This window comes from Amycolatopsis sp. MtRt-6 (assembly GCF_017308975.1).
Classification (GTDB): domain Bacteria; phylum Actinomycetota; class Actinomycetes; order Mycobacteriales; family Pseudonocardiaceae; genus Amycolatopsis.
The window spans coordinates 226,100-339,969 of record NZ_JADWPD010000005.1 but is presented as its reverse complement, the minus strand read 5'-3'; the positions used below and the strand labels follow the sequence as shown (position 1 = coordinate 339,969).

Below are 113,870 nucleotides of genomic sequence, written 5' to 3'. Positions count from 1 at the left end.
ATCTGGACCCGCGACGCCGGCCGCGCGTTCCGGGTTGCGCGCGGCGTCGAATCCGGCAACCTCTCGGTGAACTCGCACTCGTCGGTGCGCTACTGGACGCCGTTCGGCGGCTTCAAGCAGTCCGGCCTCGGCCGCGAGCTCGGCCCGGACGCCGCCGCGGCGTTCACCGAAACCAAGAACGTCTTTCTGAGCACGGAGGAGTAATGGTCCAGCGTTTCGAAGGCCGCGTCGCGGTCATCACCGGCGGCGCCAGCGGCATCGGGCTCGCCTCGGCCCGGCGCCTGGCGAGCGAAGGCGCGAAGGTCGTCATCGCGGACCTCTCGCCGGCCGAAGGCAAGGCGGCCGCCGACGAGATCGGCGGCGCGTTCATCCAGACCGACGTCACCGACGCCGAGCAGGTCGAGAACCTGTTCCACAGCACGGTGGAGCAGTTCGGCTCGGTCGACGTCGCCTTTAACAACGCCGGCATCTCGCCGCCGGAGGACGACTCGATCCTCACCACCGGCATCGAGGCGTGGGACCGCGTGCAGCGGGTCAACCTGACGTCGGTGTACCACTGCTGCAAGGCCGTCCTGCCGCACATGCAGCGCCAGGGCAAGGGCTCCATCATCAACACGGCGTCGTTCGTGGCGGTGATGGGCGCGGCGACGTCGCAGATCTCCTACACCGCGTCCAAGGGCGGGGTGCTGGCGATGAGCCGCGAGCTCGGCGTGCAGTTCGCGCGGGAGAACATCCGCGTCAACGCGCTGTGCCCGGGACCGGTGAACACCCCGCTGCTCAAGGAGCTGTTCGCCAAGGACCCGGAACGCGCGGCGCGGCGCCTGGTCCACGTGCCGGTCGGCCGGTTCGCCGAGCCGGCGGAGATCGCGGCCGCGGTCGCCTTCCTGGCCAGCGACGACGCCAGCTTCATCACGGCGTCGCAGTTCCTGGTCGACGGTGGCATCTCCGGCGCCTACGTCACCCCGCTCTAACGCTTGGTCTTCTTCTTGACGTCGTAGACCTCCCGAAGGTGGCGCCAGGCGGCGTTGAGCTTCTTGCGCTCTTCGGAGATCTCCTTCTCCCGGCGGCGCAGGATCCGGGTGGCGATCTCGGAGGCGAGGAACGCGCCGGCGGCGAAGGCCAGGGTGCCGACGATCAGGGTGAGGGCGATCACGGTGGTGGTCATGGTGACCAGCGTCGGCCGCCCGTGGGCGATTTGTCCCTGCGCAAAGCTAGCGGGTTTCGTTAGTTTTGTGAGGTGACGCACTGGCGCGCCGACGAGTGGGCGGAGGCGGTCCGGGCCGGCATCCGGGCCCGGGGCCTTTCGCTGGACGAGGCCGCCCGCCGCATCGGCGTCCCGACGTCGACGCTGCGCAGCTGGATCGAGCACCGGCACGCGCCGAAGGTGACGGTGTTCGACCACTGGGCGCAGCTCGCCGAGGTCACCGGGCTCGGCGAGGCCGAGCTGCTGCGCGTCGCCGGTGTCCTGCCCGGCTCGCTGGCGTCGCCGGTGCACGTGGCGCAGGCGGCGAAGGCGCTGCGGGAGGGCATCGACCGGGCCGGGCAGTTCCTCCGGCAGGCCACCGCGCTCGTCTACTCCTCGCCCGGCACGCAGGTGGCCAACGCGATCGCGGCGTCGCCGATCGACTGGGAGATGCGGATCCGCTCGGCCACCCGCGGCGACGAGGTCCGCGTCACCTACCACCACTACGTCGGGATCGTGCCGCCGCGGGACTTCCCGTACGACGACGCCGAGGTGCGGCGGATCATCGAGCACGACGTCCTCGGCGAGCTGTGGCGGCCGCTGGGCCTGTACTGGCGGGTCGCGGAGGTGCACGACTGGCACGAGCCGCCGCGGCTGGTGATCCAGGTGCCCGAGCAGGAGGCGACGCGGCCGCCCGCGCCGTCGCCGGTGGTCGCCGCGCCGCCGGTGGTCGTGCTGTCGCCGATCTGGGGTTACGGCGAGCTGCTGGCGTCGCTGGTCGCCGACGGGCTCGGGTTCGGCAACGTCGACTTCCGCTACTTCGGCCTCCCGGACGCGATGGCCGACCGGGTCCGCGTCACCGCCCGCGAGCTGGCCGACCCCGCGCCGCGGCTGGTGCACTCGGTGCCGCCGATCATGCTGCTGCACGGGCTGGCCGTGCCCGACCTGACCGGACGGCTCCCGGTGGTGGTCCGCTACGGCCCCCGCATGCGCGCCCGCGGAGCGCACATCTACCGCGAGGCGCTGCTCGAGGCCGGGTTCGACGACCCGCTCGACGGGGCGAAGGCGATCGAGGAGGCGGTCTCGGTCCCGCTGGGCTGTCCCCACTTCGAGGTGACGCTCGCCGACGAGGACATCTTCGACGGCGACCGGCCGTCCCTGGACCGGCTCAACGACGCGGTGGCCTGGCACGCCGAGCACATCGTCGAGCAGGTCCTGTTGAGCGCGGGCCTGCCCCCGGTGCCCTTGGGCGGCCCCCTGAAGCGCCTGGTCCTGCCCTCGGGCCGGGTCCGCCGCCCACCCGCGCTGGCCGGAAGCGTGGTCCGCCGTGCCGCCGAGGCCTGAAGGGGGGCCGATCGACGATCACTGTGGCGTTGCCCGGGTGAAGTAGACGCCCGCGGGAAGCGCCGGGTACCGTGACCGTCACAACTGCAGATCGGGCCGTAGAGCCGAGGCGGGAGAGCCCTCACGAAGTCGGTGGGGCACCGAAGGAGCAAACTCCCCGGAATCTCTCAGGTACCTGCTACCGCTTCGCGCGAGGCCACTCTGGAAAGCAGGCGCACCCGCGTCTCACCCAAGGTGAAAGCTGTGTCGCACACGGTGAAACTCTCAGGTGCCATGACAGAGGGGGAGTTCCCAGCGCACCCGTGTGCCCGGCCCAAGGAGCTCCCGATCACTTCCACGCAGTTCGACGCCCGCCACATCGGCCCGTCCGAGGCCGAACGCGCGAAGATGCTGGCCGAGTGCGGCTACGGCAGCCTCGACGCCCTCGTCGGCGCCGCCGTCCCGAGCGCCATCCGCGCCACCCGTGACCTGCGGCTCCCGCCCGCCGCGTCCGAAGAGGACGCCACCGCCGAGCTGCGTGCCCTCGCCGCGCGCAACCGGCCGATGACGCAGATGATCGGGCTCGGCTACTCCGACACCGTGACGCCCGGCGTGATCCGCCGCAACGTCCTCGAGAACCCCGCCTGGTACACCGCGTACACGCCGTACCAGCCGGAAATCTCCCAGGGCCGGCTCGAAGCCCTCCTCAACTTCCAGACCATGGTCGCCGACCTGACCGGCCTGGCCACGGCGAACGCCTCCCTGCTGGACGAGTCGACCGCCGTCGCCGAAGCCGTCACGCTCATGCGGCGCGCGTCGAAGTCGAAGTCCACCAAGGTCGTCCTCGACGCCGAATGCCTGCCGCAGACCATCGCCGTCGTGCGGACCCGCGTCGAGGCGCTCGGCATCGAGGTCGAGGTCCGCGACCTGCTCACCGGCCTGCCCGAGGACTTCTTCGGCGTCGTCGTCCAGTACCCCGGCGCGTCCGGTGTGCTGCGCGGCCGCGGCTTCTACCACGCGATTTCCGAGTCGGCGAAGGCCGCGGGCGCGCTGTTCACCGTCGCCGCCGACCTGCTCGCGCTCACCCTGATCACCGCGCCCGGCGAGTTCGGCGCCGACGTCGCCGCCGGGTCGACCCAGCGCTTCGGCGTCCCGCTCGGCTACGGCGGCCCGCACGCCGGGTACATGGCCGTCCGCGCCGGCCTGGAGCGGTCGCTGCCCGGGCGCCTGGTCGGCGTCTCGGTCGACGCCGACGGCAACCCGGCCTACCGGCTCGCGCTGCAGACGCGGGAGCAGCACATCCGCCGCGAGAAGGCGACGTCGAACATCTGCACCGCGCAGGTCCTCCCGGCCGTGCTGGCCGCGATGTACGCGGTCTACCACGGTCCGGACGGCCTGAAGAAGATCGCCCGGCGCGTCCACGGCCTCGCCGCGGGCTTCGCCGGCGCCCTCCGCCGGAGTGGCGTCGAGGTGGAGCACGAGTCGTTCTTCGACACCGTCGTCGCGCGCGTCCCGGGCCGGGCCGCCGAAGTCCACGCGGCCGCCCGCGAGGCCGGGATCAACCTCGGCCACGTCGACGCCGACCACGTCCGCGTCGCCTTCGACGAAGTCAGCACGCCCGCGATCACCGCGAAGGTCCTGCGCGCGTTCGGCGTCGAGGCGGACGCCGAAGAGGGTGTCGCGTTGCCCAACGGCCTGGCCCGCGAGAGCGGCTTCATGGGCCACGAGGTCTTCGGCACCCACCGCTCCGAGACGGCGATGCTGCGTTACCTGCGCAAGCTGTCCGACCTGGACTACGCGCTCGACCGCGGCATGATCCCGCTCGGCTCCTGCACGATGAAGCTCAACGCCACCACCGAGATGGAGCCGATCAGCTGGCGCGAGTTCGCGGGCATCCACCCGTTCGCGCCCGCGGAGGACGCGGAGGGCTACCACGTTCTCGTGGCGCAGCTCGCGGAGTGGCTCGCCGAGGTCACCGGCTACGACAAGGTGTCGCTGCAGCCGAACGCGGGCAGCCAGGGCGAACTCGCCGGCCTCCTCGCGATCCGCGCGTACCACCGCGCGAACGGCGACGACGCTCGGGACGTCTGCCTGATCCCGTCGTCCGCGCACGGCACGAACGCCGCCTCGGCGGTGCTGGCCGGGATGCGCGTGGTCGTCGTCAAGTGCACCGACGAGGGCAACGTCGACCTGGCCGACCTGCGGTCCAAGGTGGACACTCACAAGGACACCCTCGCCGCGATCATGGTCACCTACCCGTCCACGCACGGCGTATACGAGCACGACATCGACGAGCTGGCCAAGATCGTCCACGACGGCGGCGGCCAGGTGTACGTCGACGGCGCGAACCTCAACGCCCTGCTCGGCCTGGCCAAGCCGGGCGAGTTCGGCGGCGACGTCTCGCACCTGAACCTGCACAAGACGTTCTGCATCCCGCACGGCGGTGGCGGCCCGGGTGTCGGCCCGGTCGCGGTGCGCGCGCACCTCGCGCCGTACCTGCCGAACCACCCGCTGCTGGACGCCGCCGGTCCCGAGACCGGTGTCGGCCCGATCAGCGGCGCGCCCTACGGCTCGGCGTCGATCCTGCCGATCTCGTGGGCGTACGTCCGGATGATGGGCGCGCCCGGCCTGACCGCGGCCACGAAGGTCGCCGTGCTGGCCGCGAACTACGTGGCTTCGCGCCTGGCCCCGCACTACCCGGTGCTCTACACCGGCCAGGACGGCCTGGTCGCGCACGAGTGCATCCTCGACCTGCGGCAGATCACCAAGGAGACCGGCGTGACGGTCGACGACGTCGCCAAGCGGCTCATCGACTACGGCTTCCACGCGCCGACCATGTCGTTCCCGGTCGCCGGCACGCTGATGGTCGAGCCCACCGAGTCCGAGGACCTGGGCGAGATCGACCGGTTCATCGCCGCGATGATCGCCATCCGCGCCGAGATCGACGAGGTGGCTGCCGGTCGCTGGAGTGCCGAGGAGTCGCCGCTGCGGGGCGCCCCGCACACCGCCGAGACGCTGGTCGGGGAGTGGGACAAGCGCTACGACCGCGAGCTGGCCGTGTACCCGGCGGGTGTTTCGCGCAAGAACAAGTACTGGCCCCCGGTGCGTCGCATCGACGGCGCCCGCGGCGACCGTAACCTCGTGTGCTCCTGCCCGCCCCTCAACGCTTACGAAGGCTGACGTGTCCAAAGAGACCTCCCTGCACGGAGTCCACAAGGGACTCGGTGCGCTGTTCACCGACTTCGCCGGCTGGTCCATGCCGGTCCGCTACGCCAGCGAGCTGGCCGAGCACAAGGCCGTCCGTGAGGCGGCCGGGCTGTTCGACCTCTCGCACATGGCCGAGATCCACGTCACCGGTAAGCAGGCGGCGGACGTCCTGGACTTCGCGCTGGTCGGCAACCTCACCGGGGTCAAGCCGGGCCGGGCGCGGTACACGATGATCTGCGACGCCTCGGGCGGTGTCCTCGACGACCTCGTCGTCTACCGGCTGGCCGACGAGCACTACCTGGTCGTCGCCAACGCGGGCAACGCGAAGGTCGTCGCGGACGCCCTGGCCGAGCGGGTCGCGGGCTTCGACGCTCAGGTGGACGACCGTTCGGAGACCACCGCGTTGATCGCCGTCCAAGGCCCCCACGCCGCGGCGATCCTGGGTTCGGTCACCGACGCCGACCTGGATTCCCTCAAGTACTACGCCAGCGTCCCGGCCTCGGTGAAGGGCCACGACGTCCTGCTCGCCCGCACCGGCTACACCGGCGAAGACGGCTTCGAGCTGTTCGTCGACGCCGACCAGGCGCCCGCGCTCTGGCGGCTGCTGCTGGAGGCCGGCGAGCCGCACGGCCTGGTCCCGGCGGGGCTCGCCTGCCGCGACACGCTGCGCCTGGAAGCCGGGATGCCGCTGTACGGCAACGAACTCACCCTCGACCAGAGCCCGTTCGAGGCCGGGCTCGGCCGCGTCGTCAAGTTCGAGAAGCCGGGTGACTTCGTCGGCCGCGCCGCGCTCGAAGAGCGGTCCAAGCAGGACGTCCCGCGCGTGCGGGTCGGCCTTCGCGGAACCGGGCGGCGCGCCCCGCGCCACGGCTACCGGCTCCTGGCCGGCGACACCGAGATCGGCGAGGTCACCAGCGGCGCGCTGTCGCCGACGCTGGGGTACCCGATCGCCATGGCGTACGTCGATCGGGCGTACGCCGAGCCCGGCACCGAGCTGTCCGTCGACATCCGGGGCAGGATCGAGCCCGTCGAGGTCGTCGCCCTGCCCTTCTACTCCCGCGCGTAAAGGACTCCCAGCTGTGAGTATCCCCGAGAACCTGCAGTACACCAAGGAACACGAGTGGCTGAAGGTCGAGGACGGCATCGCCATCGTCGGCATCACCGCCTTCGCCGCCGAATCCCTCGGTGACATCGTGTTCGTCCAGCTGCCCGACCCGGGTTCGACCATCACCGCGGGCGAGGTGTTCGGCGAGGTCGAGTCGACCAAGTCGGTCAGCGAGCTGTACGCGCCGGTCTCCGGCGAGGTCGTCGAGGTGAACGGCACCACATCGGACACCCCCGAGGTCATCAACTCCGACCCCTACACCGAAGGATGGCTCCTGAAGGTGCGTCTGTCCGGGGACGTGCCGGACCTGCTCGACGCCGCCGCGTACGCCGCGCACACCCAGGAGAACTGATGACGACTTTCGACGCCCACCTCGCCGACGTCGACCCCGAGGTCGCCGCGGCCGTCGCGGCCGAGCTGACCCGCCAGCAGTCCACCCTGGAGATGATCGCCTCCGAGAACTTCGCCCCGGTCGGCGTGCTCGAGGCGCAGGGCTCGGTGCTGACCAACAAGTACGCCGAGGGCTACCCGGGCCGCCGCTACTACGGCGGCTGCGAGCACGTCGACGTCGTCGAGCAGCTCGCCATCGACCGCGCGAAGGCCCTCTTCGGCGCCGAGCACGCCAACGTCCAGCCGCACTCGGGCGCTCAGGCCAACGCGGCCGCGATGTTCGCCGTGCTCAAGCCGGGCGACACGATCCTCGGCCTCGACCTGGCGCACGGCGGCCACCTGACGCACGGGATGAAGATCAACTTCTCGGGCAAGCTCTACAACGTCGTCGCCTACCACGTCGACAAGGAGACGGGGATCGTCGACCTCGCCGAGATCGAGCGGCTGGCCGTCGAGCACGAGCCGAAGCTGATCATCGCCGGCTGGTCCGCCTACCCGCGTCAGCTCGACTTCGCCGAGTTCCGCCGGATCGCCGATCGCGTGGGCGCGCGGCTGATGGTCGACATGGCGCACTTCGCCGGCCTGGTCGCGGCCGGGCTGCACCCGTCGCCGGTGCCGCACGCCGACATCGTCACCACGACCACGCACAAGACCCTCGGCGGTCCGCGTGGCGGCCTGATCCTGTGCCGCGAGGAGCTGGCGAAGAAGATCAACTCGGCGGTGTTCCCCGGCCAGCAGGGCGGGCCGCTCGAACACGTCATCGCGGCCAAGGCCGTCGCGCTGAAGATCGCCGCGAGCGACGAGTTCCGCGAGCGTCAGGAGCGCACCCTCGAAGGCTCGCGCATCCTGGCTTCGCGGCTGTCGCAGTCCGACTGCGCCGAGGCGGGGGTCCGGGTGCTGACCGGCGGCACCGACGTCCACCTGGTGCTCGTCGACCTGGTCCAGTCCGCTTTGGACGGTCAGCAGGCCGAGGACCGGCTGCACGAGGTCGGCATCACGGTCAACCGCAACGCCGTCCCGTTCGACCCGCGCCCGCCGATGATCACCTCCGGCCTGCGGATCGGCACGCCGGCGCTGGCCACCCGCGGTTTCGGGGCCGACGACTTCGCCGAGGTCGCCGACGTCATCGCCGAGGCGCTCAAGCCGGACTTCGACGACGCCGTGCGGGCCAAGCTGCGCGACCGCGTCGAAACCCTGGCCGAGAAGCACCCGCTGTACGCGGACCTCGCGCGATGAGCGCCGCCCAGCCCGAAGGCCGGAAGCTGCTGCGTCTCGAGGTGCGCAACAGTGAGACGCCGATCGAGAAGAAGCCGTCGTGGATCAAGACGCGGGTGCGGATGGGGCCGGAGTTCACCGAACTCAAGGGTCTGGTTCGTCGCGAAGGTCTGCACACGGTTTGCGAGGAAGCTGGTTGTCCCAACATTTACGAGTGCTGGGAGGACCGTGAGGCCACGTTCCTGATCGGTGGCGATCAGTGCACCCGGCGGTGTGACTTCTGTCAGATCGACACGGGTAAGCCGGCGGCGTTGGACACCTCGGAGCCGCGGAAGGTCGCGGAGTCGGTGCAGGCCATGGGGCTGCGGTATTCGACGGTGACGGGTGTCGCCCGCGACGACCTGGAAGACGGCGGCGCGTGGTTGTACGCGGAAACCGTCCGGCAGATCCACGCGTTGAACCCCGGTACCGGTGTCGAATTGCTGATTCCGGACTTCAACGCGGACCCGGACCAGCTGGCGAAGGTTTTCGGGTCGCGGCCGGAGGTTCTTGCGCACAACGTGGAAACAGTTCCGCGGATTTTCAAGCGCATTCGCCCGGGATTCCGGTACGCTCGGTCCCTGGAAGTCATCACGGCCGCGCGTGCGGCCGGTTTGGTGACCAAGTCCAATTTGATCCTCGGAATGGGTGAAACCCCGGACGAGGTGGCTCCGGCGATGCGGGACCTGGTGGATGCCGGGTGCGAGATCCTGACGATCACGCAGTACCTGCGTCCGTCGCCGCGGCACCACCCGGTGGACCGGTGGGTCAAGCCCGAGGAGTTCGTCGAGCACTCGAAGGCGGCCGAGGCGATGGGCTTCGCCGGCGTCATGGCCGGGCCGCTGGTGCGCTCGTCGTACCGCGCGGGACGGCTGTACGCCCAGACCAAGCGTTACCGTGGAGAAGAGCTGCCGGAGAACCTGGCCCACCTCGCCGACCAGGGCCCGGCTTCGCAAGAGGCCAGCTCGCTGCTGGCCCGATAGGAAGGGGCGGATCAATGGCGATCAGCGTCTTCGACCTGTTTTCCATCGGCATCGGCCCGTCGAGCTCCCACACCGTCGGGCCGATGCGGGCGGCACGGACCTTTGTGGACGGACTCGGCGACGACCTCGCGCGGACGTCCCGCGTGCAGGCCGAGCTGTTCGGCTCGCTCGGCGCGACCGGCTTCGGCCACGGCAGCGACAAGGCCGTCCTGCTCGGGCTTTCGGGTGAGCGTCCCGAAGAGATCGACACGGACACGGTGCCGGGTCGCATCGCGGAGATCCGCTCGCGCAACCGGCTGCTCCTGAACGGCACGCACGAGATCGCGTTCGACGAGGACACCGACCTCACCATGCACCGGCGCAAGTCGCTGCCCGCGCACCCGAACGGCATGGTGTTCCGCGCGTTCGACGCGTCCGGCGCACTGCTGCGCGAACGCACCTACTACTCGGTGGGCGGCGGCTTCGTCCGCGACGAGTCGTACGAGACGGACACGGTGTTCGTCGAGGACTCGACACCGGTGCCGTACCCGTTCCGCACCGGCGCGGACCTCCTCGGCCACTGTGCGTCGACGGGCTTGCCGATCAGCGAGATCATGCTGGCGAACGAGCTGTCCTGGCGCACCGCCGCCGAGGTGCGCTCGGGCTTGCTGGACATCTGGGCGGTCATGGCGGAGTGCGTCCGCAACGGCTGCACGCACGAAGGCGTCCTCCCGGGCGGCCTGAAGGTGCCGCGGCGGGCCCGCGCACTGCACGAAAAGCTCCTGGCCGAGGACGGCGCGGACGACCCGCTGTACGCGATGGACTGGGTGAGCCTGTACGCCCTCGCGGTCAACGAGGAGAACGCGGCGGGCGGCCGCGTGGTGACGGCCCCGACCAACGGCGCGGCGGGCATCATCCCGGCGGTGCTCCACTACTACCAGCGCTTCGTGCGGCACTCGTCGGACGACGGCATCGTGACGTTCCTGCTGACGGCGGGCGCGATCGGCTCGATCCTCAAGCAGACGGGCTCGATCTCGGGCGCGGAGGTCGGCTGCCAGGGCGAGGTCGGCTCGGCCTCGGCGATGGCGGCGGCGGGCCTGACGGAGGTGCTGGGCGGAACCCCGGCCCAGGTGGAGAACGCGGCGGAGATCGGCGTGGAGCACCACCTCGGCCTGACGTGCGACCCGGTGGGCGGCCTGGTCCAGATCCCGTGCATCGAGCGCAACGCGGTGGGAGCGTCGAAGGCGATCCACGCGGCAAGGATGGCCATGCGCGGCGACGGCAGTCACGTGGTGACGCTGGACAAGGCGATCAAGACCATGCGCGAGACGGGCGCGGACATGAGCGTGAAGTACAAGGAAACCGCGCGTGGCGGCCTGGCGGTGAACGTCATCGAGTGCTGACGTCGGGCTTCTCCGGCTCCACCGCCAGCTTCAACCCCACCTCGACGAGCGTCCACCCGAGCTGCTGTCTCCGCGAGCCCGCGCGGCGCCGTGGCGTCGCGCGGCCGGGCGGGCGGTTGCGCACGCCGCGGCGCAGCTCGCCTTCGCGCTCGTGGACCAGATCCTCGGCCATCAAGAAGTGCACCGGATCGCCCCCTGCGTCGATGTTCGGTGTCGGTGACTTCATCGTTGCCGACCGTGCCCGTCGCTTCCACCGGTTTTTCTGCGCGCGGAACCCAGTGTCACCGACAGCGATCGGGGTTGGCCACTCCGAAGGTGCCCCGCGGCCTAGACTCGCGGGATGGAGTCGACCTCGGTGGTGAATGCCGGCGAAGCGCTGTTCCGGCCGGTCCGCACCGGCAACGCCTTCGAGGAGACCGTCGAGCGGCTGCTGCAGGCGATCCGGCTGGGCGTCGTCGGCGCGGGCGAGCGGCTGCCGTCCGAACGCGAGCTCGCCGAACGGCTCGGCGTCAGTCGCGTCACGCTGCGCGAGGCCATCCGGGCGCTCTCCGACGCCGGTTACGTGGAGTCACGGCGGGGGCGCTACGGCGGCACTTTCGTGCACGACACCCTGCCCGCCCCGCCCGAACCCGGCGGCAAGGTCGACACCGTCGCGCTCGAAGACGCGCTGAGCCTCCGGTACGTCCTCGAGACCGGCGCCGCCGAGATGGCCGCCGCGCGGTCGCTGAGCCCGGCCGACCGGCAGCACCTCACCGGCACGCTCGCCGAGGCCGCCGGCGCGGACCTCGACGACTACCGCCGCAAGGACTCCCGGCTGCACCTGGCCATCGCCGAGGTGACGGCGTCCGGCTCGCTGACGACGGCGATGGCCGACGCCCGCACCCGCGTCAACCAGCTGCTCGACCGGATCCCCCTGCTCCCGCCCAACCTCGAGCACTCGAACGCCCAGCACGAGGCGATCGTCGACGCGATACTGGCCGGCGACGCGCCCGCCGCGCGCCGGGCGATGGCCGAGCACATCGAGGGCACCGCCTCGCTGCTGCGCGCGTTCCTGTCCTGAGCGCCGTTCAGCCGTCGTAGCGGCGGCGGTTGGGCCGCCCACTCGGCGAGCCACGGTGACGATCGCCTCGGGAGTCCGTTCCCGGCGGCGCGTTCCGGGCGCTCGTCGCCGGCGCGCCCTGAGTGCCGGAATCTTCACGGGATTCGAACAACTCCCGTTGCTTCTTCGCAGAACCTTTTCACCCGTCCGGTCGTCATCCTTTCGTGACCTTGCCGACGGAGGAAACAGACGAAACCCCCGCCAAGCCGGACACCCCCCGCCGCCGGAGGTGGCGCCGCGTCCGGCGGGTCGCCGGGTGGACGCTCGGTGTCCTCGTCGGCGGCCCGCTGATCGCCTTCTGGGTGGCCTACCTCGTGCTCGACGTCCGCAGCCCGCAGGAGGTCCTGGCCGGCCTCGACAAGACCGTCGTCCTGCAGTACGCCGACGGGTCCGAGCTGCTCAAGGTGGTGCCGGCCGACGGCGACCGGAGGTTCGTCCCGTACGCGCAGGTGCCCGCGAAGCTGCGGGACGCCATCATCGCGACCGAGGACCCGACCTTCTGGGACAACCAGGGCTTCGACCCGACCGGCATCGGCCGCGCGTTCCTCACCGGCGTCGGCGGCGGTTCCGGGATCACCCAGCAGTACATCAAGAAGTCCACCGGCGACGAGGACGCGACGCTCGGGCGCAAGTTCGCCGAGCTCGTGCTGGCCACCAAGATCACCCAGGAGCAGAACAAGGAGCAGATCTTCGAAAGCTACGTCAACATCATCTCCTTCGGCCGCGGCACGTTCGGGCCCGCCGCGGCGATGAACGCCTACTTCGGCAAGAAGCTCGACGACTCCATCACCTGGAGCGAGGCCGCCTTCCTCGCCGGGATGATCCAGTCGCCGTCGGTGCACGACCCGGCCGCCTCCGGCGACGTCCACGCCGCCCGGCGCTGGCAGTACGTGCGCGACAAGCTCGTCGGCCGCGGGTACGTCGGGAACGACGAGCCGATGGCCTACCCCGGCGCCGAAATCCAGGCGCCGTCGGAGACCCGCGCCGGTCGCATCACCTACGACGAGTTCCACATCAAGCAGCAGGTCCTCGCCGAACTGGAACAGAACGGCTTCCCGCTCGGCCGGCTCCAGCAGGGGAACATGACGGTCGAGACGACGCTGGACCGCAGCCGGCAGGACGCCGCGAAGAAAGCCCTGCGGGACAGGCTGAACGGCGAGCCGGAGGTGTTCCGCGGGGCCGTCGTCGCGATCGAGCCGTCGACCGGCGCCGTTCGCGCCTACAACGGCGGTGACCAGGGCGTCCGCGACTACGCGGGCACCCCGCACGCGCTGGGCACGGCGTTCCACCCGTTCACGCTCGCCGCGGCGCTGGGCCGCGGCTACGTCCCGGACCAGCCGATCCCGGCGCCGTCGAAGCTGGAGTTCCTCGGGGAGAACTTCCAGTACCCGGACGTCTGCGGCCCGAAGTGCACCCTGCGCTCGGCGATGGAGACGCACGCCAACGGCCCCTTCATCGCGCTGGCGAAGAAGCTCGGCCCGGAGGCGCTGAGCGACGCCGCGCGCCGCGCCGGCATCCCGGACGCCGTCGACGGCGTCCCGACCCTGCGCGAAAAGGACGGCTTCCTCATCGGGCCGGGCATCGCCATCGGCCGCTACCCGCTGCGGCCGCTGGACGTCGCCGGCGCCTACGCGACCTTCGCCGCCGACGGCCGGCGCGCCACCCCGCACCTGGTCGCTAAGGTGCGCGACGAAAGCGGCGCGGTCGTCTGGGAACACCAGGACAGCGCGACCCCGGCGTTCGGCGACGACGAAACGAGCCGCCGCGTCGCCGCGGAGGTCACCGCGACCCTGCGCACGGACGGCCCGGCGGCGCTGCGCACCGGCGAGGCCGAGCACGGCAACAGCCCGGACAACCAGGACGCCTGGGCCATCGGCTACACCCCCCAGCTGGTGACGGCGGTCTGGATCGGCTCCGACGACGACCGGCGGCTGAAGGACGCGGCCGGCCGCAAGCTGACCGGAGACGTCGTCCCGGCCGACGTGTGGCGCGCGTTCACGCAGAGCCCCGCGCCGCCGTCGCGGTGAGTCAGCGGACCAGGGCCAGCACGAACCCGTCGTAGCCCTTGCCGCCGACGGTCTGGACGGCGGTCGCGTCGATCCGGTCCTCGGTGGCCAGCAGGGCGAACATCTCGCGCGCGCCGCGCACGTTCACGTCGTCGCTGTCCGGGTCGGCGACCCGGCCCTGCCGGACGACGTTGTCGACGACGATCGTCGTGCCCGGCCGGGACAGCGCCAGCGAGGCACGCACGTAGTTCGCGAGGTTGGCCTTGTCGGCGTCGATGAACACGAAGTCGAACGGCCCGCTCAGCGTCGGCAGCGTGTCGAGCGCGGCGCCGACCCGGATGTCCACGACGTCCTCGCCGAAGCCCGCCCGCGCCAGGTTGGCCTTCGCGACTTCGGCGTGCTTCGGCTCGTATTCGCAGGTCACGAGCTTGCCGCCGGCGGGAAGCGCGCGGGCGAGCCAGATGGTGCTGTACCCGCCGAGGGTGCCGATCTCCAGGATCGTCCGCGCTCCCGCCAGCCGGGCCAGCAGGTGGAGCAGCTTGCCCTGGTTGGGCGCGACGGCGATGTGCGGCAGCCCCGCGGCGTCGGCGTCGGCCGACGCCGCGTCGAGCACCGGGTCGGGGGCGAGCAGGGCGCCGGCGAGGTAGTCGTCGACGGCGGTCCAGGTCTGGTCGGTCATGGCACCTCCACCGTCAATCTAGCCCGGTGGGATCATGCTCGCCGGGAGCGTTTCCGGCGAGGAGGGGGACCATGGACGACTACCGCGTCGTCGCGGACGCCCTCGCCGCCGACATCGAGGCCGGCCGGCTCCGCCCCGGCGACCGGCTGCCGCCCCAGCGCCGCTTCGCGCGGCAGCGCGGCATCGCCGGCTCCACCGCCGCCCGCGTCTACGGCGAGCTCGTCCGGCGCGGCCTGGCCGTCGGCGAGGTCGGCCGCGGCACGTTCGTCCGCGCGGCGAAACCGCCGCCCGAGCCCGCGCTGGCCGAGCCCGGCGGCGCCCGCGTCGACCTCGAACTCAACTTCGCCGTCCTGCCGGAGGAGTCCGCGCGGCTGGCCCGCGCACTGGAACCACTGCTGCGCGAGGACGTCCTGACCGCGGCCCTGCACCCGATCGGGACCGCGGGCACGCGAGCGGCCCGCGAGGCGGCGGCCGGCCTGCTCGCCCGCGGCGACTGGCGCCCGGACCCGGCGGCCGTGCTGTTCACCGGCAACGGCAGGCAGGCACTGGCGGCTTCGATCGCCGCGTTCGTGCCGGTCGGGGAGCGGCTCGCGGTGGAATCGCTGACGTACCCGGTGGTGAAGGGCCTCGCGGCCAGGCTCGGCGTGGAGCTCGTGCCGATCGAAACCGACGAGTCCGGGCTGGTGCCGGAGGCCCTGGCCGCGGCCGGGCCGGTCCGCGCGCTCTACGTTCAGCCGACCCTGCACAACCCGCTCGGCACGACCATGCCGCCGCAGCGCCGGGCCGCGCTCGCCGAGGTCACGGCCCGGCTGGACCTGCCGGTGATCGAGGACGGCATCTACACGTTCCTGCGCGACGACGTCCGCCCCTTCGCCGCGTACGCGCCGGAGCGCACGGTGTTCGTCGACAGCCTGTCCAAGCGGGTCGCCCCGGGCCTCACCGCGGGCTTCCTGGTGTCGCCCCCGGCGTGGACCGCGCGGCTGGCCTCGTCGGTGCGTTCGGGTGCCTGGGCCGCGTCGCGCTTCGCCGTCGAAGCGGCGACGCAGTGGATCGTGACGGGCACCCTGGCCGAGATCGAGGCCGCGAAACGCCGTGACGCGGCCGCGCGGGCTCCGGTGGTGGCCGAGAAGCTGCCGGGCCTGCGCGGCGACCCGGCGTCGTACCACCGCTGGTGGGAGCTGCCGGAGCACTGGCGGGCGGAGACGTTCGTCGCCGCGGCGGCCCGCCGCGGGATCGCCCTGTCCCCGGCGGCGGCGTTCGCGGTGCTGCCGGGCCACGCGCCGAACGCGGTGCGGATCGCGGTGTCGGCTCCGCCGGTGGAAACGCTCTCCGCGGCGCTCGACGTCCTGGCCGGCCTGGCGAGCGGCAGCCCGGACGACCTGCTGGCCGACTGACAGCGCCTGCCAGGGCGTGCCAGCGCAGTGTGCGCCGGGTACCAGTGATCACCGCCAGCCTTCGGAGGTCGCACCACCAACCCCGAAGGAGCACTCGTGCACGTCACGATCATCGGCGCCGGCCTCGGCGGCCTCACCCTCGCCCGCGTCCTGCACGTCCACGGCATCCCGGTCACGGTGTACGAGGCCGAGGCGTCCCCGCTGGCCCGGGGCCAGGGCGGGATGCTCGACATCCACGACTACAACGGGCAGATCGCCGTCGAAGCGGCCGGGCTCATGGAGGAGTTCCGCGGCCTGGTCCTCGAGGGCAGGCAGGCGATGCGGGTCCTCGACCGGCACGGGACCGTGCTGGCCGAACAGGCCGACGACGGCACGGGCGGCCGTCCCGAAGTGCAGCGCGCCGACCTGCGGCGGATGCTGCTCGACGCGCTGCCGGCCGGCACTGTCCACTGGGGACACAAGGTGACCGGGGCCCGCGCGCTCGGCGACGGCCGCCACGAGGTGACCTTCGCCGACGGCCACGCGGCCGGCACGAGCCTCCTGGTCGGCGCGGACGGCGCGTGGTCGCGGATCCGGCCGCTGCTCACCGGCGCCACCCCCGAGTACGTCGGCGAAGCCTTCGTCGAGATCTACCTGTACGACGCCGACACCCGGCACCCCGCCGCCGCGAAGGCGGTGGGCGGCGGTTCGCTGCTGGCGCCCTCGGTGGACAAGGGCATCCACGCCCACCGGGAAAGCGGGGACACGCTGCACACCTACGTCTCGCTCATCCGGCCGCTGGACTGGTTCGCCGCCATCGACTTCACCGACCCGGACGCGGCCGCCGCGCGGGTCGCGGCGGAGTTCGACGGCTGGGCACCGGAACTCACCGCCCTGATCACCGACGGCGACACCGCGCCCGTCCTGCGGCCGCACTACACCTTGCCGATCGGGCACCGCTGGGCGCGCGTTCCGGGGGTGACGCTGGTCGGCGACGCCGCCCACCTGATGCCGGCCAACGGCGAAGGCGCCAACCTCGCCATGCTCGACGGTGCGGAGCTCGCGCTGGCTCTCGCCGCGCACCCCGGCGACGTCGAAGCGGCGCTCGCGGAGTACGAGGAGGCCATGTTCCCGCGCAGCGCCAAGGTCGGCGCGGACGGGAAGCAGTTCGGCGAGCTCCTCGCCGGCGTGGGGGAGGAGGACGTCCCCCGGGTGCTGATCAAGGCGTTCGAGGAGTTCACCGGCGCGGTGCGGGAGTCCTAGGGGGCGTACTTCCCGACGAAGCTGCCGCAGGTCACGGTGCGGCCCGTGAGCCGGGCCTGGATCGCCTTCTCCAGGCCGAGGTAGTCGAACACCGGCGTGTCGGCCGGGATCGACTCCGGCACCGGGCCGCCCGTGGCGAGCATCCGGATCGAGTCCGTCTCGAACAGCACCAGGTAGCCGCCTTCGCGGTTCAGCCGGTCGGCCGTCGCGAGCATGCGCTCGGGGGCGTCGCCGACGATTTCCAGCGGCAGCGGCCATTCGAGGGGGAACGGGTTGCGCAGGCCGAACGCGGGGTAGGCGAACGGGCTGTCCGGCAGGATCGCCGTCCGCGCGGCCGGGAAGCGGTCGAGGCAGTCGCGGATCTGCCGGACGAAGGTGAACGTCGAGGGGTTCGTGCGGATGCCCGCCATCGCCGGGGTGACCGCGCCGAGGTCCTCGGTCAGCCGGTCGTGCCCGAGGTCGAGGTACGCCGCCTGGTCGTGGCGGGCGACGACGACCCAGCCGCACACCGCCACCGCGGTCAGGCCGGCCGTCGCCGTGATCCAGCGGCGCGCCGACGTTGCCGCTGCTGGGCGGGCCGGGACCAGCTCGCCCAGCAGCAGCAACGCGGTCAGGGCCAGGGTGCCGGTGAGCAGCGTCGGGGTGTCGTTGCCCCAGGACAGGCTGGTCATGAACCCGGTGGCGAGCACGAGCAGCCCCGCCCACGGGACCTTCCGCCGCACGGCCGCGTTCACCGGCACGCTGACCGCGACGATCCACCACAGGACGTCCGCCCAGCGCGACGAGCCGGTGAACCGGCCGTCGACGACGGTCCAGACCACGGCGGCGGCACCGGCGAGCACCAGCGTCCAGGACGCCACCCGCCCGGCCGCGCCCAGCCGGTCACCGGGCAGCCGGACGGCCAGCAGCACCACGGCGATGGCGGCGAAGAAGGCCAGCTCCCGCACCGGGGCCCTGGTCAGCACCTCCGGGTCGTCGAGCCACAGCCCGAGCAGCCGCTCGCCGTACGCGGGGGCGCCGCCGGTGAGCTGCTCGACCATCTCCGTGAAGCCGCCGCCGAGGCTCACCCACGCCACGTACGCCAGCCCCGGCGCGCCGAGCGCGAGCAGGTCGAGGACCAGCCGGGCCGCGCGCCGCGTGCCCGCCCGTGTCGCCGGGTGCAGCAGCAGCCAGAGCAGGCCGATCACCGGGGCGAGCACGAAGCTCTGCTTGACGAGCACCGCGCAGCCGAGCAGCGCCAGCCCGCCGCGGCGGGCGAAGGCGCGCTCGCCGCGCAGGCCCGCGTCCAGTGCCCAGGCACCGCACGCGGTGAGCGCGATGCCGTCCACGGTGTGCCAGGCCATCAGCGGGAACGCGTTGAGGTTGATCAGCGACGCGGCCGCGACCAGCGCCGTCATCCCCGGCCCCCAGTCGAGCACCCGGCGGCGGGTGACCAGCGCGGCGAACGCGATCGTGGCCACGATGATCTCGATCATGGACAGGAAGCTGGAGCCGAAGAACAGCGGCATCGGCAGTGCGAAGTCGGCGACGTGCAGGACCGCGGACCCCAGCGGGCGGGCGGAGATGATGTCGGCGTGCGGGACTTCGCCGTGCAGCACGCGCCACGCCTGGGCGAGGATGAAACCCTGGTCGGAGGGGTGGAAGCCGAAGCGGCCGACGCGGAACTCGGTGGCCAGCGCGAGCACCAGCACCCAGCCCACGTGGATGCTCCGGCGCAGCAGCGGCCGGGACAGCCCGCGCGGCGTGGCGACGTGCGCAGGACTCGCCACGTCCACGCCGCGTCCGCCTTCCGCTCCCGACCACACCCGGGAAGCGATGGTAGCGGCCGGGGCGATCACCGGCGTGAACGCCACCACGGGAGAGCCGGCGGCCCGCCCGGGGCGGCGGTCACGCGGCCGTCAGCCGCGGGTGTGCCTCGCGGTGCCGATCGCGGCCGTCTGGTCGCTCACGGCGCGGCGGTGCCCAGTGCTGTTTTCCGGCATTCCGAACTCCCCAGTTACTCCCCAGTGGCGTCCCGCACGGGTGTACGGGACTCGCGCGAGGGTAGAAGTACCCTCGCGTGTCTGCCACTGTTTCGGCGGAATTCGCGGGAATCACGCACGACGGCGCCAGATGAGGCGGGTCACCGCCGCCGCGACCGACGCCGGCGCGGATCGGCCGGGCAGCTCGCGGGCCTCGGGCGCGGACTCCGGCATCGCGCGGTAGGCCAGGTGCGCGGCGAACCGGGCGAGCTTCGGCGCGGCGAGCGTCGCCAGCTCGGCGGCGCGGCCTTCGGGGAGGCTCAAGATCTCCGGCCGTTCCTCGCACGCCTTCACCACCAGCGCCGCGGCGCGTTCCGGGCTGCTGGACGGGATTCCGCGGTAGCCGGTCGGCGCGATCATCGGTGTCCGCACCAGCGGCATCCGCACCGACGTGAACGTGACGCCGTCCGAAAGCGTCTCGCGCCCGGCCGTCAGCCCGAACTCCTCCAGCGCCGCCTTCGAGGCCAGGTAGGCGGAAAAGCGCGGGGTGTCGGTCTGCAGGCCCTGGGTCGTCACGTTGACGACGTGGCCGAACCGGCGCGCGGCCATCGACGGCAGGAAGCCGAGGACCAGCCGCACCGGCCCGAAGTAGTTGATCGCCATCGTGCGCTCGAAGTCGTGGAACCGCTGCGTGGACAGCGAAACCGAGCGCCGGATCGACCGGCCGGCGTTGTTCACCAGCACGTCCACCGCGCCGTGGTCGCCGAGCACGTCCTTGACCAGCGCGTCGACGGCGTCGCCGTCGGTGAGGTCGCACGGGTACGCCGCGGCCGTGCCGCCCGCCGCGACGATCTCCTCGCGCACCTGGGCCAGTTCGTCGGCGCGGCGGGCCACCAGGATCACCTTCGCGCCCTTGCGCGCCACGGCGAGCGCCGACGCCCGGCCGATCCCGGAGGACGCGCCGGTGACCAGCACGGTCCGCCCGGCCAGGCCGTGGGTGCGGCGGGCGCGGTCGGGGTCGAGGTGGGCCCGCCAGTACCGGTAGAGCGGCGCCGCGTAGTCCCGCAGCTCGGGGAGCTCGATGCCGCTGCCGAACAACGCCGTCGTGGTGCGGGCGGTGTCGAAGACGACGTCCATGGTCAGGTGCGGCAGCACGGCCAGGGGGATGCCCAGCTCCGCCAGGACGGCCGCGCGGGCGCCCCGGCCGCCCGGCACGCGGTCGATCCCGGCCGCGGCCGCGTGCGCGAGCCGGGTGCCGGCCCGCCGGAGGGCGCCGGACGGCTTCTCCGGCAGCACGGCCCGGATCGCCGGCCCGCCGGCGGCCCGCGCGAAGGCGTTGTAGACGGAGTTCAGCGACTGCGGGCGCGCGGCGGCGAGGTGGTACGTCGTTCCCGTCGGCGCGTCGCGGTGCATCAGGTGTTCCATCGCCTCGACGACGTAGTCCACCGGCACCAGGTTCGTCGCGCCGAGGTCGAGGGAGGCCAGCGGGAGGCGGCGCGGCAGGGCCGCCAGCCGCGAGATGGCGGGCAGGAAGTAGTAGGGCCCGTCGACCTTGTCCATTTCGCCGGTGCGCGAGTCGCCGACGACGGCCGAGGGCCGGTAGACGCGGAAGGGCAGGGACTGTTCGCGGACGAGCTTCTCGGCCTCGAACTTCGTCGCGTGGTACGGCGAGCCGAAGTGCTGGCCGAGGTCGAAGTCGGCTTCGGTGAACCGCCCGGCGTGGTCGCCGGCGACGGCGATCGACGACACGTGGTGCACCAGCCCGGCCCGCGCCGCGGCGGCGAAGGCCAGGAGGTGCCGGGTGCCCTCGACGTTGGCACGCCGGTTGGCCTCTTCGCCGGCGGTGAGGTCGTAGATCGCGCCCAGGTGGACGACGTGGTCGAGGCGGGGCAACTGCGCGGCATCGACGCCGAGCCGCGGTTCGGTGAGGTCGCCGAGCACCGGGTGCAGCTTGTCCGCGTCCGGCCAGTCGCGCGCCAGGCCGGCCAGGCGCTCGCGGGACGTCTCCCGCACCAGCGCGTACACCGCGGACGTCTCGGGCCGCCGGAGCAGCCGCGCGACCAGGCGTTTTCCGATGAAGCCCGTCGCGCCCGTCACGAAGTAGGTCGTCATGGCCGGTCCCTTCTCGTCGGGCCCGACTCTAACCTACTGAAAAGTAGGAACGGTAGTTGTCAGCTTTCGTTTTCGTCCGCCGTCGCCACGACGGCGTCCCGCAGGGCGGCCCGCAGCCGTCCGACGTCGAGCGGCCCGAGCACCGCCGCTTCACCCGGCGGCGCGACCAGCACCACCTTGTCGTTGCTGACGAACACCGTCACGTCCCTGCGCCTGCCGGCCAGATCCCGGCAGCCGATCGACCACTCGCCCCGACTCATGGTCGCCGCCCTCGCTTCCTTGTCGTGGTCGTGCTCCGTGCGAGGGTGGGAGCGGACCCCGGCGATGCTATGACGCGCGTTCACCCGATCTGCCTACTCGCGGGTTTTGTCTTGCGCTTTGCGGATTTTCGGCGTACGTCACGGGTCGTGGCGCGGCCGGATCTCCAGTAGCGTCCGGACCAGCAGCCGTCACTGGGAGGTAGGGATGTCGGAACCGCGGAAGATCGTCATCGTCGGTGCGGGCCTCGGTGGGGCATCCGCGGCGGCCGCGGTGCGAGAACGCGGTTACAGCGGCGAAATCCTGCTGCTGGGCGCGGATTCCCACCGCCCGTACGAACTGCCACCGCTGTCGAAGGGCGTGCTGCTGGGCAACGCCGACGAGCCCGACTGGGTGCACGAAGAGAAGTTCTACGCCGAGAAGGACATCAGCTTCGCCTCCGGCGTCACGGCGACCCGGATCGAGCTCGGCGCCCGGCTGGTGCTCGACGACGCGGGCGGCGAACACCACTACGACCGGCTGGTGCTGGCGACCGGCTCCCGGCCGCGCCGGCTGCCGGTGCCCGGCGGCGACCTGCCCGGGCTGTACACGCTGCGCACCCTCGACGACGCGCTCAAGCTGCGTTCGGCGTTCGCGGCGGCGGAGCGCGTGCTGATCGTCGGCGCCGGCTGGATCGGCTGCGAAGCGGCCGCGGCGGCCCGCACGCACAACGCGGAGGTGACGGTCGTCGACCCGGTACCGGTGCCCCTGGCGAACGTGGTCGGCGAGACGGTCGGCGGCGTGTTCCGCGACCTGCACGTCGCGAACGGCGTGCGGTACCGCCTGGGCGAGCAGGTCACGGAGATCCTGGGCGGCCCGGACGGCGTCCGCGGCGTCCGGCTCGGCGGCGGCGAAGAGCTGACGGCGGACGTGGTCCTGGTCGCGGCCGGCGCGGCCCCGCGGGTGGAGCTGGCCCACGCGGCGGGCCTGGAACTCGCCGACGACGGCGGGGTGGCCGTGGACGCGGGCCTCCGCACGGCGGCCCCGGACGTCTACGCGGTGGGTGACATCGCCGCCCACTTCCACCCCCGCTTCGGCCGCCGCGTCCGCGTCGAGCACTGGGCGAACGCGAAGGACCAGGGCACGCACGTGGCGCGGAACCTGCTGGGGGACAACGAGCCTTTCCTGGCGTCGCCCTACTTCTTCACCGACCAGTACGACCTGGGCTGCGAGTACCGCGGCCTCGCCGACCCGGCGGCGGACGAGCTGGTGGTCCGCGGCGACCTGGCCGCCCGCGAGTTCACGGCGTTCTGGCTGCGCGACGGCGAGGTGGCGGCGGCGATGAACGTGAACATGTGGGACGACGGCGACGCGCTGGGAGCACTGGTCGACGGCCGCGCGAAGGTGACGGCGGACCAGCTCAGGACGGCCGACCTGGCGTCCCTGGCCTGAGCCGGTCCCGCAGGAGCGCGTCGAGCCGCCGCCAGGCCGGGGCCGACGCGTTCACCGCGCCCTGCACCAGCGCCGGGATCGCCGAGCCCTCGTCGTACGCGGGCAGCTCGGAGCCGTAGCGCACTCGGGTCGCCTCGGCGATTTTCCCGGCGAGCGCGTCGACGCGCGGGTCGTGCGGGTCGGCGTCGTGCAGCCGGTCGTACTCGAGGATCAGCGACAGCAGCGCCGGGTCGTCGAGCATCGCGGCCTGGTCGCGGAAGTTCCGGTGCGCTGTCTCCGGGTGGGTGGCGAACACGAGGATCCACAGGTCGTTCTGCAGCGCCACCCAGCGTTCGCTGAACCCGAGGCCGGGCAGCCGGTCGAGGTAGGCCACGACGGCGTCCGGCAGCGGCGAGAGCCGGCCGTCGGCGAGCCGGCGAAGGCGTTCGCGGGTGGCCCGCAAGCCGTCGATCCGCGCGGCGAGGTCGTCGTCGATCTGCCGCAGCGCGGCGGCGAGCCCATCGCCCGAGCGCAGTTCGCGGATGCGGGCCAGCGGCACGCCGGCCTCGGCGAGCGTGCGGATCTTGATGAGTTCGACGGCGTCGGCGGCGCGGTAGCGGCGGTAGCCGGACGCGTCCCGCGCCGGCTCGGGGAGCAGGCCTTTCGCGTGGTAGACGCGGATCGTCTTGGTGGTCACGCGGGCGTACCCGGCGAGCTGTCCGATGGTGAGCACCCGGCCATCGTCGCACTTGACCTTGCCCCAGGGGCAAGGGTGCAAGCTGGCCCCATGGCCGATCACGACACCCTGCGCGCCCTGGCCGACGAGGGCAACGAAACGGCACTGGACCGCCTGGCCGACCTCGCCGACACCCGCGGCGACGTCGAGGAGCTGAGCGAGCTGCTGGACGAAGGCTGCGACCGGGCCGGCGAACTGCTCACCCGCCGCGCGGTGGCCGCGAAGGACCTCCTGGAGCTGCAGCGCATCGCCGACGCCGGCCACGAACCGGCGGGCGACGAGCTGGAGCGCCTCCTCAGGAACTGAATTCGCGGGCCAGGACCAGGTAAGCCACCAGCGCCAGCACGGCGAACCCCGCCATGGTCGCGGCCATCGGCACCGCCGTCCCCGGCCCGCCCAGCCCCACCAGCGGCGTCGCCACGGCCCCCACCGCGAACTGCAGGACCCCCAGCAACGCCGAAGCCGCCCCCGCCGAGCGGGCGTGCGACGCCAGCGCCAGGGAACTCGCGTTCGGCATCACCAGGCCGAGGCTCGACACCAGCAGGAACAGCGACACCAGCAGCAGGGCCAGCGGCGCCCGGAAGAACGCCGACGCCAGCGCGGAAGCCCCGCCCGCCACGCCGAGCAGGAGCCCGGACAACAGCAGCGTGCGTTCGCGCACCCGGCCCACCAGGCGGCCGTTGAGCTGGCCCGCCAGCACGATCCCGACGCCGTTCACCCCGAACACCACGCTGTAGGCCTGCGGGCTCAACCCGTACACGCCCTGCAACGCGAACGACGACCCCGAGATGTAGGCGAACATCGACGCGAACAGCAGCCCCGACGCCAGCGCGTACCCGGCGAACGACCGGTCCAGCGCCAGCCGCCCGTAGGTGCGCATCACCCGGCCGAGCCGCAGCGGCGAGCGCGCGGGCGAGGGCTCCGGCAGGAAGAACGCCACCACGGCCAGCAGCAGCGCGCCGAACGCCGTCAGCACGACGAACACCCCGCGCCACGACGTCCAGTTCAGCAGCTGCCCGCCGATCAGCGGGGCCAGGATCGGGGCCAGGCCGCTGACCAGCATCAACGTCGAGAAGAACTTCGTCATCGCGGTGCCTTCGAACAGGTCCCGCACCGTCGCGCGCGCGATCACGATGCCCGCCGCCGCGCCGAGGGACTGCACGAACCTCGCCGCGACCAGCAGCCACGCGTCCGGGCTCACCGCGCACAGCACCGAGCCCACGACGTACAGCACCAGCCCGGCGAGCAGCGGGCCGCGGCGGCCGAGGGCGTCCGACAGCGGCCCGAGCACCAGCTGGCCCAGCGCCAGCCCCACGATGAACGCGCTGAGGGTCAGCTGCACCGTGTTGTCCGGCGCGTGCAGGTCGGCCGCCATCCGCGGCAGCGCGGGCAGGTACATGTCGATCGACAGCGGCCCGAAAGCGGTCAGGCCGCCCAGGACGAGGACGAACTTCAGCTGCGTGCGCCGGCTCGGCGCGGTACGTTCCGCCGTGATGGTCATGCCCGTCCCTTCGTTCCCTCACCCGGGACCAGCGGGGAGTGCGCCGGTGCTATTCCGGCTGTGATCGGTGACACGCCGTGGTCACCTGCCTCGCGCACCGATACTGATCCGACCAATTTTGCCACCGATTTCGGCGATCCCTCTAGATCGGCGGTCACGACTGCGCTATACATCGGATGTCTGATCGGTGTGGGTGAAGGGAAACATCCGTGCAGTTTGTGCGTCTCGGGGAGCCGGGGAGTGAGCGTCCGTTCGTGCGGGCCGGCGACGGCACGACCTACGAACTGGGCGGCCTCACCGCCGACATCGACGGCGGCTTCCTCGCCGCGGACGGGCTCGCGCGGGCCGCCGCCGCGCTCGCCGCCGGCGAGCTGCCGGAAGCCGACGTCCACGGCCTGCGCGTCGGCCCGCCGATCGCCCAGCCCGGCAAGGTCGTCTGCATCGGCATGAACTACCGCCGCCACGCCGAGGAGACCGGCGCGACCCCGCCCACCGAGCCCGTCGTCTTCATGAAGGCGCCGGACGTCGTGGTCGGGCCCGGCGACGACGTCCTCATCCCGCGCGGCTCCACGAGTACCGACTGGGAGGTCGAGCTGGGTGTCGTCATCGGCAGGACCGCCCGCTACCTCGAGAGCGTCGAGGAAGCCCTGGAGTACGTCGCCGGCTACGTCGTGTCGAACGACGTCTCCGAGCGCGAGCTGCAGTTCCGCGCCGGCCAGTGGGACAAGGGCAAGTCGTGCGAGAACTTCAACCCGCTCGGCCCCGCGCTGATCCCCGCGAGCGAAGTGCCCGATCCCCAGGACCTCGGCCTGCGGCTGTGGATCAACGGCGAGAAGAAGCAGGACTCGTCGACCAAGGACATGATCTTCGGCGTCGCCGAGATCGTCCACCACCTGTCCCAGGTGATGGTGCTGCGCCCCGGCGACCTGATCAACACCGGCACTCCCGAAGGCGTCGCGCTCGGGCAGCCCGATCCGAAGCCCTACCTGCGCGACGGCGACGTGATCGAGCTGGAGATCGACGGCCTCGGGCGGCAGCGCCAGACCGCGAGGCAGGCCTGACCATGGCGAAGATCATCGGCATGGAGGTCCTCGACGTCCGGTTCCCGACGTCGAAGGAGCTCGACGGCTCGGACGCGATGAACCCCGATCCGGACTACTCCGCCGCCTACGTCGTGCTGCACGCCGACGGCGGCCCGGACGGCTACGGCCTCGCCTTCACCATCGGCCGCGGCAACGACGTCCAGGCGGCCGCGATCCGCGCGCTCGCCCCACACGTCGTCGGCCGGGCCGTCCCGGCGGACGCGGCCGCGCTCGGCGACCTGTCCCGCACGCTCGTCGGCGACTCGCAGTTCCGCTGGCTGGGCCCGGAAAAGGGCGTCGCGCACATGGCCGTCGGCGCGATCGTCAACGCCGCGTGGGACCTCGCCGCCCGCCGGGCGAACCTCCCGGTCTGGCGGTTCGCGGCGCGCATGACCCCTGAAGAACTGGTGTCGCTGGTCGACTTCCGGTACCTCTCCGACGCGCTCACCGAAGCCGAGGCCCTGGACATCCTGCGGCGCGCCGAACCCGGACGCGCCGAGCGCACGAAGCAGCTGGAAGCGAACGGCTACCGCGCCTACAGCACGTCACCCGGCTGGCTCGGGTACGCCGACGCGAAGCTCGTCCGGCTCGCCGAGCAGGCCGTCGCCGACGGCTTCGAGATGATCAAGCTCAAGGTCGGCGGCAACCTCGAAGACGACGTCCGCCGCATGAAGCTCGCCCGCGAGACCGTCGGCCCGGACGTCCGGATCGCCGTCGACGCCAACCAGCGCTGGGACGTCTCCGCCGCCGTGAGCTGGATGACCGCGCTCGCGCCCCACGACCCGTACTGGATCGAGGAACCGACCTCCCCGGACGACGTCCTCGGCCACGCGGCCATCGCGAAAGCCCTGGCCCCGATCAAGGTCGCCACCGGCGAGCACGTCCAGAACCGCGTCATCTTCAAGCAGCTGCTGCAGGCGGACGCCATTTCGGTGCTGCAGCTGGACGCCGCCCGCGTCGGCGGCTTCAACGAGAACCTCGCGATCCTGCTGCTGGCCGCCAAGTTCGGCGTCCCGGTGTGCCCGCACGCCGGCGGCGTCGGGCTCTGCGAGCTCGTGCGGCACCTGTCGATGTTCGACTTCGTGGCGGTGTCCGGCACCGACGCCGACCGCTCCATCGAGTGGGTCGACCACCTGCACGAGCACTTCACCGACCCGGCCGTCGTCGAGCGCGGCCGGTACCTCGCCCCGACCGCACCCGGGTTCTCCGCGCGCATGCACGACGCCACGCTGCGCCGCTTCCGGTTCCCGGACGGTCCCGAGTGGACGGAGACCGCCAGTGAGTGAATTCGAGGGCCTGGTGGCCGCCGTCACCGGCGGCGCCTCGGGCATCGGCAAGGCCGTCGCGACCCTGCTGGCCGAACGCGGCGCGCAGGTGGCGGTCCTCGACGTGAACCCGGGCGACGAGGGCTTCCGCTGCGACGTCTCCTCCGACGCTGAAGTCCGCGAAGCGATCGACGCCGTCGTGGCGCGCTTCGGGCGCCTCGACATCCTCGTCAACAACGCGGGGATCGGCGCCCAGGGCGACGTCGCCGCCAACGACGACGACGAGTGGCACCGCGTGTTCGACGTCAACGTCGTCGGCATGGTCCGGCTCGCGCGCGCCGCGCTGCCGCACCTGAAGAACTCGCCGTCCGCAGCGATCGTCAACACCTGCTCCATCGCGGCCTGGGCCGGTCTGCCCAACCGCGCGTTGTATTCGGCCACCAAGGGCGCGGTGCTCTCGCTGACCCTGGCCATGGCGACCGACCACCTGCCCGACCGAATCCGCGTCAACTGCGTGTGCCCGGGCACGGCGGACACCCCGTGGGTGGGCCGGCTCCTCGACGCCGCCGAAGACCCGGCGGCCGAACGCGCCGCCCTCGCCGCCCGCCAGCCGATGGGCAGGCTGGTCACCGCGGACGAGGTCGCGAACGCCGTAGCCTACCTCGCCAGCCCCCGCTCCGCCTCGACCACCGGCACCGCCCTCGCGGTCGACGGCGGCATGTACGGCCTGCGTCCTCGCGGCCCGGTCTCCCACCAGTAGAACTTGATTCCCCGCCGTCATCAAGGAGGATGCTGTGCGTACGAAGGTGATCAAGGTGGCCGCCGTCGCCGCCTGCGGTCTGCTACTGGCCGCCTGCGGGTCGACGAAGGACAACGCGTCGGCGCCCGCGGCGGGTGGCGGCGCCGGCGGCAAGGTCGGCGCGACGCTGCCCCTGCTGACCTCGCCGTTCTGGCAGGCCTACAACAACTACGTGCCCAAGATGGCCCAGGAAGAGGGCGTCGACGTCCTCCCGACGGTCAACGCCGACAGCGACCCCGCGAAGCTGATCACCGACATCGGCACCTTCCTCAACCAGGGCGTCAAGGGCCTGGTCGTGACGCCGCTGGACTCCGCGGCCATCGTCGCCGGACTCAAGCAGGCGGAGAACAAGGGCGTGCCGGTCGTCGCGGTCGACGTCGCCCCCGAAGGCGGCAAGGTCGCCATGGTCGTGCGGGCCGACAACAAGGCCTACGGCACCAAGGCCTGCGAAGCGATCGGCGAGAAGGTCAAGTCCGGCAAGGTCGTGCAGATCATGGGCGACCTGGCCTCGGTCAACGGCCGCGACCGCTCGGAGGCCTTCCGCGACTGCATGAAGGCGAAGTACCCCGGCGTCCAGGTGCTGGAGATCCCGGCCGAGTGGAAGGCCGACAAGGCGTCCTCCGGCCTGGACAGCATGCTGACCGCGAACCCGGACATCAAGGGCGTCTACATGCAGGCCGGCGGCGTCTACCTCGCGCCGACCCTGCAGGCCCTCAAGCGCAAGAACCTGTTCTTCCCGGTCGGGGACCCGAAGCACGTCGTGCTCGTGTCCAACGACGGCATTCCGCAGGAGCTGGCCGCCATCCGCGCCGGCGAGCTGGACGCCACCGTGTCCCAGCCGGCCGACGCCTACGCGAAGTACGGCCTGTACTGGCTGAAGAAGGCCATGGCGGGCGAAACGTTCAAGGCCGGGCCGACCGACCACGGCAGCACGATCGTGGAAATCCGCCCCGGCATCCTCGAGGACCAGCTGCCCGCGCCCGTCATCACCAAGGACAACGTGGACGACAAGGCCCTCTGGGGGAACAACCTGTGACAGTGCCGTCCGCCAGCGGGGTGGTCAGCGCCCGCGGCGTCGGGAAGCGCTACGGCCCGACCGTGGCGCTGCACGACGTCAGCCTCACCGTGCACGCCGGCGAGTCGCACGCGCTCGTCGGGCGCAACGGGGCCGGCAAGTCGACGCTCGTCTCCATCCTCACCGGCCTGTCCGCCACGGACACCGGGCACGTCGAGTTCGGCGGCGAGCCGGCCCCGCCATTGTCCAAACAGGACGAATGGAAGGCGCGCGTCGCCTGCGTGTACCAGCACGCGATGGTCGTCCCGCAGCTGACCGTGGCCGAGAACCTGTTCCTCAACCGGCAGTCGGGCGGGGGCTTTTCGATCGGCTGGAAGTCGTTGCGGCGCAAGGCTCGCGAGCTGCTCGACTCGTGGGACGTGCACGTCGACGTCGACACCCCGGCCGGCGACCTGTCGGTCGAGGACCGGCAGTTCGTCGAGATCGCCCGCGCGCTGTCCTACGGCGCCCGGTTCATCGTCCTCGACGAGCCGACCGCGCAGCTCGACAGCCAGGCCATCGAGCGGCTCTTCGACCGGATGCGCCAGATGCAGGCGGGCGGGGTGACGTTCCTGTTCATCTCGCACCACCTGCACGAGGTGTACGAGGTCTGCCAGGCGGTGACCGTGCTGCGCGACGCGAAGCACGTGCTCACCGCGCCGGTGTCCGAGGTCGGCAAGGCCCAGCTGGTCGACGCGATGACCGGCGAGCCGGGCGGCCTGTCGGTCCGTGACGCCGCTTCCCGGGAGTCCCTGGAAGCGGACGCCGCCGAGATCCTTTCGGTGGCCGGGCTCTCCGGTGCCGGCTTCCGCGACGTCTCGTTCCGGCTGCGCCGCGGCGAGGTCGTCGGGCTCGCGGGCAGCAACGCCAGCGGCAAGCACCAGGTCGCCGAGACGGTCTACGGCCTGCGGACGCCGTCCGCGGGCACGGTCCGCGTCGACGGCTCGCCGCTGCGGCCGGGTGACATCCCGGCGGCGCTGCGGGCGGGCATCGGGTGCGTCCCGCGCGACCGGCACCACGAAGGCCTGGTCCTGGAACACTCGATCGCGGACAACGCGACGATGTCCATTTTGGACAAGCTGGGCCGCGGCGGGATCGCGTCCCCGGCGACGCGGTACGCGAAGGCGGCCCAGGCGCTGAAGGACTACGACATCGTGGCCGCGGGCGCCGACCAGCCGGTGTCGGACCTGTCGGGCGGCAACCAGCAGAAAGTCGTGCTGGCGCGGGCGTTGCTCAGCGATCCGCGGGTGGTCGTGCTGATCAACCCGACCGCCGGCGTGGACGTGAAGTCGAAGGAGGCGCTGCTCGCGGTCGTCGACCGGGTGCGCGCCGAGGGCAAGGCGGTGCTGATCGTCAGCGACGAGCTGGACGACCTGCGCCTGAGCGACCGCGTCCTGGTGCTGCGTGCCGGGGCCGTCGTCGCCGAACACCAGGCCGGGTGGTCCGACGGCGACCTCGTGGCCGACATCGAAGGAGTCGAGCTTTCGTGACCGACGTGATGGTCTCTCCCCAGACGCAACTGCCCGCGCCACCCCGGCGCCGCAAAGCCGTCTGGCTGCGTGAACTGGCGCTCTTGCCCGCCCTGGTCGTCGTGTTCGTGATCGGCGGCCTGGTCGACGACACCTTCGTCGGCTGGAGCAACATCGTCAGCATCCTGACCGCGTCGGCCGCGCTGTCGCTGGTCGTGCTCGGCGAGTCGCTGGTGCTGATCACCGGGAAGTTCGACCTGTCGCTGGAATCCACGATGGGCCTGGCGCCGGCACTCGGCGCGATGGTCGTGCTCCCGGCGGCGTCGGCGGGCTTCGGCATGGAGCTGCCCGCCGCGGCCGGGCTGCTGGTGATCCCGCTGTGCGGCGCGCTCGTCGGGTTCGTCAATGGCTTCCTGATCGTGAAGCTGAAGCTGAACGCCTTCATCGTCACCCTCGCCATGCTCACCGTGCTGCGCGGCGTGCAGGTCGGCTCGACCAAGGGCAAGACGCTGTTCAACCTGCCGGAGGAGTTCACCAACCTGGCGACGACGACGTTTCTCGGCCTGCCGATGTCGGTGTGGCTGGCCGCGGCGCTGTTCGCGATCGCCGGCTGGGTGCTGCGCTACCACCGCGTCGGCCGCGCGCTGTACGCGATCGGCGGCAACCGCGAGGCCGCGCGGGCGGCGGGGGTGCGCGTCGACCGGATCGCGTGGGCGGTGTTCGTCGTCGCCGGGATTCTGGCGGCGATCGGCGGGCTCGCGTACACGGGTTACGTCGGCGCGCTGGGCGCGAACCAGGGCTCCGGGATGATCCTGCAGGTGTTCGCGGCGGCGGTGATCGGCGGCGTCTCCCTCGACGGCGGCAAGGGCACCCTGGTCGGCGCCCTCACCGGCGTCCTGCTGCTGTCGTCGGTGTCCAGCCTGCTCAACTACGCGCACGTGACGGCGGAGTGGCAGGGGGCGATCTACGGCGCCATCATCCTGGTCGCGCTGATCATCGCCCGGTACGCCGGTGGGAAGCCACAGACCTGACGCTCACCCGGTGAAGGTCCGACGTGTTCCGGAGGTAGGTGTGCTACGAGGCTTCGGCGGCGGGTTCGGCGTCCGGGTCGGGAGCCGTCGGGTCGTCCGCGGTGCCCAGCGCGTTGCGCAGCCACTGCTCGACGCCCGCGACGTGCACGGTCGCCCACGAGCGGGCCAGTTCCGGCTCGCGGGCGGCGATGGCCTCGTAGATCGCCGTGTGCTGTTCGCGGGTCTTCGCGACCGCGCCCTCCTGGGTGAGGCCGCGCCAGATCCGGGCGCGGGCGGTCGGCCCGGAGAGGCTGTCGAGCAGCGAACAGAGCACCGGGTTGCCGGAGCCGTCGGCGATCTTGCGGTGGAACTGCAGGTCGTTGGCGACCAGCGCCTCCACGGTCGGCGAGTCCTCCAGCTCGCTGAGCAGCGTGCCCAGCTCCGCGATGTCGTCGTCGCTCATGTGCAGCGCGGCCAGCGCGGTCGCGGCGGGTTCCAGGATCCGGCGCACGGCCAGGAAGTCCAGGACGGTGTCGTCGCGGTGGAAGTCGACCACGAACGTCATGGCGTCGAGCAGCAGGTTCGGCTCGAGGCTGGTGACGTACGTGCCGTCGCCCTGGCGGACGTCGAGGACCCTGATCAGGCACAACGCCTTGACGGCCTCGCGCAGGGAGCTGCGCGAAAGGCCGAGCCGCTGGGCCAGTTCGGCCTCCTTCGGCAGCCGGTCGCCCGGCGCCAGCTCGCCGGAGATGATCATGTCCTTGATCTTGTCGATCGCGACATCGGTGACGGGCATCGTGCCGGCCTTCCCCTGCAACAGACCTCGGATGTTTCGGTGGTGCTCCCCAGCGTGCCATGTCCCGGCGCGGGAGGGGCGATGACCCACCAGCGCGCACCGCAACGGGTGGCTCGCCGGAGCACGGGCGTAACGGACTCGCCCTCTGCCACGTCCTCGAAGTCGACGACTGCACGGCAATGGTGCCGGTGAAGGAGTGACCGCGTTGGAACTCTCCCTGTCCCCGCTGGGGCTCGGCTGCGCGCAGCTGGGCAACCTCTACCACGCGATCAGCGACGAGACCGCGGCCGCGACCGTCCGGCGCGCGTGGGACGAGGGCGTCCGCTACTTCGACACCGCGCCCCACTACGGCCTCGGCCTTTCGGAGCACCGCCTCGGCGCCGCGCTGCGCGGGTACCCGCGCGACGAGTACGTGCTCTCGACGAAGGTCGGCCGCGTGCTGGAGCCGAACCCGGAGGGTGCCGGCGCCCGCGACGACCAGGGCTTCGCCGTCCCGGCCGCGTACAAGCGCCGATGGGACTTCAGCCGTGACGGCGTCCTGCGGTCCCTCGACGACAGCCTGACGCGGCTCGGGCTCGACCGTGTCGACATCGTCTACGTCCACGACCCCGACGACCACTTCGAGGAGGCGCTGTCGGGGGCGTTCCCGGCGTTGCGCGAGCTGCGGGAGCAGGGCGTGATCCGCGCGTTCGGGGCCGGCATGAACCAGGCGCCGATGCTGGCCGAGTTCGTCCGCCGCACCGACCTGGACGTCCTGCTGGTGGCCGGCCGCTACACGCTGCTCGACCAGCCCGCGCTGGACGAGCTGTTCCCGCTCTGCGCCGAGCGGGACGTCCGCGTGGTGGCCGGGGGCGCGTTCAACGGCGGCATCCTGGCGACGGCCCGGCCGGGCCGCGTCTACGACTACGCCGAAGCGCCGGTGGAGCTGGTCGAGCGGGCCGGCCGGATCGCGGAGATCTGCGCGCGGCACGGCGTCGAGCTGCCGGAGGCGGCGCTGGCGCTGCCGATGGCGCATCCCGCGGTTGTGTCGGTGGTCGTCGGCGCGCACGATCCGGACCAGGTCACCGTGAACGCGCGGCGCGCCCGGGCGGTCGTGCCGTCTGCCCTGTGGACCGACCTGGTCGACGCGGGCCTGCTGCGCGCCGACGTCGTCATCGCCGAAGGAGTCTCGTGATCGACGCGCACCACCACCTGTGGGACCCGTCGCGGCGCGAGTACCCGTGGCTGGCGGGCCCGGCCATGGACCCGATCCGCCGCCCGTACACGGCCGGCGACCTGCGCGCGGTGACGAAGGCGGCGGGCGTGCACGCGACCGTCCTCGTCCAGACGGTGTCGTCGGAAGAGGAGACGGTGGAATTCCTCGCGACGGCGGCCGCGGAGCCGGTCGTCGCGGGCGTGGTCGGCTGGGTGGACCTCACCGCTCCGGACGTCGCCGACCGGCTGGCCGCGCTCGACGGCCCGCTCGTCGGCATCCGGCACCAGGTGGAGGGCGAGCCGGACGACGACTGGCTGCTGCGGCCCGAGGTGGTGGCCGGGCTGAGCACGGTGGCGGCGGCGGGGCTGGCGTTCGACCTGCTGGTCCGGCCCGCGCAGCTGCCGGCGGCGACCGAGCTGGCGTTGCGCCTGCCCCAGCTGCGCCTGGTCCTCGACCACGCGGCGAAGCCCCCGATCGCGGCGGGGGAGTGGGAGCCGTGGGCGTCCGGCGTGGCCGCGCTGGCGGCGCGCGAGAACGTCGTGTGCAAGCTGTCCGGGCTGGTCACCGAAGCCGACTGGCGGGGCTGGGAGGTCGGGCACCTGCGCCGGTACGTCGACCACGTGCTGGACGTGTTCGGCCCGCGGCGGCTGCTGTTCGGCTCGGACTGGCCGGTCTGCGAGCTGGCGGCGTCCTACGAGGTGGTCCTCGACACGGCGATCGCCCTGACGGGCTCGCTGTCGGACGCCGAGCGCCTGGCCGTCTTCGAGCACAACGCCCGCGCGACGTACGGGCTGGATGCGGGCGGGGACACCTCCTCCAGGGGGTAAAAGGCCTCCCCGCCCGCCCGCGATGTGGTCTGTCAGAACTCTTCGTCGCGGATCATGCCGCGCAGCCGGGTGAGGGCGCGGTGCTGCGTCACGCGGACGTTGCCCGGGGAGATCCCGAGCGCTTCGGCGGTTTCGGTGGCCGAGAAGCCGACGGCAATGCGCAGGGTCAGGATCTCCTGCTGCACCCGGGGGAGGGAGGCGAGCAGCCGGCCGAGCCGGGCACCGAGGTCGAGGTGCAGCGCGTGGCTTTCGGGTTCGTTGCCGGAGATCAGCGGGCGCTCCGGGAGCTCGGGGACGGGCTCGGAGCGGTCGCGGGCGACGGCGCGGTAGGCGTCGGCGACCTTGTTGGCCGCGATCGCGTGGACCAGGTAGAGGAAGGAGCCGCCGCGGTCCTGGTAGTCGGGCAGCGCCTTGAGCACGGCGAGGCAGACTTCCTGGGCGACGTCGTCGGCCGACAGGTAGGAGAGGTCGCGGCCGCCCATGCGCGCGCGGCAGTAGCGGACCACCACCGGCTCGATCATCTGCAGCAGCGAGTGGATCGCCGCCGGGTTGCCCTCGCCCGCGTCCTTGACGAGGGGGTCGAGGTCCTCCTTGGTGAGCCGGCCGCCCGGGCGGGGCATGGACTCGGGAGTGCGATAATCGCGGAGGCTGGACGCGGATTCTTCGGTGGTCCTCGGCGGTGCTGTCATGGTCGTCTCCCCGGCCGACCCTCGACCGTCGCTGCCGGGGGTTCAACACTCCGTAACTGATCCATCGCAGATGCTCCGGTGGATCGGGGCGGATCTGCGGTCCGTGCGACGCTGGGTAATCGTAAGCACCTCCAGGCGGGTCAGTCCAGATTTCAACGACCAATACCCCGTTAGCAGTATCGACCGTGATGTTCCCGCGACCCATCCCCGCACATTGCGATTAATCGGTTTCAGGATGTGCCGAGTTCACTCGTCAGTGGAAGATGACCACGGACGCGGCCGTCACGGTCACGGCGAGCGACGCGACAGCGGGCAGTGCACGGCTCGGCGGCCCCGGTTCGGCGGCGCGCAAGGCCCGTTCGCGGCGCATTCCGATAGCCGCCAGCAGGGCAGACGTGCTCGCGGCGAGCAAAACGGGGATCAGCGTGCCACCCCAATGGCGCTGGGCGGCGGAGTGCAGGAGCAGTACCGTGCAGGCAGCCGACGCCAGTGCGGTCCGCCGCCAGGCGAGCCCGGTGCGCTCGGCCTGAGCGCCGTCCGGGGCGGTCACGACCGGTCCCGCGGCGGCATGACGGTATTTCTGCCGTCACGATAATCGCGAACCGGCGGTATTCGCGTCCCGTGGTGTCGTTCCGGGGCGTCGGTCCGGCCGGCTCGCCGGGAATGCGCGGCGGTTTTCCCGGCCGTCACTGTCCGCTGCCTTCCGTGTCACTCACGAGAGCACCAGCAGCACGGCCGCGGCGACGATGAGCGCGAGCAGCCCGCCGGTGAGCGCGAGGATCATCCAGCTGCGGGGCAGTGGTTCCCCGGCCCGCATGGCGATCTGCACCCGCCGCCACCGCGGGTACGCGGTCGCGGCGAGGATCGCGGCGAGCGCGACGCACAGCCCGGCGAGCACCGCGCTCGCCGCGGCCGGCGCGGGCACCAGCTGGTGCACGGCCACGCCGCCGGCCAGGAGGCCGAGGGCGGTGCGGAGCCAGGCGAGGAAGGTGCGCTCGTTGGCCAGCGTGAAGCGGTAGTCCGGTTCGGTGCCGCCCGAGTGGGGCTTGATGTCGTCCCGCTTGATGTCGTCCGAGGCCACGTCCGCAGACGCTAGCCGGTGTGGGCGGCCGCGGCCGGTTCGGTGCGGTGCGCGAAAACCCACCAGCGCAGCACGGCGAACCGCACGAACCCACCGATCAGGCTGGCCAGCAGCAGCGTGCCGGTTTCCTCCCACGACGTCGGCCGCTCGACGAAGGCGTCGAGCAGCGCCAGCACGGCCGAGCCGTACAGGGCGTAGAAGGCGAAGGTGATCAGATCCTGCAGGTGCCGCTTCCCGGCGTTGCTGGGCCGTCCGGCGAAGGTGACGCGGCGGTGGAACTCGGTGTTGCCGATCGTGGTCAGCGCGATCGCGACGAGGTTCGCCACCTGGGAGCCGAGCTCGTCGCGCAGCAGCAGGAACAAAACGGCCTGGACGCCGGTTGTCACTACACCGGCCACGACGTACCACGCGGCGTGCGTGCCGAGCTCGTGGTGCCGGTCCGGGTCGGTGGCGAGCAGCCGGTGCCCCGGTGCCCACCTGGGGGTGGCCATGATCCCAACCTACCCTGCATTCACAAACTTGTGAATGTGTTAAACCATGTGATCCCTGCGACACCGCGAGGTTTCGTCGCCCCGCCGCCCGGGGTAGGTCACCGGCGACGAGATGTTCCCGATGACCAACCCTGTGCCAGGAGGGCCAGTGAGTGACCGCGACTCGGCCGAACCGCAGAGCCTGAGCCCCAGCGAGGCGCTGGACGAGGACGAGCTGCGCGTGGACGCGCTCGAAGAGGGTGTCGAGCCACCCGAGCACTGGAGCGCGGCGAACCGCTACGGGACGACGCCGCGGGAGATTCGCGAAGGCGAGCCGATGGACCAGCGCCTGGCCGAAGAAGTCCCCGACGCCGAGCCGGAGCCGGTCCCCGAGCGCCCGCTCGCGGCCACGCCGGCGGCGGAGCTCGACGAGACGATCGAGGACGCCCCGCCGGACTTCGAGCCGGTGGTGCCGGAGGACACGGTGCCCCGCCGCCATTCGAACCAGGGCCGCCGCGAGACGACGGACTACGCGGGCGAATCGGTGGCGGACGCCATTCGCGCGGCGCGGCAGGGCTGATCCGCTCAGACTGCACGTCCGTTCGGACGCCCCTAGCGTGGGGAAAACATCGGACCGCGACGAAGGGAAGGCCGAAAAATGCTGACCGTGACCGAAGCCGCCGCCGAGGCGATCACCGCGCTGACGAGCCAGGGCGAGGGCGAAGCCGGACTGCGCCTGGCGGTCCAGAACGCCGACGGCGAGAGCGCCCAGCTGGCGCTGTCGGTGGCCCCCGAGCCGGCGGAGGGCGACAGCGTGCTGGGGGCGGAGGAGGGACCGAAGGTGTTCCTCGAGCCCCAAGCGGCGGCGCTGCTGGACGACAAGGTGCTCGACGTCCAGGAGGACGAAGCCGGCGGAGTGGCGTTCGCCGTGCTGCCCCAGCACACGAGCTGACCGCGGCGGACGGGCCTTTCGCTCATCGGGGTGCGGAAGGTCCGTTCGTTCGCGGGCGTCTCCTAGCGGGCTCGCCAGGCGCGCACCAGTTCCGCCGCTCGTTCCCGCAGCAACTCCGCCGCGTGACTCCGGGCGTGATCGAGCGAAGGCGCGTGGTCGATCAACGCGCTGCTTCCCACCACCCCCAGCCGCGCCAACCCCGCCGCGTCCAGCTGGATCCGGCCCGCCAGCGCCAGCAACGGCACCCCGCGCGGCCGCGCCCGGTCGGCGATGCCCGCCGGGGCCTTGCCGTTCAGGCTCTGCTCGTCGAGCGATCCCTCGCCCGTGATCACCAGATCCGCGCCCGCCAGGGCCTCATCGACCCCGGTCAGCGCCGCGATCAGATCGAACCCGGACTCGACCGACGCGCCCAGGGCGATCGCCGCCGCCGCCACGCCGCCGCCCGCGCCCGAGCCCGGCACCCGCGTGACGTCCGGTGCGCCGCCCACCTGCAGTGCGTGCGCCCACCGCCCCAGCGCGTCGTCGAGCAGCGCCACCTCCGCCGGCCCCGCGCCCTTCTGTGGCCCGAACACCGCCGCCGCGCCGTCCGGGCCCAGCAGCGGGTTCGTCACGTCGGTCGCGACCGCCACGCGCACGCCGTCCAGCCGCTCGCGCACCGGCGCCAGCTCCGTCGACGCCACGCGCGCCAGCGTCCCGCCGCCCAGGCCGACCGGCGCGCCGAACGCGTCGAGCACACCGGCACCCAGCGCCCCGAGCATTCCCGCGCCGCCGTCGGTGCTGGCGGTGCCGCCGACCGTGAGCACGAGCCGTTTCGCGCCGTGCACCAACGCGTCCGCCAGCAGCTCGCCGACGCCCCACGTGTGCGCGGCCAACGCCACCGCCGGCGACGGTTCGACGAATTCGATCCCGCACGCCCGCGCGGATTCGATATACGCGGTGCCGTCCAGCACCGCGTACCGCGCCTGGACCGGCTCGTCGAGCGGCCCGCGAACCGTCATCCGCACGATCCGCGCGCCCGCCGCCTCCAGGACGTCCAGCGTGCCTTCGCCACCGTCGGCGACCGGGCAGGTGACGATTTCCGCGTCCGGCAGGGCATCGCGCACGCCGAGCGCGATGGCCTCCGCGGCCTCGACCGCGGTGAGACTGCCCTTGAACTTGTCGGGCGCGATGACGACACGGGTCACGGCTTCACCTCCGTCAGCGGGGGACGCCCGGCGAGCACCGCCGCGACGTTGCGCGCGGCCAGCACGGCCATCGCGGTGCGGGTCTCGACCGTCGCCGAACCCAGGTGCGGGCTGAGCACGACGTCGTCCCGGCCGAGCAGCCGCGGTTCGACCTCGGGCTCCTTCTCGAACACGTCGAGCGCGGCGCCGGCGATCTCCCCGGCTTTCAGTGCGTCGGCCAGCGCGGCTTCGTCGACGACCGGGCCGCGGGTCGTGTTCACCAGGTACGCGCCGCGTTTCATGGCCCGCAACGCATCGGCGTCGACCAGGTGCCGCGTCTCGGGCGTCAGCGGGCAGTGCAGCGAGACGACGTCCGAACGCGCCAGCAGCTCCTCGAACGACACGTACTCGGCGTCCGTGTCCTTTTTGGACCGTCCGGAGTAGACGACGGACATCCCGAACGCCGAAGCCCGGCGGGCCATCGCCCGGCCGATCTGCCCGAAGCCGACGATGCCCAGCGTCTTGCCCTGCAGCCCGGAGCCGAGCAGGAAGCCGAGGTGGAACGACCACGGCGTGCGCGAACGCAGCAGCCGTTCGCCCTCGCCGAGCCGCCGCGTGACGGCGAGCAGCAGGCCGAAGGCGAGGTCGGCGGTGGCGTCGGTGAGCACGCCCGGGGTGTTCGTGACGACGACGCCGCGGGAAGCCAGCGCCGGGACGTCGACGTTGTCGTACCCGACGGCGACGTTCGCCACCACCTTCAGCCGCGGGCCGGCGGCGTCGGCCAGCGCGCCGTCGAGCCGGTCGTGCAGCATCCCGACCACGGCCGACGCGCCGCGGACGAACTCGTGCAGTTCCGCGGGCGCCAGCGGACGATCGGCGGGGGAGACCTCCACATCGCCTGCCTCGGCGAGGAGCTTCACCGCGTCGTCGGGAATCCATCGGGTCACCGCGATCTTGGCCACGACGACAGCCTAGGGCACGGTACCGACAATTCAGCCCACGCGCGTCAGCCGCACCACCGCGCTCGCGTACCCGCTGCCGGGAAAACCGACGTCCAGCCCGTGGCTCAGCAGCACCGCGCCGTGGTGCACGACGCCGTCCTGATCGCGGTACCGTCCCGCCGGATCCAGCCCCGCGAGCCGCGGCGGCGTGAACGGCCGCGCGAACTCGGTGGGCCGCCGCCAGAAGAAGACGACGGCGGAATCGCCGAGCACGTACTGCACGGCCGTCAGCGCCGAGACCGCCGGATCCGCCAGGCGGTACAGCGTGCCGTGCTGCACGACGGGCCGGATCTCCTTGTACAGCGCCACGAGCGACGCCGCTTCGGCGAGTTCGTCCGCCGTCCAGCGCGGCAGGTCGCCGCCGAGGCCGAGCACACCGGCCATCGCCACGTGGAACCGGAAGCTCAGCGGCGCCTCCCGCCGCGTGGCCGGGTTCGGGCTGTCGGTCACCCAGGCCGACATCGTGCCCGCCGGATAGATCTGGCCGTAGCCGTGCTGGATGCCTATCCGGTCGGCGGCGTCGGTGTTGTCCGACGCCCAGATCTCGTCGGTGCGCGCGAGAATCCCCAGGTCGGTGCGCCCGCCGCCGCCCGCGCAGCCCTGGATCCGCAGGTGCGGGTGGTCGGTGCGCAGCCGGTCCAGGATCGCGTACACCGCCCGGATGTGATCGACCCACAGCCGCTGCGCGTCCGGCTCCGCCTCGGGCCAGCCCGCCTCGGTGAACGCGCGGTTCATGTCCCACTTGAGGTAGTCGATGCCGTGCTCGCCGACCAGCCGGTCGAGCCACTTGTGCGCCCAGTCCGCGACATCCGGCCGCGCGAAGTTCAGCACCAGCTGGTTGCGCAACGTCGTCCGGGACCGGTTCGCCATGTGCAGCACCCAGTCCGGGTGCGCGTGGTAGAGGTCGCTGTCCGGGTTGACCATCTCCGGCTCGACCCACAGCCCGAACCGCATGCCGTGCGCGTGGACGGCGTCGACCAGCGGCCCCAGCCCACGCGGGAAGCGCTGCTCGTTGGCGATCCAGTCACCGAGCCCGGCCGCATCGCCGGTGCGGGCGCCGAACCAGCCGTCGTCCATGACGAACAGTTCCGCGCCCAGCCGGGCGGCCGCGGCGGCCAGCTCGGTCTCGGTTCGCTCGTCGACGTCCCAGCCGGTCGCCTCCCAGGAGTTGTAGACGATCGGCCGCAGCTCGCCGGGGTGCGGCTGGACGAACTCGCGGACGTAGGCGTGCCACCGCCGGCTGGTGCCGCCGAAGCCGTCGGCCGCGTAGAGCCCGGCGAACACCGGCGTTTCCCACGTCTCGCCCGGCCGCAGCAGCCAGCTGACGTGGTCGTGCCCGAACCCGCCGGTCCACGTGACGCGGCCGGTGTGCGTGCGTTCCACCGTGATCCGCCAGCTCCCGCTCCACGCCAGCGCACTGCTCCAGACCTCGCCGGACGTCTCCGTCGCGTCGCCCGCGTCGAGCATGACCCACGGGTTGACCTGGTGGCTGGAGGCGCCGCGACGGCTGGTGAGCGTGGTTTCGCCGACCGGTACCGGTTCCCGCAGCACGCGGTACTCGCCGTTCCACGCGCCGGTGGTGTGGCTCAGCCGCGCGCCGTCGCGCCGGGGGAGTGTCCACGACGCGGAATCCGTGCGCAGCAAGGCGATCGGCTCATCGGAACCGGTGTGCCGCAGCGACGTCCAGCGCTCGACGACGTCGCCGCGGACGCGGTAGCGCAGGGCCAGTTCGAGGGGGTAGTGCCGGTCCGCGAGCCGCACGACGAGCGTGTCACCTTCGAGCGCGAAGCCGTCGTAGCGCCACTCGAGGGCCGAAGTGCCGTCGGCGTACCGCACGGCCAGCGCGGCGACGCCGAAGAACGCGCCGCCCTCGGCCGGGAGCTCCTGCCGCTCGTCGCCGGGCTCGTCGAAGCTGCTGTCGGCCGGGTTGCGGCGCGCGGCGACCTGCGTGACCTGGTCCAGCGTCAGCGGCGGGCCCCAGTGGACGTGCCGCGGGCGGTCGTCGGCGTCCAGCCGGAAGGCGTACGAGCTCTCGGGGGTGCGCAGCAGCCAGAGCCGGCGCGCGGGGTCGTGTTCGACGAGCGACATGACCGACAGCGTAGAGCTGACCAGCGCAAAAATAAATTCTTGACGAAGTTAATTAAATCTCCCTACTCTTCCGGCCATGCCTCGCAGTGCACCGGCAAGGGCGCCGATCACCAGCCCCGCGGCGGCGACCGTGTTCACCACGGTCCTGACCGAAGGGCCGGTGTCGCGCGTCGACGTCGCCCGCCGGACGGGGCTCTCCTCCGCCGCGGTCACCAAGGCGGCCCGGCCCTTCATCGAGGCCGGCTACCTCGAGGAACTCGCCTCCGGCGGCCGCACGGCCCCCGGTGCCGGCCGCCCGGCGAACCCCCTCGCGATCCGGCCGGACCGCGAGTACTTCGTCGGCGTCAAGATCACCGGCGACGACCTGATCGGCGTGGTCACCGACCTGCGCGCCGACGTCCGGGCCAGCGCCCACCACGCGTTGACCGGCCATGACGTCGACCACGTCGTCCGCGCGCTGGCCGACCTCGTCGGGGAGCTGCTGACCGGGAGCCTCCGCGAGCGCGCCTACTGCCTGGGAGTCGCGGTGTCCGGCGACGTCGACCGAGCGTCCGGCGTCGTCCGGTACTCCCCGTTCCTCGGCTGGCGGGACGTCCCCTTGGCCTCCCTCCTGGAAGACGCGACGGGGCTGACCGTGACGCTCGAAAACGACGTCAAGGCCCTCGCCGTCGCCGAGCAGTGGTTCGGGGAAGGGGTCGGGGCGTCGTCGTTCGCACTGGTCACGGTGGGGACCGGCATCGGCAGCGCGCTCGTGGTCAACGGCGACCTGGTCCGCGGCGCGCACGGCGTCGCCGGCGAAATCGGCCACGTCCCGGTCGCCGACGGCGGGCCGCCGTGCCACTGCGGCGGACGCGGCTGCGTCGAGGCGATCGCGTCCACCGAAGCCATCCTGACCCGTGCCCGGCAGGTCACCGGCGAACCCGGGCTGTCGATGGACGACGCCGTGACCCGTGCTCGTGGCGGCGACGAGCCGCTGCGGGAGGTCTTCGCCGCCGCGGGCCACGCGATCGGGCTGGGGCTGGCCGCGCTGGTCAACCTGTTCGGCCCGGAACGGGTGGTCGTCTCGGGCGAGGGCGTCGCCACCTACGACCTGTTCGAGGAGCAGATCCGCCGGACCTTCGCGGTCCAGGCGTTCGGCAGTGCCGCCCGGTGCGGCCTGGTGATCCGGCCGCTGCCGTTCGAGGAGTGGGCGCGGGGCGCGGCCGCCGTCGCCATCCAAAGTCTTTTCGTCGCCGAGAGCGTCTAAGGAGTCCCCCATGAATCGCCGAAGCTTCCTGGTCGGGTCCGTCCTCTTCACCGCGGGAGCGGCCCTCGCGGGCTGCACCTCGGACCCGTTGAAGAAAAACGCCGCTTCCGGCGCGAAGGTCACGCTGCAGCAGTGGTACCACGCGTACGGCGAAGCCGGGACGCAGCAGGCGGTCCAGCGGTACGCGCAGGAGTTCACCAAGGCCAACCCGGACATCGCGATCAACGTCAGCTGGATCGCCGGCGACTACGAGACCAAGCTCAACTCGGCAATGCTCACCGCGCAGGCGCCGGACCTGTTCGAGCTGGGCGACTTCCGGTACCAGAACGTCAAGAACGGCCTGCTCGCGCCGCTTGACGACGTTGTCAACCCCGTCAAGGCCGATTTCAGCCCGGCCGCGCTGGACACCGTGACCGTCGACGGCAAGGTCTACGGCGTCAAGATGATCGACGACGTCATGATGCTGTACTACCGCAAGAGCGCGCTGCAGGCCGCCGGCGTCCGGCCGCCGCAGACGTTCGCCGAGCTGCTCGAAGCCACCCGGAAGCTGAACAACGGCAAGCAGAAGGGCCTGTACGTCGGCACCGACGGCGTCGGCGAAGCGGCGACGCTGCTGCTCTGGTCGTCCGGCGGGGACTTCTTCGACGCGAGCGGCAAGAAGGTCGCGTTCGCCTCGCCCGAGGCGGTTGCCGCGATCGGCGGCCTCAAGCAGCTGCACGACACCGGCGGCCTGCTCCAGGGCTACCCGACCGACTGGTCCGACCCGGGCGCGTTCGCGAACGGCGCCACCGCGATGCAGTGGGGCGGCCTGTGGTCGCTGCCGGACATCAAGAAGGCACTGGGCGACGACTTCGGCGTCGTCGCGTGGCCGAAGTTCGGGGACGCGGGCAAGCAGGTCGCGCGGGTCGGCGGCTGGTACCAGCTGGCCAACGCGAAGTCGCCGAACCTCGATGCCGTCAAGAAGTACATCGACTGGCTGTGGATCAGGAACGCCGACCTGCAGAAGGACTGGTGCGTCAAGTACGGCTTCCACATCCCGGCTCGCAAGCCGGTCGCGGCGCAGACCACCGAGTTCTCCAGCGGTCCGGCGAAGGACGCCGTGACGATCTCGCAGCAGTTCGGCAAGTCCTACTCGGGCCTGTGGAACAAGGCGTCGGCGACGTTGTTCCTGCAGGCCGCGACGAAGATCGCGAACGGGCAGGCCGACCCGGCCGCAGAGCTGGCCGACGCGGCGAAGAAGGCGCAGGCCGAAGTCGACAAGCAGCTGGCATGAAGCGTCGCGACTGGCAGGCGATCGGCGCGTTCGCGACGCTCACCGGGCCGGTGGTGCTCGGGCTGGGGCTGTTCAAGTACGTCGCCATCGGCTGGAGCTTCCTGCTCAGCTTCAACGACGCCCGCGGCACCATCACGCTCGGGAACTGGATCGGCTTCGGCAACTACGCGTTCCTGCTGGGCGACGACGCGTTCCTGACATCGTTGTCTACGATCGCGGTTTTCACGGTCTTCATCGTGCCGATCACCTTCGTGGCTTCGCTCGGTCTCGCGGTGCTGATCAACAGCATCAGGCGCGGCAAGGCGTTCTTCCGGACGGTGTTCCTGATCCCGGCCGCGGTGTCGTACGTCGTCGCGGCGCTGGTGTGGAAGATGGCGCTGTTCAACGGGTTGCCGTCCGGTGTCGCGAACGTCGCCGGCGGGCTGTTCGGCGCCGACCCGGTGCCGTGGCTGTCGACGACGAGCCCGCCGGTGTACTGGGTCGCGGTCGTGACGCTGCGGCTGTGGCTGCAGGTCGGGCTGTACATGATCCTGTTCCTGGCCGGGCTGCAGGCGATCTCCCCGTCGCTGTACGAAGCCGGCGAGCTGGACGGCACGACGAAGTGGCAGGCCTTCCGGTACATCACGCTGCCGCAGCTGCGGAACACGTCGGTGGCGGTGCTGCTGCTCATTCTCATCGCCGCGTTCCAGGCGTTCGACGAGTTCTACAACCTGTTCGGCACCGGGCTTTCCGGCACGGCGACCGCGCCGGTGAAGCCGCCGCTGGTGTACCTCTACGACTCCGCGCTCGGCGACCAGAACTACGGCGTCGGCTCGGCGGGGGCGTTCGTGCTGACGGTGATCATCGTCGTGATCACCCTGCTGCAGGGCCGGTTCGTCGGCTTCGGGAAGAAGGACTGATGGCCGTTCTCCCGGTTTCGCGGAAGGTGCCGAAGTACGTCCTGGCTTCGGTGCTCGCGGTGATCTTCCTGCTGCCGTTCTACATCATGCTGCGCAACGCGCTCATGACGCGGCAGCAGGTCGGCTCGCCGGACTGGTCGTGGTTGCCGGACCCGCTCTCGTGGGTGAACTTCGGTGACCTGTTCGCCGACGCGTCGGTGCCGATGGCGCACTCGTTGTGGAACTCGTTCCTGGTCGCGGGAATCACCGCGCCGGTCGGGACGCTCTTCGGCTCGATGGCGGGCTACGCGCTGGCCCGGATCGACGTCCCGGGCCGCCGTGCGGTGTTCACCTACGTGCTGGTCACGCTGATGATCCCGCAGTCGGTGACGTTCGTGCCCACGTTCGTCGTCGTCGGCTCGCTGGGCGGGGTCAACACCGAGTGGGGCATCATCGCGCCGAACCTGTTCAGCGCGTTCACCGTCATCCTGTTCCGCAATTTCTACCTGCGGTTCCCGGCCGAGATCGAGGAGGCCGGGCGGCTCGACGGGCTCGGTTACCTCGGCGTCTACCGGCGTCTGGTGCTGCCCAACTCCGGGAGCATGATCGCCTCGCTCGGGGCGCTGATGTTCATCGAAAGCTGGAACGCGTTCCTGTGGCCGCTGGTCATCGGGCAGGACCCGTCGTCGTGGACGGCGCAGATCGCGCTCTCGACGTTCCTGACCGCGCAGTCGGTCAACCTGCCGGCGCTGTTCGCCGGTGCCCTGGTCACCATCGCGCCGCTGGTCGCGATGTTCCTGGTCGCGCAGCGGTTCATCGTCAGCGGAATCGCGGCGAGCGGGCTCAAGGAGTAACCCCCTCTGGAGGAGTGTCCGTGAAACGCTTCCTTTCCGTTCTTGGTGCTGTTCTGGGTCTTTCGTCCCTTCTGGTGTCGGTCGCCGAGGCGCGCACGCCGTTCGTCAAGCCGTTCATGGGCTGGAGCAGCTGGAGCCTCGAGTCGTCGACTCGCGCGGGGTACGGCACTTCGTGGCTGAACGAGTCGCACATCCGTGACGCGGCTTCGGCCATGGCTTCGAAGCTCAAGCCGGCCGGCTACACCTACGTCAACATCGACTCCGGCTGGAACGCTTCGCAGTCCTGGGTCTTCCACACCGACGTCAACGGCATCCCCGACCCCGATCCGGCGCGGTTCCCGTCCGGGATCCCGGCGTTGGCCTCGTACGTGCATTCTCTCGGGCTGAAGCTGGGCCTGTACGCCGTTACCGGCCTCGAGAAGGAGGTCTACGACAAGAACGCGCCGATCCTCGGGACGTCGTGCCGCGCGCAGGACATCGCGTACCGGCCGCTGACGCCGTCGAACGGCTGGGGCGGCAACTGGAAGGTCGACTTCACGAACCCGTGCGCGCAGAAGTACTACGACTCGATCGTGGCGCGCTTTGCTGCGTGGGGCGTCGACTTCGTCAAGGTCGACGGGACGACCGCGGACAACGTCGCGGACATCGCGGCGTGGTCGGCGGCCATCGACCGTTCGCGGCGGCCGATGTGGCTGACGGCGAGCGCGTGGCCGGTGCCGCGGTCCATCGGGCCCGCCCTGTCCCCCTACGCCAACGGCGTGCGCGTCGACACGGACATCGAGTGCTACTGCGAGACGGTGTCCACCTGGGACAGCTCGGTGAAGGCGCGGTGGGCGGACCTGCCGGACTGGCTCGGTGTGTTCGGGCCGCAGTACCGGCCGGACCTCGACTCGATGCCGATCAGCAACAACACCGGCAGCGGCATCCAGGACGGGATCTCCGACGTCGAGCGGCAGAGCGTGATGACGTTCTGGTCCATGGCTTCTTCGCCGCTGTACGTCGGCGGGGACATTTACTTCCTGGACGCTTCCGCGGTCTCGATCCTGACGAATCCCGAGGTCATCGCGGTCGACCACGCCGGCACGTACCCGACCCGGGTCCGCGGCGGGGACCTCCAGGTGTGGAAGAAGCGTGCGCCGGACGGCCGGTGGTACGCGGCTGTCTACAACCTGGGGGCGACGCCCGCGGACATCACGGTGGACCTGGGGATTCCCGGGGCGCGGCCGGTGCGTGACCTGGTCGCGCGGAAGGACCTCGGGCGGTTCCGGGGCTCGTGGACGGCCGCCGCCGTCCCGCCGCACGGCTCGCGGCTGGTCCGGATCGGCTGAACTGCGCGAGCGTCATCCATTGGGTGGAAGACGTCTGGCCGGGCCCCGGGTCGCCGTGCTATGTTCGCTGGCAGAACGAGTGTGCGTAATGCGAACAGTTCGGAGGGTGTGATGGCGGAGCTGCTGTCGCTGGAGGAGGCCGTGGCCCGGCTGGTGCACGACGGCGACACGGTCGCGCTCGAGGGCTTCACGCACCTCATCCCGGTCGCGGCCGGGCACGAGATCATCCGGCAAGGCCGCCGGGATCTCACGCTGGTGCGGATGACCCCCGACATCGTGTACGACCAGCTCATCGGCGCGGGCTGCGCGCGCAAGCTGATCTTTTCCTGGGGCGGCAACCCGGGTGTCGGCTCCCTGCACCGCTTCCGCGACGCCGTCCAGCACGACTGGCCGGTGCCACTGGAGATCGAGGAACACAGCCACGCCGGCATGGCGAACCGGTACGTGGCCGGCGCGTCCGGCCTGCCGTTCGCGGTGCTGCGCGGCTACACCGGCACCGATCTCCCGGCGCAGACCGCCACGATCAAGCCGATCACCTGCCCGTTCACCGGCGAGAAGCTCACGGCGGTCCCGGCGCTGAACCCGGACGTCACGATCGTCCACGCCCAGCGCGCCGACCGCGCCGGCAACGTGCAGATGTGGGGCATCACCGGCGTGCAGAAGGAGGCGGTCCTCGCCGCGAAGCGCTCGATCGTGACGGTCGAGGAGATCGTCGACGAGCTGGCGCCCCGCCCCGGCGCGGTGGTCCTCCCGGCCTGGGTGGTCACGGCGGTGGCCGAGGTCCCGGGCGGCGCGAAGCCGTCGTACGCGGCGGGCTACTACGAGCGGGACAACGCGGCGTACCAGGCGTGGGACGAGGTCGGCCGCGATCGCGAAGAGTTCACGAAGTGGCTGAACGAGCTGACCGGGGTGAAGGCATGAGCGCGGAGTACACGGCCGACGAGATGATGAGCGTCGCGGCGGCCCGAGCCCTCGGCGACGGCATGTCGTGTTTCGTCGGCATCGGCCTCCCGAGCAAGGCGGCGAACCTCGCCCGCAGGGCACACGCGCCGAACCTGACGCTGATCTACGAGTCCGGCTGCCTGGGCGCCAAGCCGTCCCGTCTGCCCCTGTCCATCGGCGACGGCGAGCTGGCCGACACGGCGGACGCGGTGATCAGCGTCCCGGAGGTGTTCAACTACTGGCTCCAGCCGGGCCGCATCGACGTCGGCTTCCTCGGCGCGGCCCAGCTGGACAAGTTCGGCAACATCAACACCACGGTGATCGGCTCGGACTACCACGACCCGAAGGTGCGCCTCCCGGGAGCGGGCGGAGCCCCGGAGATCGCGGCCTCGTGCGGCGAGGTGTTCATCGTCCTGCGCCAGAACCCCCGGGCATTCGTGGAGAAGGTGGACTTCGTGACATCGTTCGGCCACGGAGCAGGCAAGGGCGACCGGGAGAAGCTCGGCCTCCCCGGCCGCGGCCCCACGCTGGTGGTGACGGACCTCGGCCTGCTGCGCCCCGACCCGGAGACGGCGGAGCTGACGTTGACGCAGCTGCACCCCGGCGTGGACCTCGACAGCGCCATCGCGGCCACGGGGTGGAAACTGAAGGTGTCCGACGACCTCGAGACCACCCCGGCCCCCACGGCGCAGGAGCTGACCCTCCTGCGAGACCTGGAGAAGGCAAGCGCATGACCGACGTCTACATCCTCGACGCGATCCGCACCCCGTTCGGCCGCTACGGCGGCGCACTGGCCGGCGTCCGCCCCGACGACCTCGCCGCGACCGTCCTCAAAGCCCTCCAGGCCCGCAACGACCTCGACCCGTCCACAGTGGACGAAGTCACCCTCGGCGACGCCAACGGCGCGGGCGAGGACAACCGCAACGTCGCCCGCATGGCCGTCCTCCTCGCCGGCTGGCCCACCACCGTCCCCGGCAGCACGGTCAACCGCCTCTGCGGCTCCGGCCTCGACGCCGCCATCCAGGCCGGCCGCGCGATCCAGACCGGCGACGCCTCCCTCGTCGTCGCCGGCGGCGTCGAGTCCATGACCCGCTCGCCCCTGGTCATGCCCAAGCCCGAGAAGGCCTTCCCCGCGGGCAACCAGACCCTGTACAACACCGCCCTCGGCTGGCGCATGGTCAACCCGGCGATGCCGTCGCGGTGGACGATCTCCCTCGGCGAGTCCACCGAACAACTCGCCGAGCGCTACGGCATCGGCCGCGACGAGCAAGACGCCTTCGCCGCCCGCAGCCACGTCACCGCCGCCAAGGCGTGGGACGAGGGCTTCTACGACGACCTGGTCGTCCCCGTCGAGGGCGTCGACCTCGCCCGCGACGAAGGCATCCGCCCGGACTCCAGCCCCGAGAAGCTCGCCAAGCTGAAGCCCGTCTTCCGCAAGGAAAACGGCACTGTCACGGCGGGCAACGCCTCTCCGCTCAACGACGGCGCCTCGGCCCTCCTCCTCGGCGACGAAGCCGCCGCGAGCCGCCTGAACAAGGCCCCGCTCGCCCGGATCGCCGGCCGCGGCGCGGCGGGCGTCGACCCGGACGTGTTCGGCATCGGCCCGGTGCGCGCGGCCGAGATCGCCCTCGAGCGCGCCGGCATCGGCTGGGACGACCTGGCCGCGGTCGAGCTCAACGAGGCCTTCGCCGCACAGTCGCTGGCGTGCCTGCGCGACTGGAAGAACCTCGACCCGGAGATCGTCAACACCCACGGCGGCGCCATCGCCATCGGGCACCCGCTCGGCGCGTCCGGCGGCCGGATCCTCGGCACCCTGGCGCACGACCTGCACCGTCGCGGCGGTGGCTGGGGCCTCGCCGCCATCTGCATCGGCGTCGGCCAGGGCCTCGCCGTCGTCCTCGAAGGCCGGTAAAGGAGAGAAACGTGGCCACTCCGACCGAATTCAGGCTGCCGCGCTACGGGGAAGACCCCGAAGGCAGCCACCCGCCCCTCGACTCCAGCGGCTACCGCTCCACGGCGCTGCGGCACCCGAAGCAGGATCTCGTCCTGCTCCCGCAGATGCTGACCGAGGTCACCGGCCCGCTGCTCGGCCCCGGCCGCCTCGGCGAGCACGACAACGACCTCACCCGGCAGCACGCCGGCGAACCGCAGGGCCAGCGCATCATCGTCACCGGGCGGCTGCTCGACGGCGACGGCCGTCCGGTGCGCGACTCCCTCGTCGAGATCTGGCAGGCGAACGCGGGCGGCCGCTACCGGCACACCGGCGACCGCTGGCCGTCCCCGCTCGACCCGAACTTCGACGGCGTCGGCCGCACCCTCACCGACAGCGACGGCCGCTACACCTTCACCACCATCAAGCCCGGCGCGTACCCGTGGAAGAACCACGACAACGCCTGGCGCCCGGCGCACATCCACTTCTCGGTGTTCGGTTCGGCGTTCACCCAGCGGCTGGTCACCCAGATGTACTTCCCGGACGACCCGCTGTTCTCCCAGGACCCGATCTTCAACTCGATCCCGGACGAGAAGGCCCGGCAGCGGATGGTCTCGCGCTACGACCACGACATCACGCAGGCCGAGTGGGCGCTCGGGTTCCAGTTCGACATCGTGCTGCGCGGGCGCGACGCGTCGGTCTTCGAAGAGGAAGAGGACGAGGACGAATGACCAAGCTGCTGCCCACCCCCTCGCAGACCGTCGGCCCGTACCTGTCGATCGGGCTGCCCTGGCCCGACGGCCCGTACGTCGTGCCCGAGGGCACCCCCGGCGCGTTCTGGATTCGCGGCACCGTCCGCGACGGCAACGGCGACCCGGTCCCGGACGCCATGATCGAGACCTGGCAGGCCGACCCCGAAGGCGGCTTCCGCCACCCGGACGACCCGCGCGGCGCGGCGAACGGCGAGTTCCGCGGCTTCGGCCGCTGCCCGACGGAGACCGACGGCACCTACGGCATCCTCACCCTGCTCCCGGGCGTGGTCCCCGGCGAAGGCGGCACCACGCAGGCCCGGCACATCGACGTCTCGGTGTTCGCGCGCGGCCTGCTCAACCGGGTCGTCACGCGGATCTACTTCGAGGACCAGGACAACTCCGGCGACCCGGTGCTGGCCACGGTCCCCCAGGAGCGGCGCGGCACGCTGATCGCGGCGAAGACCGAAGACGGCTACCGCTTCGACGTGCGGCTGCAAGGGGACGGCGAGACCGTCTTCTTCCGGGTGTGACGCCGTGAGCGCCGTGAAGCTGCACCGGGTCGTGGCCGGTCCCGGCGACGGGCCGGTGGTCGTGTTCGGCGGGTCGCTCGGCAGCGACCTGCGGATGTGGGAACCCCAGGTCGCGCCGCTGGTGGAGCGCGGGTTCCGGGTGGTCCGGTACGACACGCGCGGGCACGGCGCGTCACCGGTCCCGCCGGGTCCCTACGAGCTCGAAGACCTGGGTGCCGACGTCCTCGCGCTGCTGGACGAGCTCGGCGTCGAACGGGCGCACCACGTGGGCCTGTCGCTCGGCGGCATGACCGGCATGTGGCTCGGCGGCCACGCGCCGGACCGCATCGCGAGCCTGGTGCTGTGCTGCACGTCCGCGAAGCTCGGGCCGCCGTCGATGTGGGCGGAGCGGGCCCGGACGGTCCGCGCGGAGGGCACCGCGGCGGTGGCCGAGGCGGGGGTGCAACGCTGGCTGACTCCCGGGTACCGCGAGCGGCACCCGGACCGGGCCGAGTTCCTGCGGGCGATGATCGCGGCGGTCCCGGCCGAGGGCTACGCGGCCTGCTGCGGCGCGATCGAGCGGATGGACCTGCTGGAGCTGCTGCCGAAGATCACCGCGCCCACCCTGGTCATCGCGGGCGCGGACGACCCGGCCACCTCGCCGGCCGAGCACGCCCGGCCGATCGCCGAGGGCGTTCCCGGCGCGCGGCTGGAGGTCGTGGCGGACGCCGCGCACCTGGGCAGCTACGAGCGGCCGGCGGAGTTCACCCGGCTGATCCTGAACCACTTGGAGCGAGCGTGACGGACCGCCACGAGCAGGGCATGAAGGTGCGGCGCGAGGTGCTCGGCGACGAGCACGTCGACCGCGCGGTCGCGGGCACCACGGAGTTCAGCCGCCCGTTCCAGGACTACATCACCGAAGGCGCGTGGGGTTCGGTGTGGGCCCGCGACGGCCTGGACCGCCGCACGCGCAGCTGCGTGACGCTGGCGGCGCTCACGGCGTTGCAGGCGCACAACGAGCTGGCGATGCACGTCCGGGCGGCGGTCCGCAACGGCCTGACGGCGGCGGAGATCAGCGAGGTCCTGCTGCACACGGCGGTCTACGCGGGGGCGCCGGCGGCGAACGCGGCGTTCGCCATCGCCCAGCGCACCCTGGCCGAGCTCGGCGAGCCGAGCGCCCGGCCCGCCGACGCCGGATAGGGTGCCGGACATGGACGTGACGAGGCCCGGGTTCGACGTCCGGCTGGACAGCGAGCCGGCGCACCGTGGTGCCCACCACGTGCAGTCGCTGGAACGCGGGCTGGCCGTGATCAAGGCCTTCCACGCGGGCGCGGCCGAGCTGACGCTGAGCGACGTCGCCCGCGCCACCGGCCTCACCCGCGCGGCGGCGCGGAGGTTCCTCCTGACGCTCACCGACCTCGGCTACGTCCGCACGGACGGCAAGTACTTCTCGCTGACGGCCCGGGTGCTGGAGCTGGGGTACGCGTACCTGTCGAGCATGACGCTGCCGGAGGTGGCGCAGCCGCACCTGGAGCACCTGTCCGCGCGCGTGCGCGAGTCGAGCTCGGTGTCGGTGCTGGAGGGCACGGAGATCGTGTACGTGGCGCGGGTGGCGGTCTCGCGCATCATGACGGTGAGCATCAACGTGGGCACCCGCTTCCCGGCGCACGCGACGTCGATGGGCCACGTCCTGCTCGCCGGCCTCACCGAGGCGGAGCTTGAGCAGTACTTCGAGGTGGCCAGCCTGGACCGCCTGACGGACCACACGGTGACGGCCCCGGCGCACCTCCGCACGGAGCTGGTCAAGGTGGCCGACCAGGGCTGGGCGATGGTGGACCAGGAACTGGAGGAGGGCCTCCGCTCGGTGGCCGCCCCGATCCGCGGCCGCACGGGCAGGGTCGTGGCGGCGGTGAACCTGTCGACCCACGCAAGCCGCACCACGGCGGAGTCGGTGCGGAAGGACCTGGTCCCCCCACTGCTGGAGACCGCCCGCGCCATCGAAGCGGACCTGGCGGTCGGAGCTCCGCAGAGCGCCCGTGGCTGAGCCGCCCGTCGCCGGTCTTCTGCTCGCCGCCGGCGCCGGGCGGCGCTACGGGGGCCCGAAAGCCCTCGTCCCACTCGACGGCGATCCCCTCGTCCTCCGCGCTCTCCGCTCCCTCACCGCCGCCGGGTGCCACCCCGTCCGGGTCGTCGTCGGGGCCGCCGCCGAGCAGGTCCGGGCCCTCCTGCCCGACCCCGCCCAAGCCGTCACCGCCGAGGACTGGGCGACCGGCATGGGCGCCTCCCTCCGCGCCGGCCTGACCGCGCTCGAGACCGCCGTCGAGACCGCCCTCGAAAGCACCGGCCACCCCGCCGCCGCGCTGGTCCACCTCGTCGACCTCCCGTGGGTCGGCCCCGAAGTCCTCGCCCGCGTCGCCGCCCACGCCACCCCCGAAACCGTCGCCCGCGCGGCCTACGACGGCGTCCCCGGCCACCCCGTTCTGCTCGGCCGCCGGTGGTGGCGGGACGTCGCGGACGCGGCCCGGGGTGACCGCGGTGCCCGCGACTGGCTCGCCACCCGCGGCGACCTCACCCTGATCGAGTGCGGCGACCTCGGCAGCGGCCGGGACGTCGACCGGCCCGGTGATCTGGCCGGCCCCGCCTGAACACCTACGATCGACAGCGTGACGGACTCGCCCGAAGACCTCGCCGCCGCGCTCGACGCGACCGGTTACCTCGCCGATGACGGGCTCGCGACCGCCGGCTTCCTCGCCCTGCGGATGGGCCGCCCGCTCTTCTGCGAGGGCGAGCCCGGCACCGGCAAGACGTCACTCGCCCTGGCCCTGGCCACCGCGCTGGACCGGCCGCTCGTCCGCCTCCAGTGCCACGAAGGCATCGACGCCGCCCAGGCGCTCTACGAATGGGACTTCCCCCGGCAGCTGCTGCACCTGCGCGCCCTCGAGGCGGCCGGCGGCGGGCAGCTCGACGTCGAGGCCGCCGAGCGCTCGCTCTACACCGAGCGGTTCCTGCTGGCCCGGCCGCTGCTCCAGGCCCTGATCAGCGCCCCCTGTGTCCTGCTGATCGACGAGATCGACCGGGCCGACGACGAGTTCGAAGCCTTCCTCCTGCAGCTGCTCGACGAGCACGCCGTGACCATCCCCGAGTACGGCGAAGTCCGCGCCGAGCATCCCCCGTTGGTGGTCCTCACCTCGAACCGGACACGCGAGGTGCACGACGCGCTCAAGCGCCGCTGCCTCTACCACTGGCTCGAACACCCGGACCTGGTTCGGGAGGTCGAAATCCTGCGCCGTAGGATCCCGCGGGTAAGTGCAGCTCTGGCTCGGCAGATCGCTGAAGCGGTGCATCGACTCCGCGAAATGGATTTGCTGAAGCCACCGGGAGTAGCGGAGTCCCTCGATTGGGGGCGGGCTCTGTTAACTCTTCAGTGTGACGAGCTGGATGCGGCGACAGCGGCACGCACGCTCGGAGCCGTCCTGAAATACAGCGAAGACCTCGACCGGGTCAGGGCGAAGCTCGACGCCTTGTTCGCCTGACCACCCGGGGCGGGGGCCGGGTCGAAGCGAGGGAGAACCAGCGGATGAGCGTGGCGGAGACGACGGACACGAGACCGCCGTCCGAAGCGGAACCGGATCGGCCGAGCCCGGCCGATCCGGCGACCGCGAGGCGCGGGTGGCGGGGGAAGCTCGCCGCCGTGGCCGCGGTGCTCGGCGGTACGGCGCTGATCGCCGTGCACGCCACCTTCTACGGCCACTGGCTGATCGACGACGCGGCCATCACGTTCGCCTACTCGCGCAACATCGCCGACGGCTTCGGGCCGGTGCTCCAGCCCGGTGCTTCGCCGGTCGAGGGGTACTCCAACCCGACCTGGATGGTCCTGATCGCCCTGGGCAAGCTCGTCGGTCTCTTCGACCACGGGACGCTCTTCGGCATCAACGACCAGATCCTGTTCCCGAAGGCGCTCGCGCTGGCCTGCTGCGCGGCCATCCTCGTGCTGTTCTACTTCGGCGCGAAGGTGCTCAGCCGCCGCCCGGCCCTGATCACCTTCGTCGCCGGGGCCGCGCTCGCCGCGATCCCGTCCTTCGTCATCTGGTGCTTCTCCGGGCTGGAGAACTCCTTCTACGCCCTCACGGTCGCCGCGCTCGCGGTCGTGATCGTGCGCGCGGTCCACAGCGGACGGCTCCTCGACACCCAGGTCGCCGTCGGCACCGGGCTGATCTCGATGCTGGCCGCGCTGACCCGGCCCGACGGCATCATCTACGCCGGTGCGTACCCGATCGCCGTGCTGCTGTTCCTCAAGCGGGACCTGCTCGGCCGCAGCGTCCGCTCGGTGGTCCTGTCCGTGGTGGGCTTCGCCGTGCCGTACGGCGCCTACATGGTCTTCCGCTGGTTCGAGTTCGGCCGCCTGGTCCCGAACACCGCCGTCGCGAAGGGGCAGGAGCCGCCGACGATCGAGGACCTCGCCCGCCCCGGCGACATCGTCTCCTACGTGGGCTGGCTGGTCGTCGCGGTCGCCGTCGCGTGCCTGGTGGTGCTGATGGTCCGGCCGTCGCGCCTGCGCACCGCGCTGATCGCCCTGATGGCGCCGTTCGGGCTCACCGTGATCGCCTACATCGTGCTCGAGTACGACTGGATGGGGCAGCTGCGGTTCGCCACCCCGGTCTGGACGCTCGGTGCGTTCGGCGGCGCGATCGTGGTCGTCGAGGCGCTGGCCGCGGCCCGGCTGCGCGGCCGGATCGCGCTCAGCTCCCTGCTGGTGGTGGCGCTGGTCAGCTCGGTGAGCGGCCTCTACGACCAGGGCACGTCCTACCGCGCCAACGTCAAGACCGCGTTCTGCATCGTGGCCGAGCGCGACGCCCGGACCATCAACGGCCTCGCGGACATCCTGAAGCTGCCCGACAGCGCCCAGGTCGGCCTGATCGACCTCGGCGGGACGTCGCTGGGCAGCCGCATCCGGGTGCTCGACCTGGCCGGCCTCGGCGACAAGCAGGTCGCCGACTACCTGCACGAGTCCGACGTGACGGGCGTCCGCAACTACGTCTTCAACGAGGAGAAGCCCGAGCTGATCACGTTCATCGGCTCGTGGATCACCACGCTGGGCTTCAACAAGGACCCGCGGTTCGAGAGCGAGTACGAGACGGTCTTCGTCAACCCGCCGGTCGGCAACCTGACCATCGATTCGCGCAACTGGGTCAGCTACCACGTCCGGCGTGACCTGGTCGACGACGCGAAGCTCGCGGAACTCAAGGCGTACACCCAGAAGACGCTGCCGCCGCTCCTGGAGCTCAACAAGACGGCGGGGCTGCGCGGCTGCGCGAACATCCAGCCCGGCTTCAAGGCCGCCGCCTGACCGCAGCACCCCGGCGCCCGCCTCGTCGATCCACAAAGGACCGACGAGGCGGGCGTTTTTAATTGCGTTGCCGCCGCCGGTGGACTGAGGCATTCTTTTCTCACCACAGCACGCCACCCCGAGAGGAGGAGATCGTGACCCGACGGCAAGACCGGAACCCCCGCGGCGCGATCTCCCGCGCCGTTCGCTGAAATTCCCTTTTCTTTCCGAAGAGCTCTTCGCGCCCACCCGCCGCTACCTTGGGTCGGCCGCGGCGAAGAGCGCGGTCTGCGCACGCCCGGGGAGGGGCGCGCGCAGGCCGCCCCGTCCCGGTAGCTCAGCAGGACAGAGCGCGGCGCTACGAACGCCGAGGTCCGAGGTTCGAATCCTCGCCGGGACGCAGAAACGCGCACAATGGAAGCATGACCACCGTCGTCGATCCCGTCGCGGGCTACGTCGGCTTCGCCGCCGCGCTGCGCGAAGCCGGTGTCGCCTGCGACGCGCACCGCGTGCAGGCGTACCTCACCGCCGTGGCCGAGATCGACGTCGCCGACCCCACGCAGCTCTACTGGGCCGGGCGGCTCACCCTCTGCTCCAGCCCTGACGACCTCCCGTACTACGAAGAGGCCTTCAGCCAGTGGTTTTCGATCGAGCCCCCCACCCCGCGGCGCGCGAGGCCCGCCGCGCCCCAGCAGGCGCGAATCGCTCCGCTGGGCGAGGCCGAAGGCGGGGACGCCGAGGGCGGCGAGGGTCACGACCAGCTGAAAGTCGCCGCGAGCGCGCAGGAGGTCCTGCGTCACCGCGACCTCGCCGAACTCACCACCGCCGAGCGCGAACACCTCCGTGAGCTGCTCGCGACGCTGAAACCGGCGCTCCCGAAACGCCCCGCCACGCGGCGGACGCCGGCTCGGCGGGGCGCGCTCGACCCGTCGCGCACGCTGCGCGCCATGCTCGCGAGCGGCGGCGAACCCCTCAAGCTCGTGCATGCCCGCCGCGGCCGCCGGCCGCGGCGGGTGGTGCTGCTCATCGACGTCTCCGGCTCGATGAGCCCGTACGCCGACGCCCTGCTGCGGTTCGCCCACGTCCTGACGCGGGCCGCGCCGCCGTCCATCGAGGTGTTCACGCTCGGCACGCGGCTGACCCGCGTGTCGCGCCAGCTGCGGCAGCGCGACCCGGAACGCGCGATGCTCGCGGCCGGCGCAGCCGTGCCGGACTTCGCCGGCGGCACCCGGCTCGGGGAGACGCTCCAGGCGTTCCTCGACCGCTGGGGCCGGCGCGGCGTGGCGCGCCGCGCCGTCGTCACCGTGTTCTCCGACGGCTGGGAGCGCGGCGACACCGGCCTGCTCGGCGAGCAGCTCGCCCACCTGCGCCGGCTCGCGCACGCCGTATTCTGGGTGAATCCGCACGCCGGCCGTGCGGGCTACGCTCCGGTCCAGTCGGGCATCGTCGCGGCGCTGCCCCACATCGACCGGCTCCTGGCCGGGCACACCCTGGCCACGTTGGAACGACTGCTCGGGGAGATTTCCGATGCGTGACGTACTGGACGACGTGTTCCGCCGCTGGTCCGCGGGCGAGACCGTCGGGCTCGGCACCGTGGTCGCCACCTTCTCCTCGGCGCCGCGCGCGCCGGGCGCCGCGATGGTCGTCGCGCCGGACGGGACCGTCGCCGGCAGCGTGTCCGGCGGCTGCGTCGAAGGCGCGGTCTACGAGCTGGCGCAGGAGGTCGTCGCCGAGCGCAAGCCGGTGCTGCAGCGCTACGGCGTCACCGACGACGACGCCTTCGCGGTCGGCCTGACCTGCGGCGGGATCATCGACATCTACGTCGAGGCGATCGACCGCGAGTCGATGCCGGAGCTCGGCGAGGTCGTCGAGTCGGTGCGCGGCGGCGAGCCGGTCGCCGTCGTCACGATCATCGAGCACGAACGCGAAGGCCTGGTCGGCGAGCACATGATCGTCTGGCCGGACCGCACCGCGGGCTCGCTCGGGTCGTCGCGGATGGACGACGCGGTGGCCGACGACGCGCGCGGCCTGCTGGCCAGCGGCCGCACCGGCACCCTGCACTACGGCCCGGACGGGCAGCGCCGCGGCGAGGGGATGGCGGTGTTCGTCAACTCCTTCGAGCCGCCGCCCCGGCTGCTGGTCTTCGGCGCGATCGACTTCGCCGCCGCGATGGCGCGCATGGGCGCCTACCTCGGCTACCAGGTCACGGTGTGCGACGCGCGCCCGGTGTTCGCCACCACCAGCCGCTTCCCGGACGCGCACGACGTCGTCGTCGACTGGCCGCACCGCTACCTGCGGGCGGAAGCCGACGCGGGCCGCGTCGACCAGCGGACGGCGATCGCGGTGCTGACCCACGACCCGAAGTTCGACGTCCCGCTGCTGGAGGTCGCGCTGCGCCTGGACGTCGGTTACGTCGGCGCGATGGGATCCCGCAAGACCCACGACGACCGCTTCGCCCGCCTGCGCGAAGCCGGGATCACCGAGGCGGAGCTGGCACGGCTGTCGTCGCCGATCGGCCTCGACCTCGGCGCGCGCACGCCGGAGGAAACGGCGGTGTCGATCGCGGCGGAGATCATCGCGCTGCGGTGGGGTGGCGGCGGCAAGCGGCTCGCGGAGCTTTCGGGACGCATTCACGGCTGACCGATCCAGGTCGCCGACAAAGTTCACCCATCCGGAATTCCGCACCTTCGGAGTTGTGCCGCGCCTCGACGCGTATCTGCGGAACAGGTAGTTGAACGTGTGACATCAGGGCTTGTCGGCGCGAAGGTCGAGTAGCACGCTCGGGTGCTGTGAGCCCGATCACTCCTCGGGCAGGCCGTTCCCGAACCGGCTTTTGGAGGCCTGATGCGCATCACCGTCACCGTCGACGGGACGAAGTACACCGACGAAGTCGAACCCCGCACCCTCCTCGTGCACCACCTACGGGAAAAACTCGGGAAGGTCGGCACCGTCGTCGGCTGCGACACCAGCAACTGCGGCGCCTGCACCGTCCACCTCGACGGGCACAGCGTGAAGTCCTGCTCCGTGCTGGCCGTGCAGGCCGACGGCTGCGAGGTCACCACCGTCGAAGGCCTCGCCCGCGACGGCAAGCTGCACCCGGTCCAGCAGGCGTTCCACGACAACCACGCGCTGCAATGCGGGTTCTGCACGCCGGGAATGATCATGCAGTCGATCGACCTGCTGGCCGACAACCCGGACCCGGACGAGCAGGCCGTCCGCGAAGGTCTCGAAGGCAACCTCTGCCGCTGCACCGGCTACCAGAACATCGTCCGCGCGGTCCGCGACGCCGCCAAGCACATGAGCCCCGGCGCCGGCCCCGAAGCCGAGCGGATCGCCGAGAACAAGCACGTCGGCGTGGGTGGTGACTGATGACCGCCACGATCGAACCGGAGGTCGGCAAGTCCCGGCGCCGCAAGGAGGACGAGCGGCTGATCACCGGCCGCACCCGCTGGACCGACAACATCACGCTGCCCGGCATGCTGCACCTGGCCGTCCTGCGCAGCCCGTACGCGCACGCCAAGATCGTCTCGATCGACACGTCGGCGGCCAAGAGCGCCCCCGGCGTCATCGCCGTCTACACCGCCGCGGACCTCGACCCGGACGGCGCGGTCGGCATGCCGTGCGCGTGGCCGATCACGCCGGACATGAAGGCGCCGCGCCGCCCGGTGCTCGCCGCCGGCACGGTCAACTTCGCCGGTGAAGGCGTCGCGGTCGTCGTCGCCCGGTCGTCCGCCGAAGCGCACGACGCGCTCGAGGAGATCGACGTCGACTACGACGAGCTGCCGGTCATCCTCGACATGGAAGCCGCGATCGCCGACGGCGCCCCGCTGGTCCACGAAGACCTCGGCACCAACACGAACGCCGTCTGGAAGTTCGACTCCGCCGAGGCGGGCACCGGCGGCAACGTCGAGGACGCGATCAGCTCGTCGGAGGTCGTGCTCAAGCGCCGCTTCCGCCAGCAGCGCCTGGTCCCGGCCTTCATGGAGCCGCGCGCCTGCGTCGTCGACCCGACTGGCGCGCAGATCACCGTGTGGTCGGCCACGCAGATCCCGCACATCCTGCGCGTGATGTCGGCGCTGACGCTCGGCATCCCCGAGCACAAGCTGCGCGTGATCGCCCCGGACGTCGGCGGTGGCTTCGGCGGCAAGATCGGCGTCCTGCCGGAAGAGATGATGGCGCTGCTGATCGCGCGGAAGCTCGGCAAGCCGGTCAAGTGGAACGAGACGCGGTCGGAGACGATGCTCGCCGCGCACCATGGCCGCGACCAGATCCAGGACATCACGATCTCGGCCACCCGCGACGGCCGGATCACCGGGCTCAAGGCCGAGCTGCTCGCCAACCTCGGCGCGTACAACGGCCTGGTCGGCCCCGGCGTGCCGATCCTCGGCGCGTTCATGTTCAACGCGATCTACAAGATCCCGGCGTACCACTTCGCGTGCACCAACGTGTACACGACGACGACGCTGACCGACGCCTACCGCGGCGCCGGCCGCCCGGAGGCGACGTTCGCGATCGAGCGGATCATGGACGAGCTCGCCGCCGAGCTCGGCATGGACCCGCTGGAACTGCGCGAGAAGAACTGGATCAAGCACGAGGAGTTCCCGTTCACCACGGTGTGCGGGCTGACCTACGACTCGGGCAACTACGAAGCCGCCACCGAGAAGGCCAAGCAGCTGTTCGACTACGACGGCCTGCGCGCCGAGCAGGAGAAGCGCCGCGTGGCCAAGGACAAGGTCCAGCTCGGCATCGGCATCTCGACGTTCACCGAGATGTGCGGGCTCGCGCCGTCGCGGGTGCTCGGCTCGCTGGCCTACGGCGCCGGCGGCTGGGAGTACGCGTCGATCCGGATGCTCCCGACCGGCAAGGTCGAGGTCACCACGGGCGCGTCCGCGCACGGCCAGGGCCACGAGACGGCGTGGAGCCAGATCGTCGCCGACCAGCTGGGCGTGGCGTTCGAGGACGTCGAGATCCTGCACGGCGACACGCAGTCCTCGCACAAGGGCCTGGACACCTACGGCTCGCGCTCGCTGGTCGTCGGCGGCATCGCCATCGTCAAGGCGGCGGAGAAGGTGGTCGCGAAGGCCAAGCCGATCGCGGCCCACCTGCTCGAATGTGCCGAGGACGACCTCGAGTTCACCGGCGGCAAGTTCACCGTGAAGGGCACCGACACGTCCACGACCATGGGCGACGTCGCGCTGGCGACGTTCTTCGCGCACAACCTGCCCGACGGCATCGAGCCGTCGCTCGACTCGGACGCGACGTTCGACCCGGAGAACTTCTCGTTCCCGCACGGCACGCACCTGTGCGCCGCCGAGGTGGACACCGAGACGGGCCGGATCAAGCTGCGCTCGTACGTCTGCGTCGACGACGTCGGTGTCGCGGTGAACCCGCTGATCGTCGAGGGCCAGGTGCACGGCGGGCTCGCGCAGGGCATCGCGCAAGCGCTGTTCGAGGGCACCGAGCACGACGAGAGCGGCACGCTCACCACCGGCACGTTCGCCGACTACCTGCTGCCGTCGGCGGCCGACCTGCCGTCGTTCACCACCGACCGCACGGAAACGCCGTCGACGACGAACCCGCTGGGCGCCAAGGGCGTCGGCGAGGCGGGCACGATCGCCTCGACCCCGGCCGTGGTCAACGCGGTGATCGACGCGGTGCGCCACTTCGGCGTGAACGACATCGAGATGCCGCTGACGCCGATGCGGGTGTGGCACGCCATCCAGCACGGCACCACCGACGCGGGCGGCCCCGGCCGCGACGAAGCCGGCGGTGGACTCGGTTCGATCGACGCCACCGGAGGTGCGCAGTGATCCCGGCTCCCTTCGACTACGTCCGTCCGTCCACAGTGGACGAAGCGGTCCAGGCGCTGGCGGCGGCGGGCGAGGACGCCAAGGTGCTGGCCGGCGGGCAGAGCCTGCTGCCGGTGCTGCGGATGCGCCTCGCGGCACCGACGACGTTGATCGACCTCGGGCGGATCCCGGAGCTTCGCGGCGTCCGCGAAGAGGGCGACTCCCTGGTGATCGGCGCGATGACGACGCACTACGACGTCCAGCGGGACGCGTTGGTGGCTTCGCACGCGGCGTTGCTGAAAGAGGCGACGGACACGGTGGCCGACCCCCAGATCCGCCACCGCGGCACGCTCGGCGGCGCGATCGCCCACGCCGACCCGGCCGGCGACCTGCTGGCGCCGGTGCTCGCGCTGGACGCGTCGCTGGTGGTCGCCGGGCCGTCGGGACGCCGGACGGTGCCGGCCGCGGACTTCTTCCGCGACCTGTTCACCACAGCATTGGCGCCGGACGAGCTGCTGGTCGAGGTCCGCGTCCCCAAGCACACGGGGTGGCGGGCGCACTACGAGAAGTTCAACCGCGTCGCCCAGGCGTGGTCGATGGTCGCGGTCGCGGTCACGGTGCGTACGGAAGCGGGCGTCATCGAGGAAGCCCGCGTGGCGCTGACGAACATGGGCGCGACACCGGTCCGCGCCCCCGGCGTGGAGGCGGCCCTGGTCGGCGTCCAGGCCTCGGCGGACGCGATCGCCGCGGCGGCATCGCACGCCGCGGAGGGAACGAATCCGCCGGTCGACGGCAACGCCGACGTCGAATACCGCCGTCACCTCGCGAAGGTGCTGACGGGCCGCGCGATCGCGGCGGCGGCCGGGGCCTGAAGCACGGTTCGACACCCTGGCCGCCGCTGCCGCGGCGGCTAGGGTGGGGACCGGACCCGTCCGTCTTCAGGAAGGAGGTCGGCCCGTGCGGCTCGACCACGAATTCACCGTCCCGGCTCCGATCGGCGAGGTCTGGCAGGCGGTCGTCGACCCCGAGCGCGTCGCCCCCTGCATGCCGGGCGCCACGCTGACCAAGGTCGAGGGGGACAGGTTCAGCGGGACGGTGAAGGTCAAGCTGGGGCCGATTTCGTTGCTGTACAAAGGAAATGGTGAGTTCCTCGAGAAGGACGAAGCCGCCCGCAAGGTGACGATCAAGGCATCGGGCAAGGATTCGCGCGGAGCGGGCACGGCGGCCGCAACGGTGACCTTGACGTTGACGGAGACCGACGCCGGAACCCACGGATCGGTGGCGACCGACCTGGCGATCACGGGCAAGCCGGCCCAGTTCGGCCGAGGGTTGATCAGCGAGGTGGGCGGCAAGATCCTCGACACGTTCGCGGGCTGCCTGTCGGGCAAGCTGGCCCCGGCGGAAGGGGCGGCTGCTGCGCCGACCGCCCCGGCCGCGGACGCCCCGGCCGAGGGGAAGCCCGCGAAGGCAGCCGCGGCACCGGTGGCGGAGCCGGCAGCCAAGCCGGCCCCGGACCAGGAAGCACCACCGGCCGAGCCGACGGCCACCTCCGAGCCGGTGGCCAAGCCCCAGCCGGCCCTCAAGCCGGCCCCGACGACGGCGGAGATCAACACGGACCCGAAGCCCAAGCAGGCGGACCGCCCGGCGTTGCACAGCGTCCCGGCACCCCCGGAGACGGAGGCGATCGACCTGCTCGACTACGCGGGCAAGTCGGTGCTCAAGCGGGTGGCCCCGGTACTGGCGGTGGTCGCGGCGGTCGCCGGTGTGGTGGCGATCGTGCGGGCTTTGCGCAAGTGAGCGAGGCGGGTCGGCGTGATCGGCTGGTGAGTCGCTGAGCTTGCGCCGGTGGGGTGGCGGACGTGCGCTACGCACGTGAGCGGATCGGCCGCGTGCTCGGCCGGTGATCGGCGGCGAGGGCGGAGGTGTATCGGCATGGTGGTGGCCGTCCGCGCCTCGCGCGCGTGAGCGGTCCCGGCCCGCTTGGCCGGCCGGCGATTGCTGAGCTGCGTGGATGAGCGGTCCGGCGCATGTTCCGCTGATGGGTCGCGGTGGTCGCCGGTAGGTGGCGATCGCCGGTCCTGTGCGTGTGCGTCGGCGCGAGCTGTGGGTTCGTTCGTGATCCTCCCCGTGCGTTGCTGAGCGGCGTTGATCTACCCTGCGCGGGTCTTCGAGCAGGAGGCTTGCCCGCAATTCCCCCGGACTGGCGACGCGGCTCGTTGGAACGGCTACGCTGGGCTACCTGGTCGGCCGAACTTTGCGCAAGGGGTACGTCGGAATGCCGGTTCGTCACGTCTGTGGCCTCGGCTCTTGAGAGCCCAGGCCGCCGTGCGCCGGGATGCGCTTTTCACCTGGGCGGGCTGGCCTGCACGATGGGCGATGTGGGGTGGGGCGAAGACGCGCTGGATCGCCTATGCCCTCGGCTGCGAGCTGCTCGCCGTCGTCGCGACCGGGACCGCGCTCGCCACCGGGTTCGGCGGGCCCGTGCGGCCGGGGTGGTTTGCCGCGCTGGTTGCCCTCGGGGTGGCTCAGGCCGAGATGTCGCGCCGGATCGAGCGGCTGCGCCGGTGGATGAGCGGGCAGACGCACATCAACGTCACCTCCGTGTGGTACCTCGCCGGTGTCGTGCTGCTGCCGCCGGCTTGGGTGGCTCTGCTCGCCGTCGTGCTCTACACGCACCTGTGGGTGCGCGTGTGGCGGCAGGTCCGTACGCGGCCCGCGCACCGTTTCGTCGCGAGCACGGCCTGGGCGATGCTCTCCTGCTTCGCTGCTTCCTCCGTTCTCGCTGTCCTCGGCCTGCACGGGACGCCGTTGCAGACGCCGCGCGGGTTGTTCGCGCTCTGCCTGGCGGCCGCCGTGTTCGAGCTGGTGAACGTCGGCCTGGTGGCGGCCGGGATCTACCTGTACACCAGCCAACGCTCGGCGGCCGACCTGATCGGGACGTGGGAGGACAACGCGTTCGAGCTGGCCACCCTCTGCCTCGGCGGGCTCGCCGCCCTCGCCTTGGTCGAACAGCCGGTGCTGGTGGTGTTCGTCGTCGCACCGCTGTTGCTGCTGCACCGCTACCTGCTGTTGAAGCAGCAGCTGCAGGTCGCGGCCGTCACCGACGAGAAGACCGGGCTGCTCAACACCGCGGGCTGGCACGAATCCGCGGTGCGCGAGCACGCCCGCGTCCAGCGCCGCGGCCCCGGCGCCGGCTTCGCGGTGCTGATGATCGACCTCGACCACTTCAAGCGGATCAACGACACCTACGGCCACCTGACCGGTGACGACGTGCTGGCGGCCGTCGCGGTGGCGATCTCCGGCGCGGTGCGCCAGGGCGACACGGTGGGCCGGTTCGGCGGTGAGGAGTTCGTCGTGTTGCTGCCGGGCATCGGCCGCGCGGACGTGCTCGCCATCGCCGAGCGGGTGCGGGTGGCGGTGGGCGAGCTGAACGTCGTGATCTCGACGGGCAGCGGCACGGTCCGCGTGAGCGGCCTCTCGGTGTCGATCGGCGTCGCGCGTCACCCGGACGCCGGCCCCGCCCTCGACGACGTCCTCCGCACCGCCGACGCGGCGCTGTACCGGGCCAAGGAGGCCGGCCGTAACCGGGTTGCGGTGTAGGGGAGTGGCCGGATCGAGAGGCGCGCGGGGCGACTGTGGTGATGCGGGGTTGTGCCGGGCCGTGAGGCCAGTCCTAACCGGGTAGCGGTGTAGGGGAGTGGCCGGACTGAGAGGCGCGCCGGGCGGCGGTGGTGACGTGTGGCGTCGCGGTAGGTCGCCGGACGTGGGCCGCTGTGACGCACCGCGCGAAATACCCCGCCGCGCCTGCCGTTGCACCTCATATGAACGGCGCGGATCACGAGACGGACGTGGTGGTGATCGGGGCCGGGCAGGCGGGCTTGTCCGCCGCCTACCACCTGCGGCGGGCCGGGTTCGCCAACCGGAGCGGGTTCGTCGTGCTCGATCACGGCAAGCGGGCCGGTGGTGCCTGGCAGTACCGGTGGCCGTCGCTGGTGCTCGGGAAGGTGCACGGCATCCACGACCTGCCCGGCATGGCGTTCGGGACGCCGGACGTGACGCGGCCCGCCTCCGAAGTGGTTTCCGAGTACTTCGCGCGCTTCGAAAGCGTTTACGACCTCCCGGTGCTCCGGCCCGTCGACGTCCGTTCGGTGACGCGGGCGGGCGAGCGGCTGGTGGTTTCGAGCCCCGCGGAGTCGTGGGCCGCGCGGGCCGTCATCAGCGCGACCGGGACCTGGGACCGGCCTTTCTGGCCGCGCTACCCCGGTCAGGAGACCTTCGCCGGCCGCCAGCTGCACACCGCCGACTACGCCGGGCCGGAGGACTTCCGCGGCCTGCGCGTGGTCGTGGTCGGCGGCGGTGCGTCGGCCGTGCAGCTGCTCATGGAGTTCGCCCCGCTCGCCCGCGCGACGGCGTGGGTGACCCGCCGGCCGCCGGTGTGGCGGGACGAGCCCTTCAGCGAGAACTGGGGCCGCAGCGCCGTCGCCAAGGTCGACGAGCGGGTGCGTGCCGGGCTGCCGCCCGAAAGCGTGGTCAGCGTGACCGATCTGGCCGTGACGCCGGAAGTGCGCGCCGCCCGCGCCGCCGGCATCCTCGACCGGCGGCCGATGTTCCACCGCATCACGCCCGGAGGCGTTGCCTGGCCTGACGGAGAGCGCTTCGACGCCGACGTGATCCTTTGGGCTACAGGGTTCCGCGCGGCGATCGACCACCTCGCGCCGCTGCACGTGCGCGAACCCGGCGGTGGCATCCGCATGGACGGCACCCGGGTGGTGCTCGAACCGCGCCTGCACCTCGTCGGGTACGGGCCGTCGGCGAGCACGGTCGGAGCCAACCGGGCGGGCCGGGCCGCGGTGGCGGAGATCCGGAAACTGCTGGGATGAAGGTCTTCGCCGGACAGTGCCGGCGTGGGGCACGGGAGTCATGACACCCACGCTACCGAACATCTGTGCGAATGCCATCGCTGAATCGGGTGAAAGCCGGTTTCCGTTGCCTCGCAAGGTGAATCACGCAAGTGCCATCCCCGGCACCCGCGCGCGGATCGCCGCCATCGTGGCTTCGTCCGAGACGCCCTGCCAGTCGTACCGCGGCGTGTACGGCGCCGTGAGAACGCGAACGTCCTCATCGGACAGTTCGACGTCCAGCGACGCCACGGCATCGTCGATCTGCTCGATCGAACCGGCGCCGACCAGCGGCGCGGTGACGACCGGCTGCCGGTGCAGCCAGGCCAGGGCGATGGCCGCGCGGCTCACGCCGTGGGCTGCCGCCACCTTCCCGACCGCGTCCACGATCGCGCGGTTCGACGCCTCTTCCGCGGGTGAGTACAGCAGGTCCGCGTAGCCGCCGTCAGTGCCGGACCGGGCGGTCGACTTCGCGTCGTCCCAGGCGCGGGCGAGCCGGCCGCGGGCCAGCGGGCTCCAGACGATCGTGCCGACACCTTCGTCCAGGCACAGCGGGATCATCTCGCGTTCTTCCTCGCGGGCCAGCAGGTTGTAGTGGTCCTGCATGGACACGAACCGCGCCCAGCCGTGCTGCTTCTGCAGGTGCAGGGCCTTGGCGAACTCCCATGCGAACATCGACGACGCGCCGAGGTACCGCACCTTGCCGGCCTTCACGAGGTCGCTGAGCGCTTCGAGCGTCTCTTCCAGTGGGGTCGAGTGGTCGTTGCGGTGGACCTGGTACAGGTCGACGTAATCGGTGCCCAGCCGCCGCAGGGAATGGTCGATCTCGGTCATGATCGCCTTGCGGGACAACCCTTTCCCGTTCGGGCCGGGCCGCATCGGGTGGCGCAGTTTGGTGGCGATCACGACGTCGTCGCGGTCGGCGAAGTCCTTGAGCGCGCGGCCCAGGATCTCCTCGCTGGACCCGTTCGAGTACATGTTCGCGGTGTCGAAGAAATTGATGCCCGCTTCCAGGGCGTGCCTGATCAGCGGCCGCGCCTCGTCCTCGCCGAGTGACCAGACGGGGTGGCCGCGGTCGGGCTCGCCGTAGCTCATCGCGCCGATCGCGACGGGCGAGACGTCCAGGCCGGTGGTGCCGAGCTTCACGTAACGCATGGGGGCTCCTGACTTGCGGAGAATTCTCCGGATGTGCTGCCGAAACTAGCGGAGGATTCTCCGCATGTCAACGATGCGGCATGATCGGGGCATGACCGACGGGACGTACGGCACCCAGCGCAAGGCCGCCGCGCGCAACCGGGTCGCGATCATCGAGGCGGCCCACGAGCTGTTCGCGAAGAACCCCCTGGTGCCGCTGAGCGAGGTCGCCAAGCGCGCCGGCGTCGGCGCCGGGACCCTCTACCGCCACTTCCCGACCCGCGAAGACCTGATCCTCGGCGCCTACCGGCACGACATCGAGCGCCTGACCACCACCGCCGACGACGTGCTCGCCCGCCACTCCTCCGCGAAGGCCGCGTTCATCGAGTGGTTCGAGACGCTGTCGGCCTACATCCGCATCAAGCACGGGCTCGGCGACGCCCTGCACAGCGCCGCGGCCCAGGAGCTGATCAGCGCTTCCTGGGCGCCGGTCACCGCTGCCGTGAAGAAGCTCGTCGACGCCTGTGTGGCCGAAGGCAGCATCGCGCCCGGCCACGACCCCGCCGACGTCATCATGCTCATGAGCTTCCTGTGGCGCGTTGCGAACAACGACGAGGGCGCGGCCCAGGGGCGACGGTTGATCGCCGCCGTTTTCGAAGGTCTGCGGGCGTCACCCAAGCCTGCCTGAGCGAGTCCCGGGGCGCGGGGCAGTGTGCCGCTCACCGGCGCACGCCCTGAGCAGTGGAAATCGTGAAAAAGTCACCCTCTTGACCGATTCAAGGGCAAGACAAGTCTTGTCAGCCGGATCGTCCTCTCGTTACAGTCCGGACGATAGTTAGGAAACTTTCCTAACAGTTCACTCCCGACGCCGCAGCCCACCAGCCACCGCCAGGCCCGTAAGGAGCGCGACGTGCCGTCGACCCGACTACGTCCTTTTGCCCGTCTCACCCCGGTGCTCGCCGCCGTGGTGCTGTTGCCCTCCGCGATCGGCGCGACCGCCACCGCAGAGGCCGCCGATGTCCTGCTGTCGCAGGGAAAGCCCGTTGCCACCTCGACGATCGAAGGCTCGTCGTACACCGGCGCCAAGGCCGTCGACGGCAGCACCACCACCCGCTGGGCCAGCGCCGAAGGCTCCGACCCGCAGTGGCTGCGGATCGACCTCGGCCAGTCCGCGACCATTCACCGCGTCCTCCTCAACTGGGAAGCCGCGTACGCGAAGAAGTACCGCATCGAGGTCTCCGACGACGGCACGACGTTCACCACGGCCGCCACCGTCGACACCGGCGACGGCAAGATCGACGACCTCGGCGGCCTCAGCGCCCGCGGCCGCTTCGTGCGCTTCGTCGGCCTCGCCCGCGGCACCAGCTACGGCTACTCCTTCTGGGAGATGCAGGTCTTCGGCACCACGGACACCTCCGGCGACACCCAGGCCCCGACCACCCCGGCCGGCCTCGCCGCGGGCACGGCGACCGCCACGAGCGTCCCGCTGACCTGGGGTGCCGCCACCGACAACGTCGGCGTCACCGGGTACGACATCCTCCGCAACGGTACCGCCGTCGCCACCAGCGCGACGACGTCGTACACCGACACCGGGCTCACCCCGGACACGAGCTACACCTACGCGGTCCGCGCGCGTGACGCCGCGGGGAACGCCTCGCCCGCGAGCACCCCGATCACGGTCAGGACCGCGGCCGGGAGCGCCGGCTTCGTCCTCGCCGCGGCCGGCGACATCGCCGAGCGGTGCACCGCGAGCAGCTCCAGCTGCGTCCACCCCAAGACCGCGAAGCTCGTCGAGAACATGAACCCCGCGGCCGTGATCACCATGGGCGACAACCAGTACGACGACGCCCACCTCTCGGACTTCAGGTCCTACTACGACACGACGTGGGGCAGGTTCAAGAGCAAGACCAAGCCGATCCCCGGCAACCACGAGACCTACGACAACACGCCGTACAAGGGCTACGACGACTACTTCGGCGCCATCGCCAAGCCGCAGGGCAAGCGCTACTACAGCTGGGAAATGGGCAACTGGCACTTCATCGCCCTGGACTCCAACGACTTCGCCACCCACGAATTCGGCCCGAGCGAGCAGCTGGAGTGGCTGAAGCAGGACCTGGCCGGCAACACCAAGGGCTGCGTCGCCGCGTACTACCACCACCCGCGGTGGAGCTCCGGTGACCACGGCGACAACCCGGACAGCGCCGAGCTGTGGAACCTGCTGGTCGCCAACAAGGTCGACCTCGTCCTCAACGGCCACGACCACAACTACGAGCGGTTCGTCCCGCAGAACGCCGACGGCAAGGCCGACCCGAACGGCCCGGTCGAGATCGTCGGCGGGTCCGGCGGCGCCGGCCTGTACGACCTCAGCCCGGCGCACCCGACCACGGCCAAGCTGCTGAAGACCTACGGCGTCCTGAAGCTGTCGATGACGGACACGTCGTTCCAGACGCAGCTGATCGGCGTCGACAGCAAGGTCCTCGACAGCAGCCCGACCTACACCTGCCACCAGTAGGCGCGGCCATGTACATCGCGGCAAGCCGTACCTCGGACCTGGCATCGGGCACCGACCGCAAGCCGGCACTCAAGCGGGTGTCCGCCAACGTGGTGGCGCTCGGCATGGTCAGCCTCGTCACCGACATCTCGTCGGAGATGGTCACCGCCGTCCTCCCGCTCTACCTGGTGCTCGGCCTCGGCCTCAACCCGCTGCAGTTCGGGCTGCTCGACGGCCTCTACGCCGGCGCCACCGCGGTCGTGCGGGTACTCGGCGGGCACCTCGCCGACCGGTGGCGGCGGCTCAAGGCCGTCGCCGGGTTCGGGTACGGCTTGTCCGCGGTGTGCAAGCTCGGCCTGGTCGCGGCCGGTTCCTCGGTCGCGGCCATCGGCCTGGTCCTCGCCGCCGACCGCACCGGCAAAGGGCTGCGCACCGGCCCGCGTGACGCGCTCATCTCGCTGAGCAGCGAGCCGGCCACCCTCGGCCGGTCGTTCGGGGTGCACCGGGCCATGGACACCGTCGGCGCCTTCCTCGGCCCGCTGGTCGCCATGGCGGTGCTCGCGCTGAGCTTCGGCAGCTACGACAGCGTGTTCGTCACCAGCTTCTGCGTCGCCGCCATCGCCGTGCTGCTGCTCACCCTGTTCGTCCGCGACCGGCCCGGCGGCGTCGACCGCGCGGCGGTGTCCGCCCGAGCCGCGCTCGGCCTGCTGAAGCAGCGGGACTTCCGGCGCGTGACGCTCTGGGCGGCCCTGCTCGGCCTGGTGACGGTCGGCGACTCGTTCGTCTACCTCGTCCTGCAGCGGCGCTGGGAGATCGCGGCGACGTACTTCCCGCTGCTGCCGCTCGGCACCGCCGGGGTCTACCTGCTGCTCGCCGTGCCGCTCGGCAAGCTCGCCGACCGCGTCGGCCGCTGGCCGGTGTTCCTCGGCGGCCACGCGGCGCTGTGCCTGGCCCTGGTGCTGCTCTGCGGCCCGCAGGCCGGGCTCTGGCTCGCCGTGGTCGCCCTCGGCCTGCACGGTGTGTTCTACGCGGCCACCGACGGCGTCCTGATGGCCGCCGCCGGCCCGATCGTCCCGGCCGGCCTGCGCGCCACCGGGCTGGCCGTGGTGCAGACGGGCCAGGCCGTGGCCCGGATGCTCTCCTCCGTCCTCTTCGGACTGGCGTGGACGCTGTGGGACCTGCGGCCCGCGGTGCTCGTCGCCGCGGCCTGCCTGGCCGTCGTCGCCCTCGCCGCCGCCTTCGCGAAACCGGTGCGCCCGTGAAGAAACTCGTCCTCGCCCTCACCGGCACGGCCCTCCTGGTCGCCGCCGCCGTCACCTACACGGTCAGTGCCCGCCACGGCACGGCGGACGCCGAACCCGCCGCCGCGGTCACCCTCGCCCCGGGACAGCTGCTGTTCCGCGACACCGCCACCGGCCGCGTCGGCGCCGTCCCGCTCGGCCTGGCTGACCGGAAACCGCAGCTCAGCGGCCTGAAGTGCGACCGGTTCGCGGTGGCGAAGCAGACGGCGGTGTGCCTGGCGGTCCGGCCCGGCACGCTCCCGGCGATCACCGACGTCCTCGTCCTCGACGACCACCTCGCCGTCCGCCACACCGAAACCCTGCCTGGCACGCCGAGCCGCGCACGCGTCTCCCCGGACGGCAAGCGCGTCTACTGGACGCTGTTCGTCACGGGTGACTCGTACGCGCAGACCGGTTTCTCGACCCGCGCCGGGCTCTACGAGGTCGAGACCGGACGGCTGGTCAAGACGATCGAAGAACTTCCGGTGTTCGTCGAGGGCAAGCGGTACTTCGCGCACGACGTCAACTACTGGGGCATCACCTTCGCCCCCGACGGCAACCGCTTCTACGCCACCCTCGGCAGCAAGGGCAAGACGTACCTCGTCGAGGCCGACTACGGCCGCTACCGGGGCAGGACCCTCCGCGAGAACGTCGAATGCCCGTCGCTGTCCCCGGACGGCAAGCGGGTCGCCTTCAAGAAGAAGGTCGCCGACGGCGTCTGGCGGCTGTCCGTGCTGGACCTCGGGACGCTGAAGGAGACCGAACCAGCCGAGACCCGCAGCGTCGACGACCAGGCCCTCTGGCAGGACGACCGGACCATCCTGTACGGGCTGGAGAACGCCGTCTGGGCCGTCGCGGCGGACGGCTCCGGCGCGCCCCGGCAGGTGGTGGCCGGGGCGGCGTCGCCGGCCGTCACTCAGGACCCGAGGTAACGCACCTGGCCGCCCTTCCCGCGCTCGTAGCCGTCGCGCCCGGACAGGTGCTCGGGCACACCGACCTCCCACCACGCCCCGGCCTCGGTCCAGCTCGACGGCTGCGTCTTCACCACGACCACTGCCGGACGCTGCTCCGAGACAGCGGCTTCGCGAGCCGACGCGTACGCCGCACGCAGAGAGTCCACAGTGGACGCGGTGAACACCACGCAGCCCAGTGACTCCGCGTGGCGCGCGAAGTCGACCCGCGGCGGCGAAGCGTGCGAAGTCGTGCAGTCGGCGTAGAAGTTGTTGAACGGCTTCCCGCCCTGGCCTTCCTGCAGTCGCGCGATGACGGCGTACCCGTCGTTGTCGCAGACCACGGCGACGAACGGGTGACCGGCGAACGCGGCCGAGAACAGCTCCGAGTTCAGCATCAGGTACGAGCCGTCGCCCAGCAGCGTCGTGACCAGGCCCGGGTGGGCGATCGCGGCGCCCCACGCGCCGGACAGCTCGTACCCCATGCAGGAAAACCCGTACTCGACGTCCATCGAGACCGAACCGGACCCACGCCAGCCGCCGATCAGCTCACCCGGCAGTCCGCCCGACGCCGTCATCACGTAGTCGTCGGCGGCGGAAAGGTCGTTGACCACCCCGACGACCTGCGCGTAGGAAGGAACCTCCGCCGCCGGCGAACGCAGCGAGTCGATGTGCGCGTCCCAGGAAGCCCGCTCGGCCGCGGCGCGTGACGTCCAGTCCGTGTCGACCCGCCAGCTCTCCAGCTGGGCGGCGAGATCAGCCAGCCCCGCGTCGGCGTCCCCGACCACCGAGAGCGCGCCGTGCTTGACCGCGTCGAACCGGGCCGCGTTGAGCGACACCAGCCGGACGTCGGGGGAGAAGACCGTCCAGGACGCCGTCGTGAAGTCCTGCAGCCGCGTCCCGACCGCGAACACGACGTCCGCGGCCGCCGCGACGACGTTCGCCGACGTCGAACCGGCGATGCCCAGCGGCCCGGCGTGCAGCGGGTGTTCGTGCGGCACCAGCGTGCGGCCCGCCGTCGTCTCCACGAGCGGGATTCCGTGTCGTTCCGCGAACTCCAGCGCGCGCTTTCCGGCGCCCGAGTACCGGACGCCGCCGCCGAGCACCAGCAGCGGCCGCTTCGCCGCACGCAGCACCCCGGCCGCCTCGGTGACCGACCGGCGGTCCGGGCGTGGGCGCGGCGGCCGGTGCGTCACCGGCTCGAACAGCGCCTCCGGGAAGTCGTACGTCTCCGCCTGGACGTCCTGCGGCAGCGCGAGGGTCACCGGCCCGGCGTCGGCCGGGTCCGTGAGCACCCGCGCGACCTGCGGCAGCGTCGAGATCAGCTGTTCGGGCCTGGTGATCCGGTCGAAGTAACGCGAGACCGCGCGGAAGGCGTCGTTGACCGTCGCGGTCGCGTCGCCGAACGGCTCGATCTGCTGCAGCACCGGGTCCGGCGCCCGGTTGGTGAACGTGTCGCCCGGCAGCAGCAGCACCGGCAGCCGGTTCGCGTGGGCGACGCCGGCCGCGGTGACCATGTTCAGCGCGCCCGGCCCGATCGACGACGTCACGACGCCGACCTGCCGCCGGTGCGTGGCCTTCGCGTACCCGACCGCGGCCAGCGCCATGCCCTGCTCGGTGTGCCCGCGCCACACCGGGATGTCGCCGCGGTGTTCTTCCAGCGCGGTGCCGAGACCGAGGACGTTGCCGTGCCCGAAGATCGCGAACACGCCGGGGAACAGCGGGACTTCGCGGCCGTCGAGGGTTTCCGAGCGCTGGGCGAGGATCCAGCGGACCAGCGCCTGAGCCGTCGTCAGCTTCACTGAATACGCCCTTCGTGACTCGTGACCGGACACCGCGGGTCGAGTTCCTGCGTTGCCCACGTGTCGCGGACCCAGCCGTGCGCCGGGTCGTCGCAGAACGCCATGGACCGCTCGTCGGCCGGTCCGGCCAGGACGTTCAGGTAGTACATCGGGTAGCCCGGCGCGGCCACGCACGGCCCGTGGTAGCCGCGCGGGATGAGGAAGACGTCGTGGTCGCGCACGGCGACGTCCTCGTCCAGCTCGCCGTCGCTCGTGTACGTCCGGTGCAGGCCGAAGCCCTCGCGGGACGGCGTCACGCCGTCGCGGCCGGCGATGCGGAAGTAGTAGATCTCCTCGTTGACGACCTCGCACTCGGTCGCTTCGTCGTGCTTGTGCGGCGGGTAGGACGACCAGTTGCCGCCCGGGGTGATCAGCTCGCACGCGTTGAGCTTGTCGGCGTGGTCCCACACGCCGGGCACGCCGAAGTTGGTCACCTGCCGCGTGGCCTGGCCGGCGCCGCGCACCTCGACCGGCACGTTCTCCGCCGGTCCGTACTTGGGGTCGAGACGCCGGGTGCAGCGCGCCATCGGCAGCGCGACCTCGAGGCCGTCCGTTGTCGACAACTCGACTTCGGCCTCCCGAGGCACGTACGCGAAGTCCGTCACCCGCGTGAAGACCGAGTCGCGGCCGCGGAGTGCGAAGACCTCGCCGTCGACCCGGACGGTCGCGGAACCGGCCAGGGGCAGCACGAACGCCTCGAACTCGCCGGTGTGCAGGATCCGCGTCTCGCCGGGAGCCAGGGACAGCACCCGCAGCCCGGAGTACCGCCAGCCCGCGGTGTCCGGGGTCAGCCGGACCGGGTCGGCGTCGTCGGACAGTGTCCCGAGTGGACGGTGCAGCTTGCTCACTTCGCGGCCTCCAGTATCTTCGCGGCGGCTTCGACGGCAGCCTCGGCATTTCCGCCGAGCTGGGTGGGGCCCATGACCAGGCCGCGGACGACCGGGTGCGACAGCATCCGGTCCGGTGGCACGCCGTCGAGCACCACCGGCAGCGTCGTGGCGCCCAGGACGGCGGCGGAAATGGTGGACGGCAGCTTCAGCCAGGTGTGCGCCGACGTCGTCCCGAGGCCGGCCGCGACGGTGACCGCCCGCGCCGGGGCCTCCGGCAGCTCGATCATGGCGACCAGGCCGTACGCGGCCAGCTCGGTGACGGCGTCGGCGCAGGCCTGCAGGTTGGGGGCGGCGCCGGCCAGGCGCAGCTTGCCGCCGTCGAGGCCGCAGTCGACCAGCGTGCGGGCGTCGTAGCCGGTGAACCCGTCGCCGGGGTTCATCGACCCGAAGACGACCTTGTCGTGCAGCGCGCCGAGCAGGAGCAGTTCCTCGACGATGTCCGGGGTGCCGATGACGCCGTCGACGGCCGGGTCCGCCAGCGCGACGAGCAGTCGCTCCAGCAGCGCCCGCCGGTCGTCGCCGGCACCGTGGTCGGCGGCGATCAGGAACAGCGTGCCCTGGTCGGACAGCAGCTGCGGACGCCGTTTGCGGGTCGCGTACGCCTGCCGGACCGCACCCGGGTTCGTGGCGCGGACCGCCAGGAGCTTCTGCCAGCGTTCGTCCGTGAGGATCACAGCAGCTCCTCGATCTCCCCCGCGGTCGGCATCGCGTCGGCGCAGGCCAGCCGGGACGCGACGAGCGCGCCCGCGGCGTTCGCGTACTCCGCGATGCGGACCGGGTCCCAGCCCGACAGCAGACCGTGGATCAGGGCACCGCCGAAGCCGTCACCCGCCCCGAGGCCGCAGACGACCTCGACGCGCCGGGGTGACACCGTCCAGCGGCCGTCCGGGGTCGCCACCAGCACACCTTCGGCGCCCTTCTTGATCACCGCCAGGCGCAGCCCGCGCTCCAGCATCCGGTCGGCGGCCGTGTCCGGGTCCGCGGTGCCGACGGCGACCTCCACCTCCGTGCGGTTGCCGACGGCGACCGTGACGTGGTCGAGCATCCCGCCGATCTCGGCGCGGGCCTGCTCGACCGATGGCCAGAACATCGGCCGGTAGTCGAGGTCCAGGACGGTGTGCTCGCGCCGGCCGCGGGCCTCGAGGATCTTCCGCTGGGTCGCCCGCGCCGGTTCGACGGACACGCCGGTGCCGGTGACCCACAGCAGCGGCACCGATGCGACGACGTCCCACGGCACGTCTTCGTCGGTGAGCGTGAGGTCGGGGGCGATGGGGGAGCGGTAGAACAGCAGCGGCGGGTCCGCGGGCGGGTTCAGCTCGCAGAACACCACCGGTGTCTGCAGGTCCGGCGAGGTGCCCACGAACTCCGGCGAGACGCCGAAGCCGTCGAGGGCCTGCCGGACGTAGTCGCCGAAGCCGTCCGGGCCGACCTTGGTGAGCACCGCCGTGCGCCGGCCGAGCCGCGCGGCGGCGACCGCGACGTTGGTCGCGGTGCCGCCGAGCGACTTGGCGAACGTGCTGACCCCGGCCAGGGGCACGCCGCTCTGCTCGGGGTACAGATCCACCCCCACCCGGCCGATCGTCAGTGCCTCAATGGTCATGCCGCCTCCGCGGGAAAGAGTGCGTCGGCGGGACTCACTTCTTCTCCACCTGCCGCAGCTCGTGTTCGAGGGCTTCCAGTTCGGCCCCGCCCGCCATCTGCCGGGTCAGCTCGCCGATGTCGATCTCGGACTTCTCGTAGTGCCCGAGCGCGGCACCCCGCTTGAGCAGCAGGAACCGGTCGGCCACCGGATAGGCGTGGTGTGGGTTGTGCGTGATCAGCACGACGCCGAGCCCGCGGTCCCGGGCCTGGGCGACGTACTTCAGCACCACCCCGGCCTGCTTGACGCCGAGTGCCGCCGTCGGCTCGTCGAGGATCAGCACCTTCGCGCCGAAGTACACCGCGCGGGCGATCGCGACGCACTGACGTTCACCGCCGGACAGCGTCCCGACCGGCTGCTCGACGTCGCGAAGGTCGATGCCCATGTCGGACAACGCCTTCTTCGTCGTCTCGCGGCCCTTCTTGCGGTCGAGCATCTTGAACGGCCCGAACCCCGTCGTCGGCTCGGAGCCGAGGAAGAAGTTGCGCCAGACGCTCATCAGCGGCACCACGGCGAGGTCCTGGTACACGGTCGCGATGCCGCGATCCAGGGCCTCGCGCGGCGAAGCGAACCTGACCGGCTCGCCCTCGACGAGGAACTCGCCGCGGTCGTGCTGGTGCACGCCGGCCAGGATCTTGATCAGCGTGGACTTCCCGGCGCCGTTGTCGCCGAGCACGCAGGTGACCTCGCCGGCGTTGACCACAGTGGACACATCGCGTAGCGCGATGACGCTGCCGTACGTCTTCCCGATGTCCTTCACTTCCAGCAAGCTCATCGGCGTACCCTCTCCGCGCGGCGCCGGAAGGCGTTGTTCACCAGGACCGCGGCCAGCAGCATGACGCCGAGGAACAGCATGAACCAGTCGCTGTTCCACTGCGCGAACACGATGCCCTGGCGCGCCATGCCGAAGATCAGCGCGCCGATCGCCGCGCCCACCGCCGAGCCGAACCCGCCGGTGAGCAGGCAGCCGCCGATCACCGCCGCGATGATGTACTGGAACTCCAGCCCGATGCCCTGGTTGGCCTGCACGCTGGCGAAGCGCAGGATGTTGATCGAGCCGACCAGCCACGCGCCGAGCGCGGTGCCCATGAACAGCAGGATCTTCGTGCGCACCACGGGCACGCCGACCGAGCGGGCCGACACCTGCGACCCGCCGACCGCGAAGATCCAGTTGCCGAAGCGGGTGCGCACGAGCAGCCACGCGGCGATCGCCGTCACGACGATCCACCAGACGATCGAGGACTGGAACTCCGTGCCGCCGATGTCGAACGTCGAGGCGAACAGGGCGCCGGCCGACTCGTAGCCGCTGGTCGAGCGCATGCCGGAGACCTGGACGGTGTTGGTGACCAGCCGCGTCACGCCGAGGTTGAGCCCCTGCAGGGCCAGGAACGACCCCAGCGTGACGATGAAGCTGGGCAGCCCGGTCTTCATGACCAGCCAGCCGTTGAACGCGCCGACGCCGAGCGCGAAGGCCAGCGAGGCCAGCAGCGCCAGCCAGACGTTCCAGCCCGCCTGCGTCGCCAGGATCGCGGTGACCAGCGACGTCGACGCCGTCAGCACGCCCGCCGACAGGTCGAACTCGCCGCCGACCATGAGCAGCGCGACCACGACGGCCATGATGCCCAGCGTCGAGGAGTCGTCGAGCCAGGTCGCCACGCCCAGCGGGCTGAGGAACTGGCCGGTGACGACGGAGAAGAAGACGAAGACCAGCACCGCGCCGAGGAGCGCGCCGATTTCGGGGCGGACGACCAGGCGGTCCATCAGCCCCTTCTTGGCGACGCGCTCGTCGGGCTGTGCCTGGATCGCTGCGGTCATCGCGTGCCGCGCTGCGCGTACGGGGCCACGGTGTCGATGTTGCTCTTGTCGACGAAGCCGGGGCCGGTCTGCACGGGCTTGCCGCCGCCGATGGTGTTGCCGTTTTCCTTGTACAGCTTGAGGAACACGATCGGCAGGTAGCCCTGCTCGTACTGCTGCTGGTCGACGGCGAAGAGGATGCTGCCGTCCTTGATGGCCGCGACGACGTCGGCGTTCAGGTCGAACGTGGCGACCTGGGCCTTGGAGCTCGCTTCCTTCGCGGCGGCGACGGCGCGGGCGGCGACCTGCGAGTTCAGCGCCAGCACGGCGTCGATCGAGGGGTCGGACTGCAGGGCGCCGCGGATCCGGGCCTGCGCGTCGGTCGGGTTGGAGATGTCGACCTGCAGCGTGGTGACGTTGCCGAAGGTCTGCTTCGCGCCGTCGCAACGCTGGTTCTGGCCGATGTTGCCGGCTTCGTGGATGACGCACAGCAGCTTGGTCTTGCCTGCCGCCTTGAGCCGTTGGCCGGCGCCCTGGCCCGCGAGGCCCTCGCTCTGGCCGACGTGCGCGATCGCGCCGAACTGGGAACTGAAGTCCTCGCCGGAGTTGATGGTGATGACCGGGATGCCGGCCTTGACGGCGTTCTGGATCGACGTCTGCAGTGCCTGCGGGTTCGCCATCGAGACGACCAGGCCGCCGACCTTCTGCGCGACGGCGTTGTCGATCAGCCGGGCCTGGTTGCCCGGGTCGCCGTCGGAGAAGTAGTCGACGCCGACGCCGAGATCCTTGCCCGCCTGCTCGGCACCGTTCTTCACGACGTTCCAGAAGGCGTCACCGGCGCTGCCGTGGGTGACGACGGCGACCTTGAGCGGGCCGCCCGAGCTCGGCGCGGCGGCCGGCGAGCTGCCGCTGGCGCTGGTGCTCGAGTTGTCGGCCGTCGGGCCGCTGCAGGCGGCGAGGACCAGCCCGGCGGCGGCGATCGCCGCCACACCGGCCAGCTTCTTGAGAGGGAACACAGTCACTCCTTTGGGACCAGGTTTCAGAGGGAGTCGGTGATCTTCGCGAGGTGGGCCAGGCTGCGCTCGGTGTCCCGCCGGGGTAGGTCGTCGGGGCTCTCCTCGCCGAGGGCGGTGTCCTGTTCGAGGACGTACCAGCCGTCGTAGCCGGCGGCCTGGACGGAGCGCACCATCGCCGCCACGTCCACGTCGCCCTCGCCGAGCGGGGTGTAGATGCCCCGCCCGACCGCGTCGGTGTAGCCGAGCCGCCCCGCGCGGACCTCCGCCGCCAGGTCGGCCCGGACGTCCTTGAGATGCACGTGCCCCACCCGTTCGGGGTACCGCTTCGCCAGCTCGACCGGATCCGTCCCGCCGATCATCAGGTGCCCGGTGTCGAGGCACAAGCCGAGATCGGAGCCGGCGAGGAAGCGTTCGACCTCGGCCTGCTGCTCGACGTGCGTCCCGACGTGCGGGTGCAGCACCGTGCGCAGCCCGTGGCCGGCCGCGATGTCGCGGATCTTGCCCGCGGTGTCGACGAGCGTCGCCCACTCGGCGTCGGTGAGCTGCGGGCGGTCGTCGTAACCGTCGAGGCCGGTGGCGGCGGCGAGGACGAGGACGTCACCCCCGCAGGCGGCGAAGAGCGCGGCCGATTCCTCGGCTTCCTTGAGCGCGTTCTCCTGGTCGGTGTGGAGGACGACGGCGAGGAAGCCGCCGACGAGCGTGAGGCCGTACCCGTCCAGCAGCGTCCGCAGCTCGGCCGGGTCGCGGGGGAGGTACCCGGGCGGGCCCAGTTCGGTGGCCCGCACGCCGAGGGATGCCATCTCCCCGAGCACGGTCGCCGCGTCGAGCACCCGGCCCCAGCCCGGTACTTCGCAGACGCCCCAGGAGATCGGGGCGGCGGCCACGCGGATCGTCGCTGTCACAAGGGGCCTCCGTTGGTCCGTTGGAGCGCTCTATTGATTAGAGCGCTCCAATCTTGTAGCGTCGGTCACAGCAAAGTCAAGGCCGAGTTTTCCGAGATCAGGGGAGGTGGGGTCGTGCGTCCGACGATGGAGGACGTCGCCGCGCGGGCGGGAGTTTCCCGCGCACTGGTCTCCCTGGTGATGAACAATTCGCCGAAGGTCTCCGAGGCCCGGCGCGCCGCGGTCCTGCGCGCGGCCGAGGAGCTGGGCTACCAGCCGCACGTGATGGCGCGGTCGCTGGCCAGCCGCACGTCCACGGTGCTCGGCGTGATGGTGAACGACCTGCGCAACGCGTTCTTCGCCGACGTCGTCGAGGGGCTGGACGCGGCCGCGCAGGCCGCGGGCTTCGACCTGATCCTCAACACGGGCGGCCGCAGTCCTGCCCGCGAGTGGAACGCCCTGCACAACCTGCTTTCCTTCCGCCCGGCGGGGATCATCCTGCTTTCACCGGTCGTTCCGGCGGCGTCGATCCAGGTCGCGGCCAAGCAGTGCCCGGTCGTGCTGGTCTCGCGGACGATCCGCTCGTCCACAGTGGACACGGTGAACGACGACGGCGAAGCGGGCTCGGCGCTGGCCGTCGACCACCTCGTCGGGCTGGGGCACCGGCGCATCGCCCACCTGGACGGCGGCGGCGCGGCCGGGGCGGCCCAGCGGCGGCGCGGCTTCGAGTCGGCGATGCGCGGCCACGGGCTGGAGCCGATCGTGGTGCGCAGCGAGCACACCGACACCGGCGGCGAGAAGGCCGTCCGCGAGCTGCTGGCGACGTACTCGCGCCTCGATCTGCCCACGGGTTTGGTGGCGGGCAACGACTTCAACGCCGTCGGGGCGATCTCGGCCCTGGAGGAAGCCGGGTTGCGCGTGCCGGAAGACGTCTCGGTCGTGGGCTACGACAACACGTCGCTGGCCGCGCTGCGGCACCTCTCACTGACCACAGTGGACCAGCCGCGCACCGAAATGGGCCGGCTGGCCTTCGAAGCGCTGATCGAGCGCGTCCGCGGGGAACGCACGGAGCCGGTCCGGCACCTGCTGCACCCTTCCCTGGTGGTCCGGGCGACCACTGCCGAGATTTCTGCGACAGGAGGAGCTGCACGATGAGGTTGGGACTGGCGGGCACCGGCCGGATCGGCACCGCGCACGCGGAGACGCTGAAGGGGTTCGAGGAGGTCGAGTCGGTCGTCGTGGCCGACGTCGACACCGCGCGCGCCGCTTCCGCCGCCGCGAAGCTCGGTGTCGAATCGGCTTCGCTCGACGAGCTGTTCGCCGCGGGGCTGGACGGCTTGGTCGTCACGGCGGCCACCGACGCGCACCCCGGCCTGATCATCGCGGCGGTCGACGCGGGCATCCCGGTGTTCTGCGAGAAGCCGGTGGCCGCGGACATCCCGGGCACCCTGGCGGTGATCGACCGGATCGGCACGTCGGACGTCCCGGTCCAGATCGGTTTCCAGCGTCGCTTCGACGCCGGTTACGCGGCAGCTCGGGCGGCGGTCGCGTCCGGCGAGCTGGGCTGGCTGCACACGCTGCGCGCGACGACGTTCGACCCGGCGCCCCCACCGGCGGAGTACGTGGCCCACTCGGGTGGGTTGTTCCGCGACTGCGGCGTCCACGACTTCGACATCATCCGCTGGGTCAGCGGCCGCGAGGTCGAGGAGGTGTACGCGATCGGCTCGAACCGCGGCGAGCAGTTCTTCGTCGACGCGGGCGACGTCGACACGGCGGCGGCGACACTCACCCTGGACGACGGCACCCTGGCCACGGTGTCGATGACCCGCTACAACGGCGCGGGGTACGACGTGCGCCTCGACGTGCTGGGCTCGGTGTCGGGCGTGGTGGTCGGGTTGGACGACCGGGCGCCGCTGCGGTCGGTCGAACCGGGGGTGGCGCCGCTGCCGGGGCCGGCGTACCCGGGCTTCATGGAGCGCTTCCGCCCGGCGTACACGACGGAGCTGCGCGCGTTCCTGGACGTCGTCGCGGGCCGGGCGCCGTCGCCGTGCGGGGCGGCGGACGCGTTGGAGGCGTTCTACATCGCGGAGGCTTGCGAGGTCTCCCGCCGGGAACGGCGTCCGGTGAAGCTGGCGGAGGTCAGGCGCTGAGCTCTCCCGGCTCAGCCGTGCCCCGCGGTCACGGCTTGGAGCTCGTCCAGCGATTCCCGCATCACCTCGGATATTTCGCGTTCCTCGGCCGCCGCGAGCCAGCGGGCGAAGCCGACCTTGAAGACGGCGATCCCCGCTTCGGCGGCCAGGGTCGCGGTCGGCTCCGCCACGCCACGCCGGTGCAGGGCGCCGGCGAGCGCGGCTGACATCGCGGCGTACTTGGTCAGTTCCCGTTCCCGGAGTTCCGGGTGCGCCGCGATGACGGCCTGCCGCTCTCGGTGCTCGCGGCGTCCGGCGAACTCCCGGGACACCGCATCGAGGCCCGCGGCTATCGCGTCGATCGGTGCCAGCGAATCCGGCGCTTCGGCAACCGCCGACGCGAACCGCTGCTCCAGCTCGCCGGCTTTGCCGAACATCACCTCGCACTTGTCCGGGTAGTGCCGGAAGTAGGTCCGCTCGGTCAGTCCCGCCCGGCCGGCGATGTCCGCCACCGTCGTCTGTTCGTAACCGCGCTCGCCGAACAGCTCCAACGCCGCCTGCGCCAGACGTCCGCACGCGTTCGGCTGCCATCTGCCCATGCCCGGATCCTACGTGACGTCAGTGACTGACATCAGAGTGCTAGCCTGATGTCAGTCACTGACATCGCGAAGGAGAAGCCCGTGCGCGTCGGAGTAGCCATGCCCGCGTTCGCCCCGGAAGAAGACGTCAAGAACGTCGCCGACCGCGCCACCGAACTGGCCCGGGAAGCCGAACAGCAGGGAATCGGCACGGTCTGGTTCAACCAGCCGGCCACGCACGACGCCGTCGTCCTCGCGGCCGTCGTGGGCCGCGAGGTGCCCCGCATCTCCGTGGGCACCGCCGTCGTCCCCATGCATCCACGCCATCCGCAGCTGCTCGCCTCCGCGGCCAAGACGGCCCAGGCGGCCACCCACGGCCGCTTCCGGCTGGGCCTCGGCCTCGGCGCCCCGGACCTGTTGACGCACGCCTACGGCCTGCCCTACCCGCCGCCGATCACCCACCTGCGTGAATACCTCACCGCTCTCCGGCCGCTGCTCGCCGGCGAAGTCACGCCCTACGAGGGCACCACCCTGAAGTCGCACCCGGTCGGACCCACCGCGGTGGCGGGCGCCGAACCGGAGATCCCGCTGATCGTGGCCGCCATGGGCCCGCAGGCACTGCGCGTGGCCGGCGAGCTGGCCGACGGAACGATGCCGTTCCTGGCCGGACCCCGCACGCTCGCGGAACACATCGTCCCCCGGATCACCGAGGTGGCCACTCGCGCGGGCCGCCCCGCGCCGCAGGTGATCGCCGCCGTCCCCGTCATCGTGACTGACGACGTCGACCAGGCCCGGGCCGCCGCCATCGCCCATCTGGCCTTCTACGACTCGATCCCGTCCTACCGCCGTGTCGTCGAAATGGAGGGCGCCGACCGCGCCGTCGAACTCGCACTGATCGGCGACGAGGCCACGGTCGCGGCCGGGCTGCGTCGCTACGCCGAGGCGGGCGCCACCGAAATCACCGTGGCCTACACCGACATCGCCCGCGAAGAAGACCGCCGCCGGACGTGGCAGCTCGCGGGCGAGTTGACGCGCACCGCCTGACTCCGGCACGGCTGCCGGGCGAAATCCGCTCGCGCGTCCGGCCGCCGGCGGCGAAGATCCGGACATGATCGTGCTGACGCCGTTGGACGAGGCCGCGCTCGCCAGACTGCGGGAGGCGGCCGTCGCCGGCGCGGATCCGCTCGAAGTCATGCCCCCGGTCGACGGCCCGCCTGGCTGGACGCCCACCCGCCGCGAAGCGTTCCTGGCGTTCCACCGCGTCCGCTCGTTGAACCCGGCGACGGCGGTGGAGCGCACGTGGGTGATCGACGCCGACGGCACGGCAGTCGGCGCGGCCCGCCTGGAACCCCACGGAGACGCGGTCGAGGCGGGCATCTGGCTGGCCCGCGACGCCCGCGGCCGCGGGATCGGCAAGCAGGTGACGGCCTTGCTGCTGGCCGAGGCCCGGGAAAGCGGCGCCGCGAGGTTCGTCGCCTCGACGACGGCGGACAACCACGGCGCCCGCGCGCTGTTGGCCGAAACGGGCGCGACACTCGCCACCGAAGGCGACGAGGTTGCCGCGGAGCTGCGGCTCGGAGGGGCTGCCGCGGCCGGTCGGGCGCGGGGGCTGGTTGGGGCGGCCGGGGCGGGGGGTGAGTGAGAAACAGTGTGCTAACACTGTTTCTCACTCACGACGGGCGGCCGGCGTACCTCAGTCGAGCCGCAGCTCCGGGGAGTACATCTCGATCCAGTGGTACAGGTCGAGCAGCCGGTCCAGGCCGACCCGGTCCGCCGGGTCCATGGCCGCCGAGTCCACTTCGGACACCCGGTGCGTCCACGACCGGTCGACCAGGTCGAACACCGCGTGCCCCGGCTCGGCCAGGACCTCCTTGGCCTGCTGCTGCAGTGCCGCCGCGTAGCCCGGGTCCTGCGTCGACGGGTACGGGCTCTTCACCCGCTGCGCGACCGACGCCGGCAACACGTGCGAAGTGGCGTGCCGCAGCAGGCTCTTCTCGCGGCCGTCGAACGTCTTCAGCGACCACGGTGTGTTGTACACGTACTCCACCAGCCGGTGGTCGCAGAACGGGACGCGGACCTCCAGGCCTACCGCCATCGACGCGCGGTCCTTGCGGTCCAGCAGCATCCGCACGAACCGGGTCAGGTGCAGGTGGCAGATCGTCCGCATGCGGGCCTCGACCGCGGACTCGCCGTCCAGGTGCTCCACGGAAGCCACCGCCGAGCGGTACTCGTCCCGCAGGTAGGACTCCAGGTTCATCTTCGCCATCAGCTCGGGCGTGTAGATCGACGTCCGGTCGGTCATCATCGCGCTGCGGAAGGCGATCCACGGGAACATCTCCGCGTTGACCGACGCCTCGTCGAAGAACCAGCGGTAGCCGCCGAACACCTCGTCGGCCGACTCGCCCGACAGGGCCACCGTCGACTCGCCGCGGATGGCCTTGAACAGCAGGTACAGCGACGTGTCCATGTCGCCGAGCCCGGCCGGGATGTCCCGGGCCCGCAGCACCGCGCGCCGCACCTCGGGGTCGGTCAGCTCGGCCGGGTTGAGCACGACGTCCTGGTGTGCCGAGCCCACCAGCGACGCGACGTCACGCACGAACGGCGAGTCCGCCGTGTCGCGCATCTCGTCCGGCTTGAAGTTCTCCTCCTGGCCGAAGAAATCGACCGAGAACGTCCGCAGCTGCTCGCCCTGCTCGGCCAGCCGCGCGGCCGCCAGGCCGGTGACGGCGCTGGAGTCCAGGCCGCCCGACAGCAGGACACAACGCGGGACGTCGGCGACCAGCTGCCGGTTCACGATGTCCGTCATCAGCTCGCGCACGCGGGCGACCGTCGTCTCCTGGTCGTCGGTGTGCTGCTTCGCGTCGAGCTTCCAGTACGTGCGGGTCCGGACGCCTTCGCGCGACACCGTCACGATCGTGCCCGGCTGGACCTCTTCCATGCCCTTCCACAGCGACCAGCCGGGCTTCTTGGTGAACGCCATCAGCTCGCGCAGCCCGTCGCTGTCCACGACCTTGCGTGCCAGCGGGTTCGCCAGGATCGCCTTCGGCTCCGAGCCGAACAGCACGCCGTCGGGTGTGGGGTAGTAGTAGAACGGCTTGATGCCCATCCGGTCGCGGATCATCACGAGCCGGTCGTCGCGCTCGTCCCAGATCGCGAAGGCGTACATGCCGTTGAGGTGGTCGACGACCGCGTCGCCCCACTGCAGGTAGCCGTGCAGCACCACTTCGGTGTCGCTGTCGGTTTCCCAGGTGTGGCCGAGTTTCGTGAGCTCTTCCTTCAGCTCGGTGAAGTTGTAGGCCTCACCGCTGTAGACCATCGCCACCTCGCCGTTCGGCGTGGACACCGTCATCGGCTGACGGCCGCCCGGCAGGTCGATGATGGCCAGCCGCCGGTGGCCGAGCGCGACGTGCCGGCGTACCCAGGTTCCCGAGTCGTCCGGTCCGCGGCAGGCCATCGTCCCGGTCATGGCGTCGACGACGTCCTGGCGGCGGGTGAGGTCGGCGTCGTAGGAAACCCAGCCGGCGATACCGCACATAGCCCCTCCAAAATATTGCTTAGCTGATACAACTATCGGTAACACAGGTGTAACACCTCCCGAAGACGTTGTCTGCCCGAATTGCACGTTCCGCACTTGTTCGATCACACGGTGTGTCACTTGTCACTGACCCACTACCTGCGGTGAAAAAGCGGCAAACGTTTGCGTGACCGCCGCCACCGGCCATCAAGGCCGCGTAAATGCCCGTCAGGAACGCGTCAAGGCGCCATCAGCCGGCCTCGGAAAGGCGGTCCCAGGACCGCACAGTGACGTCGTCCCCGGTCACCGAACCCGGTGACCTGTCCTGAGAGGTGCCTGTGGCCGACTTGCTCTACGCCGTTCTGCTGATCGGCATTTTCGTGGTGCTGGCGCTGGTGCTGCGCGGCTTGGAGAAGCTGTGAGCGCCGTGGCCGACGTCGTGGGCGGGCTGCTCGCGCTCGGCCTGCTCGTGTACCTGTTCGTCGCGCTGATCAGGCCGGAGAAATTCTGATGTCCGACACCACGGCCGGGCTCATCCAGCTCGGCCTGCTCCTCGCCGCCCTCGCCGCGGTCTACCGGCCGCTCGGCGACTACCTGGCGCGCGTCTTCTCCACCGAGAAGCACCTCAAGCTCGAGAAGGGCCTTTACAAGCTCTTCCGCGTCGACCCCGGCTCCGAGCAGCGGTGGCCGACCTACGCCGCGGGCGTGCTCGGCTTCTCGTTCGTCTCGGTCGTCCTGCTCTACCTGCTGCAACGCCTGCAGCCGCTGCTGCCGTGGAACCTCGGCCGCGGCTCGGTGAGCCCGGCGGTCGCCTTCAACACGGCGATCTCGTTCGTCACGAACACGAACTGGCAGTCGTACGTCCCCGAGACGACCATGGGCCACTTCGTCCAGATGGCCGGGCTGACCGTGCAGAACTTCCTGTCGGCGGCCGTCGGCCTGGCCGTGGCGATCGCGGTGACGCGGGGCTTCGTCCGGGCGAAGACCGACCGGCTCGGCAACTTCTGGGTCGACCTCACCCGCGGCACGGTCCGCGTGCTGCTGCCGATGGCGTTCGTGTTCGCGCTCGTCCTGGTCGCCCTCGGTGTCGTGCAGAGCCTCAAGGCCGGCGTCGCCGTGACGAACCCGGACGGCAGTCGCGGCACCATCGCGCTGGCCCCGGCGGCGAGCCAGGAGGCCATCAAGGAACTGGGCACCAACGGCGGCGGCATCTTCAACGCCAACTCCGCGCACCCCTTCGAGAACCCCACCGCCTGGTCGAACCTCGTCCAGCTCTTCCTGATCCTGGTCATCCCGGTCAGCCTGACCCGCGCGTTCGGCAAGCTCGTCGGCAACACGCGCCAGGGGTACGTCCTGCTCAGCGTGATGGGCCTGCTGTGGGCGGCTTCGCTGGCGCTCATCTGGTTCTCCGAGGCCAAGGCGAACAACCCGGCGGCGCTGGCGGCCGGCGCGAGCATGGAAGGCAAGGAGCAGCGGTTCGGCATCGGGCTGACGTCGATCTTCGCCGACACCACCACGGGCACGTCCACCGGCGCGGTCAACGGCGCCCACGACAGCCTGTCCGGCCTCGGCGGCGGGGGACCGCTGCTGAACATGCTCTACGGCGAGATCTCGCCCGGCGGCGTCGGCACCGGCCTCTACGGCATCCTCGTGCTGGCGATCATCGCGATGTTCCTGGCCGGGCTGATGGTCGGGCGCACGCCGGAGTACCTGGGCAAGAAGCTCGGCAAGCGCGAGGTCACCTGCGCGGCGATCGCGATGCTGGCGATGCCGACCGTGGTGCTCCTCGGCTCCGGGATCGCCCTGCTGCTGCCGGGCACGGCGGGCGCGCTGGGCAACACCGGCGCGCACGGCCTGTCCGAGATCCTCTACGGCTACGCGTCGACCGGCAACAACAACGGCAGCGCGTTCGGCGGCCTGACCGCGACGAGCGACTGGTTCCAGTCCTCGTTCGCCGTCGCCATGGCGTTCGGCCGGTTCGTGCCGATCGTCGCGGTGCTCTGCCTGGCCGGCTCCCTGGCCGCCCAGCGCAAGGTGCCCGAGACCGCGGGCACCCTGCCCACCACCGGGCCGCTGTTCGCCACCCTGCTCACCGGCACGGTGGTGCTCGTCGCGGCCCTCACGTTCATCCCGGCGCTCGCGCTCGGGCCCATCGCGGAGGCACTCGCATGACCGTCACCGAAGAACGACCGCAGGTGACTCCCGCCGAAGAGAAGAGCCGGGTCGGCGCCGGGGTGTTCAGCCCCCGCCAGCTCTGGACGTCGCTGCCGGAGGCTGTCCGGAAGCTGAACCCGAAGCACCAGCTCGGCAACCCGGTGATGTTCGTGGTGTGGGTGGGGTCCGCGCTCACCACCGTCTTCGCGGTCACCGACCCGAGCGTGTTCACCATCTTGATTGCCGTCTGGCTGTGGTTCACGGTCCTGTTCGCGAACCTCGCCGAAGCCGTCGCGGAAGGCCGCGGCAAGGCCCAGGCCGAGAGCCTGCGGCGGGCGAAGAAGGAGACCGTCGCCCGCCGGCTCACCGAAAGCGGCGCCGAGGAACAGGTGCCCGGCGTCGAGCTGAAGGTCGGCGACCTGGTCGTCGTCGAAGCCGGCCAGGTGATCCCGGGTGACGGCGACGTCGTCGAGGGCATCGCGACCGTCGACGAGTCGGCCATCACCGGCGAGTCGGCCCCGGTCATCCGCGAGTCCGGCGGCGACCGCAGCGCTGTCACCGGCGGCACGACCGTGCTCTCCGACCGGATCGTCGTGCGGATCACCACCAAGCCCGGCGAGTCCTTTGTGGACCGCATGATCGCGTTGGTGGAAGGTGCTTCCCGGCAGAAGACGCCGAACGAGATCGCGCTGACCATCCTGCTCTCGACGTTGACGATCATCTTCCTCCTCGCCGTCGTCGCGCTCCAGCCGATGGCCCGCTACTCCGGTAGCGAGCAGTCCGTGATCGTGCTGACCGCGCTGCTGGTCTGCCTCATCCCGACGACGATCGGCGCGCTGCTGAGCGCCATCGGCATCGCCGGCATGGACCGCCTGGTGCAGCGCAACGTCCTCGCCACCAGCGGCCGCGCGGTGGAGGCCGCGGGGGACGTCTCGACACTGCTGCTCGACAAGACCGGCACGATCACCTTCGGCAACCGCCGCGCCACCGAGCTGATCCCGGTCGGTTCGTCCACCCCGGACGAACTCGCCCGCGCCGCCCGGCTGGCCAGCCTCGCCGACGAGACCCCCGAGGGCCGCAGCGTCGTCGAGCTGACGGCGGAACACGCGGCCGAGGACGAGCACGGCGAGTTCGTCCCCTTCACCGCGCAGACCCGGATGAGCGGCCTCGACATCGGAAGCAGGCGGATCCGCAAGGGCGCCGCGTCCGCGGTCCGCGCCTGGGTGCGCGACAACGGCGGCGAGTTCCCCGACGAGACCGAGCGCGTGGTCGACGAGATCAGCGCCCAGGGCGGCACGCCGCTGGTCGTCGCCGAGGACACGGTGGTGCGCGGCGTGATCCGGCTGTCCGACGTCGTCAAGCCGGGCATGAAGGAACGCTTCGGCGAGCTGCGCTCGATGGGCATCAAGACGGTGATGATCACCGGCGACAACCCGCTCACCGCGAAGGCCATCGCCGCGGACGCCGGCGTCGACGACTACCTCGCCGAGGCCAAGCCCGAGGACAAGATGGCGCTCATCAAGCGGGAGCAGGAAGGCGGCCGGCTGGTCGCGATGACCGGCGACGGCACCAACGACGCCCCCGCGCTCGCGCAGGCCGACGTCGGCGTCGCGATGAACACCGGTACCTCGGCGGCCAAGGAAGCCGGGAACATGGTCGACCTCGACAGCGACCCGACCAAGCTGATCGAGATCGTCGAGATCGGCAAGCAGCTGCTGATCACCCGTGGCGCGCTGACCACGTTCAGCGTCGCCAACGACCTGGCCAAGTACTTCGCGATCCTGCCCGCCATGTTCACCGGCATCTACGCCCAGCTCGGCGGGCTGAACATCATGCACCTGGCCACGCCGAAGTCGGCGATCCTCTCCGCCGTCATCTTCAACGCGCTGATCATCGTCGTGCTGATCCCGCTGGCCCTGCGCGGCGTGCGGTACAAGCCGTCGTCGGCCTCCGCGCTGCTGCGCCGCAACCTGCTCGTCTACGGCCTCGGCGGCATCGTCAGCCCCTTCCTCGGGATCTGGCTGATCGACCTGCTCGTGCGCCTCATCCCCGGAATCGGGTGACACCGTGAACACACTCGTCAAACAGACCTGGGCCGGGCTGCGCGTCCTGCTCGTCATGACCGTCCTGCTCGGCGTCCTCTACCCCCTGGCCGTGTGGGCCGTCGCCCGCGTCCCCGGCCTGGAAGGCAACGCCGAGGGCTCGATCGTCACGCGGAACGGCCAAGCCGCCGGGTCGTCGCTGATCGGCGTCGACCCGGTGCCCGCGGACCCGGCGCACGACCCCTGGTTCCACACGCGTCCCTCGGCGGCCACTCCCGACATGCCGTCCGGCGCGTCCAACAAGGGCCCGTACAACGAGGACCTCGTGAAGACCATCGGGGAGCGCAAGGACGCCATCGCCCAGCGCGAAGGCGTGTCGCCCGATCAGGTACCGCCGGACGCGGTGACGGCGTCGGGCTCGGGCCTCGACCCGGCGATCAGCGTCGCCTACGCCGACCTCCAGGCGCCGCGGGTCGCGCGGAACACGGGCCTGCCCCTCGACCGGGTGAAGCAGCTGATCCGGCAGAACACGAGCGGGGCCGGGATCGGCGTTCCCGGCGTGGCTGTGCTCCCGCTCAACTTGGCCGTGCAAGCCGCGGCCGGAGGGGCACACTGACAGCGTGACCACGGAGAACAGGCCGCGCCGGGGAGAGCTGAGGATCTACCTCGGCGCGGCTCCGGGCGTCGGCAAGACCTTCGCCATGCTCGGCGAAGCCCGCCGCCGGCTCGACCGCGGCACCGACGTCGTCGTCGGGCTGGTGGAGACGCACGGCCGCGAGAAGACCGCGGCGCTGCTCGACGGCCTCGAAGTCGTCCCGCGGCGGCGAGCCGGCCACCGCGACCGCGAGTTCGAGGAGATGGACGTCGACGCGATCCTCGCGCGTGGCCCGGAGGTCGCGGTCGTCGACGAACTGGCGCACACCAACGTGCCGGGCTCGCGCAACGCCAAGCGCTGGCAGGACGTCGAAGAGCTGCTCGACGCGGGCATCGACGTGCTCTCCACGGTCAACGTGCAGCACCTGCAGAGCCTCAACGACGTCGTCGAGCGGATCACCGGCGTCACCCAGCAGGAAACCGTCCCGGACGAGGTCGTCCGCCGCGCCGAGCAGCTGGAGCTGGTCGACATCACCCCCGAGGCCCTGCGGCGGCGGCTCGCCCACGGCAACGTCTACCCGGCCGAGCGGATCGACGCCGCGCTCGGCAACTACTTCCGCCCCGGCAACCTGACGGCGTTGCGCGAGCTGGCCCTGCTCTGGGTGGCCGACCAGGTCGACGTCGCCCTGCAGCGCTACCGCGCCGAGCAGCGGATCACCGACACGTGGGAGGCGCGCGAACGCGTCGTCGCCTCGATCACCGGCGGGCCGGAGAGCGAAACGCTCATCCGCCGGGCCAGCCGGATCGCCACCCGGGCCGGCGCCGAGCTGCAGGTGGTGCACATCCTGCGCGGCGACGGGCTGGCCGGGATCAGCCCCGCCTCGATGGCCCGCTACCGCAAGCTCGCCGAGGAGGTCGGGGCGACGTTCCACACGGTCGTCGGCGACGACGTCCCGGGCGCGCTGCTGGACTTCGCCCGCGGGGTCAACGCGACCCAGCTGGTGCTCGGGACCTCCCGGCGCTCGCGGGTGGCGCGGCTGTTCGACGAGGGCATCGGGGCCGCGGTCGTCCACCGGTCGGGGCCGATCGACGTCCACATGGTCACCCACTCCGAGGCGGGCGGGCGGCTGCGGACCGGGTTGACCGCGAGCCCGCTGGGGTTCTCGCGGCTGGTCGCGGGCTGGGTGCTGAGCGTCCTGCTGCCGGCGCTGGTCACCGTCGTCGGCGTCCTGGTGCCGAGCGGGCTCGACTTCGCCACCGACGTCATCTCCTACGTCCTGGTCACGGTCATCGTCGCGCTGGTCGGCGGCCTCGGCCCGGCGCTGCTCGCGGCCGTGCTCGGCGCCGGGCTGCTCAACTTCTTCTTCACGCCGCCGCTGTACACGCTGAACGTCCACACCCCGCAGAACCTGGTCACGCTGATCGCGATGGTCGTGGTCGCGGTGCTGGTCGCGCTCGTCGTCGACCAGGCCGCGCGCCGGGCCGCGCAGTCGGCGCGGGCCCGGACCGAGGCGGCGCTGCTGGCCTCCTACGCCCGGACCGTGCTGACCCACGCGAACCCGATCGAGCGGCTGCTGGCGAAGGTCCGCGAGAACTTCGCGCTGACGTCGGTCACGCTGCTGGAGAAGCAGGACGGCGTCTGGCGGTGCGTGGCGACGGCGGGCGAGCACCCGTGCGCCGACCCGGACGAGGCCGACGCCGACATCGCCGTCACCGCCGACGTGCACCTGACCCTGCGCGGGCGGGCGCTGCCGGCGGCCGACCGGCGGGTGCTGGAAGCCGTGGCCGGGCAGGCGTTCCTGGCCCTGCAGCAGCAGCGGGCCGCGGCCGCGGCGGCGCGCGCCGAGCGCAAGGCGGAGGCGACCGAGCTGCGCACGACGCTGCTCTCGGCGGTCGGGCACGACCTGCGGACGCCGCTGACGTCGATCAAGGCCTCGATCGGCAGCCTGCGCGCGCCCGACCTCGCGCTGTCCGAAGAGGACACCGCCGAGCTGATGGAGGCCATCGAGCTGTCCGCCGACCGGCTGGCCGGGCTGATCGACAACCTCCTCGACTCGTCGCGGCTGGCGACCGGGGCGGTCAAGCCGCACCTGCGTCCGGTGGGCTACGACGAGGTCGTCGCGCACGCCCTGTCCACTGTGGACAACTCGGACGCGGTGCAGGTGGCGGTCGACGACCAGCTGCCGTCGGCCCTGGCCGACCCCGGCCTGCTGGAACGGGTGGTGGCGAACGTGCTCGACAACGCCCTGCGGCACGGCGGGCCCCCGGTGTCGGCACGGGCCAGCACCCACTCCGGCCAGGTCGAGCTGCGGATCGTCGACCACGGCAAGGGCCTGCGCAAGGGAGCCGCGGACTCGGCGTTCGCGCCGTTCCAGCGGCTCGGCGGCGACCGGGACACGACGCCGGGCGTCGGGCTCGGGCTGTCGGTGGCGAAGGGGTTCACCGAGGCGATGGGCGGCACGATCCGCGCCGAGGACACCCCAGGCGGCGGGCTCACGATCGTGCTGTCCCTGCCCGCGTTCAGTGTGGAGTACGAAGAAGAGGGGGTGCGATGAGCGACCTGGGCGCCACCGTGCTGGTGGTGGACGACGAGCCGCAGATCGTGCGGGCGCTGCGGATCAACCTGACCGCCCGCGGCTACAAGGTGATCACCGCGCACGACGGCACGGCCGCGTTGAAGGCCGTCGCCGAGACGAAGCCCGACGTCGTCGTGCTCGACCTCGGCCTGCCCGACCTCGACGGCACCGAGGTGATCGCGGGCCTGCGCGGCTGGACGACGGTCCCGATCATCGTGCTGTCCGCCCGCGGCGACTCGGCGGACAAGGTCGAGGCCCTCGACGCGGGCGCCGACGACTACGTGACGAAGCCGTTCGGCATGGACGAGCTGCTGGCGAGGCTGCGCGCGGCGGTCCGCCGTTCGGCGGTGGCGGGCGCGGACGGCGCGGACGCGGTGGTCGACACGGCGTCGTTCACGGTCGACCTGGCGGCGAAGAAGGTCCGCCGCCACGACGGCGAGGAAGTCCACCTGACGAAGACGGAGTGGGGCGTGCTGGAGCTGCTGGTGCGCAACCGCGGCCGGCTGGTGGCGCAGAAGCAGCTCCTGCACGAGGTGTGGGGCCCGTCGTACGAGACGGAGTCCCACTACCTGCGGGTGTACCTGGCCCAGCTGCGGCGCAAGCTGGAACGGGAGCCGTCCCGGCCCCGCCACCTGCTGACCGAGCCGGGAATGGGCTACCGCTTCGAGGTCTAGCCGGAGCCCGCGCGGGGTACTTCCCGGACATGGACGGGTCGAAATCGTGGCTGCTCGGCGGTGAGCGCATCCCGCCGGTGATCGTGCTGACGCTGGCGGTGGGCGCGACCGTCGGCGCGCTCGGCTGGCTCTTCACCGCCTTCGAGGCCGGAGCCGGCGGGGCGGCGTGGCTGCGCGTCACGGCGGCCGGCGCCGGCGCCCTGCTGACGGTCTACCTGTGGGCCCTGGTCGCCCACCGGCTGCGGCGCCGTTGACCGGGTCCCGCGCTCCGGTGGGGCGCAGCCGGAAGGCCCTCGTGGGGTACCTGCTCCTGCTGTCGGTGCTCGGCTACCTGGCCGGTGTCGGGATCGCCGCCGCCTTCGGCCGGACGGACCCCTGGATCTCCGGCCTCAGCGGCCTGGGCCCGGTCCTCGGCGTGCTGGCGGTGCAGGCCTGGTCCCGCCGCTCCGGGCGCGACCGGCAGGCCTGATCCGGCGATCTTCAAGCGCCCCAATGTGGCCTTCGGTGCGTTGAACGCAACCAAGGCCACATTGGGGCGCTTGGGCCTAGGCCGGGGTGCTGGTCCCGGTCGTGCTCGACGAGGGAGCGCCCGCCGAGCTGGAACCGCCGCCGCCGCTGGCCGTGGTCGTCGGCGTGGGGTCGCTCGACGTCGGGGGCGGCGTTGTCGGTGTCGTGGTCACCGGCGGCTTCGGGTTCGTGGAAGTCGGCGTCGTGTGCGTCACCGGGGGTGGGTTGCCGCCCGTGTCGTGGCGTGGTGGCGGGGGCGACGACTGGGTGACCACCGTGGTGGTCGTCTTGCCGTCCGGGCTCACCGACACCACCGTCGTCGGCGTGCTCGACGACGAGGGGCTCGACGTCGTCGGCTCGCCGCTGGAGGTCGACGGGTCGGTGGCCGACGGCGTGGCCGGCAGCGTCTGGACGCCGGCCGGGAGGGTGCCCTGGCCGCCGGGACCGCCCGTGCCGCCCGCGGTCGACGCGGGGCCCGGCCCGGCGAGCTCGGCCACGGCGGCGAACGCGGTCGCGACGACCAGCCCCGCCACCCCGAGCACGACGTACCCGGTGCGGTTCGGTTTGCTGCTCTTGGGCGGCGCGGTGTCGATCCTGGTGATCCGAGAGCTCGAATCCGACCCGTCGGGGCGGGGCATACGGGGCTCCTTGGGGATTTCGGGGAGGCGCGGTGCTGAGATCGGGAAACGGGCAGAGCCACGGCGGGGGACCGACCTCGGCGGGGAGGTTATCACCGGCGGGTGGGTATTCGCCCAGGTAGTGGCCTTGATCCGTTACTGTGCGCGGTCGGTTGACCCGGAAGGGATGAATGGCGTGAGTGAGGAAGAAACCCACACCCGGCTGACGGCGTGGGTGCGCGGCCGGGTGCAGGGCGTCGGTTTCCGCTGGTGGACGCGCAGCCGTGCGCTGGAACTCGGCCTGGTCGGGAGCGCGAGCAACCTCGCCGACGGGCGTGTCGAGGTCATAGCGGAGGGTAGCCGTGACCACTGTCAGCGGCTGTTATCCGCGTTACGGTCGGGAGAATCACCCGGAAGTGTGGAGCACGTCGCCGAGCGCTGGTCTGACCCGAAAGGGGGACTCCGGGGGTTCGTCGAGCGGTAGGCCGTCCGGGGCCGGTGTGGCTCGTGGTGTTGCTGAGGCCGCCGCCGGTGTGCTAGGCGCGCCGAGGAGGGGGCGCATCCGGCGGACCCGCCGGGCCCCCAGGTAGCCTGGGACGATTGAACCGCCAGTACCCGCGGCCAGAGGGGTCAGCACCACGTGCACCTGAAAAGCCTGACGCTCAAGGGCTTCAAGTCCTTCGCCTCGGCCACCACGCTGCGCTTCGAACCCGGCATCACCTGCGTGGTCGGGCCGAACGGCTCGGGCAAGTCCAACGTCCTCGACGCCCTGCGCTGGGTCATGGGCACCCAGGGCGCCAAGGACCTGCGCGGCGGCAAGATGGAGGACGTCATCTTCGCCGGTACCGCGGGCCGCGCCCCGCTCGGCCGCGCCGAGGTCACCCTCACCATCGACAACGCCGACGGCGCGCTGCCCATCGAGTACTCCGAGGTCTCGATCACCCGCCGGATGTTCCGCGACGGCGCCAGCGAGTACGAGATCAACGGCGACCGCTGCCGCCTGATGGACGTCCAGGAGCTCCTCTCGGACTCCGGTATCGGCCGCGAAATGCACGTCATCGTCGGGCAGGGCCAGCTCTCGGCGATCCTCGAGTCCAAGCCCGAGGAGCGCCGCGCCTTCATCGAAGAGGCCGCCGGCGTCCTCAAGCACCGCAAGCGCAAGGAACAGACCCTGCGCAAGCTGGCCAACATGCAGGGCAACCTCGACCGGCTCGGCGACCTCACCACCGAGCTGCGCCGCCAGCTCAAGCCGCTGGGCAAGCAGGCCGAGATCGCCCGCAAGGCCCAGACGGTCCAGTCCGAGCTGCGCGACTCCCGCCTGCGCCTGCTCGCCGACGACCTGGTCACCCAGCGGGAGGCCATCGCGCGCGAAGAGGCCGACGAGAAGACGGCCCGCGCCCGCCGCGCCGAGGTCGAGCAGACCCTCGAGATCGTCTCCGCCGAAGAAGCCGAGCTGGAGGCCTCGCTCGCCGAGGACGCGCCGCTGCTGCAGACCGCGCAGGAGACCTGGTACAAGCTGTCCGCGCTGGCCGAGCGGCTGCGCGGCACCGTCCGCCTCGCGATCGAGCGCCAGCGGCACCTCTCCGCCGACGTCTCGGCGCACACCGGCGGCCGCGACCCCGAAGAGCTCCTCGAAGAGGCCGAGCGCGTCGCCGAGCAGGAAGAAGAGCTCAACGAGGCGGTCATGGAGGCCCGGGAGCTGCTCGCCCAGACCGTGCTGCGCCGCGAGGACCTCGAACAGCGCGTCCAGGCCGCCGAGCGCGCGCACTGGGCCGCCGTCCGCGCCATCGCCGACCGCCGCGAGGGCATGGCCAAGCTGACCGGCCAGGTCGAGGCGCTGCGCAGCAAGAACGGCGCCACCTCCGACGAGATCGACCGCCTCAGCGTCTCCCTCGAAGAGGCTGCCGAGCGTGCCGAGATCGCCGTCGAAGAGCTGGAAATGGCGAAGGCCGAAGGCGGTGCGGAGGAGTCCGACGACGCCGGCCTGATGGACCGCCACGACCGCGCGGTCGAGGCCAACAACGCGGCCAAGGCCCGCGTCGAAGAGCTGGTCAAGGCCGAACGCGCCGCCGAGCGCGAGATCGCGTCCGAGAAGGCACGCGTCGAGGCGTTGTCGATGGGGCTCAAGCGCAAGGACGGCGCGGGCGCGCTGCTCGGCGCGTCCCACGAGCTGCCGGGCCTGCTGGGCTCGGTCGCCGCGTTGCTCACCGTCGAACCGGGGTACGAGGTCGCGCTGGCCGCGGCGCTCGGCCCGGTGGCCGACGCGATCGCCGTCGCGGGCGGCGAAGACGCCCTGCGCGCCCTGAAGTACCTGAAGGACACCGACTCCGGCCGCGCGGGCATCCTGCTCGGCGGACCCGAGTCCACTGTGGACACGTATTCCTGGCCGTCGCTGCCGGACGGCGCGCGCTGGGCCCGCGAGGTCGTCACGGCGCCGGCGCAGCTGCGGCCCGCCGTCGAGCAGGCCCTGGAGAAGCTGGCCCTGGTCCGCGACCTCGACGCGGCGCGGCACCTGGTCGCGGCGCACCCGGACGTCCGCGCGGTCACCGCCGAGGGCGACGTCTTCGGCGCCCGCTGGGCGATCGGCGGCTCGGGCAAGCGCGAGAGCGTCATCGAGGTCCAGGCCGCCGTCGACGAGGCGGCCGAGCGGCTCCGGCTGGCCGAACGCTCGCTGGAGCGGTACGCGGCCGAGCTGGAAGGCGCCCGCGCCGAGCAGCAGGCGCGGCGTGAAGAGGTGTCCCAGGCCAAGGACGCCCTCGGCGAGGCGAAGGTGCGCAAGGCCCGGTCCTCGGAGCGGCTCAACCGGCTGCAGCAGGCCGCCCGGCAGGCCCAGGCCGAGGTCGAGCGGCTGTCCGGGCAGCGCGCGAAGGTCGAGCAGAGCCGCGTCCAGGCCCTCGCCCAGCTCGCCGAGCTGGAAGAACGGCTCGCCGCCGTCGCCGAGCAGCCCGTCGAGGACGACCCGGACACCGCCGAGCGCGACGCCGCGGTCGAGGAACTGGCCGTCGTCCGGCAGGAAGAGATGGAGGCGCGGCTCGCGCAGCGCACCTCCGAGGAGCGGGCGCGCGGCATCGCCGGCAAGGCCGAAGGCCTCCGCCGCGCCGCGCACGCCGAGCAGCAGGCCCGCGAGCGCGCCGAGCGCGCCGCCGCGGCCCGCAAGCGCGGTGCCGAGATCGCCAACGCCGTCGTCAACGCCGGCGAGCTGGCGCTGGAGCGCATCGAGCACTCGGTGCAGCGCGCCGCCACCGAACGCGACCAGGTCCAGGCCCGTCGCCAGAGCCGCGAGCAGGCGCTGACGAGCGTCCGCGCCAAGGTCCGCGAGCTCACCGGCGAGCTGGAGAAGCTGACCGACGCCGTCCACCGCGACGAGGTGCTGCGCGCCGAGCAGCGGCTGCGGCTGGAGACCCTGGAAGCCAAGATCGCCGAGGACTTCGGCATGGGGCTGGAGGATCTCGTCCGCGAGTACGGCCCGGACGTCCCGGTCCCGCCGAGCGCGGGCGAGATGGCCGAGTACGAGGCGGCCAAGGACCGCGGCGAGGACGTCACCCCGCCGCCGCCGATGCCCTACGACCGCGACACCCAGGCCCGCCGCGCCAAGCGCGCCGAGAAGGACCTGTCGCTGCTGGGCAAGGTGAACCCCCTGGCGCTGGAGGAGTTCGCGGCGCTGGAGGAGCGGTACAAGTTCCTCTCCACGCAGCTGGAGGACCTCAAGGACACCCGCAAGGACCTCGAAGCGGTCATCAAGCAGGTCGACGAGAAGATCCTCGAGGTCTTCGCTTCGGCGTACGCGGACGTCTCACGCGAGTTCGAGACGGTGTTCGGCGTGCTCTTCCCCGGCGGCGAGGGCCGGATGGTCCTCACCGAGCCGGACGACCTGCTGGCGACCGGCGTCGACGTCGAGGCCCGCCCGCCGGGCAAGAAGGTCAAGCGGCTGTCGCTGCTGTCCGGTGGCGAGAAGTCGCTGGTCGCGGTGGGCATGCTGGTCGCGATCTTCCGCGCCCGCCCGTCACCGTTCTACGTGATGGACGAGGTCGAGGCGGCGCTCGACGACACCAACATGCGCCGGCTGATCGGGCTGCTGGAGCAGCTGCGCGACTCGTCGCAGCTGATCATCATCACCCACCAGAAGCCGACGATGGAGATCGCCGACGCCCTCTACGGCGTGAGCATGCAGGGCGACGGCATCACGAAGGTGATTTCGCAGCGCCTGCGCACGACCGAGGAAGAGCCAGTCGGAGTCAGCTGACCCCAAGCGCCCCAATGTGGCCTTCGGTGCTCCATCCATGCCCCCGCCACCGCCCTCAACGGAGGCGCTCCGCGCCGCAGTGCCGGTTGAACGCACCGAAGGCCACATTGGGTGCGTTGAACGCAACCAAGGCCACATTGGGGCGCTGGTCAGCCCGCCACCCAGAAGGCGTAGTCCGCCGAGTACCGGACCGCGGTCTGCGCGCCGGCCGCGCACGGCCCGGCCGGGGCCACGCCGCCGCGGGTGTTCAGGCGCTGGATGTACGTCACCTTGCCGAAGACCCCGTCGCCGGTGTTGAGGATCGCCTTGAGCAGCAGCTCCGGAATGGTGTCCTTGCGCGGCGACGAAGCGGCCGCCGCCGCGCCGACCGTGCTGCCGTCCACTGTGGACGTCCAGACCGGGCCCTTGCTGTGCAGCGCCACCGGCTTCCCGTGCCTGGTCAGCACCGCCGCGGGCTGGAGCAGCGTCCAGGTCCCGGACGCGCAGCCGTAGATCTGCACGCCTTCGGCCGCGTAGCTCGCCAGGGCGCGGTTGCCCGCCGGGACCTTGATCGCGTCCGGCACCTTCGACGCCGGCGGGGTCGCCGACGCCGTTGCCGCGCCGCCGACCAGGAGGGCGCCGACCGCGAGCGCCACCGTCATCCGCTTCATGGAATCCACCTTCGAAATCCTCCCGCCGCTTCTCGGCGGGCTCCCGCCACCGGACACGGGCGCCCGCCGGAAACGGTTCAGCCGGATCAGGCGGCGACCTCTTCCTGCGGCGGAACCGCCTCGGCCTCGGCCGCCTTCGGGTCCGGCGTGCGGTGGCGCAGCGCCAGCAAGCCGCCGACGACCAGCGTGATGACCACGCCCATCAGCGTGTACCACGGGTAGGCGAGCGCCACCTTGTCGCCGGCCGCCTTGCTGAAGTCGACGCCGATCAGGTCGCCGGTCTTCGCGTTGAACTTCACCCCGAGGATGACGAACGCCATCACCACGACCGTGACGACGAACGCGATGATCGCGTCCGCCTGCCGCGCCTTCTTGATCAGCAGGCCGAGCAGGAACGACCCGAGCAGCGCGCCGTAGGTGTACCCGGTGATCGCGAGGCCCAGCTCGATGACCGAGTTCTTCGTGGTGGAGAACATCGACGCGAACACCGCGAACACGACGGCCCAGATCAGTGTCCACATGCGACCGTGCCGCAGCAGCTTCGAGTCCTCCGGCGAGCGCTTGGTGAACCGCTGGTAGAGGTCGGCCACGGTGGACGTCGACAGCGCGTTGAGCGCCGAGGCGAGCGCGCCCATGGTCGAGGCGAGCACGCCCGCGATGAGCAGGCCCGACACGCCGACGGGCAGGTCGTCGATGATGAACCGCGAGAACACGTCGTCCGGGCTCTGCATGCCCAGCTCCGCGACCGGCTTGCGGCCGTTGAACACCCACAGCATCGCCCCGACCAGCAGGAACAGCGCGAACTGGATGGTGACGATGATGCCGCTTCCGATCAGCGCCTTCTGCCCGTCGCGCAGGCTGCGCGTGGCCAGCAGCCGCTGCGCGATCAGCTGGTCCGCGCCGTGGGAGGCCATCGACAGCGCCGCGCCGCCGAGCACCGCCGTCACGAACGCGTACGGGCTGGTCACCAGGTTCTTCGTGAAGTCGACGAGCATGAACTTGCCGTCCGCGGACGCCTGCGCGGCCCAGTCGGCGGGCAGCTTGTTCAGCAGCACGATCGCGGCCACCGCGGCGCCGCCCAGGTACAGCGACAGCTGGATGACGTCGACCCAGACGACGGCCTTGATCCCGCCGATGTAGGCGTAGATCAGCGTCAGCGCGGTGAGGATGACGACGATCACCCAGTAGTCCAGGTGGATGCCGTAGTGCGCCAGGATCACCTTGATCGGGATGGCGCCGGCGAACAGCCGCACGCCCTCGGCGAGCAGCCGCGTGATCACGAACGTCACCGAGGCGGTGCCCTGCAGCCCGGAGCCGAACCGCCGCCCGAGGAACTCGTACGCGCTGACGAGGTTGCCCCGGAAGTACCGCGGCAGCAGGACGAACGCGGCGATCGTCCGGCCGATGATGTAGCCGAAGGCCAGCTGCAGGAACAGGAACGCGTTGCCGAAGACCAGCCCGGGCGTGCTGATCACGGTGAGCGTCGAGGTTTCCGTGGCCACCACCGACAGCATCACCGCGCCCCACGGGAGGCTGCGCTCGCCGACGAAGTAGTCGGCCGCCGACCGTTGTCTCCGGCCGACGAGCACGCCGATCAGCGGCATCGCCGCCAGGTAGATCACGATGATGGCGAGGTCAACACCGCGCATGGACTTCTCCTACCCTCATCCGGCCTTCTCCGCGACTCGCAACCGTGTCACGTTGCCCCCCAGCGGGGCGGGAAGGGTCAGGGGGCCGCGACCCGGGACCAGCGCGCCGAGCAGGCGCGGTCCGCGGGCACCGGTCGCCGACGGCACCGTACCGGGCACGCCGCACCAGGTGAGCCAGCCCAGCAACGCGGTCAGGTACGCCTCCTTGCCGGCGCCGGGCAGCCCGAAGTCGTCGCTGGTCTTGAGCGCCGCCGGGGACAGGGTGCGGGCCAGCGCCGCCATCAGCGCCGGGTTCGCGACGCCGCCACCGGAGGCGATGACGGTCGTGACGCCGTGGCGGCGGCACTCCTCGGCCACGGTGACGGCCGTCAGCTCGGTCAGCGTCGCGAGCAGGTCGCCGTCGCCGACCGGGTCCAGGCCGGCCGTGGCCGTGTCGAGGTAGTCCGCGTTGAAGTGCTCCTTGCCGGTGGACTTCGGCGGCGCGGCGGCGAAGTACGGGTCGGCGAGCAGCCGGTCGAGCAGGTCGGCGCGCACCGACCCGCCGAGGGCGAGCCGGCCGTCGACGTCGCTGCGTTGCCCGGTGACGCGGTGGGCCGCGAGGTCGAGCAGGGCGTTGGCGGGCCCGGTGTCGTAGGCGAGCACGGGCACGCCCGGGGCGACGACGGTGATGTTGGCGATCCCGCCGAGGTTCAGCGCGGCGACCGGACGGCCGGTGTCCTGGGCGAGACCGCGCAGCCACAGCTGGTCGAGCGTGCCGGCCAGGGGCGCCCCGTGGCCGCCGGCGGCCACGTCGCGGACGCGCAGGTCCGCGCACACCGGCAGCCCGGTGCGTTCGGCGATCCAGGCGGGCTGGCCGAGCTGGAGGGTGCCGCGGACGTGGCCGTCTTCGACCCAGTGGTAGACCGTCTGGCCCAGCGACGCGACCAGGTCCGCGCTGCCGCCCGCGAGCTCCGCGGCCCCGCGCCGGGCCGCGTCGGCGAACGCCTGGCCGACACCGGTGTCGAGCCGGGTGAGCTCGCCCGCCGTGCAGGGGTTCGGCGGCAACGCGGCGAGCAGGGCTTCGCGCAGCGGCTCCGGGTAGGGGACGTCGAGCTCGCCGAGCGGGGTCAGCACGACCGTGCCGGCTTCGGCGTGGAGGTCGGCGGCGGCCACGTCGATGCCGTCGATCGACGTGCCCGAAATCAGGCCGATCACCCGGTAGCCGTGGCTCGCTCGCAACCCCATCCGGAGGGGTTTAACGGAGCCGTCGATGTGACGCAACCCACGTGGTTAAGTCTTGGCCCAATCGGGACCTAGATGGTGATGAATTGCCTGTGCGGACGGGGTGTCCGGCGTGGCGAAGCGCGGATGAAAGGATGGGCGCGTGTCGAGCACCTGGTTCCTGTTCGTAGTCGTCGCCGTCGTCGTCCTGGTCGCCCTGCTGGTGACCGGCCTGCTGATCGCACGCAGGCGGCGGATCAGCCTGGACGACCGGCGCGAGGTCGAGGAGAAACCGAAGGGCGGTTCGTACGCGGCCAGCGGGGGCATCGCGCTCGCGCCGGGCGGCACGGCCACCGCGGTGGAAGAACCCGCCGCCGAGCACCCGGTCGAGGACCGGCCGGAGGTCGACGGCCAGCCCGCCGTGGGCGACGACGCGGCGGTGCCGCGCGACTCGGCGCAGCGCACGGTCCGGGACGTCAAGCTGCCCGACGAGCCCGCTGCGGCCGAGCCCGAGCCGGCCGAGGAGATCGAGCCGGCGACCGGCCGCATGGAGCGGCTGCGCGGCCGGCTGTCGAAGTCGCGGTCGGTGTTCGGGACGAGCCTGCTGGGCCTGCTCGGCGCCGGCGACCTCGACGAGGACTCCTGGCAGGACGTCGAGGACACGCTGCTGATGGCCGACCTGGGCGCGGCCACCACGAACCAGATCGTCGAGCGCCTGCGCGACGAGCTCTCCCGGCGCGCGGTGCGGTCGTCGGCGGAGGCGCGCGAGGTGCTGCACGAGGTGCTGACGGCGCAGCTGTCGACCGACGGCCACCGCGCGGTCCGGGCGCTGCCGCACACGGTCGACGGCAGGAAGCAGCCCGCGGTGGTGCTGGTGGCGGGCGTCAACGGCACGGGCAAGACGACGACCACGGGCAAGCTCGCCCGCGTCCTGGTGGCCCAGGGCGGCACGGTGCTGCTGGGCGCGGCGGACACGTTCCGCGCGGCGGCGGCCGACCAGCTGCAGACGTGGGCCGAGCGCGTGGGCGCGGAGGTCGTCCGCGGCAAGGAGGGCGCGGACCCGGCGGCGGTCGCGTTCGACGCGGTCAAGCGCGGCGTCGACACGGGCGTCGACGCGGTCCTGGTCGACACGGCGGGCCGGCTGCACACGAAGACGGGCCTGATGGACGAGCTGGGCAAGGTCAAGCGCGTCGTGGAGAAGCAGGCGAAGGTCGACGAGGTCCTGCTGGTCCTCGACGCGACGACGGGTCAGAACGGGCTCATGCAGGCCCGGGTGTTCGCCGAGGTCATCGACGTGACGGGCATCGTGCTGACCAAGCTGGACGGCACGGCCAAGGGCGGCATCGTGTTCCAGGTCCAGAAGGAGCTGGGCGTCCCGGTGAAGCTGGTCGGGCTGGGCGAGGGCCCGGACGACCTGGCGCCGTTCGAGCCGGGTGCCTTCGTGGACGCCCTGCTCGGTTAAAGCCGGAACAGCGGCGTCCCGTCGGCCTTCCGCAGCCCGAGCTGCAGGATCACCGGCGCCGACGGACGCACGGCCGGGATGAGGCACGGCGATGTCCCGTGGGCCGGCACGGTCAGCCGCGACCAGCCGATGCCCTGAAGGGTGCGGCGGGCCGGGTCGACGACCATCGCCGCGCCGAAGTAGCGGCCGCCCGGAACGGCGATGCGGGCCGTGTGGCCGAGGATCGCCGAGAACGCCGTGCCGGTGCGGCTGCCGTCCTCCTGCAGCGTGAGGATGACCGGCGTCCGCCCCTTCGCGGCGCCGTGGTGCCGCACGGTGATCTCGACGGTGCCCGCGGCGGTCTTCGCCGGGCGTGGCCACGCGGGCGCCGCGGGCGATCCGTCGAGCGCGCGGTCGACGAGCCGGTCCAGGAGGTTCGAGGCGGCTCCCTGCGCGAGCCAGGCCAGGGCGCCGGTGTTCGGGTCCATGCGGGCCTCCTGATATTCGGATGACGAGCGGCCGGGTGCCGGCGCAGAATCCGGGCATGCCCGGTTGACGCACGTCCGCTCGTGCCCCTCCTCGTAGCAGACGCTTCGAAGCCGTCATTCGCTACGAGAGAGGACCCATCATGACTGCCATTCACGGCGACCGGGTGCGGCTGCGCCCGATCGGCGCAGCGGACCGCGCCCGCGTGCGCGAAATCCTGGCCGCTCCGGAGGTCGCCCGCTGGTGGGGCGAGCCGGAGTCGGAGACCGAAGGCGTGTACGCCGTCGAGGACGGCTTCGTCTGCTACGCCATTGAATACGACGGCGCGGTCGTGGGACTGATCCAGAGTTCCGAGGAGCTGGATCCGCAGTACCGCCACGCGGGCATCGACATCGCGGTGCACCCGGACTTCCACGGCCGCGGCATCGGCACGGCCGCGATCCGGGCGCTGGCCCGGCACCTGTTCGCCCAGGGGCACCACCGGCTGACGATCGACCCGGCGGCGGCCAACGAGACGGCGATCCGGGTGTACACGAAGGTGGGGTTCCGGCCGGTCGGCGTGCTGCGTGTCTACGAGCGAGGCTCGGACGGCAGCTGGCACGACGGGCTGTTGATGGATTTGCTGGCGGGGGAGCTGGCCTGAGCTTTCTTGTCGGCGAGCCGGCGGGCGAGCTGGGTGACCTGCTCCATGCGGCTGTCCAGCTCGGCGAACCCGCGGTCGATCGTGCGCCGCAGACCGTCGAGTCCGGCCGCGAGACCATCGCGTTCGGCGCGGCTACTGCCCAGTCGCCGACCGAGTTCGCGTTGACCCTCGAGCAGGTCGTCCAACAGTGCCGTCTGCTCGGCGAGGAGCTGTCGGATCTCAGCGGCGCGCTCGGTGCGGAACAAGTCGGACATGCTGCCTATGGTAGCGGTTCCGTGATCAATCGTTACGCAGCGTCAAACCGTGGCCGCCGCCTGGGACAGGCTAGCCCCCAGGGCGTCCGCCACCCGCTGTACCGCCGGGGCGATGTGCGCCACCGCCTCGGCGGTCAGCCGCCCGGACGGCCCCGACACCGACACGGCTGCCGGTACCGGCGCCCCGGGCACCGCCACCGCGACGCACCGCACCCCCAGCTCCTGCTCCGCTTCGTCCAGCGCGTACCCCTGCGAAGCGATCCGCTCCAGCTCCACCGCCAGCGCGTCCGGGTCCGTGAACGTGTGCTCCGTGTACGCGGGCATGCCCGTCCGCGAAAGCAGCTCACGGACATCGGCAGACGGCAGGTGCGCCAGCATCGCCTTCCCGACCCCCGTCCCGTGCGGCAACAGCCGCCGCCCGACCTCGGTGAACATGCGCATCGAGTGCTTCGAAGGCACCTGGGCCACGTACACGACTTCGTCGCGCTCCAGGACCGCCAGGTTCGCCGTCTCGCCGACCTCCTCCACCAGCTCCGCCAGCAGCGGCCTGGCCCACGCGCCGAACTGCATGCTCGCGTTCTCGCCCAACCGGATGAGACGAGCTCCGAGCGCGTAGCGGCGGTTCGTGTTCTGGCGGACGTACCCCAGATCCACGAGCGTGCGGATCAGCCGGTGGATCGTCGGCATCGGCAGCCCGGACAGCGTCGCCAGCTCGGACAGGCTGGCCTCGCCGCCGGTGTCCGCGAGGTGTTCCAGCAGCTCGAAGGCGCGCTGCAGGGACTGGACGCCGCCGTCGCGACCGTTCTTCTCCGCCGGCACGGTGGCCCTCCTTACGTCGGCGTTGAGGTTCCGCTATGCAGAAACTATAGTCCGGCTGGTAGAAAACCGTAGGGCCGTTATCCAAAGATCCGAACCCTCGAGGTGTTTCCCCATGTCTTCTGAAGTCCAGGTGCTGGGCGACCCGGTCGAGCGCGGCGACGAGATCCTCACGCCGGCGGCGCTCGCCTTCCTCGCCGGCCTCCACGACGCCTTCGCCGGCCGCCGCGACGAGCTGCTCCAGGCGCGGAGCAAGCGTCGCGAGGAGGCCCGGACCACCGGCAGGCTGGACTTCCTGCCGGAGACCAAGGAGATCCGCGACGGCGACTGGCAGGTCGCCGGCGCGCCCGCCGCGCTGCGGGACCGCCGCGTCGAGATCACCGGGCCGACCGACCGCAAGATGACCATCAACGCGCTCAACTCCGGCGCGAAGGTGTGGCTGGCCGACCTCGAGGACGCCAACACCCCGCACTGGCGCAACGTCGTCTCCGGCCAGGTCAACCTCTACGACGCCATCCGCGAGACGATCACCCTGGAGAGCGGCGGCAAGAGTTACGCGCTGAAGGACGACGTCGAGCACGCCACGATCGTGGTCCGCCCGCGCGGCTGGCACCTGCCCGAGAGCCACCTGACCTTCGGCGGCCGCGAGGGCGTCGGCGCGCTCGTCGACTTCGGCCTGCACTTCTTCCACAACGCCGCCGAGCTGATCAAGCGCGGGAAGGGCCCGTACTACTACCTCCCGAAGATGGAGAGCCACCTCGAAGCGCGGCTCTGGAACGACGTCTTCACCCACGCCGAGAAGACGCTCGGCATCGAGCACGGCACCGTCCGCGCCACCGTGCTGATCGAGACCATCCCGGCCGCGTTCGAGATGGAGGAGATCCTCTACGAGCTGCGCGAACACGCTTCGGGCCTCAACGCCGGCCGCTGGGACTACCTGTTCAGCGTCATCAAGTACTTCCGCGACGCGGGCGAGAAGTTCGTGCTGCCGGACCGCAACTCCGTCACCATGACCGCGCCGTTCATGCGCGCCTACACCGAGCTGCTGGTGCGCACCTGCCACAAGCGCGGCGCGTTCGCGATCGGCGGCATGGCCGCGTTCATCCCGAGCAAGGACCCCGAGACCAACAAGGGCGCCTTCGAGAAGGTCCACGCGGACAAGTCGCGCGAGGCCGGTGACGGCTTCGACGGCTCCTGGGTCGCGCACCCGGGCATGGTCGAGCTCTGCAAGGAGGAGTTCGACAAGGTCCTCGGCGACAAGCCGAACCAGCTCGACCGGACCCGGGACGAGGTGAGCGTCACCGCCGACCAGCTGCTGGACGTCGCTTCGACGCCGGGCAGCGCGACGGCGGCCGGCCTGCGTGCCGCGGTCGACGTCGGCGTCCGCTACATCGCGTCCTGGCTGGGCGGCAACGGCGCGGCGGCCATCCACAACCTGATGGAGGACGCCGCCACCGCCGAGATCTCGCGCTCGCAGATCTGGCAGTGGGTCAAGAACGGGACCACTTTGGACAGTGGCGACGTCGTGACGGCGGAGCTGGTGCGCGGCGTGCTGGCCGACGTCCGCGGTGAGCTGGCCGGCGAGCTCAAGCCGGAGCTGCTGGAGCCCGCCGTGGAGCTGTTCGAGCAGGTCGCGCTGGCCGAGGAGTTCCCGGACTTCCTGACGCTGCCCGCCTACGAGAAGATCAAGTAGTGCGGCTGCCCGAAGACGTCTACGACGCCGCCGACGCGCGCCTGGCCGAGGTCGACGCGCGCGTCGCGGCGTCGTACCCGGGGGAGCGGCCGGGACGCCAGCCCGTGCACACGGTCTACGTCCCGGCTTCGCAGTACAAGACGCGCCTGGTGGCCGACTGGGGCAAGCAGGCGATGCGGGTCTTCATCGAGCACGAAGACCTGCTCGGCGTGGACGCGAACGTGTACGAACGCGTGCGGGCCAAGCTGCTCACCGAGCCGATCGAGGACCTGCGGATCGACTTCGAGGACGGCTTCGGCCGAGTCCCCGACGACGTCGAGGACGCCGCCGCCCGCGCGGCCGGGCAGACCCTCGCGACGACCGGCGGGACGCCGTTCTGCGGCATCCGCTTCAAGAGCTTCGAAGCGGCGACGCGCCGGCGGGGCATCCGCACCCTGGACCTGTTCCTCGGTGCGTTGCTGGACAACGGGCCGCTGCCGCCCGGGTTCGTCGTCACGCTGCCGAAGGTGACGGCGGTGGAGCAGGTCTCGGTGGCCGCGGAAGTCCTTTCCCGGCTGGAAAGCGCGTACGGGCTCGCTGAAGGTGCGTTGCGCTTCGAAGTCCAGATCGAGACCGCGCAGTCCATTGTGGACCTCGACGGGACGCTGTCGGTGGCGCGCATCGTGCAGGCGGCGTCGGGCCGCTGCTCGGGCCTGCACTACGGGACGTACGACTACAGCGCGGGCCTGGGCATCGCGGCGGCGTACCAGAGCATGGAGCACCCGGCGGCCGACCTGGCGAAGGGCCTGATGCAGGTCGCGGCGGCGGGCACCGGCGTCCGCCTCTCGGACGGCTCGACGAACAAGCTCCCGATCGGCGACGCCCTGCCCACGGCGTGGGCGGAGCACCTCAGGCTGGTCCGCCGCTCGCTGGAGCGCGGCTTCTACCAGGGCTGGGATCTGCACCCCCACCAGCTGCCGACCCGCTTCGCGGCGACGTACACGTTCTACCGCGAAGGCTTCTCGCAGGCGGTGGAGCGGTTGCGCGCGTACGCGGCGAAGACGGCCGGGGGAGTGCTGGACGAACCGGCGACGGCCCAGGCGCTGGCGGTGTACCTGCTGCGCGGCCTGGACTGTGGTGCCCTGGACGAAGGGGAGCTGCCGTTCGGGCGCCCGGAACTGGAGAAGTACGCCCGGCGCGAAGGGTGAGGGTTACTCGCCGAGGCGGGCGCGGTCGGCGGCGGCCCGGCCCGCACCCCAGCCTTCGTGGCTGCGCACGGTCACCGACTTGTTCACCACTTCGGGGAACAGCTCGGTGAACATCGCCGCCACCTGCTTCTCGTGCGACGCCAGCACGGGCAGCAGCTCCGGCGCCTCGGCGATCGTCGCTTCCGCCGCCTTTTCGAGCCGCTCGCCGATCCGGGTGGCGTAGGAGACGAGGAACGACTTGCGGAACGGCCGCGACCGGCCGGCCGGGTCGGCGATCATCGCCCGCGTCGCCTGGACGAGCAGGGACGTCGTCAGCAGCTCGACCGCGGCCAGGTCTTCCTCGTCGCCGACGACCGTGACGAACTCCCAGCGCGGGTCGAAGATCGCCCGGCAGCGGTTGGCCTGCGCGACCACGTGGACCAGCAGCGACTTGGCGTCGGTGTACGGCGTGTCGAGCCAGATCCGGCGGGCCGCGGGCCGGTCGGGCGTGGCCTCGCCGGCCTCGACCAGCACCCGGTCGAGGGCGTGGCGGGTCATCAGCTCCTGCGCCTTCGCCGAGAGGGCCTCGGCTTCCTCCGGGAACGTGCTGGACTCGGCCTTGGCCAGCAGGGCGCGGACCCGGCTCAGCTTCTTTTCGTCGACGTGGTGCCGCGCCGGGCGCTGGATCGCGGTCCCCGGCGCGGGCAGGACGACGGTCACCGGCGGCAGCGTCTTCAGCAGGCCGAAGGCTTCGATGACCGCCGCCACCGCTTCGGACGGCGTGAGGATGTGCTTCGCCGCCCACTGCGGCAGGTGGGGTTCGGACGTCGTCCACCAGGGGGTGGCGCCGAGCTGCGCTCGCCACTCCGGGTGCAGCGCGGTGAACTGCCCGGCGTACGCCACCAGGGTGTCGAGCAGGTACGAGCCGGCGAACTCGTCGAGGCGGCGCCGGGCCGCCTGCCGGAGGTCGCCGGGCAGCCAGCCGCCCCGGCACGCCCGGCCGATCAGCTGCTGCCCGAGGCGGTCCGCGGCTTCGGCGAGTTCGGCCGGCAGCGTGAACCCCGGCGCCAGCCGGTCGGCGTCACCCGGTGCGGCGGCGAGCAGCGCGTCGCCGAACTCCCCGGCCGTCGTCGGCGGCGGGCCGAAGGGTCCCTGCTTCCGCTTGCCCACCCGCCCAGTCTGCCGCAGTGACTTTTCCCGGCGTCGGGTACGTCACTGCGAGCGTTAACACCGCTGGAACATCCGATGCTTAGGGTCCCGGCCATGGCAGAGAAGAAGAAGCGCTGGTGGACGTCGGTGTTCGTGCAGCTGCTCGTGGCCGTGGTCGCGGGCGTGCTGGTCGGGCACTTCTGGCCGGTGCTTGGTGCCCAGCTCAAACCGGTCGGGGATGGGTTCATCCGGCTCATCAAGATGATCATCGCACCGTTGATCTTCTGTGTCGTGGTGACCGGGATCGCGGCCGTCGGCGACATCAAAGCGGTCGGACGAATCGGACTCAAGGCGATCATCTACTTCGAGGTCGTCACGACGTTCGCGCTGCTGTTCGGCCTGGTCGTGGCGAACGTCTTCCGCCCGGGTGCCGGGCTCGACATCAACCCGGCGACGCTCGACCCGAACGCCGTCACCACGCAGACCAAGGGCGGGCAGCTGCCGTCGGTCGGGGACTTCCTCCTGCACACCATCCCCGACAGCGTGGTGAACGCGTTCGCGCAGAACCAGCTGCTGCAGGTGCTGGTGTTCGCGGTGTTCTTCGGGGTGGCGCTGGCCGCGATCGGGCGGGAGCGGGCGCCGCTGGTGCTCGGCTTCGTCGACCAGGTGCAGCAGGTCATCTTCAAGGTGATGGGCTGGATCATGCGGGTCGCGCCGCTGGGCGCGTTCGGCGCGATGGCGTTCATCATCGGCCAGTACGGTCTGTCCACTTTGGGCACCTACGCGAAGCTGATCGCCGCGTGCTACGGCGCGGCCGTGCTCTTCACGCTCGTCCTCGCCGCGATTTCCCGGTTCTACGCCGGGGTTTCGGTGTGGAAGTTCCTCCGCTACGCGCGGGAGGAGTTCCTGCTCGCGCTGGGCACGGCCTCGACGGAGTCGGTGATGCCGCGGATCATGGTCAAGCTGACCGACGCGGGCTGCTCCCGCGCGGCGACCGGGCTGGTGGTGCCGACGGGCTACTCGTTCAACCTCGACGGCGCGACCATCTACCTCTCGATCTGCACGGTGTTCCTGGCGCAGGCGTTCGGCGTGGAGATGACGCTCGGCCAGCAGCTGCTGGCGGTGCTGATCCTGATGCTGACGTCGAAGGGCATGGCGGGCGTGCCGGGGTCGAGCTTCCTGGCCCTGTCGGCGACGGCCGCGGCGATCGGCGCGTTCCCGGTGGCGGGCGTGGCGCTGCTGCTGGGCGCGGACCGCCTGATGGACTCGATGCGCGTGTTCGTCAACC

The 113,870-nt window shown here is 71.7% G+C and carries 107 protein-coding genes, 1 tRNA gene and 1 riboswitch (2 of these 109 running past the window's edge); of the genes, 73 read left to right on the top strand and 35 right to left on the bottom strand.

Annotated elements, in window-relative coordinates; genetic code table 11:
• Together I4Q55_RS12300 and I4Q55_RS12295 are read left to right on the top strand one after the other, a co-directional pair.
• Positions 1–204, top strand: partial view of an aldehyde dehydrogenase gene (locus I4Q55_RS12300; protein ID WP_206787300.1) — the end only. The gene continues 1,161 nt to the left of window position 1, outside the view; the window shows 204 of its 1,365 coding nt (coding positions 1,162–1,365); its start codon lies beyond the left edge, outside the window; its stop codon occupies positions 202–204.
• Complete coding sequence (locus I4Q55_RS12295; protein ID WP_206787299.1) at positions 204–971, top strand: 3-oxoacyl-ACP reductase; 768 nt, start codon at positions 204–206, stop codon at positions 969–971. Before I4Q55_RS12300 ends, I4Q55_RS12295 begins: the two co-directional genes overlap by 1 nt.
• Here the strand turns inward: I4Q55_RS12295 and I4Q55_RS12290 are convergent.
• A complete protein-coding gene (locus tag I4Q55_RS12290) occupies positions 968–1,165 on the bottom strand; it encodes a hypothetical protein (protein WP_206787297.1) in 198 nt (65 codons plus the stop codon). The two genes, I4Q55_RS12295 and I4Q55_RS12290, sit on opposite strands and share 4 nt — an antisense overlap.
• 72 nt (positions 1,166–1,237) lie before the next feature.
• On the opposite strand from I4Q55_RS12290, the gene I4Q55_RS12285 reads away from it, so the two are divergent.
• From I4Q55_RS12285 to I4Q55_RS12255, 7 genes are all read left to right on the top strand, one after another.
• Positions 1,238–2,527: a helix-turn-helix transcriptional regulator gene (locus I4Q55_RS12285; protein WP_206787295.1), complete on the top strand. Its 1,290-nt coding sequence runs from the start codon at positions 1,238–1,240 to the stop codon at positions 2,525–2,527.
• 100 nt (positions 2,528–2,627) lie between these two features.
• A riboswitch (glycine riboswitch) is annotated at positions 2,628–2,721 on the top strand.
• A gap of 79 nt (positions 2,722–2,800) precedes the next feature.
• Positions 2,801–5,686: an aminomethyl-transferring glycine dehydrogenase gene (gene gcvP / locus I4Q55_RS12280; protein WP_242545756.1), complete on the top strand. Its 2,886-nt coding sequence runs from the start codon at positions 2,801–2,803 to the stop codon at positions 5,684–5,686.
• Between the two features lies 1 nt (position 5,687).
• Complete coding sequence (gene gcvT, locus I4Q55_RS12275) at positions 5,688–6,779, top strand: glycine cleavage system aminomethyltransferase GcvT (RefSeq protein ID WP_206787293.1); 1,092 nt, start codon at positions 5,688–5,690, stop codon at positions 6,777–6,779.
• 13 nt (positions 6,780–6,792) lie between these two features.
• Positions 6,793–7,170, top strand: coding sequence for a glycine cleavage system protein GcvH (gene gcvH / locus I4Q55_RS12270; protein ID WP_206787291.1), 378 nt, complete (start codon positions 6,793–6,795; stop codon positions 7,168–7,170).
• Entirely contained in the window at positions 7,170–8,444 is a 1,275-nt protein-coding gene (gene glyA, locus I4Q55_RS12265; RefSeq protein WP_206787289.1) for a serine hydroxymethyltransferase, read from the top strand. The genes gcvH and glyA overlap by 1 nt, the downstream gene beginning before the upstream one ends.
• Positions 8,441–9,445, top strand: a complete 1,005-nt coding sequence (lipA, locus tag I4Q55_RS12260; protein ID WP_206787287.1) for a lipoyl synthase — start codon at positions 8,441–8,443, stop codon at positions 9,443–9,445. Before glyA ends, lipA begins: the two co-directional genes overlap by 4 nt.
• Before the next feature lie 14 nt (positions 9,446–9,459).
• Positions 9,460–10,827: an L-serine ammonia-lyase gene (locus I4Q55_RS12255; protein ID WP_206787275.1), complete on the top strand. Its 1,368-nt coding sequence runs from the start codon at positions 9,460–9,462 to the stop codon at positions 10,825–10,827.
• On the opposite strand, the gene I4Q55_RS12250 is transcribed toward I4Q55_RS12255, so the two are convergent.
• On the bottom strand, positions 10,814–11,053 hold the full coding sequence (locus I4Q55_RS12250) for a hypothetical protein (RefSeq protein ID WP_206787272.1): 240 nt from the start codon (positions 11,051–11,053) through the stop codon (positions 10,814–10,816). The genes I4Q55_RS12255 and I4Q55_RS12250 overlap by 14 nt on opposite strands.
• A gap of 114 nt (positions 11,054–11,167) precedes the next feature.
• Between I4Q55_RS12250 and I4Q55_RS12245 the strand changes: the two genes are divergently transcribed.
• Positions 11,168–11,887, top strand: coding sequence for a FadR/GntR family transcriptional regulator (locus I4Q55_RS12245; RefSeq protein WP_206787271.1), 720 nt, complete (start codon positions 11,168–11,170; stop codon positions 11,885–11,887).
• Positions 11,888–12,090: 203 nt separating this feature from the next.
• On the top strand, positions 12,091–13,953 hold the full coding sequence (locus I4Q55_RS12240) for a transglycosylase domain-containing protein (protein WP_374194464.1): 1,863 nt from the start codon (positions 12,091–12,093) through the stop codon (positions 13,951–13,953).
• Between the two features lies 1 nt (position 13,954).
• Here I4Q55_RS12240 and I4Q55_RS12235 read toward each other — a convergent pair whose 3' ends face one another.
• Positions 13,955–14,611 carry an O-methyltransferase gene (locus I4Q55_RS12235; RefSeq protein WP_206787269.1) on the bottom strand — a complete coding sequence of 219 codons (657 nt, stop codon included), beginning with the start codon at positions 14,609–14,611 and terminating at the stop codon, positions 13,955–13,957.
• Positions 14,612–14,682: 71 nt separating this feature from the next.
• On the opposite strand from I4Q55_RS12235, the gene I4Q55_RS12230 reads away from it, so the two are divergent.
• Together I4Q55_RS12230 and I4Q55_RS12225 are read left to right on the top strand one after the other, a co-directional pair.
• Positions 14,683–16,005 (top strand): PLP-dependent aminotransferase family protein, encoded by a 1,323-nt coding sequence (locus tag I4Q55_RS12230; RefSeq protein WP_206787267.1) that lies wholly within the window; start codon positions 14,683–14,685, stop codon positions 16,003–16,005.
• Positions 16,006–16,101: 96 nt separating this feature from the next.
• The gene (locus I4Q55_RS12225) at positions 16,102–17,247 is read left to right on the top strand and encodes an NAD(P)/FAD-dependent oxidoreductase (RefSeq protein ID WP_206787265.1); all 1,146 of its coding nucleotides are present in this window, start codon (positions 16,102–16,104) and stop codon (positions 17,245–17,247) included.
• Here I4Q55_RS12225 and I4Q55_RS12220 read toward each other — a convergent pair.
• The 3 genes from I4Q55_RS12220 to I4Q55_RS12210 form a co-directional block, all read right to left on the bottom strand.
• The gene (locus I4Q55_RS12220) at positions 17,244–19,022 is read right to left on the bottom strand and encodes a hypothetical protein (RefSeq protein WP_206787262.1); all 1,779 of its coding nucleotides are present in this window, start codon (positions 19,020–19,022) and stop codon (positions 17,244–17,246) included. The genes I4Q55_RS12225 and I4Q55_RS12220 overlap by 4 nt on opposite strands.
• A gap of 318 nt (positions 19,023–19,340) precedes the next feature.
• Entirely contained in the window at positions 19,341–21,320 is a 1,980-nt protein-coding gene (locus tag I4Q55_RS12215) for an SDR family oxidoreductase (RefSeq protein WP_206787260.1), read from the bottom strand.
• A gap of 59 nt (positions 21,321–21,379) precedes the next feature.
• Positions 21,380–21,580 (bottom strand): hypothetical protein, encoded by a 201-nt coding sequence (locus tag I4Q55_RS12210; RefSeq protein ID WP_086843294.1) that lies wholly within the window; start codon positions 21,578–21,580, stop codon positions 21,380–21,382.
• A gap of 205 nt (positions 21,581–21,785) precedes the next feature.
• Here I4Q55_RS12210 and I4Q55_RS12205 point away from each other — a divergent pair, with 205 nt between their 5' ends.
• A complete protein-coding gene (locus I4Q55_RS12205) occupies positions 21,786–23,009 on the top strand; it encodes an NAD(P)/FAD-dependent oxidoreductase (protein WP_206787257.1) in 1,224 nt (407 codons plus the stop codon).
• Here I4Q55_RS12205 and I4Q55_RS12200 read toward each other — a convergent pair.
• The gene (locus I4Q55_RS12200; protein WP_206787255.1) at positions 22,978–23,721 is read right to left on the bottom strand and encodes a MerR family transcriptional regulator; all 744 of its coding nucleotides are present in this window, start codon (positions 23,719–23,721) and stop codon (positions 22,978–22,980) included. The genes I4Q55_RS12205 and I4Q55_RS12200 overlap by 32 nt on opposite strands.
• A 54-nt stretch (positions 23,722–23,775) precedes the next feature.
• On the opposite strand from I4Q55_RS12200, the gene I4Q55_RS12195 reads away from it, so the two are divergent.
• Positions 23,776–24,030: a hypothetical protein gene (locus I4Q55_RS12195; RefSeq protein ID WP_206787253.1), complete on the top strand. Its 255-nt coding sequence runs from the start codon at positions 23,776–23,778 to the stop codon at positions 24,028–24,030.
• On the opposite strand, the gene I4Q55_RS12190 is transcribed toward I4Q55_RS12195, so the two are convergent.
• Complete coding sequence (locus tag I4Q55_RS12190; RefSeq protein ID WP_206787251.1) at positions 24,020–25,225, bottom strand: multidrug effflux MFS transporter; 1,206 nt, start codon at positions 25,223–25,225, stop codon at positions 24,020–24,022. The two genes, I4Q55_RS12195 and I4Q55_RS12190, sit on opposite strands and share 11 nt — an antisense overlap.
• 209 nt (positions 25,226–25,434) lie before the next feature.
• Between I4Q55_RS12190 and I4Q55_RS12185 the strand changes: the two genes are divergently transcribed.
• Genes I4Q55_RS12185 through I4Q55_RS12160 form a run of 6 tightly spaced genes read left to right on the top strand, consistent with a single transcriptional unit; the run spans position 25,435 to position 31,925 of the window.
• Positions 25,435–26,286, top strand: a complete 852-nt coding sequence (locus I4Q55_RS12185; protein WP_206787249.1) for a fumarylacetoacetate hydrolase family protein — start codon at positions 25,435–25,437, stop codon at positions 26,284–26,286.
• A 2-nt stretch (positions 26,287–26,288) separates the two neighbouring features.
• Positions 26,289–27,593, top strand: coding sequence for an enolase C-terminal domain-like protein (locus tag I4Q55_RS12180; RefSeq protein ID WP_206787240.1), 1,305 nt, complete (start codon positions 26,289–26,291; stop codon positions 27,591–27,593).
• On the top strand, positions 27,586–28,332 hold the full coding sequence (locus I4Q55_RS12175; RefSeq protein WP_206787238.1) for an SDR family NAD(P)-dependent oxidoreductase: 747 nt from the start codon (positions 27,586–27,588) through the stop codon (positions 28,330–28,332). Before I4Q55_RS12180 ends, I4Q55_RS12175 begins: the two co-directional genes overlap by 8 nt.
• A gap of 34 nt (positions 28,333–28,366) precedes the next feature.
• On the top strand, positions 28,367–29,407 hold the full coding sequence (locus I4Q55_RS12170; RefSeq protein WP_307793187.1) for a sugar ABC transporter substrate-binding protein: 1,041 nt from the start codon (positions 28,367–28,369) through the stop codon (positions 29,405–29,407).
• Positions 29,404–30,915, top strand: a complete 1,512-nt coding sequence (locus I4Q55_RS12165) for a sugar ABC transporter ATP-binding protein (RefSeq protein ID WP_206787236.1) — start codon at positions 29,404–29,406, stop codon at positions 30,913–30,915. Before I4Q55_RS12170 ends, I4Q55_RS12165 begins: the two co-directional genes overlap by 4 nt.
• The gene (locus I4Q55_RS12160) at positions 30,912–31,925 is read left to right on the top strand and encodes an ABC transporter permease (RefSeq protein WP_206787234.1); all 1,014 of its coding nucleotides are present in this window, start codon (positions 30,912–30,914) and stop codon (positions 31,923–31,925) included. Before I4Q55_RS12165 ends, I4Q55_RS12160 begins: the two co-directional genes overlap by 4 nt.
• Before the next feature lie 43 nt (positions 31,926–31,968).
• Here the strand turns inward: I4Q55_RS12160 and I4Q55_RS12155 are convergent, their stop codons facing one another.
• A complete protein-coding gene (locus I4Q55_RS12155) occupies positions 31,969–32,700 on the bottom strand; it encodes a FadR/GntR family transcriptional regulator (RefSeq protein ID WP_206787232.1) in 732 nt (243 codons plus the stop codon).
• Between the two features lie 205 nt (positions 32,701–32,905).
• Between I4Q55_RS12155 and I4Q55_RS12150 the strand changes: the two genes are divergently transcribed.
• Positions 32,906–33,874, top strand: a complete 969-nt coding sequence (locus I4Q55_RS12150; protein WP_206787230.1) for an aldo/keto reductase — start codon at positions 32,906–32,908, stop codon at positions 33,872–33,874.
• Positions 33,871–34,722, top strand: coding sequence for an amidohydrolase (locus tag I4Q55_RS12145; RefSeq protein WP_206787228.1), 852 nt, complete (start codon positions 33,871–33,873; stop codon positions 34,720–34,722). Before I4Q55_RS12150 ends, I4Q55_RS12145 begins: the two co-directional genes overlap by 4 nt.
• Positions 34,723–34,754: 32 nt before the next feature.
• Here the strand turns inward: I4Q55_RS12145 and shbA are convergent, their stop codons facing one another.
• The 4 genes from shbA to I4Q55_RS12125 all read right to left on the bottom strand — a co-directional run bounded on the left by shbA (position 34,755) and on the right by I4Q55_RS12125 (position 36,983).
• Complete coding sequence (gene shbA / locus I4Q55_RS12140) at positions 34,755–35,342, bottom strand: RNA polymerase sigma factor ShbA (protein ID WP_206787466.1); 588 nt, start codon at positions 35,340–35,342, stop codon at positions 34,755–34,757.
• Positions 35,343–35,664: 322 nt separating this feature from the next.
• Positions 35,665–35,961, bottom strand: coding sequence for a DUF202 domain-containing protein (locus I4Q55_RS12135; protein WP_206787226.1), 297 nt, complete (start codon positions 35,959–35,961; stop codon positions 35,665–35,667).
• A 162-nt stretch (positions 35,962–36,123) separates the two neighbouring features.
• The gene (locus I4Q55_RS12130) at positions 36,124–36,477 is read right to left on the bottom strand and encodes a DUF202 domain-containing protein (RefSeq protein WP_206787458.1); all 354 of its coding nucleotides are present in this window, start codon (positions 36,475–36,477) and stop codon (positions 36,124–36,126) included.
• Positions 36,478–36,503: 26 nt separating this feature from the next.
• The gene (locus tag I4Q55_RS12125) at positions 36,504–36,983 is read right to left on the bottom strand and encodes a GtrA family protein (protein ID WP_206787224.1); all 480 of its coding nucleotides are present in this window, start codon (positions 36,981–36,983) and stop codon (positions 36,504–36,506) included.
• 148 nt (positions 36,984–37,131) lie between these two features.
• Between I4Q55_RS12125 and I4Q55_RS12120 the strand changes: the two genes are divergently transcribed.
• A complete protein-coding gene (locus I4Q55_RS12120; protein ID WP_206787222.1) occupies positions 37,132–37,542 on the top strand; it encodes a hypothetical protein in 411 nt (136 codons plus the stop codon).
• 78 nt (positions 37,543–37,620) lie between these two features.
• Positions 37,621–37,914, top strand: coding sequence for an iron-sulfur cluster biosynthesis family protein (locus I4Q55_RS12115; protein WP_003070074.1), 294 nt, complete (start codon positions 37,621–37,623; stop codon positions 37,912–37,914).
• A 62-nt stretch (positions 37,915–37,976) separates the two neighbouring features.
• Here I4Q55_RS12115 and I4Q55_RS12110 read toward each other — a convergent pair whose 3' ends face one another.
• From I4Q55_RS12110 to I4Q55_RS12100, 3 genes are read right to left on the bottom strand one after another with little or no spacing between them, the layout of a single operon-like run.
• Positions 37,977–39,098: a glycerate kinase gene (locus I4Q55_RS12110; protein WP_206787221.1), complete on the bottom strand. Its 1,122-nt coding sequence runs from the start codon at positions 39,096–39,098 to the stop codon at positions 37,977–37,979.
• Positions 39,095–40,039 (bottom strand): D-glycerate dehydrogenase, encoded by a 945-nt coding sequence (locus I4Q55_RS12105; RefSeq protein ID WP_206787219.1) that lies wholly within the window; start codon positions 40,037–40,039, stop codon positions 39,095–39,097. The genes I4Q55_RS12110 and I4Q55_RS12105 overlap by 4 nt, the downstream gene beginning before the upstream one ends.
• A gap of 30 nt (positions 40,040–40,069) precedes the next feature.
• Positions 40,070–42,166 carry an alpha-galactosidase gene (locus I4Q55_RS12100; protein ID WP_206787217.1) on the bottom strand — a complete coding sequence of 699 codons (2,097 nt, stop codon included), beginning with the start codon at positions 42,164–42,166 and terminating at the stop codon, positions 40,070–40,072.
• Between the two features lie 76 nt (positions 42,167–42,242).
• Between I4Q55_RS12100 and I4Q55_RS12095 the strand changes: the two genes are divergently transcribed.
• The 25 genes from I4Q55_RS12095 to I4Q55_RS11975 all read left to right on the top strand — a co-directional run bounded on the left by I4Q55_RS12095 (position 42,243) and on the right by I4Q55_RS11975 (position 67,873).
• A complete protein-coding gene (locus tag I4Q55_RS12095) occupies positions 42,243–43,412 on the top strand; it encodes an ROK family protein (RefSeq protein ID WP_242545754.1) in 1,170 nt (389 codons plus the stop codon).
• Between the two features lie 10 nt (positions 43,413–43,422).
• Positions 43,423–44,685 carry an ABC transporter substrate-binding protein gene (locus I4Q55_RS12090; protein WP_206787215.1) on the top strand — a complete coding sequence of 421 codons (1,263 nt, stop codon included), beginning with the start codon at positions 43,423–43,425 and terminating at the stop codon, positions 44,683–44,685.
• Positions 44,682–45,584, top strand: coding sequence for a carbohydrate ABC transporter permease (locus I4Q55_RS12085; RefSeq protein WP_206787213.1), 903 nt, complete (start codon positions 44,682–44,684; stop codon positions 45,582–45,584). Before I4Q55_RS12090 ends, I4Q55_RS12085 begins: the two co-directional genes overlap by 4 nt.
• Positions 45,584–46,417 (top strand): carbohydrate ABC transporter permease, encoded by an 834-nt coding sequence (locus tag I4Q55_RS12080; protein WP_206787211.1) that lies wholly within the window; start codon positions 45,584–45,586, stop codon positions 46,415–46,417. Before I4Q55_RS12085 ends, I4Q55_RS12080 begins: the two co-directional genes overlap by 1 nt.
• Before the next feature lie 74 nt (positions 46,418–46,491).
• A complete protein-coding gene (locus tag I4Q55_RS12075) occupies positions 46,492–47,745 on the top strand; it encodes a glycoside hydrolase family 27 protein (protein ID WP_307793186.1) in 1,254 nt (417 codons plus the stop codon).
• Between the two features lie 111 nt (positions 47,746–47,856).
• Complete coding sequence (locus tag I4Q55_RS12070; RefSeq protein ID WP_206787208.1) at positions 47,857–48,666, top strand: CoA transferase subunit A; 810 nt, start codon at positions 47,857–47,859, stop codon at positions 48,664–48,666.
• A complete protein-coding gene (locus I4Q55_RS12065; RefSeq protein WP_206787206.1) occupies positions 48,663–49,421 on the top strand; it encodes a CoA-transferase subunit beta in 759 nt (252 codons plus the stop codon). The genes I4Q55_RS12070 and I4Q55_RS12065 overlap by 4 nt, the downstream gene beginning before the upstream one ends.
• The gene (locus I4Q55_RS12060) at positions 49,418–50,599 is read left to right on the top strand and encodes a thiolase family protein (protein WP_206787197.1); all 1,182 of its coding nucleotides are present in this window, start codon (positions 49,418–49,420) and stop codon (positions 50,597–50,599) included. Before I4Q55_RS12065 ends, I4Q55_RS12060 begins: the two co-directional genes overlap by 4 nt.
• Positions 50,600–50,610: 11 nt before the next feature.
• Positions 50,611–51,348, top strand: a complete 738-nt coding sequence (pcaH, locus tag I4Q55_RS12055; RefSeq protein WP_206787195.1) for a protocatechuate 3,4-dioxygenase subunit beta — start codon at positions 50,611–50,613, stop codon at positions 51,346–51,348.
• Positions 51,345–51,899: a protocatechuate 3,4-dioxygenase subunit alpha gene (gene pcaG, locus I4Q55_RS12050; protein WP_206787194.1), complete on the top strand. Its 555-nt coding sequence runs from the start codon at positions 51,345–51,347 to the stop codon at positions 51,897–51,899. Before pcaH ends, pcaG begins: the two co-directional genes overlap by 4 nt.
• A 4-nt stretch (positions 51,900–51,903) precedes the next feature.
• Positions 51,904–52,680: a 3-oxoadipate enol-lactonase gene (gene pcaD / locus I4Q55_RS12045; protein ID WP_206787192.1), complete on the top strand. Its 777-nt coding sequence runs from the start codon at positions 51,904–51,906 to the stop codon at positions 52,678–52,680.
• Positions 52,677–53,078, top strand: coding sequence for a 4-carboxymuconolactone decarboxylase (pcaC, locus tag I4Q55_RS12040; protein WP_206787190.1), 402 nt, complete (start codon positions 52,677–52,679; stop codon positions 53,076–53,078). Before pcaD ends, pcaC begins: the two co-directional genes overlap by 4 nt.
• Positions 53,079–53,088: 10 nt before the next feature.
• Positions 53,089–53,922, top strand: a complete 834-nt coding sequence (locus tag I4Q55_RS12035; protein WP_206787189.1) for an IclR family transcriptional regulator C-terminal domain-containing protein — start codon at positions 53,089–53,091, stop codon at positions 53,920–53,922.
• Positions 53,915–54,523, top strand: coding sequence for an NTP transferase domain-containing protein (locus tag I4Q55_RS12030; protein ID WP_206787188.1), 609 nt, complete (start codon positions 53,915–53,917; stop codon positions 54,521–54,523). Before I4Q55_RS12035 ends, I4Q55_RS12030 begins: the two co-directional genes overlap by 8 nt.
• Positions 54,524–54,541: 18 nt before the next feature.
• Positions 54,542–55,411, top strand: coding sequence for a MoxR family ATPase (locus tag I4Q55_RS12025; protein ID WP_206787187.1), 870 nt, complete (start codon positions 54,542–54,544; stop codon positions 55,409–55,411).
• Positions 55,412–55,455: 44 nt separating this feature from the next.
• Positions 55,456–57,225: a hypothetical protein gene (locus I4Q55_RS12020; RefSeq protein ID WP_206787186.1), complete on the top strand. Its 1,770-nt coding sequence runs from the start codon at positions 55,456–55,458 to the stop codon at positions 57,223–57,225.
• Positions 57,226–57,530: 305 nt separating this feature from the next.
• Positions 57,531–57,604 (top strand) — tRNA-Arg (locus tag I4Q55_RS12015).
• Between the two features lie 22 nt (positions 57,605–57,626).
• Positions 57,627–58,739: a VWA domain-containing protein gene (locus tag I4Q55_RS12010; RefSeq protein ID WP_206787184.1), complete on the top strand. Its 1,113-nt coding sequence runs from the start codon at positions 57,627–57,629 to the stop codon at positions 58,737–58,739.
• Positions 58,732–59,844 (top strand): XdhC/CoxI family protein, encoded by a 1,113-nt coding sequence (locus I4Q55_RS12005; protein ID WP_206787182.1) that lies wholly within the window; start codon positions 58,732–58,734, stop codon positions 59,842–59,844. Before I4Q55_RS12010 ends, I4Q55_RS12005 begins: the two co-directional genes overlap by 8 nt.
• Positions 59,845–60,048: 204 nt before the next feature.
• The gene (locus I4Q55_RS12000) at positions 60,049–60,573 is read left to right on the top strand and encodes a (2Fe-2S)-binding protein (RefSeq protein ID WP_091306596.1); all 525 of its coding nucleotides are present in this window, start codon (positions 60,049–60,051) and stop codon (positions 60,571–60,573) included.
• Positions 60,573–63,014 (top strand): xanthine dehydrogenase family protein molybdopterin-binding subunit, encoded by a 2,442-nt coding sequence (locus I4Q55_RS11995; protein ID WP_206787181.1) that lies wholly within the window; start codon positions 60,573–60,575, stop codon positions 63,012–63,014. Before I4Q55_RS12000 ends, I4Q55_RS11995 begins: the two co-directional genes overlap by 1 nt.
• Positions 63,011–63,865, top strand: a complete 855-nt coding sequence (locus tag I4Q55_RS11990; protein ID WP_206787177.1) for a xanthine dehydrogenase family protein subunit M — start codon at positions 63,011–63,013, stop codon at positions 63,863–63,865. The genes I4Q55_RS11995 and I4Q55_RS11990 overlap by 4 nt, the downstream gene beginning before the upstream one ends.
• Before the next feature lie 85 nt (positions 63,866–63,950).
• Entirely contained in the window at positions 63,951–64,790 is an 840-nt protein-coding gene (locus tag I4Q55_RS11985) for an SRPBCC family protein (RefSeq protein ID WP_206787175.1), read from the top strand.
• A gap of 579 nt (positions 64,791–65,369) precedes the next feature.
• The gene (locus I4Q55_RS11980; RefSeq protein ID WP_206787173.1) at positions 65,370–66,593 is read left to right on the top strand and encodes a diguanylate cyclase; all 1,224 of its coding nucleotides are present in this window, start codon (positions 65,370–65,372) and stop codon (positions 66,591–66,593) included.
• 221 nt (positions 66,594–66,814) lie between these two features.
• Positions 66,815–67,873 carry an NAD(P)-binding domain-containing protein gene (locus I4Q55_RS11975; RefSeq protein ID WP_206787171.1) on the top strand — a complete coding sequence of 353 codons (1,059 nt, stop codon included), beginning with the start codon at positions 66,815–66,817 and terminating at the stop codon, positions 67,871–67,873.
• A 123-nt stretch (positions 67,874–67,996) separates the two neighbouring features.
• Here I4Q55_RS11975 and I4Q55_RS11970 read toward each other — a convergent pair whose 3' ends face one another.
• Positions 67,997–69,046, bottom strand: coding sequence for an aldo/keto reductase (locus tag I4Q55_RS11970; RefSeq protein WP_206787169.1), 1,050 nt, complete (start codon positions 69,044–69,046; stop codon positions 67,997–67,999).
• Positions 69,047–69,137: 91 nt separating this feature from the next.
• On the opposite strand from I4Q55_RS11970, the gene I4Q55_RS11965 reads away from it, so the two are divergent.
• The 4 genes from I4Q55_RS11965 (at position 69,138) to I4Q55_RS11950 (ending at position 73,728) form a co-directional block, all read left to right on the top strand.
• On the top strand, positions 69,138–69,713 hold the full coding sequence (locus I4Q55_RS11965) for a TetR/AcrR family transcriptional regulator (protein ID WP_206787168.1): 576 nt from the start codon (positions 69,138–69,140) through the stop codon (positions 69,711–69,713).
• 264 nt (positions 69,714–69,977) lie between these two features.
• Positions 69,978–71,537: a discoidin domain-containing protein gene (locus tag I4Q55_RS11960; RefSeq protein WP_206787454.1), complete on the top strand. Its 1,560-nt coding sequence runs from the start codon at positions 69,978–69,980 to the stop codon at positions 71,535–71,537.
• Between the two features lie 8 nt (positions 71,538–71,545).
• Positions 71,546–72,778, top strand: coding sequence for an MFS transporter (locus tag I4Q55_RS11955; protein ID WP_206787167.1), 1,233 nt, complete (start codon positions 71,546–71,548; stop codon positions 72,776–72,778).
• Entirely contained in the window at positions 72,775–73,728 is a 954-nt protein-coding gene (locus I4Q55_RS11950; protein WP_206787166.1) for a PD40 domain-containing protein, read from the top strand. Before I4Q55_RS11955 ends, I4Q55_RS11950 begins: the two co-directional genes overlap by 4 nt.
• Here the strand turns inward: I4Q55_RS11950 and iolD are convergent.
• From iolD to I4Q55_RS11910, 8 genes are read right to left on the bottom strand one after another with little or no spacing between them, the layout of a single operon-like run.
• Complete coding sequence (gene iolD, locus I4Q55_RS11945; protein ID WP_206787165.1) at positions 73,713–75,548, bottom strand: 3D-(3,5/4)-trihydroxycyclohexane-1,2-dione acylhydrolase (decyclizing); 1,836 nt, start codon at positions 75,546–75,548, stop codon at positions 73,713–73,715. The two genes, I4Q55_RS11950 and iolD, sit on opposite strands and share 16 nt — an antisense overlap.
• A complete protein-coding gene (gene iolB, locus I4Q55_RS11940; protein WP_206787164.1) occupies positions 75,545–76,435 on the bottom strand; it encodes a 5-deoxy-glucuronate isomerase in 891 nt (296 codons plus the stop codon). Before iolB ends, iolD begins: the two co-directional genes overlap by 4 nt.
• The gene (locus I4Q55_RS11935) at positions 76,432–77,151 is read right to left on the bottom strand and encodes an aldolase (RefSeq protein ID WP_206787160.1); all 720 of its coding nucleotides are present in this window, start codon (positions 77,149–77,151) and stop codon (positions 76,432–76,434) included. Before I4Q55_RS11935 ends, iolB begins: the two co-directional genes overlap by 4 nt.
• Positions 77,148–78,077, bottom strand: a complete 930-nt coding sequence (gene iolC / locus I4Q55_RS11930) for a 5-dehydro-2-deoxygluconokinase (protein ID WP_206787158.1) — start codon at positions 78,075–78,077, stop codon at positions 77,148–77,150. Before iolC ends, I4Q55_RS11935 begins: the two co-directional genes overlap by 4 nt.
• 34 nt (positions 78,078–78,111) lie before the next feature.
• Positions 78,112–78,891 (bottom strand): ATP-binding cassette domain-containing protein, encoded by a 780-nt coding sequence (locus I4Q55_RS11925; RefSeq protein WP_206787156.1) that lies wholly within the window; start codon positions 78,889–78,891, stop codon positions 78,112–78,114.
• On the bottom strand, positions 78,888–79,931 hold the full coding sequence (locus I4Q55_RS11920; protein WP_206787154.1) for an ABC transporter permease: 1,044 nt from the start codon (positions 79,929–79,931) through the stop codon (positions 78,888–78,890). The genes I4Q55_RS11925 and I4Q55_RS11920 overlap by 4 nt, the downstream gene beginning before the upstream one ends.
• Positions 79,928–80,926 carry a sugar ABC transporter substrate-binding protein gene (locus I4Q55_RS11915; protein ID WP_206787152.1) on the bottom strand — a complete coding sequence of 333 codons (999 nt, stop codon included), beginning with the start codon at positions 80,924–80,926 and terminating at the stop codon, positions 79,928–79,930. The genes I4Q55_RS11920 and I4Q55_RS11915 overlap by 4 nt, the downstream gene beginning before the upstream one ends.
• Before the next feature lie 23 nt (positions 80,927–80,949).
• Complete coding sequence (locus I4Q55_RS11910) at positions 80,950–81,828, bottom strand: TIM barrel protein (protein WP_206787150.1); 879 nt, start codon at positions 81,826–81,828, stop codon at positions 80,950–80,952.
• 126 nt (positions 81,829–81,954) lie between these two features.
• Here I4Q55_RS11910 and I4Q55_RS11905 point away from each other — a divergent pair, with 126 nt between their 5' ends.
• Together I4Q55_RS11905 and I4Q55_RS11900 are read left to right on the top strand one after the other, a co-directional pair.
• On the top strand, positions 81,955–82,962 hold the full coding sequence (locus tag I4Q55_RS11905) for a LacI family DNA-binding transcriptional regulator (protein ID WP_206787443.1): 1,008 nt from the start codon (positions 81,955–81,957) through the stop codon (positions 82,960–82,962).
• The gene (locus I4Q55_RS11900) at positions 82,959–83,957 is read left to right on the top strand and encodes a Gfo/Idh/MocA family oxidoreductase (RefSeq protein ID WP_206787148.1); all 999 of its coding nucleotides are present in this window, start codon (positions 82,959–82,961) and stop codon (positions 83,955–83,957) included. The genes I4Q55_RS11905 and I4Q55_RS11900 overlap by 4 nt, the downstream gene beginning before the upstream one ends.
• A gap of 11 nt (positions 83,958–83,968) precedes the next feature.
• On the opposite strand, the gene I4Q55_RS11895 is transcribed toward I4Q55_RS11900, so the two are convergent.
• On the bottom strand, positions 83,969–84,535 hold the full coding sequence (locus I4Q55_RS11895; RefSeq protein WP_206787146.1) for a TetR/AcrR family transcriptional regulator: 567 nt from the start codon (positions 84,533–84,535) through the stop codon (positions 83,969–83,971).
• 48 nt (positions 84,536–84,583) lie between these two features.
• On the opposite strand from I4Q55_RS11895, the gene I4Q55_RS11890 reads away from it, so the two are divergent.
• The gene (locus I4Q55_RS11890) at positions 84,584–85,558 is read left to right on the top strand and encodes a TIGR03564 family F420-dependent LLM class oxidoreductase (protein WP_242545753.1); all 975 of its coding nucleotides are present in this window, start codon (positions 84,584–84,586) and stop codon (positions 85,556–85,558) included.
• Between the two features lie 64 nt (positions 85,559–85,622).
• The gene (locus I4Q55_RS11885; RefSeq protein ID WP_206787144.1) at positions 85,623–86,156 is read left to right on the top strand and encodes a GNAT family N-acetyltransferase; all 534 of its coding nucleotides are present in this window, start codon (positions 85,623–85,625) and stop codon (positions 86,154–86,156) included.
• A 51-nt stretch (positions 86,157–86,207) separates the two neighbouring features.
• Here the strand turns inward: I4Q55_RS11885 and asnB are convergent, their stop codons facing one another.
• Positions 86,208–88,049: an asparagine synthase (glutamine-hydrolyzing) gene (gene asnB, locus I4Q55_RS11880; protein WP_206787140.1), complete on the bottom strand. Its 1,842-nt coding sequence runs from the start codon at positions 88,047–88,049 to the stop codon at positions 86,208–86,210.
• 397 nt (positions 88,050–88,446) lie between these two features.
• Between asnB and kdpF the strand changes: the two genes are divergently transcribed.
• The 8 genes from kdpF to I4Q55_RS11840 are packed head-to-tail and all read left to right on the top strand — an operon-like array spanning position 88,447 to position 96,537.
• A complete protein-coding gene (kdpF, locus tag I4Q55_RS11875) occupies positions 88,447–88,539 on the top strand; it encodes a K(+)-transporting ATPase subunit F (RefSeq protein ID WP_206787139.1) in 93 nt (30 codons plus the stop codon).
• Positions 88,539–90,200 (top strand): potassium-transporting ATPase subunit KdpA, encoded by a 1,662-nt coding sequence (gene kdpA, locus I4Q55_RS11870; RefSeq protein WP_206787137.1) that lies wholly within the window; start codon positions 88,539–88,541, stop codon positions 90,198–90,200. The genes kdpF and kdpA overlap by 1 nt, the downstream gene beginning before the upstream one ends.
• Positions 90,197–92,245, top strand: a complete 2,049-nt coding sequence (kdpB, locus tag I4Q55_RS11865) for a potassium-transporting ATPase subunit KdpB (protein WP_206787135.1) — start codon at positions 90,197–90,199, stop codon at positions 92,243–92,245. Before kdpA ends, kdpB begins: the two co-directional genes overlap by 4 nt.
• Positions 92,246–92,249: 4 nt before the next feature.
• Complete coding sequence (locus tag I4Q55_RS11860) at positions 92,250–92,840, top strand: potassium-transporting ATPase subunit C (protein WP_206787126.1); 591 nt, start codon at positions 92,250–92,252, stop codon at positions 92,838–92,840.
• Positions 92,841–92,844: 4 nt separating this feature from the next.
• On the top strand, positions 92,845–95,373 hold the full coding sequence (locus tag I4Q55_RS11855) for a sensor histidine kinase KdpD (RefSeq protein WP_206787124.1): 2,529 nt from the start codon (positions 92,845–92,847) through the stop codon (positions 95,371–95,373).
• A complete protein-coding gene (locus tag I4Q55_RS11850; protein ID WP_091306659.1) occupies positions 95,370–96,068 on the top strand; it encodes a response regulator in 699 nt (232 codons plus the stop codon). The genes I4Q55_RS11855 and I4Q55_RS11850 overlap by 4 nt, the downstream gene beginning before the upstream one ends.
• A gap of 29 nt (positions 96,069–96,097) precedes the next feature.
• Positions 96,098–96,322: a hypothetical protein gene (locus tag I4Q55_RS11845; RefSeq protein ID WP_206787123.1), complete on the top strand. Its 225-nt coding sequence runs from the start codon at positions 96,098–96,100 to the stop codon at positions 96,320–96,322.
• Between the two features lie 41 nt (positions 96,323–96,363).
• Entirely contained in the window at positions 96,364–96,537 is a 174-nt protein-coding gene (locus tag I4Q55_RS11840; protein WP_206787121.1) for a hypothetical protein, read from the top strand.
• Between the two features lie 76 nt (positions 96,538–96,613).
• On the opposite strand, the gene I4Q55_RS11835 is transcribed toward I4Q55_RS11840, so the two are convergent.
• A complete protein-coding gene (locus I4Q55_RS11835; RefSeq protein ID WP_206787119.1) occupies positions 96,614–97,213 on the bottom strand; it encodes a hypothetical protein in 600 nt (199 codons plus the stop codon).
• Between the two features lie 166 nt (positions 97,214–97,379).
• On the opposite strand from I4Q55_RS11835, the gene I4Q55_RS11830 reads away from it, so the two are divergent.
• On the top strand, positions 97,380–97,676 hold the full coding sequence (locus I4Q55_RS11830) for an acylphosphatase (RefSeq protein WP_206787439.1): 297 nt from the start codon (positions 97,380–97,382) through the stop codon (positions 97,674–97,676).
• A 156-nt stretch (positions 97,677–97,832) separates the two neighbouring features.
• Positions 97,833–101,435, top strand: coding sequence for a chromosome segregation protein SMC (smc, locus tag I4Q55_RS11825; protein ID WP_206787117.1), 3,603 nt, complete (start codon positions 97,833–97,835; stop codon positions 101,433–101,435).
• Between the two features lie 149 nt (positions 101,436–101,584).
• Here smc and I4Q55_RS11820 read toward each other — a convergent pair whose 3' ends face one another.
• From I4Q55_RS11820 to I4Q55_RS11810, 3 genes are all read right to left on the bottom strand, one after another.
• Entirely contained in the window at positions 101,585–102,085 is a 501-nt protein-coding gene (locus tag I4Q55_RS11820) for a DUF3455 domain-containing protein (RefSeq protein ID WP_206787107.1), read from the bottom strand.
• A gap of 86 nt (positions 102,086–102,171) precedes the next feature.
• Complete coding sequence (locus I4Q55_RS11815; protein ID WP_206787104.1) at positions 102,172–103,734, bottom strand: sodium:solute symporter; 1,563 nt, start codon at positions 103,732–103,734, stop codon at positions 102,172–102,174.
• 15 nt (positions 103,735–103,749) lie between these two features.
• On the bottom strand, positions 103,750–104,958 hold the full coding sequence (locus I4Q55_RS11810; protein WP_206787102.1) for an anhydro-N-acetylmuramic acid kinase: 1,209 nt from the start codon (positions 104,956–104,958) through the stop codon (positions 103,750–103,752).
• 139 nt (positions 104,959–105,097) lie between these two features.
• On the opposite strand from I4Q55_RS11810, the gene ftsY reads away from it, so the two are divergent.
• The gene (ftsY, locus tag I4Q55_RS11805; protein ID WP_206787100.1) at positions 105,098–106,396 is read left to right on the top strand and encodes a signal recognition particle-docking protein FtsY; all 1,299 of its coding nucleotides are present in this window, start codon (positions 105,098–105,100) and stop codon (positions 106,394–106,396) included.
• On the opposite strand, the gene I4Q55_RS11800 is transcribed toward ftsY, so the two are convergent.
• Positions 106,393–106,863, bottom strand: coding sequence for a hypothetical protein (locus tag I4Q55_RS11800; protein ID WP_206787098.1), 471 nt, complete (start codon positions 106,861–106,863; stop codon positions 106,393–106,395). The two genes, ftsY and I4Q55_RS11800, sit on opposite strands and share 4 nt — an antisense overlap.
• 140 nt (positions 106,864–107,003) lie before the next feature.
• On the opposite strand from I4Q55_RS11800, the gene I4Q55_RS11795 reads away from it, so the two are divergent.
• The gene (locus tag I4Q55_RS11795; protein ID WP_206787096.1) at positions 107,004–107,504 is read left to right on the top strand and encodes a GNAT family N-acetyltransferase; all 501 of its coding nucleotides are present in this window, start codon (positions 107,004–107,006) and stop codon (positions 107,502–107,504) included.
• Here I4Q55_RS11795 and I4Q55_RS11790 read toward each other — a convergent pair.
• Together I4Q55_RS11790 and I4Q55_RS11785 are read right to left on the bottom strand one after the other, a co-directional pair.
• Positions 107,432–107,758, bottom strand: coding sequence for a hypothetical protein (locus tag I4Q55_RS11790; protein WP_206787094.1), 327 nt, complete (start codon positions 107,756–107,758; stop codon positions 107,432–107,434). The genes I4Q55_RS11795 and I4Q55_RS11790 overlap by 73 nt on opposite strands.
• 42 nt (positions 107,759–107,800) lie before the next feature.
• On the bottom strand, positions 107,801–108,577 hold the full coding sequence (locus tag I4Q55_RS11785; protein ID WP_206787091.1) for an IclR family transcriptional regulator: 777 nt from the start codon (positions 108,575–108,577) through the stop codon (positions 107,801–107,803).
• A gap of 112 nt (positions 108,578–108,689) precedes the next feature.
• Between I4Q55_RS11785 and aceB the strand changes: the two genes are divergently transcribed.
• Both aceB and I4Q55_RS11775 read left to right on the top strand, forming a co-directional pair.
• Positions 108,690–110,267: a malate synthase A gene (aceB, locus tag I4Q55_RS11780; RefSeq protein WP_206787090.1), complete on the top strand. Its 1,578-nt coding sequence runs from the start codon at positions 108,690–108,692 to the stop codon at positions 110,265–110,267.
• Positions 110,267–111,454 (top strand): aldolase/citrate lyase family protein, encoded by a 1,188-nt coding sequence (locus I4Q55_RS11775; protein ID WP_206787088.1) that lies wholly within the window; start codon positions 110,267–110,269, stop codon positions 111,452–111,454. Before aceB ends, I4Q55_RS11775 begins: the two co-directional genes overlap by 1 nt.
• A 3-nt stretch (positions 111,455–111,457) precedes the next feature.
• Here I4Q55_RS11775 and I4Q55_RS11770 read toward each other — a convergent pair whose 3' ends face one another.
• Positions 111,458–112,603 carry a DUF2786 domain-containing protein gene (locus I4Q55_RS11770; protein WP_206787085.1) on the bottom strand — a complete coding sequence of 382 codons (1,146 nt, stop codon included), beginning with the start codon at positions 112,601–112,603 and terminating at the stop codon, positions 111,458–111,460.
• A 93-nt stretch (positions 112,604–112,696) separates the two neighbouring features.
• Between I4Q55_RS11770 and dctA the strand changes: the two genes are divergently transcribed.
• Positions 112,697–113,870 carry the 5' portion of a C4-dicarboxylate transporter DctA gene (dctA, locus tag I4Q55_RS11765; protein ID WP_206787084.1) on the top strand. The gene runs 107 nt beyond the window's last position, so only the first 1,174 of its 1,281 coding nucleotides appear in the window; it begins with the start codon at positions 112,697–112,699; the stop codon falls past the right edge of the window.

Bases quoted from the DNA above. Each gene is read 5' to 3' on its own strand.
- I4Q55_RS12235 (WP_206787269.1), bottom strand. From the start codon at position 14,611: ATGACCGACCAGACCTGGACCGCCGTCGACGACTACCTCGCCGGCGCC.
- I4Q55_RS12060 (WP_206787197.1), top strand. From the start codon at position 49,418: ATGACCGACGTCTACATCCTCGACGCGATCCGCACCCCGTTCGGCCGC.
- I4Q55_RS12215 (WP_206787260.1), bottom strand. From the start codon at position 21,320: ATGACGACCTACTTCGTGACGGGCGCGACGGGCTTCATCGGAAAACGC.
- I4Q55_RS12205 (WP_206787257.1), top strand. From the start codon at position 21,786: ATGTCGGAACCGCGGAAGATCGTCATCGTCGGTGCGGGCCTCGGTGGG.
- I4Q55_RS12080 (WP_206787211.1), top strand. From the start codon at position 45,584: ATGGCCGTTCTCCCGGTTTCGCGGAAGGTGCCGAAGTACGTCCTGGCT.
- aceB (WP_206787090.1), top strand. From the start codon at position 108,690: ATGTCTTCTGAAGTCCAGGTGCTGGGCGACCCGGTCGAGCGCGGCGAC.
- I4Q55_RS12095 (WP_242545754.1), top strand. From the start codon at position 42,243: ATGCCTCGCAGTGCACCGGCAAGGGCGCCGATCACCAGCCCCGCGGCG.
- I4Q55_RS11830 (WP_206787439.1), top strand. From the start codon at position 97,380: ATGAATGGCGTGAGTGAGGAAGAAACCCACACCCGGCTGACGGCGTGG.
- I4Q55_RS11815 (WP_206787104.1), bottom strand. From the start codon at position 103,734: ATGCGCGGTGTTGACCTCGCCATCATCGTGATCTACCTGGCGGCGATG.
- I4Q55_RS12255 (WP_206787275.1), top strand. From the start codon at position 9,460: ATGGCGATCAGCGTCTTCGACCTGTTTTCCATCGGCATCGGCCCGTCG.
- I4Q55_RS11905 (WP_206787443.1), top strand. From the start codon at position 81,955: ATGGAGGACGTCGCCGCGCGGGCGGGAGTTTCCCGCGCACTGGTCTCC.
- I4Q55_RS11900 (WP_206787148.1), top strand. From the start codon at position 82,959: ATGAGGTTGGGACTGGCGGGCACCGGCCGGATCGGCACCGCGCACGCG.
- I4Q55_RS11895 (WP_206787146.1), bottom strand. From the start codon at position 84,535: ATGGGCAGATGGCAGCCGAACGCGTGCGGACGTCTGGCGCAGGCGGCG.
- I4Q55_RS11965 (WP_206787168.1), top strand. From the start codon at position 69,138: ATGACCGACGGGACGTACGGCACCCAGCGCAAGGCCGCCGCGCGCAAC.
- I4Q55_RS12100 (WP_206787217.1), bottom strand. From the start codon at position 42,166: ATGTCGCTCGTCGAACACGACCCCGCGCGCCGGCTCTGGCTGCTGCGC.
- I4Q55_RS12070 (WP_206787208.1), top strand. From the start codon at position 47,857: ATGGCGGAGCTGCTGTCGCTGGAGGAGGCCGTGGCCCGGCTGGTGCAC.
- I4Q55_RS11795 (WP_206787096.1), top strand. From the start codon at position 107,004: ATGACTGCCATTCACGGCGACCGGGTGCGGCTGCGCCCGATCGGCGCA.
- I4Q55_RS12005 (WP_206787182.1), top strand. From the start codon at position 58,732: ATGCGTGACGTACTGGACGACGTGTTCCGCCGCTGGTCCGCGGGCGAG.
- kdpA (WP_206787137.1), top strand. From the start codon at position 88,539: ATGTCCGACACCACGGCCGGGCTCATCCAGCTCGGCCTGCTCCTCGCC.
- I4Q55_RS12295 (WP_206787299.1), top strand. From the start codon at position 204: ATGGTCCAGCGTTTCGAAGGCCGCGTCGCGGTCATCACCGGCGGCGCC.
- I4Q55_RS12230 (WP_206787267.1), top strand. From the start codon at position 14,683: ATGGACGACTACCGCGTCGTCGCGGACGCCCTCGCCGCCGACATCGAG.
- I4Q55_RS12125 (WP_206787224.1), bottom strand. From the start codon at position 36,983: ATGGCCACCCCCAGGTGGGCACCGGGGCACCGGCTGCTCGCCACCGAC.
- I4Q55_RS11810 (WP_206787102.1), bottom strand. From the start codon at position 104,958: ATGGGGTTGCGAGCGAGCCACGGCTACCGGGTGATCGGCCTGATTTCG.
- I4Q55_RS11845 (WP_206787123.1), top strand. From the start codon at position 96,098: ATGGACGGGTCGAAATCGTGGCTGCTCGGCGGTGAGCGCATCCCGCCG.
- pcaG (WP_206787194.1), top strand. From the start codon at position 51,345: ATGACCAAGCTGCTGCCCACCCCCTCGCAGACCGTCGGCCCGTACCTG.
- I4Q55_RS12180 (WP_206787240.1), top strand. From the start codon at position 26,289: ATGGCGAAGATCATCGGCATGGAGGTCCTCGACGTCCGGTTCCCGACG.
- gcvP (WP_242545756.1), top strand. From the start codon at position 2,801: ATGACAGAGGGGGAGTTCCCAGCGCACCCGTGTGCCCGGCCCAAGGAG.
- I4Q55_RS11955 (WP_206787167.1), top strand. From the start codon at position 71,546: ATGTACATCGCGGCAAGCCGTACCTCGGACCTGGCATCGGGCACCGAC.
- I4Q55_RS12115 (WP_003070074.1), top strand. From the start codon at position 37,621: ATGCTGACCGTGACCGAAGCCGCCGCCGAGGCGATCACCGCGCTGACG.
- I4Q55_RS11790 (WP_206787094.1), bottom strand. From the start codon at position 107,758: ATGTCCGACTTGTTCCGCACCGAGCGCGCCGCTGAGATCCGACAGCTC.
- I4Q55_RS12155 (WP_206787232.1), bottom strand. From the start codon at position 32,700: ATGCCCGTCACCGATGTCGCGATCGACAAGATCAAGGACATGATCATC.
- lipA (WP_206787287.1), top strand. From the start codon at position 8,441: ATGAGCGCCGCCCAGCCCGAAGGCCGGAAGCTGCTGCGTCTCGAGGTG.
- asnB (WP_206787140.1), bottom strand. From the start codon at position 88,049: ATGTGCGGTATCGCCGGCTGGGTTTCCTACGACGCCGACCTCACCCGC.
- I4Q55_RS11820 (WP_206787107.1), bottom strand. From the start codon at position 102,085: ATGAAGCGGATGACGGTGGCGCTCGCGGTCGGCGCCCTCCTGGTCGGC.
- I4Q55_RS12035 (WP_206787189.1), top strand. From the start codon at position 53,089: ATGGACGTGACGAGGCCCGGGTTCGACGTCCGGCTGGACAGCGAGCCG.
- I4Q55_RS11890 (WP_242545753.1), top strand. From the start codon at position 84,584: ATGTCAGTCACTGACATCGCGAAGGAGAAGCCCGTGCGCGTCGGAGTA.
- I4Q55_RS12010 (WP_206787184.1), top strand. From the start codon at position 57,627: ATGACCACCGTCGTCGATCCCGTCGCGGGCTACGTCGGCTTCGCCGCC.
- shbA (WP_206787466.1), bottom strand. From the start codon at position 35,342: ATGCCCCGCCCGGGCGGCCGGCTCACCAAGGAGGACCTCGACCCCCTC.
- I4Q55_RS12195 (WP_206787253.1), top strand. From the start codon at position 23,776: ATGGCCGATCACGACACCCTGCGCGCCCTGGCCGACGAGGGCAACGAA.
- I4Q55_RS11975 (WP_206787171.1), top strand. From the start codon at position 66,815: ATGAACGGCGCGGATCACGAGACGGACGTGGTGGTGATCGGGGCCGGG.
- I4Q55_RS12090 (WP_206787215.1), top strand. From the start codon at position 43,423: ATGAATCGCCGAAGCTTCCTGGTCGGGTCCGTCCTCTTCACCGCGGGA.
- I4Q55_RS12000 (WP_091306596.1), top strand. From the start codon at position 60,049: ATGCGCATCACCGTCACCGTCGACGGGACGAAGTACACCGACGAAGTC.
- I4Q55_RS11920 (WP_206787154.1), bottom strand. From the start codon at position 79,931: ATGACCGCAGCGATCCAGGCACAGCCCGACGAGCGCGTCGCCAAGAAG.
- I4Q55_RS12210 (WP_086843294.1), bottom strand. From the start codon at position 21,580: ATGAGTCGGGGCGAGTGGTCGATCGGCTGCCGGGATCTGGCCGGCAGG.
- I4Q55_RS12085 (WP_206787213.1), top strand. From the start codon at position 44,682: ATGAAGCGTCGCGACTGGCAGGCGATCGGCGCGTTCGCGACGCTCACC.
- I4Q55_RS11850 (WP_091306659.1), top strand. From the start codon at position 95,370: ATGAGCGACCTGGGCGCCACCGTGCTGGTGGTGGACGACGAGCCGCAG.
- I4Q55_RS11925 (WP_206787156.1), bottom strand. From the start codon at position 78,891: ATGAGCTTGCTGGAAGTGAAGGACATCGGGAAGACGTACGGCAGCGTC.
- I4Q55_RS12245 (WP_206787271.1), top strand. From the start codon at position 11,168: ATGGAGTCGACCTCGGTGGTGAATGCCGGCGAAGCGCTGTTCCGGCCG.
- kdpB (WP_206787135.1), top strand. From the start codon at position 90,197: ATGACCGTCACCGAAGAACGACCGCAGGTGACTCCCGCCGAAGAGAAG.
- I4Q55_RS11885 (WP_206787144.1), top strand. From the start codon at position 85,623: ATGATCGTGCTGACGCCGTTGGACGAGGCCGCGCTCGCCAGACTGCGG.
- I4Q55_RS12250 (WP_206787272.1), bottom strand. From the start codon at position 11,053: ATGAAGTCACCGACACCGAACATCGACGCAGGGGGCGATCCGGTGCAC.
- iolC (WP_206787158.1), bottom strand. From the start codon at position 78,077: ATGACCATTGAGGCACTGACGATCGGCCGGGTGGGGGTGGATCTGTAC.
- I4Q55_RS11970 (WP_206787169.1), bottom strand. From the start codon at position 69,046: ATGCGTTACGTGAAGCTCGGCACCACCGGCCTGGACGTCTCGCCCGTC.
- I4Q55_RS11995 (WP_206787181.1), top strand. From the start codon at position 60,573: ATGACCGCCACGATCGAACCGGAGGTCGGCAAGTCCCGGCGCCGCAAG.
- I4Q55_RS11800 (WP_206787098.1), bottom strand. From the start codon at position 106,863: ATGGACCCGAACACCGGCGCCCTGGCCTGGCTCGCGCAGGGAGCCGCC.
- I4Q55_RS11980 (WP_206787173.1), top strand. From the start codon at position 65,370: ATGTGGGGTGGGGCGAAGACGCGCTGGATCGCCTATGCCCTCGGCTGC.
- I4Q55_RS12065 (WP_206787206.1), top strand. From the start codon at position 48,663: ATGAGCGCGGAGTACACGGCCGACGAGATGATGAGCGTCGCGGCGGCC.
- glyA (WP_206787289.1), top strand. From the start codon at position 7,170: ATGACGACTTTCGACGCCCACCTCGCCGACGTCGACCCCGAGGTCGCC.
- I4Q55_RS12020 (WP_206787186.1), top strand. From the start codon at position 55,456: ATGAGCGTGGCGGAGACGACGGACACGAGACCGCCGTCCGAAGCGGAA.
- I4Q55_RS11835 (WP_206787119.1), bottom strand. From the start codon at position 97,213: ATGCCCCGCCCCGACGGGTCGGATTCGAGCTCTCGGATCACCAGGATC.
- I4Q55_RS12290 (WP_206787297.1), bottom strand. From the start codon at position 1,165: ATGACCACCACCGTGATCGCCCTCACCCTGATCGTCGGCACCCTGGCC.
- I4Q55_RS12190 (WP_206787251.1), bottom strand. From the start codon at position 25,225: ATGACCATCACGGCGGAACGTACCGCGCCGAGCCGGCGCACGCAGCTG.